Genomic DNA, 114,557 nt, shown 5'->3' on the forward strand with positions numbered 1-114,557 from the left:
GCGATCTGTTCTATTCGATTGTTCTCGGCCCAGGTCGCCTGCTCCAACTGCAAACGCCCGAACTCGAAATTGAGGTTGTCGCGCTCGTTCGTGAGCCTGTTCAGCTCGACGAAATGGCGGCGGCTTTCATGTCTTCCGTAAACCACGCCGACGGCGCTGCCAATGACGGCTGCGACCAGAACCAGCATGGCCATCAGGCGCAGGCTCACGAGCACTTCTCCGCGACCCGCAACACTGCGCTGCGCGAACGCGGATTGGCGGCCAGTTCGGCCTCGCTCGCGAATTGCTTGCCCAGTGCGCGCAGGGCCGACGGCACCACTTCCGGCGGCGGCAGGTTGCGCCGGTTCGTCGGCTGCGATGCCTGCCCACGCATGAAGCGCTTGACCACACGATCCTCCAGCGAATGGAAACTGATGACGACGAGGCGACCACCGGGCTTGAGGCGCTGCAGCGCTGCGTCCAGACCGGCCTCCAGCGCACCCAGTTCGTCATTGACGTGAATACGCAGCGCCTGGAATGTCCGCGTCGCCGGATGCTTGTTGCGCTCCCGATGACCTATCGTCTTCACCACCAGGTCCGCCAATTGCGCCGTCGTCTGCAACGGCTGCTCCTGGCGCCGTTCGACGATGACCTTGGCAATCCTTCGGCTCAGACGCTCCTCTCCATACCGCCACAACACTTCGGCGATCTCGGCCTCGCTCGCTGCAGCCAGCCATTCGGCGGCGCTGCGACCGGAACCGGGATCCATGCGCATGTCCAGTGGGCCATCGGCCTGGAAACTGAATCCGCGCCTGGCGTCGTCGAGCTGTGGCGATGACACGCCCAGGTCGAGAAACACCCCGTCCAATCCCTTTTCGGCCTCCTGCCAGTCACTCATCCCGCTGAAATTCGAATGCCGGATATGTACTCTTTCGTCCTTCGCCAATGTCCGTTGCGCTTCGGCAATCGCTTCCGGATCGCGATCCATCAGCAACAGGCTTCCTTTCCGACCCAACCGCGCCAGGATCTGCGTGGCGTGTCCACCGCGGCCAAAGGTGCCGTCCAGATAGCGCCCTTCGGGCTGAATCTGCAGCGCCTCGATCACCTCTTCCAGCATGACCGGCGCATGCGTGAATGCCGCTACCTGCATGGCTCCTTCCCGTTCGGCCGCATCAGAATTTGAGATCGAGCATGTCCTCCGTGATTTGCTCCTCGGTAATCGTTTCGCGAATCTTGGCCAGGTGCGCCTGCTCGCTCCAAAGCTCGAGCTTGTTACCCATGCCGAGCAGGACGGCCTTCTTCTCGATGCCCGCCGCACTGCGCTGACTGGCCGGCAACAGCACCCGGCCATTGCCGTCGGGTTCGAGATGAGCCGCCGCACCCACCAGTTTCATCTGCAGGTTGCGGTGCACGGTCTTGGCCTTGCTCAGGGCATTGACCTCATCGCGCACCTGCTCCCATTCCTTTTCCGGAAACAGCCACAGGCAGCCGTGTTCAAATGGGTTGTAGGTCACCACCAGGCGATTGCCGCTGAGCTTGGCCACGGCTTCACGATGGGTCGCGGGAATGGATACCCGACCCTTGTCGTCCAGCGTGACTGAGGTTTCGCCCTGGAACATGACCACCAAACACCACTAAAAACCACCGAAACCCACCTTATGCCCACCGTTGTAGGCTGTCAAGGAGATTTCAGCACCCTGAATGGGCTGAATTCGGGGCTGCGCGGGGTCGAAGTGGGGTCGAATCCCCGCCTTCGCAGGCGAACCGGCGGCAGCGCACTCGGGTATTGACCGGCTTGGCCGGAATCAGGGGGCTGTTGTGTCGAGCAGCGTGGCCCGTTCGGGCGCGCCCACGAGAATGATCGATAACAGCGCGTGCGTATCCGGATGTGTCGTTTCCTGCAGTGCCTCGATGCGAAGTCCTGCCTTGCGGTAAAGGCTCACCCAGGTCTGCAGGGTGCGGAAATACCAGGGTGCCGGCTCCGAAAAGGCGGCGTCGATCCCGGCCCATGATCCCTCGCGCCAGCCATCTCGATATTCGGCACCGCCGCCAATCGAACCAGGATGCAGTGTTTGCACGATGAATGCACCGCCCGGATTTATATACCTGTGTATTCCGGCAATCAGGTGCTCGACAACATCGCCGCCCAGCAGCGAGAAATTGCACACGCAAACGTCGAAGCGCTCGGCTGCGGCACCGCGGGCAAGCTCTTCCTGGCTGATCACGGCGTAGCGTCCACCCTTCGCCTGGCGTGCGCTCTCGATCAGCGCCGGAACGACATCGATGCCGAGAACGTCGACATCGAGCGCGCTCAGCGCACGTGCGAGCCAGCCTTCACCGCAACCGATGTCGAGTACCGAACCAGGCTTGCGCTGCATGATGGCGTCCACGATGGCCGCGTCGGTCACCCGCACCCGGCTTTCGATGCGACCTTCACGCACGGCAGATGTCCATGGTGCGCTGTTTTGGTTCCAGCGCTCGATGATGAGCCGATCGCTCATGGCGCCGATCGCAGCCTGCCGCGCTCGTCAAGGATCGATCGGGCGAGCTCATCCCCGCCCCGACTGCGTTGCAGCACATGCACGCCGCCACGCGCACCTCCGCTGACACGTTCGAGCACGCTGGAGAATGGGAAAGGAACGTCATCCAGGGTGACTTCGCCGCGCGCCAGGAAGTAGCTGCTGCTCACGCCCAGACCTGTCCGGTCCGCCGGCGAGAGTTCCACGCCCTGCTGCGCCGCCTCGTTCAGGGCGCTGGCAACATCTGTCCAGCGCGCCTGTCCATCCTGATTGATGCGCGCGGCCAGTGCTGCCGTCATGCGCGAATCGAGACTCATCAGTACCGCAATCGAAGCGGTATTCAGATTGATCGCACTGTCAGGCGGCAGTGCGCAGACTTCCGGCGACAGGCGCGCGTAGACATCTCCACTCACGCCACGCACCAGACGCAACTCGGAGACATGGGCGAACACGCGGTTGCCTGTGCGATACGGGACCGACTGGGCGAGATAGGCGCTGTCTTCTGCCCCGCCCGCGTCGTCGATATTGGTGTCGGCATCCAGCCAGTCGGTGATGGCGCCGGCCAGCGAAGGATCAAGCTCCAGGGCAACCAGCAATCGGTCCAGGCGCTGGCGCCATATCGCGGGATTTTCGGTTCCGACAAGATTGTTCAGATTCAGGCATCCGTTCAGATCACGCATCGAGGCACTGATGGAGCCGCCGGGCACTTCCTGCGCAGGCAGCGGAATCGCCCAGGATTCGTTGTTGCTGTCCAGTCCGGGGTTCTCAGCCAGGTCGCGCATCAGAATCTGCGCCGCAAACGCCTCCAGTCCTTCGGCATAGGCCACCGCCTGCTCCCCGCGCAACACGTTGCGGGTCCGCGCGAACGCCAGTTCGCCACGATCGAGCAGGGAGGCAATCAGAATGACGGCCAGGGCGACGGCAAGCAGGGCTATCAGCAATGCAACCCCGCGCTGGTTTCGTGGGCCGGTCATGTGCCGCTCCCATCCAGGACAGGCAATGAACCGGGCACGCTGAGGGGTGCCTGCGGAGCGACGCCGCCGTCGGTGCCGACGCCTTGCTGGGGCATGCTCGCAGGCAAGGCGATGACTCTGCGCAGTTCGCCCCACTCCTCCAGGGTGATGCGAAACTCCACGGCTCTTGGCAATTCCGCGGAACCCGGAGGTGCATCCTGCGGCGGCCAACGGTCGTTCCAATCGCCTTGCCCGCCAAGGTAGCGAAAGCGCAGGCTCTGGATCCCTTCGAGCTGGTCACTCCATTGCGGTGCCGAGCCTGCGGCCCGGTCGAGCACGGCATAGCGTCCGCGCCGCAGCGTTTCCTCCGAGACAGCGTAGGAGACACGCTCGATATTGCTGCGCGGTTCCGAGCGGGGATTGGCGAAACCCAGGCGGCTCAGTTCGATGCGATCGGGAAAGCCAAGCAAGGCCGGCACCGGTTCGGCATAGTTGCCACGCAGCGGGCGCGATATCGCCTGGCGAAGATCGCGTTCGAGATCGCCCATGGTTCTCACGATTGCGGCAAATCGATCCTGCTCCGCAGCGAGCGCGCCGCGTGTCTTCGCCACCTGACTCAGCGCGCCCCAGGCAATCGCGGACATCGCCGCAAACACGACCAGGGCGACGAGTATCTCGATCAGGGTGAACCCCCGGCCAGGCACGTCGAAGCGTTTGCCGGCACGCTTCATGGAGAGGGCTGCTCGCTGCCAAATCCGCTCAGGCCTGCGCTCGGCTCCCGCGCGTCCCCGAGGTATACAAGGACATCCAGTCGACGCATGTCCCTGTCGTCGGTCGCCTTGATCTCCATTCGCCAGCGCCAGTCGCGATTGGCAAAGCGCACGCGTCCATCGCGCACTCCCGTCGGCGGAAACGGCGTCGCCAGGCGCGTCTCGCTCAATACGTTTGCGGCCACCCAGCCAGCCAGGGTGCGTTCGCGCAGACTGTCGAATGAACCAACCTGACCACCGGCCGTGCGCGTCAGTGCAAGCAGCGCCAGCGACACCACGACCAGAGCGATCAGGACTTCCAGCAAGGTGAATCCGCTGTCGCGCTTCATGGCTGGATTTCCAGGCGCCTGAGTGCGACGTTGCCCTGCACATCGCCGCTGAGTTCATAGCGCATGCCGGTATCGCCGAGCTCCATGCGCAGCAGGAATGGAGAAAGCTCGCCGGAGCTGAAACAGACCAGCTGCGGGGACTCGAGTCTTGTGTCGGCCAGATTGAGCGGACGCCCGTCACGCAGCAATTCAAGCCGAAGACCGGCTACCCAGGTGTGCGGGCGCAACTCGTCCTCGCGCTCGCTCGTCGTCCAGCCGTTGAAGCCCAGCATCGAGAACGAGTAGCCCCGCTCGCCGATGCGCAAGCCGATTTCGCGACCGCCCAGTTCAGCCTGCCGGCACGCATGCGCAAGCAGCGCCTGCAATCGCTCCGCTTCGCGGGTGAGCTGGCGTTCTCCGCCCGCCGAGGCAATGCTGATCGAGACCGCGAGCGCCAGCACCGAGACGATCACCAGCACCACAAGGATTTCGATCAGGCTGAATCCAACAACTACGGGCTCGGGCGCAAAGCGAGACCCACGCCGTGAAGCTTTGTCGCCTGACTCCTTCTTCGAGCCCGCGACTATTGCCGCCTGGCGCGAAAATGCGGAAACCGCCGACACGCATTCGGAAAACTCACTCATGTCGCAAGCCCTCCATGCCCGTGGCGGCTCGTGTCAGTCGCTCCAGTTGCCGATGTCCGCTGCATCGCCCTCGCCGCCAGGACGTCCATCGGAGCCGTAGCTGTAGATGTCCACATCACCGTGCTGACCCGGTTGCTGGTACTGGTAGGGCTGATTCCAGGGATCCTTGGGCAAGCGGTCCAGATACGGACCTTTCCAGTTCGGCGCTTCCGGTTGCCCGGCTGGCCTGGACACCAGCGCCTGCATGCCCTGTTCACTGCTGGGATAACGGAAATTATCCAGTTTATAAAGATTTAGCGCGGTCATCACACCCTGAATATCCTGTTTGGCTCGCGTGATTCTGGCCTCCCCTGGCCGCTCCATCACGCGCGGCACGACGATCGCGGCAAGGATTCCGAGGATGACAACGACGACCAGAATCTCGATGAGGGTGAAGCCGCCGGCGCGGCCGGGAATGGAGAGCGGGGAATGGGGAATGGGAAAGCGCTTGGTCGCCATCTCTTTCAGCTTCGCTCCATGGGGTACCGCCGCGCTTCGGCAACCCGATTCGGAACACCGGACGGTATTGGAAATGCTGGTTTGTGCTGGGTATTGCATGAGCGTCGGCTTGTGCAGGGGAGACTGGGCGTTGATCATAGCAAAGCCATGTTGAAGCCTACGCCCCTTGCAAAGCCGTCGCTGTCCGCACGCGACCTCGCCGTTGTCTGGCATCCCTGCACGCAGATGCGGGACCATGAATTCGTGCCCATGCTGGCCATCGAGCGTGCCGAGGGCGCATGGCTGCATGCCGAGGATGGCAGTCGCTATCTGGATGCGGTCAGCTCGTGGTGGACCAATGTATTCGGCCATCGGCATCCTCGTATCGTCGCAGGCCTCAAGGATCAGCTCGACAAGCTGGATCACATCATGCTCGCCGGCATGACCCACGAGCCCGCCGTGGCGCTGGCCGAGGAGCTTGTCCGCGTGGCGCCGCCAGGACTCTCGCGCGTGTTCTACGCAGACAACGGTTCCAGCGCAGTCGAGGCGGCACTGAAGATGAGCTTTCACTACTGGCGCAACGAAGGTCGCCCCGAGCGAACGCGCTTCGTCTCGCTGTCCGGCGGCTATCACGGCGAGACCATAGGAGCCCTGTCGGTCACCGACGTCGAGCTCTATCGCAGCACCTATGCCCCGCTACTGCTGGAACCGATACTCGCACCCTCGCCGGATGCCTATCTGGGCGAGGTCGGCGAATCCGCCGAGGAATGCGCCATCAGGGCGCTTGAGAGCATGCGTGCGTTGTTGCAGAGGCACTCTCGATCGGTTGCCGCGGTCATCATCGAACCCCTGGTGCAATGTGCCACCGGCATGCGCATGCATGCAGCCAGCTATGTAGCCGGCCTGAGAGCGCTCTGCGACGAATTCGACGTGCACCTGATTGCCGACGAGATCGCGGTCGGGTTCGGCCGTACGGGTACGCTGTTCGCCTGCGAACAGGCATCCGTCACGCCCGATTTCATGTGTCTGTCGAAGGGTTTGACCGGCGGCACCCTGCCGCTTTCGGCCGTGCTCGCCAGCGAGCGGGTGCATGCTGCGTTCTATGCCGACTATTCGGAGGGCAAGGCCTTCCTGCATTCGCACAGCTATACCGGCAATGCACTGGCCTGTCGCGCGGCGCTGGAAACCCTCGGCATTTTTCGAGACGAGCCGGTGCTCGAACGCAATCGCATGCTGGCTTCACATCTGCGCAAGCGCCTGGCCAGCCTCGTGGATCATCCGAATGTCGCCGACGTACGCCAGACCGGCCTGATCGCCGCCGTCGAACTGGTGCGCGACAAGCCGACGCGGACCGCCTTTGCTGCCACCGAGCGGCGCGGCCTGCGTGTCTACCTGCATGGTCTAGGTCGCGGCGTGATCCTGCGCCCGCTCGGCAATGTGGTCTACTTCATGCCGCCCTATTGCGTGACCGTCGAAGATATCGATTTGATGGTGGAAGTGGCCATTGACGGTATCGAGCGGGCGGTCGCCTGACTCTTCCCGGGACAAAGCATGCGCATTCCAAGAATCTGTGTGTTCGAAAAGCTCGACATCGGCAGCGAACTGCTTCTGCCGGTGCAGGCCGGCGAACACCTCGCGCGCGTGCTGCGCCTGGAACGCGGTCATCCCATCGTCTTGTTCAATGGCGACGGGCGAGAATTCCAGGCCGAGATCAGCGAGCTCACAAAGCGTTCGGTCAGTGCTCGCGTGCTCGGCGAAAAGGACGCGACGGATCGCGAAAGTCCTCTCCAGCTGACTCTGGCACAGGGCATCGCGCGCGGCGAAAAAATGGATCTGGTTCTGCAGAAGGCCACCGAACTCGGGGTAACCCGCATTGTTCCGCTGATTACCGGGCGTACCGAGGTCAAGCTCGACGCCGAACGCACCGCACGCCGCCTGGCGCATTGGCAGGCGGTGATAGCCGGTGCGTGCGAACAGTGTGGCCGGGTGCGCCTGCCAAAACTTGAAACACCGGTCCGGCTTGCCCACTGGGCGGCCGAGCTCGATACCAGCGCAGGGCTTCGCCTTGCGCTCGACCCGACCGGAAAGGTGATGCCGAGAAGCCTGCCTGCCTTCGAGCGCGCCACCCTGGTAGTGGGGCCGGAAGGCGGATTGTCGGACCAGGATCTTTCGATTCTTGATCAGGCGGACTTTCTTGGCCTGCGTCTCGGACCGCGCATTCTGCGCACGGAAACAGCCGGACTGGCAGCCATCACCGCACTGCAGGCCATCCACGGCGACATGTGAGGTCGAACCGGCTTGCAGGTCTCACTCAGGCAGCCAGCGCGTCCGAAATCATCTGCTCGATCGAGCCAAGATCCGGAATGACGGCATGATCGTCACGGACCAGCACCTCCGAATAGACACCGGCCCCGAGTTCGGTGTTGTCCCCGGTCGTGATCAGCAACTCCGAGGTGATCGTTGTCAGGCGCGGGAATCCCTGTGCCAGCATGGCCAGAAACGGCATCTTGGCACTGCCACCGAGACCTTTCAGCACCGTCACGCGAGCGTTGCGCGTGTCTTCCTCGCTGGCATGGCCTGCCAGCACGGGCAGGGAAAACAGCGGCAAGCGCCAACCGCGCCAACCGAGGCGACCGAGAAGCCAGGGGGGTGCACCCTCGATCGGTTCCGGTGCGGTATAGGTGATCACTTCGGCGACCGTCGCGTTCGGCAACAGGACGCGTCCTCCGGTAACCGGAATCATGACGCCACGAATTTCGCGGGGCAGATCGACCATCATGAATTCCTCGAATAGTGGGTCACGATTTGAACTCGCCCAGCAGCTTGCCGGCGAGCGCCTTGGGAGAACCGGTGAAACTGACCACACCGGTTTCGATGACGCCATCGACCATGGAACTGATCACGCAGGTCTCGGGATCCTGCGCGTAGACCTTGCCACCGATTCCGGCCAGATAACGGCTGCCTTCGGCGGCGTCTTCAGCCATCCCGGAAAATACGATGAAGCCTGCCTTGGAGCCGAACCGGTCGGCGACATCCTGAAGAACCTGATCGATCGATGGCGTGTTCGGCAGATTGGTATCTCCAAGCGCCTCGAGTGTTACGACGCCTTCGCGATCAACACGCAGGCGATGCGTGGTCGGCACGACCACGATATCGCCATGGCCGACGCGTTCGCCGTGAGAAGGCGTACGCACGGTCAGAGTCGTCGAACGAGACAGCTGCTGGGCCATGATCTCCATGAATTCTGCGCCCATGTGCTGCGCCAGCAGGAACAGGGCCGGCGACTTGGCCGGCAACTCGGCGAGAAACTCGCGCACAGCCTCGGGGCCGCCAATCGATGCGCCAAGTACCCAGACCCGGCTGACCGCGACCCTGTTGCTGGTATCCAGCCAGGACTCGCGGCCCTCGGACTCGGTTGCACTCTTCTTGCCAGCCATGGCCGGGGCGACAGCCTCGTCCAGGGGGATCAACTCGAGAGAGATATCGGAGTCGGCCGAATCCTCGGCCTCGCCATTTTCGCTTTCCGGCGCCAGGTATTCGGACGCACTGATCTTTTCGATGCCAAAGTCGCGCGGTTCCGCAGGCGCCTTTTCAGCCTTGGACTCCTCGGCTTCGGCCTCTCCGTCCATATCCTCGAGGCTCCAGGCGAATGCCGAGCCGATCTCCGGTGGCGGGACATCCTCGATTTCATCCCTGGCATCCTGCTGTTCGGGCACTTCGGGTGCATCGGCCCAGTCGAGATCGAGCATTTCGATCCCGGAAATGTCCTCGCCAACGGCGGCTGCCTCGCTGAGGGAAGAGGACTCGGCAAGATCATCCTCCAGCGAATTCGAGGGCTGCGCCTCTTCGACGCCCGTATCAATATCGTCCACGCCACCCGCAAAGTCGTCCAGGTCACCGAATCCCAGGACATCTCCCTCGGATTCGGCATCGACATCCAGGGCGGGCATTTTCACGGTGTCGGCCGAATCGGCCTGACGGGTTGCGGCTTCGTCTTCCTCGCGCTCAACGCTGCTCATCTCGACCGGCTCTGGTGCCGGCTCGAAATCGAGATCGAATTCCGACAGGTCAAGTTCGGGCATGGGTACCGTCTTGTGCAGGTCCGGAGCAGCTTCTGCAGAGGGCTCGATGGACGCGCCCGAAAATTCATCGGGGTCCGGATCCACTTCGCTCAACAGTCGGGCGATGTCGGAATAATCATCCTCGACCGCAGTGGAATCCGCGCCTTGACCTGCCCCTTCCTGCTCGACGTCCTTGGTTGCCGCCGCCGCTTCGTTCGTTGCTGACCTGGCATCGACCGACTCCGGCACTTCGGCTGCCTTGATCTCTTGCGCGACCTCGTGCACTCGCTGCGGAACAGGTTCCGCCCCGGCCGGCCGCGGCGGATCGGCGTTCTCCGTGCCCAGGATCTTGGCCGCCAGATGCCTGGCCCAGCGCGCCTGCTCCCAGCCGGACAGCTGGCTGGAGACCTGCGCCTCATTGAAGATCACGTTGTAGCGATCGTCATCGAGGAGTGAATAGACCTCGTCCAGATGTGCTTCCACGTCAGCGTCGAGGTTGACCACCACCACTCGGGCACCGGACTTCTCGAGCGCGTCGCGATCAAGCTCGGTTGCCTGCGCTTCGTAGACGATGGGCGTGCCGGAACCGGCCAGCGCATCGCGCAGGTGACGACCGGACTCGCCGGCTTGCGAAAGGAGCGCTATACGCATGGTTGTTTCAGGCGTCTGCACGTCTCGACCTCAGAGTTTCCTGAACCTGACTGAGCAGGTCGGCCTCCTGGTACGGTTTGCCGAGATAGCGTTCGACACCGATTTCCAGCGCGCGCTGACGATGCTTTTCGCCAGTACGCGAGGTCACCATGATGATGGGCACATCTTTCAATCGTGAGTCGTTGCGCATGTAGGTGGCCAGTTCGTAGCCGTCCATACGCGGCATTTCGATATCAAGCAGCATCAGATCCGGGATGCTGTCCTGCAGTTTCTCGACGGCGTCGAGACCATCCTTCGCGGTGATCACATCCATGTCTGCGCGTTCGAGCACGCGGGTCGTGACCTTGCGCATCGTGATGGAATCGTCGACTACCATGATCATGGTCTTGCGCTGCACCTCCGGCAACTCCGGAACCTGCGCAATCTGGTCGACCTCTGCAATCTCGCCGGCGGCAACGCTGGCGCGCATCGAGGCGACCCTGCGAACCAGCGGAGCCAGGTCGAGAATCATGATCACCGATCCGTCGCCCATGATCGTCGCGCCAAAGATGCCGGGCACCGAACTGATCTGCGGTCCAACCGACTTGACCACGATTTCACGCGAGCCGACCACACCATCGATACGGACCGCAGCGCGTTGGTCGCCGGTGCGGGTCATCAGCAAGGGCAACTGGGTTTCATCAATCACCCGGCCCTGCGGCACGCCGAGCAACTGCGAAAGCTCGTAGATCTTGAAGTCCTCTCCGGCATACGTATAGGTGGGATCGCCGCTGCCAACGCGCTTGGAGTAATCATCCATGGCGATGCGGACCACGCCCTGCACCGAAGACATCGGCACGGCATAGGTCGAATCTCCCAGCTTGACCAGGATCGCCTGGGTCACTGCCAGGGTAAACGGCAATCGAATGGTGAATGTCGTACCCGAACCGGGCACCGAATCGATCACCAGCGAGCCGCCGAGTTGCTTGATCTCGCTGTGTACGACATCCATGCCGACACCGCGGCCGGCCAATTGGGTCACCTGCTCGGCAGTCGAGAATCCGGCTTCCAGAATGAAGCCGTAAAGATCGCGGTCGGACAGGTTCACGTCGGGGCTGAGCAGGCCGAGTGCGATCGCCTTGCGCCGGATCGCATCGCGATCCATGCCGGCACCGTCATCGCTGATGCGCAGGACCACTTCCGTCGATTCGCGGGACACGCGAATCGTGACGGTTCCGTCGAGCGGCTTGTTGGCGGCCAGACGCTTTTCCGGCGATTCGATGCCATGCGCCAGCGCATTTCGCAGCATGTGCTCGAAAGGCGCCTTCATGCGTTCCAGAAGGTTGCGATCCATTTCGCCCTGCGCGCCTTCAACCTTCAGCTGAGCACGCTTGCCAAGCTCCTGGGCGGCCTGGCGGACGGTACGTCGCAGCGACGGCACCATCGAATCGAACGGCACCATGCGCGTACGCATGAGACCTTCCTGAAGATCCGAACTGACGCGTGACTGCTGCAGCAACAGGGTTTCGGACTGACGGGTCAGGTCATCAAGAAGGCCCTGAATGGAGACCAGATCCGAGACCGACTCACCGAGTGCGCGCGAATACTGCTGCAGCTGCGAGAAGCGGTCCAGCTCGAGTGGGTCGAAGACCGCTTCGACGCCGTCATGGTGCTCACGCTGGTAGCGCGCGATGATCTGCGCTTCGGTTTCTATTTCAAGCTTGCGCAGCTGTTCGCGCAGACGACTGACGGTCTGTTCGAACTCGATCAGGTTGAAGCGGAAGGTCGAGATCTGCTGCTCGAGACGCGAGCGGTAGATCGACACCTCGCCGGCGTAGTTGACCAGCGAATCGAGCAGCTCCGACCGCACACGGATCATTTCCTGCGGCGCGCGCGGCTCATCTTCAACCTCGAGCGTCGGCAAGGTGCGCGGAGCGGGCCGCGGCGTTTCCTTAGCCGGCTGGTCGGTCGCTTCGGGTGTCGCCTCCGGCAACGGCATGGCCGATTCGGAGAGGGTTTCGCCTGCGACCAGATTCTCCAGGCGCGCAATCATCTGCTCGGGCATGGCGATGGCTTCGCGCCTTGCAATGCGCTGGACAAGGCCGTGCAACGCATCGTAGCTGCGCTCCAGAGCCTCGACTGCCGAGATATCCATGCTGCGATGGCCGTCGAAGGTTGCGTCGAGCAACGACTCCATGGCGTGCGTGAGGTCGCCGATCGGTCCGATGCCAGCCATTCTCGCGCCACCCTTCAGGGTGTGCAGGTCTCGCTGCAGGTTGACAATCAGCTCGCGGTCCTGAGGCGCTTCGCGCAACTGCGCCATGATCGAGTCGGAGTGATCGAGAATGTCGTTGCCTTCCTGCACGAAAATGTCCAGAAGATCCTGGTCCATTTCCGGCAAATCGAGCTCGCCTTCCGGCTGATCGTCCAGAGCCTCGGCTCTGGCTGCTTCCGGCACAGCGGCTTCGGCATGCGCCAGCTCCAGTTCCGATATCTCGTCGTGCTCGAATTCCGGCTCGACTGCCTCGACGGTGTCCTGTTCCGGTACTTCGGTCTCATCGGCTTGCGCATCGGTACTCTCGTGCGCATGGGCGGCAGCGGACTCTTCGTCCTCGGCAGGTTCGTCGAGTGAATCGGCCGTTACGGCTTCCGGCTCGTCCGCGGCGGCACTGGAATCAGGAGCGGAATCATCGGTATCGACGGCTGTTTCCGCGAACGCCTCTTCCTCATCGACCGCGGGTTCGACCACCTTCTCTTCGACGGCGTCGCTGTCGATAGCGGTCGCTTCCTGCAGGCCGGACGGCTCACCCGGGGCCTTGTCGGGCATGTCGGAAAACGCGCTCGCCGCCTCGACCAGGGCATCGAAGTCGGTGTCTTCCGGAAAATCGAGAGTCTCTTCCGGCGCATCAGCATTGAGCGGGGTGGAATCGAGGTCCAGCGTGGAGACCGTCTCGGTCTCGCCATCCTCATCCATCCGCTCGATCAGCGCTTCGGTCAGGTCGACGTCTTCGTCCGCGCCGACTGCCTCAAATTCGAGGTCATCCAGCCCATCCGAGGACTCGCCGACTTCAATCGACTCGAAATCCCTCTCCGCATCAGAACCGGATTCCTCGTCAGAGCTTTCTTCTCCCTGATGATAGAGATGCAACGCACTCTCGGGTTCGTCAAGGGCATCGCGCAACTCGGTGACTCGCGCAGACAGATCGGTCGTGTCGGGCAGTTGGCCCGAACCCCGGTCCAGGCAGTCCATGGTCTCGCGAACCATCGCCGCGGACTCGCCAAGCGCCGCGATGCCTGCAGCATCAATCGGTGTTGCGCTTGCGCGCATCCGCTTCAGATAGCCTTCCAGAGGGGCCAGCAGATGGGTCAGCGAATCAATTTCGACCATCGCAATGGCGCCGCTCAGCGTATGTGCTGCGCGCAACAAGGGTTCCGATACCGGCAATTCGACATAGCCGGCCTGGGTCAGGAACTCGTCGACCACACCCAGGTGCATTGCGGTTTCGCTCTTGAGGATGTCAAACAGCACGGGATCCAGTCCGGGCAACGGCCCGGCAACTATTTCGTCGCTGTCTTCGCCTTCCAGTTCGACCGGTGTCGGCAGGTCGGCCATGGCTTCATCCACAGCCTCGGCAGGCGCATCCTCCAGCGGAATGCGGCGCGTGACGGTGCGCTTGACCATGCGCTTGACGGTTTGTGGCGCAGAGGGCCTGCTCTGGACTGAAACGAGCTCGCCCTCGGAAATACGGTCCGCCGCCTCGACAATGCCGGCGATGTCGGCTGTCGGAGCGCCTTCGCCGCGCAATGCCGCCAACTGTTGCGGCAGCGCGTTGATGGCGTGCTCGACCACGGCAATGGCTTGTGCGCTGGGTCCGATGGATCGATCAAGCACGCGATTGAGCATGCTTTCGACCTTCCAGCTGAACTCGCCCAGGGCAAGAGCGCCGACGAGCCGGCCGGAACCCTTCAGCGTGTGGAAGGAGCGTCGTATCGGCTTGACCTGCTCGAGGTCATCCGGACTGGATCGCCACAGAGGCAACTGCGCACGCAGATTGTCGATCTCTTCCTGCACTTCCTCGATGAAGACGTCCCGGATTTCATCATCGATTTCACTCGATGCGGTGATCTGGAAACTTCCGTCTCCGACATCCGTCGAGTCGACCGTCTCCTCGATTTCTTCCTCGATCTCTTCTTCGATCTCGATCCAGCGGCTGCCATCCGGATCGACATGTATCTTCTGTGCTTCTGTCTCTCTTGATCCGGAACTCGACGCGGCATCGCGATCATGCGTGGTCTCGGCCAGGCGCAATCCGGCGAAATCCTGCTCCGGGGTGACGCTGTCGCCCGATTCGCCGACGATCAGGTCACTCAGATCCTCGCCGGCGGAAATCTCGACCACGCTGTCGAGTTCGCTCGGCGCCTGTACGGCATCGAAAGCTGTTGTCGGACCGAGATCCGGCTCATCGGACTCGACGATATCGAGACCGTCCAGATTCAACTCTTCGCCGTCACCATCAGGGCGCAAGGCGGCACTCTGCTCGACCGGAAGATGATCGCCCCAGCTTGGAAATTCCGAACCTCCAGTCTCCGGCTCGTCGTCAATCGGCTTGATTTCGCGGGTTTCGGTGTACAGCGCGGATTCCTGGGAATCGGTACCGTCATAGGCCAGGGCCGCAGCGGCAGCCAGCGCGTCGTCCAGGCCGGTTTCGCCCTGCGCAGGTTCCGCACCGGCAGGCACTTCCTCGGCTTCGGGAATCGGCCAGTAACCGAGGGCTTCCAGACTTTCCCGGGTCACGTCGAGAATCTTCTTGCGACCGCCGCGTTGCTCGCGGGTGGCTTCAAGGTAGTACTCGATGGATGCAAGCGCGTCCGCGAGGCTGTCCATCTGCTCGGCAGTCGGCACTCTGCGATGTCGCTGCAATTCCACTTCGACAAAGTGAACGATGCCACCCATCAATTCTGCGGCCTCGCCCAGATCCAGCATGCGCAGGGCACCGGAAATTTCTTCCAGCAAGCGCGGAATCTGTTCGACCCGCTCGTGATCCCATGGCGACTCGATAAATGCGATGACATCGTGCTTGGCCTGCTGGATATTCACAGCAGCCTCGTGCATCAGGGCATCGAGGATCTTGCGGACTTCGGCCTTCGGAAGCTCGATCGCCTCTTCGTCGCCCTCTTCGCTCCCGGCACCAAGGCGCTCGATGTGGTCATCCAGGGACGCTTCGACATAGAGCAGTGCACCAGCAACATCGAGCAGGGTGCCCTCGTCCGCCTCGCGCCGTCCGTGCGCCATGTCTTCGATGGTCGAGCGTTGCTCGGTTACGACACGGCGCGGAACACCAAGTCCGAGCATGCCGAGGGTGTCGCGTACGCGATCGAGCAAGTCGATCTGGCCCAGCAACTCGGCCGGATCGCGCTGCTGTGCGCGCAGGAAGATGTCGAGTGACTCCTTGACCCGAAGCAGGTCGTCCTTGATGGCCACCGACACGGTATCGAGCAGGGTCCGGTTGTGTCCGGAGATCGAGCTCTTTGCATGCTCGACCTCCCTGTCCGTCGCCAGCAGCGAACCGAGTGCGTACACATCGCGTATTTCTGCTACGCGTTCGCTCTGGGCGTTGGAATGCGCGACATAGTAGAGAAGGCTCTGCAGCAGCTCCCGTGGCGGATTGCTTTGCAGGCCGCTCTCACCCACTTCTGCAAACCGGCGAATCTCGCGGTCTACGCCACCGAACAGGAGCTTGACCGACGCTCCCGCTTCGAGACTGCCATCGCTGACGGCATCGGCGACGCCCGCGGCGATCCAGAACAGGCGCCTCGAATCCTCGCCGTGCGCGACCGTGCTGCGCAGCCTGTCGAGCACATCACGCAGTCGTGCGGCGTGCTGCAATTCGCTGGAGTCCCTGAACCACTTGAGAAGCGCAGCCTGGAAGGCAAGCCTCAGGCGAATCGCCTGGGCACGCAGATCCTTGAGTTCGAGCGGGCTGGACCTGCCGCTCGCCGATGCCGGCAGCGGGGTCGCGAGATCCGGGGAGAATAGCGCTGAATCGGTCAGCAGCTTCTCGCCGCGACAAGCGCGCAGATCGTTGAGCAGCGGCAGCAGGACGATGGGAATGTCCTTGTGTCCGGTCTGCACGCGCTCCAGATAGTCCGGCAACTGGACCATGCCCCGCATGAGCACGGAATAGCCTTCATCGCGCTGAGGTACCGCGTCAGCCAGAAGGGCTTCGGCCAGCCGCTCCATTTCTTCGATGACCATGGCCGCGCCATACAACTCGACCATGCGCAGCGTGCCCTGAGCCTGATGCAGGTAGGTGGCACAGAAACGCATGAGGCTGGTGTCGGCGGGATCGTCGACATACGCCTCGAGCGCCTGACGCGCCTGCTTCAGCGTTTCGTCGAGCTCGCCCTTGACCCAGTTGAGCGTGGTGAAATCATCATGGAGTTTCATTGGTATCGTTCGTCCTGGCGAAACCAGCCAACCATCACCCTAACGCACTGCATACCCCGAAACTCCGACCCAATGCACACGACCACCCGTGCATCAGGATTGCGAGTGACACAGCCAATTGTCGGTACCTGCGCCAGTCGTCAGGCTGGTGCGCACTTTTCAGTTCGACTGTCGGATCTGCTGCGGCAATGCCGATTGCGGTGTTGGTCGAATGGTTCTCCTTGATCTGGATTACGTGGCAAATCCCGGGCTCAACCCGGCAGCTTGAAGTCGGCGACGGAACGACGTAGGTCGCCGGCCAGATGCGCCAGGTTGCCGATCGACTCGGCGGTCTGGCTTGCACCAACCGACGTCTGCGTTGTGATTTCCTGAATCACGTTCATGGTTGCAGAAATATTGGTTGCAGCAGCGGACTGCTGACTTGCAGCCGCCGAAATGCTCTGAATGAGGTCGGCAAGATCGTGCGAAACCTTCTCGATTTCGCCCAGCGCGAGGCCGGCGTCCTCGGCCAGGCGGGCACCGGCGACCACCTCGGCGGTGGTCTGTTCCATCGAGCTGACCGCCTCGTTGGTATCGGACTGAATCGTCTGCACCAGGGTTTCAATTCGCTTGGTCGCGTTCGAGGCGCGCTCAGCGAGTCGCTGCACTTCGTCGGCAACCACCGCGAAGCCGCGGCCCGCCTCACCGGCAGATGCCGCCTGAATAGCAGCGTTCAGCGCCAGAATGTTTGTCTGTTCGGCGATGTCGTTGATCAGTTCGACGATGGATCCGATTTCCTGCGAGGACTCGCCAAGTCGCTTGATTCGCTTCGAGGTTTCCTGGATCTGGTCGCGGATCGAATCCATGCCCTGGATGGTCTGTCGCACGATGGCCGCACCCTTTGCGGCAATCTGCACCGAGCGTTGCGCCACTTCCGCGCTTTCCGAGGAGTTCTTCGACACCTCATCGATCGACACGGCGATTTCGTTGATGGCCGCGGAGGCGGAGGTAATCTGCTGGGCCTGATGCTCTGCGGCTTCAGCCAGATGCATCGCGGTCGCCTGGGTCTCCTGCGCAGCTGCCGACACCTGCACCGCTGTCTCGTTGATGGTGGTAACCAGAGATCGCAGCGCCTCGACCGCGAAGTTGATCGAGTCCGCGATGGCGCCTGTGATGTCCTCGGTAACGGTCGCCTTTACGGTCAGGTCGCCTTCGGCCAGCGAGCCCATCTCGTCGAGCAGTCGCAGAATGGCTTCCTGGTTTCGCTGGTTGAGTTCGGCCGACATCTGGTAACGATTCTGCTGATCGCGAACCAGGGTGATACCGAGCAGGATGACGAGGACGATGGCGGCAGCCGCGGCGATGCCGCCCCAAAGCGGATTCGGGAAGGTTCGGCTGGTGGACAGCTTGTCGATGCGGACAGCGACATTGCGCGCCTTCAGCAGGACGTCCTGGCTGTCGTTGAAGATTGCATCAGCGGCCTGCTTGACCACCTGCAATCCGGTCGAGGCCTCGATGATCTTGCCGACGGGCTCGTTGAGGGTTTCCCACTGCTCCGAAACGTCGACCAGAATATCGCGGGCATTGGGCTGGTCGATCGGCCTGATGTTGAGCGCAGGCGCGCCATCGATCAGGCCGGTAAGGACGGATCGATAGAGCGCGGCGTCACGATTGAAGCCATCGGCGGCTGATTGTGCATCTTCGCCACCCTGACCAATCTCCTGGACACGGCGAATCATGCGGTCGGCCAGCAACATCTGGCGAGTGGCGATATAGACCTGTCCGGCACCACCATTGCGCTCTGTGAGGATATTGACGACCTCGTTCATGCGCGAGTTCAGGATCGGCATGGTCGAGTTGAATTCGGATGAAATCGTTGCGGTGTCGAGGACGAGGCTCTTGCCGTCGAGAATCTTGGTCGCGTTGGTCAACACCGGTGCCCAGGCGTTGTTGAGGGCTTTCAATTCCGTAGCGACACCGGGCTCATCGGCGTAGGCGGGCATGCCAGCGTAGGGCGAAGGTTCCTTGGCATTGCCCTTGTTCAGGTAGCCGAGGTAGGCATCGATGTCCTTGGTCGTCTTGGCCAGTTCGTCGAATGCGAGTTCGTTGCCGCCCGCAGCGTTCGCCGCGTAGGTGGTCAGGGCCTGCGAGGCCACCTGGATCTCCGTAGTCAGCGAGCTCGCTTGTCGATCGTGGTTACTCTTGATGTTGAGGTAGATAAAGTCCGCCGCCGCGAACGCAATGGCAAGAACCAGCAACACGATCAAGATTGTGTTGAGGCTGCCCGTGCGCTCGGAGCCCGAGAGTGCGCTGGAAGTTGTGCTCATCTTTGTTACCTCACCCCTAAGTTGCACTTTCCGGCCAGACTCCCGCGGTCTGCTACCGGCTTGATGTTATGCCGATGCCTGCTGGAATTCCGCGGTGCGGACCAGCACGGACATGCTGAACAATCCCCATAAAACTTCGCCAAGCTGTACTTTTTCGCCAACGTAACGACTGTAGCGCTCGTCTTCCTCGCCGAGCGCGTGCGAACGCTGCTCATCCGAGAAGCTGCGTTGGCCAAGCACCTCGTCAACAAGCAGGCCGACGCTGCCGCCATGCTGACGGACCACGAGAACGCGCGTCGAATCCGAAAGAACGGTGCGCGTGCCTTCGATGTAGTTGCGCAGGTCAATCACCGCGACGAGATTGCCGCGAACATTGGCCACGCCGAGCATCCAGGGCTGGGTACCAGGGACGACGGTCAATGAAGGCATGGTCAGAATTTCATTGACTTCGGAAATGCTGCTGACCATGTGGTGGTCGCCGATCCGGAAGCCGATGCCGCGCCACAATCCGGGCGCGTCGATCTGCTCGGGGATACCGGCGACGTGCGCAAGGCTGCGTCGCTCGTAGTCGGCGAGGATCTCGAAAGGACCGGAGGGCTGGGAATCGACGGAATTGACCATGCTCATCAGTTCAACCTGGCAGCAGCGTGTCAATTCGTTGCAGCAGGGCCTTCGCGTCGACAGGTTTGGTCAGAAAATCCTTGGCGCCCTGGCGCAGACCCCAGACACGATCCGTCTCCATCGTCTTGGTGGTGACGATGAGGATGGGAATATGACCGGTCCCGGCATCGCGGCTGAGGTCGCGGGTCGCCTGGAATCCGTTCATGCCCGGCATGATGACGTCCATGATGACCAGGTCCGGGTGCTCGCGCTTGACTCCGACGATGCCTTCTTCGGCGCTTGCGGCACTGCTGACACGATGACCGGCCTTCTCCAGCAACGTCGTGAATACACGTACGTCGGTCGGAGAGTCGTCAATGATGAATATGTGCGCCACCGCCTTACCCCTGTGAGTCGAATGGCCAAGCCGCCGGAATTACTTCCAGTCCACGTGACGCCGGATGGCGCCGAGCAGTTCCTCGCGCGTGAACGGCTTGGTCAAATATTGTTCGGAACCGACAATTCGCCCGCGCGCCTTGTCAAACAGGCCGTCTTTCGACGACAGCATGATCACCGGCGTGCCCTTGAACATCTGGTTGTTCTTGATCAGCGCGCAAGTCTGATAGCCATCCAGCCTCGGCATCATGATGTCGACAAAGATGATCTGGGGCTGCTGGTCGGAAATCTTCGCCAGCGCCTCAAACCCGTCGGTCGCCGTCACGACGTCGCAACCTTCCTTGCGCAGCAAGGTCTCCGCTGTCCGGCGGATGGTCTTCGAATCATCGATGACCATGACTTTCAGGCCGCTAAAGCTGCCCTGCTTGGTCTCATCCACCTGGTAAGGACCCCCAACCGCTTATGCTGAATAATTGGACACGCAAGATCCGTGCCTACCAAGATCCAATCTCGAACCAGCCAGACTTGTGCGTTCCCTTTCGGCAACGCACGACACTCGCAGGCATGAGGAATGGTCCATGCTTCTTAACCAATTCTTAGCTAATCTGTCAAGTTTAGCGTCTAAGTCCCCGGAAATCTTGAGAACCTGTTCGCCGTTCTACCTTGCTATCGACCGCTGCCGCAGTCGCCGAGTGTAATATAGCGCGCCCTGTTCGTCGCAGGCCCGCGGATTTCCTTCCCCCGCTCCAGGAGTTGTCAAATGGCTCGCAGCCTGGCCGTCCTCATGGATGCCATTGCCGACATCAAGATCGCCAAGGATACGACCTTCGCGCTCCTGCTCGAGGCCCAGCGTCGCGGCCACGCCCTGTACTACCTCGGCCATGGTGATCTTGCCATACGCGATGGCAGCGCCAGGGGTCGCCTGGCCCGCCTGAGCGTAAAGGACGATCCGTCCGACTGGTACGCGCTCGGCGAGCCCGAATGGCGGGATCTGCGCGAATTGGACATCATCCTGGCGCGCAAGGATCCGCCGGTCGATTCCCAGTTCATCTACGACACCCAGGTCCTGCAGATCGCACAGGATGCCGGGGTACTGGTCGTGAACGACCCTCGCGGGCTGCGTGATGCCAACGAGAAGCTGTTCGCCCAGCATTTCCCGCAGTGCTGTGCGCCGACCCTGGTGGCACGCAGCGCGGCCGAGCTCAGACGATTCGCTGCCGAACACGGCAAGATCGTTCTCAAGCCGCTGGATGGCATGGGCGGACGCAGCATCTTCCTTTCCGCGCATGGCGATCCCAACCTGAACGTTATTCTCGAAACCCTGACCGAGAACGGTCAGGCCTTCGCCATGGCACAGAAGTTCATTCCCGAAATCAGCGCAGGCGACAAGCGCATCCTCATGATCGACGGGGAGCCCGTGCCCTACGCGCTCGCCCGCATCCCGCAAGGCGATGAGTTCCGAGGCAATCTTGCCGCAGGCGGCAAGGGCGTTGGCGTACCGCTCTCGGACCGTGACCGCTGGATTGCAGCCGAGGTCGGCCCCGAACTCAGGCGCCGCGGCATGTTGTTCGTAGGCCTGGACGTGATCGGAGACTGGCTGACCGAGGTCAATGTCACCTCGCCCACCTGCCTGCGCGAACTTGACGCACAATTCGGGCTCAATATTGCCGCCCAGCTGTTCGACGTCATCGAATCCCGAATCGCGTGAATTCCAATCCTGCCAATCGCTCCGCCGACCGTCTCGGCGTGACTTTCCTGTTTTCGCTGATTGCCCATGCGGTACTCGTACTGGGTATCACGTTCAGCATCGCGGAATCGGCACCCTCCTTGCCTGCACTGGACGTGATCCTGGTCCAGTCGGCCAGCGGCGAGGCACCCGAAAAGGCAGACTTCCTCGCCCAGGCCAGCAATAGCGGCGGTGGCGAGTCGGACAAGGCCAAGCGTCCGACCGACCCGCTTTCGAGCCCGATTCCAAAGCCTGTCGCCGGCATTACGCCACGCCCCACGGAAACCGGGGCACCCCGCCCCACTCCCCCTGCAAAGACCGAATTGCTGACCACGCGCAGCGCCGAGCGAAGCGTCGAGACGGCCAGCGAAACGCCTGATCGACCGGATCTCAGGGCGCCGACGGAGCGCGAGATCATCGAGCGCAAGCTGGAAATGGCCCGCCTGGCACAGGAGATTCAGCGCGAGAGCGAGCAGTACGCCAAGCGTCCGAAACGGAAGTACATTTCGGCCAACACCAAGGAGTACGAATACGCCAGCTACATGGCCGCCTGGGTCGCGCGGATCGAACGCATCGGCAATCTCAATTACCCGGACGAAGCGCGTCGCCAGGATCTGCATGGCCAGTTGGTCCTGACCGTCGGGCTGAACCGCGATGGCAGCGTGAAAAGCGTCGACATCATCCAGCCCAGCGGACACAGGATTCTCGACGACGCGGCCATCCGCATCGTCCATCTCGCCACGCCTTTCAACCCGCTGCCGACGAAGGGCGAGGTTGTCGACGAGCTCTATATCACACGGACCTGGCAGTTCCTCGAAGGCAATATCCTGCGGAATCGGTGATCGCTGAACGGTTCGGGCATGCCTGCACAAGGCAGCTCGCAAACATTGACGAATCGGGAAGGTCGAAACGCCCGAGTATCGGTTTTCCCGATCACCGCTCTGGGCCACGGACCATGGCTTGCCGGTGCACGCCGCGAATGTCAGGATCGTGCGGTGGTGATGGAAGAATCAGGGTGCGGGATGGTCAGTAGCAAGGCGTCAACGGTCGAAGCCTATCTTGAGGAGCTGCCGCCGGAACGGCGCGAGGTCATCGCCAGCGTGCGCGACCTGGTCAACGCCCATTTACCGGAAGGCTACGAGGAAACCATGGCACACGGGATGATCGCCTGGGTGGTACCTCTGTCGCGCTTCGCCGGGACCGTCAACGGACAGCCACTGAGCTATGCCGCGCTGGCCGCGCAAAAGAACAACTACGCACTCTATCTCATGTGCGACAGCCTGAGTGCGAATGACGGCGAAAAACTGCGCGCAGCCTATGCGCGGGCCGGCCGCCGGCTCGACATGGGCAAGAGCTGCCTGCGCTTCAAGCGCCGCGCAGACCTGTTCGACGAGGCCGTCGCCGAACTGATTGCAGCCACGTCGGTCGAGGAAACCATCCGGCGCCACGAGTCGACGCGCAAGCGACCCTGATAGCCGTCATGGTCCGGGCAGCCCGGCACGCCGTACAATGGCGATCATGCTTGAGCCCTCGTCCCTTTCGAATCAGCTGCTGATCGCCATGCCAAGCCTGCGCGATCCGAACTTCTCGCGCGGCGTCGCGCTGGTCTGCCAGCACGGAGAGGACGGCGCCATGGGCATCATGATCAACCGCCTGTCCGATTACCGGCTCGGCGACGTGCTCGCACAGATGAACTTGCGATCGGACTTGCCCGACGTGATCGACTCTCCGGTCCTGATTGGCGGGCCGGTGCAGCCGGAACGCGGATTCGTGCTGCATACGCCCCATGGTGGCTGGGATTCCTCGTTCCGTATTTCGGATCTGATCAGCGTCACGACTTCGCGAGACATTCTCGCCGCAATCGCCTCGGGCAATGGCCCGCAAGATGCCATTGTCGCGCTGGGCTATTCAGGCTGGAGTCCGGGCCAGATCGAGCACGAATTGCGCGAGAACGCGTGGCTTACTGCGCCCGTGGACAATGCCATCCTGTTCAGTACACCGCTGGACGAGCGCTGGCAGGCGTCGGCCGCGCTGGTCGGTGTCAATCTCGAGCAGATCTCGCCTTATGCCGGCAACGCGTGAATGAGCCTTTCCGAGCCGGCCGGCTATGTGCTGGGCTTTGACGTCGGCACGCGCTTGATAGGCGTTGCCATCGGCCATCCGATGACCGGTACTGCGCGCGCGCTGGCTACGGTAAAGGTCACCCAGGCCAAGCCTGACTGGAATGCGCTTGACGGACTCGTACGCGAATGGCAACCCGTTGCAATGGTGATCGGGTTGCCGCTCGCACTGGATGGCAGCGAACAGGCCATGACCGCAATAGCCCGCGCATTCGGTCGCAAACTCGCGGCACGCTATTCTGTCTGCGTACACGAAGCCGATGAGCGATTCACTTCGAAAGAAGCCGCCCGGCGCTTTGCCAGCCAGCGCGCGCAAGGAACGGCCAGGCGCAAGCACGGCGCCGATATCGATGCCCTGGCGGCACAGATCATTCTTGAATCCTGGCTCGCCCTGCCGGGTAACAACGGAAGCTCGACATGAGTGAACACGCACTGGACTCCAACGGGCGCCTGCGCCATCTGATCACGCTCGAGGGATTGGGCCGCCAACACATCGAGGACCTGCTCGATCGGGCCTGCGAATTGCGCCTGGCCTTCGCCGACGGCGCCTGCGGGCCACAACTTCTGCGGGGACGCACGATCGTCAATCTCTTCTTCGAAGCTTCAACGCGCACACGTTCGAGCTTCGAGCTGGCTGCGCGCCGTCTCGGCGCCACGGTGCTCAATTTCGAAATGTCGAGCTCCTCGACCAGCAAGGGAGAAACCCTGGAGGACACCCTGGCCACGCTCGAGGCCATGCAGGCCGATGCCTTTGTCGTGCGCCATAGGGAAAACGGCACACCGGAGCGCCTGGCCAGACACGCAAAACGTGCGGCAGTTCTCAATGCAGGCGATGGCAATCACGCCCATCCGACCCAGGGTTTGCTCGATGCCCTGACCATTCGCGATCGGCACCCGGATTTCAGCCGACTGAAAGTGACCCTGTGTGGCGATATTCGACATTCCCGGGTCGCGCGCTCGGATCTTCACGTGCTCGGCGCTCTCGGAACCGGCGAGATTCGCCTTTGCGGTCCCGCGGCGCTGATGCCGCCCGTGGACGAATTCCCCGGCTGCCGGGTATTCGAGGATTTCGACGACGCCCTCTCGGGCAGTGACGTGCTGATCATGCTTCGCCTGCAACGTGAACGCATGGCCGAGGCGCTGGTCAGTGATGAAGCGGAGTACTTCCGACGATTCGGCCTCACATCAGAGCGCCTGCGCCATGCGGCCCCCGAAGCACTGGTCATGCATCCAGGGCCAATGAATCGCGGCATCGAAATCGCTGCGGACGTTGCCGATGGCCCGCAATCAGTGATCCTGGAGCAGGTATCCAACGGCATTCCGGTGCGCATGGCGGCGTTGGCCAGCCTGCTCGGCGCTTGAGGGCGCGCCCATGCGCCCGGTCAGGCAACAACGGCGCAAGGCCACAATTCCGCGGAACATCGGATTCACACGCCCTTCGCCCTGAGCCTGTCGAAGCGCAGTTGAAGCGCGCTCATGGGCCCCCCTGGAGGATCAGGACCGGCTCGGCTCGGCTCGAACGAAACCTGATCGGATCTTCGAACGCCGCATTCAGTCGGTTTGTTCGCGCACGACATACCAGCGGCGACTGGCCCAGCCCGGACCTGCCGCGCCATCATCGAGAGCGGCCACCAGCCGGGATCCCGGATAGCCAGGCAACAACGTCAGCAACTCGCGTTCATTGAGCGCGTGCATCTCGAAAACGGCGCTGCGTCTCCACAGTATGCGGCGCAGTGGATTCAGCCAGCGATTCGGTATCAGGTCGTACAGGCGACCGCGAATGCTTGTATCGGTACCGGCCACAAACTGGAATGCAGCCACGCCGCCCGGTCGCAGGATGCGCAGGAATTCTTCCACGTAGCCCCTCGCCAGGGCAGCCGGGATGTGTTGCAGGGTCATGCAGGAATAGACGAGGTCGACACTGCCATCGGCGATGCCTTCGAGTCTGGGCGAGTGATTTTCGACAAAGCGCAGATTGGCCCTGTCGGCATTCAGTGAGCGCGCCTTGTCGATCATGCTTGACGAGACATCGATGCCGAGCACGGACTCGAAGTGACCGCTCAGTGCGCGCGACAGGCGACCGGCCCCACACCCGAAATCGACAGCAAGCTGACGCCTGGCCGGGAGCTGCTGATCCGCCAGCCAGGCCATTTGCGCGTCGATCTCCAGCTGCCCGGTGGCCATGAATTCCTCGACGCCCCAGCGTCCCCCGCGCTTGTCGGAGCGCGAAAGCACGGCCCACAGGGGATCTTCGCGGCCGAGCACGGCCCAGACTCTGCGCAACTCGTCGAGCTGCGCATTTCCACTCGGCATGGACACTTCAGTCAGACTTCAAGATTCGATGCAGCCCACTCAGGAAGTTTCGCTGAGTTCGACGCCGTCCAGACCCTGCGACAGCGTATGCGCGTCGCCACCCTGGGCAAGCTTGATCTTGAGTCGGACCTCGTTGGTCGAGTCGGCGTGGCGCAGCGCGTCCTCATAGGAAATCTCGCCAGCCTGATAAAGCTCGAACAGGGCCTGATCGAAGGTCTTCATGCCGAGGTTGGTCGATTCCTTCATCACATCCTTGAGCTTGTGGATGTCGCCCTGCCGGATGTAATCCTGGACCAGTGGCGTACCCAGCAGAACCTCGATGGCGACACGGCGCGACTTGCCGTCCGGCGTCGGAATCAACTGCTGCGCTACCACACCCTTGAGGTTCAGGGACAGGTCCATGAACAACTGGGCGCGGCGGTCTTCGGCAAAGAAGTGGATGATGCGATCCATGGCCTGGTTGGCGTTGTTCGCATGCAGCGTGCACAGGCACAGATGACCGGTTTCCGAGAAGTTGATCGCGTGTTCCATTGTCTCGCGCGTACGCACCTCGCCGATCATGATCACATCGGGTGCCTGGCGCAGCGTGTTCTTCAGCGCGTTCTCCCAGCTGTCGGTATCAATGCCGAGTTCGCGCTGGGTGATGATGCAGCCTTCGTGCTTGTGCACGTACTCGATCGGATCCTCGATCGTGATGATGTGGCCGGTCGAGTTCAGATTCCGATAGCCAAGCATGGCCGCCAACGAGGTCGACTTACCGGTACCGGTCGCGCCGACGAAGATGATGATGCCGCGCTTGGTCATCGCCAGGGTCTTGATGATCGGTGGCAGGTTCAGTTCGTCGACCGTCGGGATCCGGGTTTCGATGCGGCGCAGGACCATGCCTACGCAGTTGCGCTGGTAGAAGCACGAAACACGGAAGCGGCCGACGCCGGTGACTGCAATCGCGAACTGGCACTCATGGGTCTTCTCGAACTCCTCGCGCTGCGAGGGCGTCATCACGTTCAGCACCATGTCGCGCGCCTGCTGCGGCGTCAGCGCGTTCTGCGTGATCGGCGAGATGCGCCCGTGAACCTTCATCGACGGCGCCACGCCGGCCGTGATGAAAAGGTCGGACGCCTTCTTGTGCACCATCAATTTGAGGAACGAGGTGAAGTCTACGCTGCTCATGGCCATCTCCCTGCGCCGGACTGAACCGGAGTTGCGAACATCTTACACCGCCCGCGCCAGACTGGAACGCGAGGAGGAGCACAGGCTGGGGGGGCGGGATTGGGGAAGTCGGGAGTCGCTAGTCAGCAGAGCGGCATGAGCCCGAGCCGGTTGACTCCGGTTTCTACTGGTTATCCCCGCTTGCTATTCCCTGTCCCCGACTTTTCAATCCCGATCAATCAGCGAAGTGCGGCGCGTATCCGACATCAGCAGATAGACGATCAACGATATCCCGATACAAGCGGTCACATACCAGTAGAACCACGATTCGTGGCCGATGCCCTTGAACCACAGGGCCATGTATTCGGCCGTTCCACCGAACAGGGAAACGGTCAGCGCATAGGGCAGGCCGACGCCGAGCGCGCGTATCTCGACCGGGAACAGTTCGGCTTTCACCACGGCATTGATGGCGGTGTAGCCGGAAACGATCACCAGAGCCAGCATGATCAGACCGAATGCTTCGAGGGCGCTGCCCACCGAACCGAGTCGGGTCAGGATAGGCACGGTCAGCACGGTCCCGAGCACGCCGAAGGCGATCAGGATGGGACGACGCCCTATGCGGTCCGAGAGCGCGCCAATCAACGGCTGCAGAAGCATGTAGATGGTGAGCGTGGCAGCCGATATCAGCGTTGCCGTCTGCTTGCTCATGCCGACACTGTTGACAAGGAACTTCAGCATGTAGGTGGTGTAGGTGTAGAACGCGACCGTGCCGCCGAGCGTGAGGCCGATGACGGTCAGCACGGCGCGGGGATGGCGCATCAAGGCGCGCAATGAACTGGATGCGGGCTTGCCGTCGCGCGACTTTCTGAATGACTCCGTCTCGGCCATGTTGCGGCGCAGATAGAGCGCGGTGACCGCGCACAACGCGCCAATGACAAACGGAATTCGCCAGCCCCAGTCATCGAGCTGCTCCGGGGTCAGGAACACTTGCTGAAGCAGGATCAGCACGGCCAGGGCAATCAGCTGCCCCATGATCAGGGTGACGTACTGAAAGCTGGACCAGAACCCCCGGTGGTCCGCCGTGGCCATCTCACTGAGGTAGGTCGCCGATGTGCCGTACTCGCCGCCAACGCTGAGACCCTGCAGCAAACGGGCGAAAATAAGCAGCGCCGGCGCGGCAATGCCGATGGAGGCATAACCCGGCGTCAGCGCAATGATCAGGGACCCCGCGCACATCAGCGTTACCGACAGCATCAACGCCGACTTTCGACCGTGGCGATCCGCCCACAAGCCCATCAGCCAGCCGCCAAGCGGACGCATCAGGAAGCCGACCGCGAAGACCGCTGCCGTATTCAGCAGCTGTGCGGTGCGATCGCCTTCCGGGAAGAACGCTTTCGCGAAATAAAGCGAAAACGCTGCGTAGACATACCAGTCATACCACTCGACCAGATTGCCGACCGAGCCGCTGAAGATGGATCTCAGGCGCTGGCGCGTCCCCATCGTGCTCACGGGGAAGGCTGCCTCATGGCCGACTCCGGATGCACTTTCCGGCCGGGCAGGCGTCGTGACGAAAGTGCCACTTGATCAGAGCCTCCCTAGTTCCTTGCATTGCCGTGGTGCTTGCTCCAGAACTGCTGCATCTCGAGATAGGTAAACGAAGCGGACCAGGTAATCAGCACCAGGCCGACCAGAGACTCTGTCCCGATAAGGAACCGCACCGCACCGACCGGCGTCAGATCGCCGAATCCGAGCGTCGAGAACGTGGTTGCGGAAAGGTAAACGGCATTCGCCAGATGGATGGGCTCCGAGGCCCCTGCAATATGGCCACAGGCCGGCCACATCATCAGCAGCCAGCAGACAACGCCGAAGAGCCAGATCTCGACGATGTGCAAGGCCAGGATGGCCCAGATCGCGAGCAGAACCTTGCGACGCCTCAGCATGCGGCTGCGCGCGGCCAGTCGTATCGAAATCCAGGACAGGCCTTCGTAGTGGACAAGAACCGACACGCCGGCGATAAACAGCGTTGCCAGCACAACCACGATGTGAGCAGCTAGATAATGGATGTCCGTTGGCACCGAACCCGGATCAGGCATGGCTGCATTCGCCTCGACAATGGCATCGCAGCGCGTCGCTGCCGTGACAGTCTAAGGCAAGGCTGAGCAAGTGACGCAATCGTCAAGGCAATCACAAGGTCTGCCCGTCGTGGTGCAGGACGCGGCGAAGGCTGGTTGCCTCATCTACGAATGCAATCGAAGTCGAGTTGGAGCGAGGCCTTCAAGGCTCGGTCACGATCTCGCGATGCATCGGCGCGAGCTTGGCCAGCAGCTTGTTTTGTGCGCGGAAGGGAATGTTCCGCTCGTCCATGGCCAACTGCAATGCCTCGACCAGGGCGTTGAATGTGGCTTGGTTGATGGTCAGTTTCTCGTGCGCTTCACGCATGCTCTTGCCGGTATAGGTGCAGGGCCCGCCAAGAATGACGCAGAACTGCTCCGACAGCATCGCCTTGACGTGCTTCTGGTCGGCTTCGGCGAAGTACTCGATCGTGCGCGAGTCTTCGACCAGCTTGATCATGAAAACTTCCATCAGTTCATCGAGACCCTGCTTGCCACCGAATTGTTCGAACACCGGCAGCAGCGAAGGATCCGCTGGCGCGGGATCTTCATCTGCCATGGCCCCATGCGAAATCGAAAGCACGCCGACCAGTAACGACAGGAGCAGCAGCCGGATGATGTCTGTTGGTCTGTTCACGATATCTCCGATCCGGCTTCAGAAGCCGACCTGCAAGGATGCATAGATTCCGTCCTGATTGTCCTGGTTCACGATGGAGCCAAGGTTTGCGTAGGCAAGCATCAAGGACAGGTGCTTGTTTGGCGCCCAGGCGACGAACGCATCGAACCAGTCGTCTTCGGCGGCGATACTGAGGTTGTCAGGCTTCATTCGGTACTCGGCACCGATGGCGACATTTCGCGAGACCAGCCAGGCGATTGATCCCTCCAGCTGCGGCTCGTAGCTGTCATTCAGATCACCGCCAAAGCCGAGGATGCCGATCTGGTTGGCCTTGGTGAAGCGCAGGGTCAGGTTCGCAAGCAGGCTCTGGCTGAGATAGAGCTTGGTCGCACTGAGGTAGAAGTCGACACCCTGGTCGTCCTTGGCGCCAATAGCCTGGAGCACCGCCGCTCGATCATTCTTCTTGAACTGGGCGCCCACGGATATCTGCGGCAGCCAGCGATCCTGATCAAGCACGGCATCGCCGACCAGTCGGAGTTTCACGCCAAGGATGTCCTGGGTAAACGTGTAGCCCTGGCCAAGTCCGAGTGCGGCCCCGACCTGCTCGGTGTCGAATCTTTGTTGCGCATAGGAGAGCTCAACGCGATCGAGGAATCCGACCAGGGCGCCCGCTACATCGAGATGGTAGTCGGGCAGAGTGAGTCGGGTCAGGAAGGCATTCGCACCAATCTGGCTATCCGTGCCGTAACCCCCGATCACGGCCCAGGGCGTCAAGCCACCTCCCGCTGCTCCCTCCACTTCACTCACGCCGCCAGTCAGCAACAACCGGTCGCTGCCGGCAACCGTATCTTCCGGCAGCGCCGACTCGGCCGCAGTCGGAGCTTCTTCTGCCATCGCGAAGCCGCTGACAGTCGCTGCAATGGCAGTGGCCAAAAGCAGGCGTACGCCGAATTCCTGTGTGCAATTCATCAAGGCATCGTCCCCTGTTCGCAACCAACCATACAACGTGGAGGCAGCCTTCGACGACCGCTTCGACTCTCGCAACCCGCCGGATCCACATTGCGGCCGCATCCTGGCCCTGCGAATCCGGTCGGCTCGAAGAGCCATGCACCGAGGGCCATGGACCGGTGTTGTTGCGAGATTCTTTCACCGACGTCGATTTCTCAATCGCGCTCAGGAAGGTTCTCTGGTCGCTTCATGCGAAGAATCAGTCCGGACCCGATCCAGGCATGGCCCAATCCATCCCCGCCGTTCATCCAGCGCCTCTGCAACGAAACGCTCTGTGCATCCCACCAAGACTTGCGCGCACTGACCACCATAGCCTGCGCGCGCCGCAGGCCAATCAGCATGGCCCTGGGGCGCCTATCGGCCAGAAGCGGACGCTCAGGCGAACCCAAATGGCTCTCACTTGTAAGTCAGGCGAAAGATCTGGGGTTAGAAGGGCTAGCGATCACTTGGGTGTCGCGAAGGCGTGATCAGACTTCGCAATATCGTTCAACATATCTCTCGCAATTCCAACGCCTTGTTCTGATGCAATCGGTGAGACACAATCAACTTGATGCCACATTGCATGACACACATTCCATTTTTTGGAAAGCCGATACCAATCGAATGCCCGCATGGTCCTCACCTGCCAGTGCGAACGAAGGTCAGTCACAAGTCTGCTGCGCTCAGAGCCAGTCGTGTTCTCGATGGCGCCGAGCATCACGACCCAAGCAGATTCTGGAACCATCGCTCCTCGATACAACTGGACTGCGCAAAGCGCTAGCAATACGCAGGCCAGTGCCCCTACTGCGAAAAAGCTCCTTTTGTAAGCCAGGAACGCAAGCAAAGCGAGAGAAGCGACTACGGCCATCAAGATGGCAATACCGAGAAGATCGAAGTACAACTGATATGGGTGATATCCGAGATACATGGAAGGACTTGTTCACCTTGCGCCGTCAGCCATGCCGCGCCAAATGCGTCGGCTTCAGTGAGTATGTAGCATTGGCGTTCCAGGTAGTGCGGCGACATCTTGAGCCTCGTGTCGTGCCGTGACTGTCGTCGAGCGGCCAGAAGCTGACGTTCACCAGTTCAGGCCTCCGCGAAAGTATCCTCAAAATCAGGGTAGCCCCCCATTCGTGCGACCAGCGAATTCACCCAGACTTAATGACAGGAATGGTGAGATACGAGTCTCGACAATCAGGAGAAGTGCCATGAGCGAAAAATCGGCAACAGTCCATTGGGAGGGTCGCGGCAAGCAAGGTGTAGGCAAGATCAGTACCGACACCGAGGCTTTGCGTTCCTATCCCTATGGTTTTGGCAGTCGCTTTGAGGATGACCGCAGCGGCAGCAATCCGGAAGAACTGATCGCCGCTGCTCATGCCGCGTGCTTCACGATGGCGTTTTCCTTCGCCTGCGACAAGGCCGGCTTTGGCACGACCTTGGTGGACACCAAAGCGCACGTACGCTTGATGAAGGAAGGCGAGGGCTTCAAGATCAGTCGTATTCGTCTGGTCATGCAAGCGCGCGTTCCTGGTATCGACCAGCAACGCTTTCAGGAAATTGCTGAGCAGGCCAAGCAGAACTGTCCAGTCTCCAAGGCTTTGTCTGGTGTGCCAGAGATCGTTCTGGAAGCCACTCTGCAGGATTAGAACTTGATGCGCGCCGATCAAGTCTGGCGGGCCCTGGAACCTGGGGGCAGGTCAGACGCGCGGACTTTCCTCGAATGCGCAACGCGCTTGGATGAATGGCGATCTCTGTCGGCCCACCAGGAGCCGAGGCCGGCTAGCGCAGATCAGCGATGATCACTTTCGAAGCGTTGTGCCCGGGGGCTCCGGTAACCCCACCTCCCGGGTGCGTGCCGGCGCCGCAGAGATAGAGGCCCGGCAAGGCCCCGCGATAGTCGGCCTGGCCCAGCATCGGCCGTGCACTGAACAACTGATTGAGACTCAATGCGCCATGAAAAATGTCGCCGCCGATCAGTCCGAACGTGCGCTCCAGATCCATTGGTGTCAGCGCCTGGCGACCCAGCACCGAATCCCTGAATCCCGGTGCGAACCGATCGACGCTGGCAATCATCAGATCCGCCACTTCGTCGCGATGGTCATCCCAGTTTCGACCATCCGGCAGAACCGGCGAGACCTGCTGGCAGAACAGGCTGGCGACATGCTGGCCCTCAGGGGCGAGGCTGTCGTCCAGCGTTGACGGAATCAGCATCTCCACGATGGGCTCACGCGACCATCCATGTGCGAGCGCATCGGAATAGGCGCGGTCCATGTAGGCCAGACTGGGGGCCATGATGATGCCGGCGGTCAGGTGATCGCCCTGCCCCGGCAAGGCGCTGAAATCGGGCAACCGCGAAAGCGCCACGTTCATGCGGAATGTGCCCGAGGCGCACTTCCAGTGGGCCATGCGCTCGCGTGTCGGTTGTGGCACCACGTCACGCGCCAGCAGGCGCTCGTACAGCAACTTCGGATTGACATTGGCAACGATGGAACGCGCATGAAGCACTTCACTGGTATCGGTCACGACGCCGACAGTGCACCCATTCTCGACAATGACTTCACGTACACCGCAGTTCGTCCGAATCTCCACGCCGGCCGCCTCGGCCGCCCTGGCCATGGCCTGGGTAATCGCGCCCATGCCACCGATGGCATGGCCCCAGGCACCCTTGATGCCGTTGACCTCGCCGAATACGTGATGAAGCAGGACGTAGGCGCTGCCCGGCGTGTACGGACTGGCGTAGTTGCCGACGATGCCGTCGAATCCGAAAACCGCCTTGATCGGCTCGCTCTCGAACCAGCGGTCGAGATACTCGGCAGCCGAAATGGTGAACAGATCGAGCAGTTCCTGGCGCAGACCGGTACCGAGCCTGTGCAGTCGCTTGCCAAGCTTGCCGGCGCGAATCAGCTCCGGAATCGCTTTCCACCAGCTGCCATCGGTGATGTTCGGTGGCGGCTCCATGGCCAGCGCGCGCAACACGTCGGCAATCGCCTCGAGTCGCGCCTCGTACTCGGGCAGGCGCTCGGCATCGCGTTGCGAGAATTTGGCCACCTCGGATTGGGTGATACCCGCACCGACGCGCAGGTATTTTCCATCCGGCAATGGAAGGAAGTTGCCGAGCTTGCGTTCGACGATGCGCAAACCATGCTTGTGCAAGTCGAGATCCCGGATCACTTTCGGCTGCAGCAGCGACACCGTGTACGCTGCCACCGAATTGCGGAAGCCGGGATGGAATTCCTCGGTGACCGCCGCACCACCGACCACACCGCGACGCTCCAGCACAGTGACCCTGAGCCCGGCCCTGGCAAGATAGGTCGCGCAGACGAGGCCGTTGTGGCCTGCGCCGATGATGAGAGCGTCGCAGCGAGTGTCGGAATTCTTCATGCGCGGATTATGCGCAGACATCGCTCAATGGGTCACCAGCAGCTGTACCGCGCGCTGCCGCAGGGTCCAGACTGCAGCGACCATTCCGCCGACGCATGCAATGGCGACGTAGTAAGCCGCCGCGTTCGGCTCACCGGCGCGGATCCAGAGGCTGACCACGAGCGGGGTCAGGCCGCCGGAAATGGCATAGGCGATGTTGTAGGCGAATGAAATTCCCGAGAACCGGATCGCAGGCGGAAAGGCGCGCACCATCAAGGTGGGAACGGCTCCCGCAACACCCACAAACAGACCGGCCAGTGCGAAAACCATCGCAAAGTGCTCGGGCACGGTATTCAATATCCAATAGAGCCCTGCGGTTGCCGCTGCAAGACCGACGGCTCCCAGCACCAGAACCCGCTCGACGCCGAAACGGTCGACCGCCATTCCGTAAAGAATGCAGCCGATGCACAAGGCAAACGTCGCCATCGAACTTGCCTTCGCGGCCTCCGCCGGTGCAATCGAGAACAGGCTCTGGACCAGGGTCGGCGTCATCAGGATGACTACGACGATACCTGCGGTCAGCATCCATGTGATCAGCATCGAGCGGACTACCGCACTCCAATGACCCTGCAGCACGACCTTCAAGGGCAAGCCACTGACCAGTTCGCGACGACGGCGCATCTCCTCGAATACGGGTGTCTCTTCCAGATACCTGCGCAGCCAGACGGCGAGCAGTCCGAACAGGCCGCCAATGATGAAGGGAATTCGCCAGGCCCAGGCAAGCACCTCCTCATTGGTCCAGGTCGAGTTGATCCAGGTTGAAACCAGCGAGCCCAGCAGGATCCCGAAGGTGAGCCCCGCCGTCAGTGTGCCGCAGGCGAATCCCATGCGTGACTTCGGCACATGCTCGGACACGAAGACCCAGGCTCCCGGCACTTCGCCGCCAACGGCAGCGCCTTGCAGCACGCGCAGGAGCAGAAGCAGCAATGGCGCTGCAATGCCGATGCTGGCATGGGTCGGCAACAGGCCCATCAGCAGCGTGGGCACGGCCATCAGCAGCACGCTCAGCATGAACATGCGCTTGCGGCCGATGCGGTCGCCGAAATGCGCCATGACGATGCCGCCAAGCGGGCGCGCCAGATAACCGGCTGCGAAGATGCCGAAGGTCTGCAGCTGTCGCAGCCACTCGGGCATGTCCGGCGGAAAGAACAGCTGCGCTATGACAGCAGTAAAGAAAACGAAGATGATGAAATCGTAGAACTCGAGCGCACCGCCGAGCGCGGCGAGCATCAGGGTGCGCTTGTCGCGGCTGCTGAGCGAGTGGCTTGTGGCGTCGATCATCGATCGAGGGCTCCCTGAAACGGATGGTCGACATATACCACTCTTGCGAGCCTCGCGGGAGTCGACAAACAGCAGCAATCCGGCAGAATGATCCGATTCACGTCACTGTTGACGCCCGCTACTCCGGCCATCTGATGCTTCGACTCCCGGCGCTACTTGATCGCTACGCGCTAGCCCTTGTCGCCACAGTGATTGTGGCTATCGCATTTCCCTGCAGAGGTGAAGCGGCCACGGCGCTCGATGCGGTTTCGGCGATTGCAATTGCCCTTCTGTTCTTCCTGCACGGTGCGCGGCTGTCGCGTGACGCGATCATCGCCGGGCTTATCCACTGGCGCCTGCATCTGCTGGTCCTGGCCTGCACGTACGTGATGTTTCCCCTGCTCGGGATGGGCATCGAGTGGCTGTTGCCAGGCGGGTTGCTAGCTGCGGACCTGATGATCGGTGTTCTGTTCCTCTGCGCCCTGCCATCGACGGTGCAATCCTCGATCGCGTTTACGTCAATCGCGCGGGGCAATGTTGCCGCTGCCGTCTGCAGTGCGTCGTTGTCTAACCTGCTCGGTGTGTTCCTGGCGCCGGCATTGGTCGCCCTGCTGTTGCACGCCGAAAACTCCGGCGGGACGGCACTCGGCTCGATCGGCAGGATCGTCATGCAGTTGTTTGTGCCGTTCGTGGCCGGTCATTTGGCACGCCCGCTGATCGGGCGCCTGGTCGATCGCAGTGGCCGACTATTGGCCTATACGGACCGCGGTACGGTCTTGCTTGTTGTCTACACTGCCTTTAGCGCCTCGGTGGTCGACGGGCTATGGGCACAGTTGCCGCTCGCATCGCTGCTGATCCTGCTCGGCATTGTCACGCTGTTGCTGGGCCTGGCGCTGGGTTTCACAACCTTGCTCAGTCGCCTGCTTGGGCTAAGCCGCGAAGATGAAATCGCCGTCGTTTTCTGTGGCTCGAAGAAGAGCCTGGCCAGCGGCGTACCGATCGCGAAGATCCTGTTCGCCGGCAATCCCGCACTGGGCATGATCGTGGTCCCGGTGTTGCTGTACCACCAGCTCCAGCTGATGGTTTGCGCCGTGCTGGCGCAGCGCTATGCATCGCGCTTATCGCAGGGCGGATCCGATACCCGCCCGCTCGGCGCTCACCGAACGGCTACACATCCAGATAGTGATCGACCAGCAGGAAGGCGAACAAGGCCATCAGATAGATGATCGAATAGTTGAACACCTTCATGGCGAACCAGTCATCCGGCGGATTCAGCAAGCGGATCGCGTAGTACAGAAAGCCCGCGCCAAGCACCAGCGCACCGCCCAGATAGAACAGGCCGCTCATGCCGGTCACATAGGGCAACACGGTGACCAGAAGCAACAGGATGGTATAGGCCAGTACGTGCCAGCGCGTGTAGGTGACCCCGTGCGTGACTGGCAGCATCGGCACCTGGGCGCGTGAGTAGTCTTCGACCCGAAAGATCGCAAGCGCCCAGAAATGCGGCGGCGTCCAAACGAAAATGATCAGGAACAGCAGCAGCGCATAGGGATGCACTTCGCCGGTGACGGCAACCCATCCCAGCAAGGGTGGCGCCGCGCCCGCTGCCCCGCCGATGACTATGTTCTGCGAGGTCGCGCGCTTGAGGAATGCCGTGTAGACAATGGCGTAACCGATCAGGGAGGCGAACGTGAGCACGGCGGTGAGCGTATTCACCAGCAGGACCAGGATCGCCATCGACAGCACACCCAGGCTGAGCGCGAAAATCAGCACCTGCAGCGGCGTCAATGACCCGGTTGCCAGCGGCCGTTGGGAGGTGCGCGCCATCAGGCGGTCGATACGCTGGTCAATCAGGTGGTTGATCGCGGCGGCCGATGCCGCTGCCAGCCAGATACCGAGGAAACCCGCGACAGACTCGCGCAGCGGCGGCCAGCCAGGCACGGCGAGAAACATGCCGATGATCGCGGTAAACACGATCAGGGCAACCACGCGCGGCTTGGTCAGCTCGATGTACTGTCGGGCGATCGATGGCATGCGTCGTTCAAGTTCAAATGGGCGGAGTGCGCGATCACGGTAGCTGTTCGCAGGAGGGAGGTCACGCAATGACTTACTTGGTCACCTTGGCCAGGTCCTTGCGCAGGCCACTGGCATCGAATCCGTCCGGGTAGAACGTCAGCGCGATGGCGTCGGGCTTGACCAGGACCAGCGCCACGCCATCATCGGTATCGGGTTTCCATTCGGCGAAATCGCTGTCAAGGTCCTTGCCGATATCCCAGGGCTGCATCAGGGCTTCGGCATCGGTGCCAACCGGTGGCGTACCCAGATACAGCAACCTCACACGATTGGCCTTCTGGTTCAGGGAAACCCTTGCCCGATGGATCTGGTCGAGCTGCTGCATGCACGCGTCGGCACAGCTGCGACCCGGAATTGCGACAACACTCCAGCGCCACTCCGGATCATGCCAGTCCAGGCGATCCCCACCGGCCAGCTCGACCGGGATGTCATCGACCATTCGTTGCGGGACTATGCCTTCTCCATAGCTGCGAGCATCCGGCACCCAGCCGGAAAACGCGAGCAGCGCGGCAACGCCCATCGGCAGGATGAACAGCGAGGCCAGCAGGATCAGCTGCAAGCGCTTTCGGTTTCGTGTCTGCATTATTCGGTCTCGTTTTTCGGGCGCCGCCAATGCAGCACGATAAAGATGATCAGGGAAGCCAGGGCAAAACAGAACCACTGAAATGCGTAGCCGAGATGCTTCTCCGGCGGGATGATCTGCGGCGTCCATTCCCGCACGAAGTCGGATTCGGGATCCGCATCCAGCAACAGCACGCCGCTGTCGATGCTGCGTCCCAGATCCTCGCCTATTTCTACGGTGTCGATATAGATCGTCAGCTTCGGCCAACTGCTCTGGCCCGGCAGTGCATTGCCACCCATGCGCAGGCCCGTTCCGGGTGCGCGGCCATACAAGCCTTCGATGGTCACCCGATCCACCGGCAAGTCCGGCAGTTCCGGCGCCGAACCGTCGCCACCGTGCGCAAGGAAACCCAGATTGACCAGCAGCGGCAGCGCACCGTCGTCCGGAACAAACAGAGCAAAAGCGAGCCTCCCCTGTCGACCGTTGCGCACCTGGTCATCGAGCAGGTAGGTATGCGTCGCATCGTAGCGGCCGCTCACCCTGACGTGTGGAAGCAGTCCGACTCGTGATTGCTCGCGCGCCTTCGCAAGCGACATGACCGGCGCATCTGCCTGCGTTGCATAGGCTGCCAGCAACTGCTCCTTTTCGGCGGCGCGATCCAGCTGCCAGAATCCAAGAACGCAAAACAGAAGCAGTCCCGAAACGAGCAGCACGACGGCAAGCCAGGAAGGTTTGTACCAGCGTCGATTCACGGCATCAGCAGCTATACTTGCCCGCAATGCGTTCGACTGCGAGGCGGCATGACCAGCAAGATCCTGATCGTCGTTTTTCTGATAGCCATCGTCTGGAATCTCGGTGCCGGTCTTTATTACATGATGACCGACAAGGGCGGCTCGGATAAGACCGTCAAGGCGCTGACCCGGCGAATCGCCCTATCCGTCCTGTTGATCATCCTGATCATCATCGGCATGGCCACGGGCTACATTCAGCCGCACGGCTTGTGAAGCTGAGAATGGAGAATCGGGAATGGAGAATCGTTAGAGCGGCATTCTCGCCGATCGCCGCTTTTCCGATTCCCTGTTCCCCACTCCCTATTCCCGGCTCTTAAAGCACGTACACAAACACGAACAGGCCGAGCCAGACCACGTCCACGAAGTGCCAGTACCAGGCGACGGCTTCGAAGCCGAAGTGGTTGTCGCGAGTGAAGTGTCCCTTGGCGCAACGAAACCAGATCACGGTCAGCATGATCGCTCCGAGCGTCACGTGCATGCCGTGGAAACCGGTCAGCATGAAGAAGGTCGAACCGTAGATGCCGCTGCCCAGGGTCAGGTTCAGGTGTTCATAGGCTTCGATGTACTCGGTAGCCTGGAAATAAAGGAAGGCGGCACCCAGCGCGATCGTTGCCGCAAGCCAGACCAGCAAGGCACGGCGATGGCCCTGACGCAGCGCGTGATGGGCAAAGGTAATGGTCACGCCCGAGCTGAGCAGGAGCAGAGTATTGATCAGGGGCAGGTGCCACGGTGGAATCGTCTCGAATGCGCCGCCGATGTCGCCGGGGCCGTTGGTCGGCCAGCTCGGCGTGAAACCTTCCCACAGGAAATAGTTGGTCAGGGTGCCATGACCCTCACCGCCGATCCACGGCACCGAATACATGCGTGCGTAGAACAGGGCACCGAAGAACGCGGCGAAGAACATGACTTCGGAGAAGATGAACCACATCATGCCCATGCGGAACGAAACGTCGACCTGGCTGTTGTAGGTGCCGGCCACCGACTCGCGGATGACCGTTCCGAACCAGCCGAACATCATGAAGATGATGATCGCGAAGCCCAGGAACATCAGCGGCTGCGCAGTCAGTCCGCTGCCGCCGTTGAACAGGTTCGCCGCACCGATGACCGTGCTGAACAGGCCGATTGAGCCCACGATCGGCCAGTGGCTGCCGTGTGGAACGTAGTAAGCACCTTGTGTATGCGCCATGATCTTGGAACCCCGGACTCGAAGGTATAGGTCAGTTGCTTGCGATGCCGTCGTGCGGCAGTGAAACCAAACTCAGTCGGCTGGTCGCCGCCTCGTTTGCGTAGAAGGTATAGGAAAGCGTCAGCGTCTTCACGCCTTCCGGAAGCTGCGGATCGACCACGAATCGAACCGGCATGCGCCGTGATTCGCCGCCATCGAGCACCTGCTCGGTGAAGCAGAAGCACTCGGTCTTGTTGAAGTAGGGCGAGGCCTCACTCGGTGCGACGCTGGGAACGGCGTTGCCGACGATGGCCGCTCCCGAGTCGTTCGTCGCGTCAAACCAGACTTCGGTCAACGCGCCCGGATGTACCTCGACCCGCGCTTTCTCGGCCTTGAACTCCCATGGCAACTTGCTGTTCACGCTGGCAATGAATTCGACGGTAACCGTCCGGGACTCGTCGACCTGCATCAGGGCCACGCTGGCCGCATCTGCCACTTCACCCGACAACTTGATGCCCAGCACATGCTCACAGGCAATCCGGTAGATCGGCACCAGGGCAAAGCCGAACAGAAACGAAGCCGCCACCACCCAAAGCGCAGTCTTGGCAATCCCGCGCGCGTCATGCTTCGCGCGAGGAGCAGCTTCGTGCTGGTCGGAATCTCTATTCATCGACGAACGCACCCACTAGTGAGTAACGTCTCCGTGCGCGAGCATGGAGTCCTTGATCACGGGCGGCTCGGTAAACGTGTGATGCGGTGCCGGCGAAGGCACGGTCCATTCAAGTCCGCGTGCGCCTTCCCAGACCTGGGTGGTCGCGCGCTTCTTCGAGAAATACACGGCATGGACGATGACGCCGACGAACAGCAACTGACTCAGGCCGAACCAGAAACCGCCAATCGAACTGATCATGTTGAAGTCGGCGAAGGCGACGTTGTAGTCCGGGATTCGGCGCGGCATGCCGGCCAGGCCGAGGAAGTGCTGCGGGAAGAACAGGACGTTGACCGAAATCACGCTCATCCAGAAATGGATCTTGCCCCAGCGCTCGCTGTACATGTTTCCGCACCACTTCGGCAGCCAGTAGTAGACCGAAGCCATGATCGCGAAGATGGCGCCGGTGACCAGCACGTAGTGGAAGTGGGCAACGACGAAATAGGTGTCGTGGTACTGGAAGTCGGCCGGCACGATGGCCAGCATCAATCCCGAGAATCCACCGATCGTGAACAGGATGACAAAGGCGATCGCAAACAGCATCGGGGTTTCGAAGGTCATCGAACCTTCCCACATCGTGGTCACCCAGTTGAATACCTTCACCCCGGTCGGAATGGCGATCAGCATCGTCGCGTACATGAAGTAGAGCTCGCCGCCCAACGGCATGCCGACCGTGAACATGTGGTGGGCCCAGACGATGAAGGAAAGAAACGCGATCGAGGCGACGGCGTAGATCATTGCCTGGTAGCCGAACAGCGGCTTGCGCGCAAAGGTCGGGATGATCTCGCTGATGATGCCGAACGCCGGCAGGATCATGATGTAGACCTCGGGGTGCCCGAAGAACCAGAAAATATGCTGGAACATCACCGGGTCACCGCCGCCCGCGGCATTGAAGAAGCTGGTGCCGAAGAACTTGTCGGTCAGCAACATGGTGACCGCACCGGCCAGCACGGGCATGACTGCGATCAGCAGAAAAGCGGTGATCAGCCACGACCAGGCGAAAATCGGCATCTTCAGCAGGTCCATGCCCGGCGCGCGCATGTTGAGGATGGTCGCGATGATGTTGATCGCGCCCATGATCGAGCTGATGCCCATCATGTGGATGGCGAAGATCACGAAGGCGACGCTGTTGCCGCCCTGCAGGGACAGGGGCGGATACAGGGTCCAGCCGCCCTGCGGTCCGGCACCCGGCATGAACAGGGTCGACAACAGCAGGGTGAAGGCGAACGGCAGGATCCAGAACGACCAGTTGTTCATGCGCGGCAGGGCCATGTCCGGCGCGCCGATCTGCAATGGAATCATCCAGTTGCCCAGGCCGACAAAAGCCGGCATGACAGCGCCGAAGATCATGACCAGGGCGTGCACCGTGGTCATCTCGTTGAAGAACTGGGGCTCGACCAGCTGCATTCCGGGCTGGAAAAGCTCGGCGCGGATGATCATCGCCATCGTTCCACCGATCAAGAACATGATCAGCGCGAACACCAGGTAGAGGGTACCGATGTCCTTGTGGTTGGTCGTGAACAGCCAGCGATGCAGGAAGCCTTGCGGCTTGTGATCGTGGGCGTCGTGGTGGTCGTCGTGGACGGCAGCGTGGGCCATGGCCTCTACCTCAAGATTCAGTAACGGAATCAGCCCTGCGGGGCTGTCGTCGGAGCAATAGTGCTTGCGGTGGCTTCAGGCGCAGGCGCCTGGTCAGCCATCCACTGTTCGAATTCGGCCTTCGGAAGAACCTTGACCACGATCGGCATGAAGCCATGGTCCTTGCCGCACAGCTCGGCGCATTGCCCGCGGTAGATGCCGGGCTGGTCGACCTGGGTCCAGGTGGAGTTGATGATTCCGGGGATGGCGTCCTGCTTCCAGCCCAACTGGGGTACCCACCAGGCGTGGATGACATCATCGGCGGTGATCACGAAACGCACCTTGACCCCGGCCGGCAGGACGAGCGGCTTGTCCACGTCGAGCAGATAGGTTGGAACGCCGTCGACCTGAATCGATGCGGGATCGATGCCCGAACCGAGCTGGCGGGCACGATTCGAATCCGAAGCCAGGCTGGAGACGAAATTGATGTCAGGCTGCTTGCCGTAGTAGTCAACGTACTCGTAGCGCCACTTCCACTGGTAACCGGTGATCTTGATGGTCATGTCCGAACCCGAGGTGTCGGCCATGCGCAGCAACAGCTTGGTTGCCGGCCAGGCGCTGCCGATCAGGATCAGGATTGGAATGATCGTCCAGGCCGCCTCCAGCTTGGTGCTGTGGCTCCAGGTGGCTGCAACCGCGCCCTTCGATTTGCGGAAGCGGAACATGGCCACGAACATCACGCCGAAGACGATGACGCCGATGACCACGCAGATCCACAGCATGATCATGTGGATGTCATGCACTTCGTGCGAGGTCTTGGTCACGCCCTTGACCAGGTTGAGCTGCCATGGCTCGGGGTTGGCGCTTGCCGCGGCACTCGCGAGCATGCCCGTGACGATCAGAGCCGGCGCGGCCAGCACGCGGCGCATTCGCGAGAACCCAACTGACATCATTGCCATCACCTTGAATACGTAATTCGCTTGGATCACCCATCGGCCCGGCTAGCGACCGACACGGAAAACGCTGGCCCCGGCCGGCCCGCAACCGGGTCGGAGGTACATCATTCATTCAAATGATGGACGGGGAACCTCGGAATGATAGTGGAGCGTCTGCGGCAGCGGCAAGGACAAAGCCCGGATCGGGCCGAATTGGCGCGTGTCAATAGGTCGCAGAGGGTGCTTGGCCGCAGCCAATGGGGTCTTTACACTAGGGCGCTGTGTTCCCGCCGGAATACGGGTTTGCCATGCGGTTCGTGGTGCAGCGGTGCCTGATCGGAATCCACGCGACAGCTTGTAGTGCCAGGATGGCCCGATTCGGGCCGCGCCAGCCACAAGGCGGGGCTTCAATCTGGCTGGCGGCACCAGGATGCAGCCGGAAGGCCAGCCCGGATCGACGCGACGCCGACCCGATACCCATCCCACGACGCAGTCTGTCGTTAACGCCGCAGCACTCGAGAGCCCACTCATTGTGAGCGAGATCCTTTCCCCAGAACTCCCCGCCAACGTCGATTCGGCTCGTGCCCGGATCACTGCTGCCTGGTCGCGGGACGAAACCGAAGCCGTCAACGAGTTGCTGGCCCAGGCCAGCCTGGCACCGGCCGAGCGCGACATGGTGCTGGCCGCCGCTTCAGATCTCGTCGCCCGTGTGCGCGCCAAGGCCGACGACCAGAGCGCGGTCGAGTCATTCATGCGCGAGTACGACCTTTCCAGCGAGGAAGGCGTGCTGCTGATGTGCGTCGCAGAAGCTCTGCTGCGCGTGCCGGATTCAGAAACGGCGGACAAGCTGATCCGCGACAAGCTCGGCGAGGCGAACTGGAAAAAGCATGTCGGAGCCAGCGAATCGCTGTTCGTGAATGCCTCCACCTGGGGCCTGATGCTGACCGGCGAGCTGGTCGAACTGGCCGAAGAGACCCGGTCCAACTTCGTCGGCGCCCTGCGCCGTCTGGTCGGGCGCGCAGGCGAACCCGTGATCCGCCTTGCCGTGCGTCAGGCCATGCGCATCATGGGCCACCAGTTCGTCATGGGCCGCACGATCAAGGAGGCTCAGGAACGTTCGGCCAGGAAAGAGCATGCTCCCTATCGCTATTCCTACGACATGCTGGGTGAGGCCGCGCTGACCCTGGCCGATGCCGAGCGCTACATGCAGGCCTACCGCGATGCGATCGTGGCCCTGGGCAGGAAAGGGCCATGGCAAGACGTGCTCGATGCACCGTCCATTTCGGTCAAGCTTTCGGCCATTCATCCGCGCTACGACGTGCAGAACCGCGCGCGTGTTCACGCCGAACTGACACCACGCGTGCTTGAGCTTGCGCAGATGGCCAAGGCGCAGGGCATCGGCATGACGGTCGATGCCGAAGAGGCCGATCGCCTGGAGCTGTCGCTGGACGTGATCGGTGCCGTATTCGCCGATCCTTCACTGGACGGCTGGAACGGGTTCGGACTCGCCGTGCAGGCCTATCAGAAGCGCGCGCCGTTCGTGATCGACTGGCTGGGCGAAACCGCGCGCAAGGCCGGGCGTCGCTGGTGCGTGCGCCTGGTCAAGGGAGCCTACTGGGATTCCGAGATCAAGCGCGCCCAGGAGCTGGGCCTGGCCGGTTACCCGGTGTATACGCGCAAACCGAACACCGACGTGTCCTACCTGGCCTGCGCAAAGCAACTTTTCGAGATCGGTTCGGAGCAGATCTACCCGCAATTCGCCACCCACAACGCGCATACGATTGCCGCGATCCATCATTTCTCGCGCGGCCGGCCGTTCGAGTTCCAGCGACTGCATGGCATGGGCAACGACCTTTACGAAGAGGTGATGGGCAAGCAGAACCTCAATGTCCCTTGCCGTGTCTACGCGCCGGTTGGCAGTCACGAGGACCTGCTGCCCTATCTGGTGCGCCGCCTGCTCGAAAACGGTGCCAACACGAGTTTCGTCAATCGCGTCGTCGACGAGGACGTGCCGATCCGCGACCTCGTCGCCGATCCCTGCGAACTGGTCCGTCCGCTTGAGCACAAACCACATCCCCGCATCCCACAGCCGATCGCACTGTTCGGCGAGCAACGGAAGAATTCCATGGGCGTCAATCTTTCCAACGACAATGAACTGAATGCACTCGCCGAAGCAGTCAACGCGGCCCGCAAGCCGTGGAAGGCCGAGCCGCTGGTGCCGGGGATCAAGAACTCCGGTGAAATGCGCGAAGTGACGGATCCGTCCGATCGTCGTCGCGTCATCGGCGAAACCCGTGGCGCCGATGTGCCGGCAATGGAGAAAGCCCTGGCCAACGCCGTCGCCGCGCAACCGGGTTGGGATGCCTTGCCCGCCGCAAGCCGGGCCAAGATCCTCGAGCACACTGCCGACCTGCTTGAAGCGCGCCGGGCGGAATTCATCGCCTTGTGCGTTCGCGAAGCGGGCAAGACCATGTCGGCCGCAATCGCCGAAGTGCGCGAGGCCGCCGACTTCTGCCGCTACTACGCGTCGATCGCTCGCAAGATGTTCGCCCAGCCGGAGATCCTGCCTGGCCCTACCGGCGAAACCAACGAGCTGTCCCTGCATGGACGCGGCGTGTTCGTCTGCATCAGTCCGTGGAACTTCCCGCTGGCCATTTTCATGGGTCAGGTGGTCGCCGCACTGGCTGCCGGCAACAGCGTGATCTCCAAGCCGGCCGACCAGACCACCCTGATCGGCTATGCCGCGGTCAAGCTGCTGCATGAGGCCGGCATTCCGGAGGACGTGCTGCAATTCGTGCCGTGCAAGGGATCCGTACTCGGAAAGACCTTGTTGACCCGCCCGGAAGTCGCCGGCGTGTGCTTCACGGGTTCCACCGAAACAGCCTGGACCATCAACCGTACGCTGGCTGCACGCGATTCCTCGATCGCCGCTCTGATCGCCGAAACCGGAGGGCAGAATGCGCTGATCGCCGATTCATCGGCCCTGCCCGAGCAGCTGGTCAAGGATGTCTGTGCGTCGGCCTTCGACTCGGCCGGTCAACGCTGCTCTGCCGCCCGCGTCCTGTTCGTGCAGGAGGACATTGCCGACAAGGTCATCGCCATGCTCACTGGCGCGATGAACGAACTGGTCATGGGCGACCCGGGCTTGCTCTCGACGGATGTCGGTCCGGTCATCGACGAGGCCTCGCACAGGGAGCTCAGCGAACATGCCGAGCGCATGGATCGCGAAGCGAAGCTGATCAACAAGGTCAGTGCGACCGAGGGCACCGCGCATGGCACATTCTTCGAGCCGCGCGCCTACGAGATCCCGCGCCTGGATATCCTGCACAAGGAAATCTTCGGGCCCGTCCTGCACGTGCTGCGCTGGAAGGCGAATGATCTCGACAAGGTCATCGACGCGATCAATGCCACCAACTACGGCTTGACCCTCGGCATCCACAGCCGCATCGACGACACCATCAATCACATCGTCAAGCGCTCTCGCGTCGGCAACTGCTATGTCAACCGCAACCAGATCGGTGCCGTGGTCGGCGTGCAGCCATTCGGCGGGGAAAATCTCTCCGGAACCGGCCCCAAGGCCGGCGGCCCGCACTACCTGCTGCGCTTCTCGACCGAACGCACGGTGACCATCAACACGACCGCTGCCGGTGGTAATGCGTCGCTGCTGACGCTGGCCGACTGATACCGGTTGACAGGCTTCCATCCGGCTTCGCGGCTCCAGCGAAGCCGGATGGTTGAGCCCGGAAATTCCGGGCCGGCACATGCCAGGCAAAGCGCCAGCGAAATCGCGTTCGCAGGAGCACTGCCCGCGCGATCATTCCTGGGCACCGCATGCACATGCGCCCGCATTTATCTGGCGGGCTCCGCGACATGACTTCTGGCCTGTTCTCGGCACGATTCTGCAAGCGCTCACGGGTGTCCACGGACACATGAAACTGTCCGCAAAGGCGTCCGAAAACGCATGCATGACTTAAGTCATGGCAACTTAATTCGTTGATCCTGCATCTCATTTACTGCAAGCGATGAAAACTTCCGGAGTGGCATGGTGCTTGCTCCCTCTAGTTTGCAAGACCCGCTTGCAGGAGAACCCCCATGAGTGCTCGCAAATCCGCAATCCGAAAATCCATGACAACCCTGGTCAGTGCAGCACTGCTCGCTGCCCTGAGTTTCAGCGCAACTGCGCAATCGACCGCCACGATCGCCGACACCACGCCGTTCCAGGCTACCCTGATGCCGACGATGAAGGTGACGGCCAACGCATCCGACCCCTCGGCGCCGCAGCGCTGGTATGTCTCGACCGCGAAGCCGGTACGCGTGACCCTGTTGCCGGCCGTCACGGTAGGCCTCGACACCGAAGCATTGGCCGTCTTCACACTGCCGACCGTGACCGTGCTGGCCGATATCGACCAGGCTCAGGCGTACCCGTCGGTTCTTGTCTCCGTCGCGATGCTGCCGACTGACGACTCGTTCGCGCTGGCCGACTAGCCCGCGCGGAAAACGTCGGCGGGCATGCCCGTTGACCTCGGGCGGCGCATGGCTGCGACGCCCGTAAGGAAGGACTGCTGCACTAGGGTGCGAGGACAGGGCGGCGGACACCCGAGCCTGCTGCCGTCCTTGGCATCGACAGGGTCCGGTCGCGGTCAATGAAGTTCGAGGCTGAGAAACGTGGTTTGCCAACCGGACTCGCGGTCAGCCTTGATTGACAGGCGAGGCCTTCCAGCACAATTCAGGGCCGAGCCCCGCGACCGCAGATAATCCGGCCGCGCCAGTCAGTCGGCCGCCAGCCGCGCGACACCCGCGCTGGCGAGTTCACTGAGCCCGGTTCCACCAGCCCGATGGTAGGCGATGAGTTGACTGCGCATGCGCGGATCCCAGAATTTCCTCAGGTGCTCGGCGACACCGGCGACGCCTGCCTCGCGATCCGGGTCGGAGGCGAAGTAGCTGGAAATATCATTGGCCATTGCGACCAGGCGCTGTACGTCCATGATTCAGCTCCCGGCCTGGCCGATGCGATCCGGATGGGTATAGATGACATGGCTGGTGGCCCGCGCGAACCCGATCAGGGTGACGCCGGTCGACTCCGCCAGGTGGATGGCCAGGGCCGTCGGCGCCGAAATCGCGACCACGAGGCTGATGCCGACAGTCGCCGCCTTCTGCACCATCTCGTAGCTTGCGCGACTGGTCAGTACGAGGAAACCTCCATCCACTGCAACCGCACGCTTCGCCATCGCGCCGATCAGTTTGTCGAGCGCGTTGTGCCGACCGACATCTTCACGCACGAGCATCAGGTTCCCACCCGAATCGGCCCAGGCTGCGGCATGGGTCGCGCCGGTGCGACTGTTCAGGGGTTGTGCGGAATCGAGTGCAGCCAGTGCCCTGTGCAGATTTGCACCGGGTACCATCGGTCCCCTCCCCACCCGGGGCGGATGTCGTACGACATCTTCGAGCTGCTGGGTTCCGCAAAGTCCGCAACTGCTGCGCCCGCTCAGGTTGCGCTGGCGTTGCGCGATGGCCTCGACGCGTGCTTCGGGTATGCGCACGGAGAGCTCGAAGCCTTCAAGACGCTGATGCACACTCACTGATTCGAATTCTTCCGCCGATTCGATGATGGCTTCGCTGAGACTGAATCCGAGCGCGAAGTCTTCCAGATCCATCGGCGTCGCCATCATGACAACGTGGGCATGGTCGTTGTAGTGGAGTGCAAGCGGAATCTCGCTGGCAATCCAGTCCTCGTCGTGAACGTTCTGGCCGAGATGGAATCTCTCGACGGGCCTGCGCACGCTGACGGCTTCGCCATCATCGGGGATCGGACTGTTCGACAGGGTAGATCGGGATTGCATGCTGCTTGCCCGCTTCGTGCTGAAGTAAACAATAGCAGGCCTCCAGCCCGAAGTTTCAGTCCCAGGCGCGGACTAGTGCGGACGCGGAGCGTATCCCTTGTCGAGCAGAGGCAAGGCGCACAGGGCAAGCACGGCAAACAGGCCGCCGACCATGAACGTGACCGGAGCACCCTGAAAATCCCACAGGGCCCCGGCGAGTACGCTGGCGGCAAGCAACGCGATGCCTGCCACGAGGCTGAACACGCCGAAGCCGGTGCCGCGCCAGGCGGCCGGTACGGTATCGGCGATCATCGCCGAGAGCAGTCCCTGGGTCAGCCCCAAATGCAGACCCCATAGTCCTGCACCGACAAACACGGCAAGCGCCCCGCTGGCCCAGGCCAGCACCGCATCGGCTGCGATCAGCACCAGCACGCCGGAAGCAAACAGTCCACGACGCGTCCAGCGATCGGAGAGCGCACCCACCGGCCACGCCGATGCCGTGTAGACGAGGCTCATAACGACCAGCACCAGCGGAACCATGGTGTTCGACAGGCCCAGTTGCGACCCGCGCAGGATCAGGAATGCTTCACTGAATCGCGCCAGTGACAACAGCCCGCCAAGCACGACCACCATCCAGAATGGGCGTCCCAGGCTGGCCAGACCGGCGCGCGTGATCGGCAAGCGTGCCGCACGCTGTGTGCTCGCAGGTTCGCGCACCACGAACACGATCAGGGCAACGGCAATGATTCCAGGCAGCACGGCAAACCAGAGCACGCTGCGAATGTCGCCCAGAAACAGGGCCATCAGACCGACCGCGAGCAAGGGGCCAACTACGGCGCCAACCGTGTCCATCGATTGGCGCATGCCATAGGCCGCCCCGCGCACCTCCTGCGGCGTCACATCGGCAATCAGCGCGTCGCGCGGGGCGCCACGGATGCCCTTGCCGAAACGATCGAGCAGGCGCGCGGTGAGCACGGTGCCCACCGAGCCGGCCAGTGGAAACATGGGTTTTACTATCGCAGCCAGCCCGTAGCCGAGCAGCACCAGCGGTTTGCGGCGTCCGAATGCATCGCTGATGTAGCCCGAGAACACCTTGGTGATCAGAACCAGGGCTTCAGCCGCACCCTCGATTATTCCGAGGACCAGTGCACTTGCCCCGAGGCCTCCAACCAGAAGCACCGGCAGCAACGCATGGACCATTTCCGAGCCCATGTCGGTGAACAGGCTGACGAAGCCGAGCGCCCAGACGCTGCGGGGAATTGGCGGTCGCGCCGCTGCTGTCCGGGTCATTCGGAGTGCCAGGTGCTGCCGTCGGACATGACGGCCTGAAGGTCGATCCCGGATCTTCCGGGAGAGTAGCTCACGAGTCTCTCCGGTTGCGCCATTTCGTCTCCGCCGCCGTAATGCGATTGGGTAGTCAGGCGCAAATCAGGGAGATCCACAATGCCCGGACTTCCCGGACCGACAGTCCTGCTCGTGGTGAGTCCATCGACGCGCTCAATGAAGATATCGAAAGCATTCCACACAGGGTTCAACCAGTATCCGGACAGTGAAGGAGTGCAGGATCGCGCTGCGTTCGAGCTTGGAGACATCATAGTCGAGGATGACTTCGATATCGTGCTTGTCGAATCAGTCCATCGGCGGAATGAATGTCGTGGCTCTGCCAGGACTCATTCCGCGGCTTCAACCGTCAGCCGCTCGCCGCAACAGTGGCAGTAGCGCGCCTCGGCAAGGTGCTCGCGCTCGCCGCATCGCGCACAGGAATCCGTGGAATCGATGCGGCGCGAGGCGCGTTTTTCCATCCCGGACTGGATCAACTGGGCACCGAAGATTCCGGTCGGCACGGCAATGATTCCGTAGCCGATCAGAACGATCATCGAGGTGATGACCTGTCCCAGCGGCGTAACCGGAACGATGTCGCCGAAACCCACCGTGGCCATGGTCACGATGGCCCAGTACATGCCGCGCGGAATGCTGGTGAATCCGTGCTCGGGGCCTTCAACCAGATACATCACGGCGCCGAACACCACGGTGATCAGGACCACGAACAGGACGAACAGACCGATCTTGCGTCGGCTGGAGTGCAGCGCACGCATGAGCTCGGATCCTTCCTTCGAGAATTCGACCATCTCGAGGATGCGAAATACGCGCAGGATGCGCAGCACGCGAATCACGAGCAAATGATCTGCACCCACGACGAATACGCTGATATAGGTTGGCAGCGCAGCGAGCAGGTCGATGACACCGTAAAAACTCAGTGCATAGCGCAACGGCCGGCGCACGATGCTGAGGCGAATCAGGTACTCGATCGAAAACAGGATCGTGAAGACCCATTCCGCCGCATAGAAATACGTGCCGTAGCGAACGTGCAACAGGGCGACGCTGTCGAGGATCGCAATGAGCACGCTGACCACGATCGCGATGAGCAGGACCACATCGAAGCGGCGCTCATCAGGTTTGTGATGCTGGAACATCAGGCGGAACAGGTAGGCACGCCATCCATCCTTCTGGATCGGGCGCAGATTGGGTTCCAACCACTCCGGTGGTGACATGCGGTATCGGGCTCCTGTACAGCCGTGGCCATCCCGCGCCGGCTCCACTCCGGCGCCCGTGGGCGGCAGAAGGATAGCAGCCGATTCGACTGCGTACAGGCCTGCCTGATCCGGAAATCCTCCGGATAGCGCGAGTCAGGGCGCTGGCGGATCAGGTTTGCGATCTTGACGAGATGGCCTGAACGAAGCCGAATAACGTGCCATTGTCGACTCAGGCGATTGGATTGCGGTGCCGGGCACGCATCGGTGCGGCCGTGGAAATTCAGTGTCCGCCGATGCAGACGCGCCGACTCGATGAGCAACGCAACAGGATGGGCCTTCTGCCCGCGCAGTCAGGAACGCTGTCAATGGCCAGGTCATAGCGCTGGCGGCGAATCGAGCGAACCACGCGAAACCATGACCACGGATGCAGCCAGGCAGAGCGTGGCAACTCGAAGGCACTGTTGAAGTTCGGAAAGTCGGCGAATACCGCTGCCGAGCCTTGTCCGGACACGATTGCATCGACCTGGGCGCCGGGATAGTCGCGATGGAGTGCGGCCAGAACAGGAGTCAGCATGATCAGTTCCGCGACCGTGTGCTGAGGCAGACACAGAACGATCCGATGGATACCGGCGCGCGGAATCGCGGCTGTCAGCGCATTGGGCGACGCGTCCACGCACAAGGCAGGCAAGTATCCAGGATTCAGGGTTCGGCTGCTCAGCTGGACCGGCGTTCGCCGGCGCCATCGGCCGATCAGGTCCGGCCGCCGTATCCGCCATGATGCGGACGGCATCATGATGCGACCTGCGACGAAGCGATCGCGGTGCAAGCCGCCAGCCTCTGCGTGTTCAGAGTGATCTGGCGCATGGTCTGGACCCGCAGGTGAACTGGCGCGCGGCAAGATTGAGGAAATGCATGGAAAGGACTCCGATTGGAGGCCGCACGATAGGACCTGGCCTGTTAAGAAGCCCTCACGGGAGCATGAAGGTTTGAAGTGCCGAGGCCTGGCCGTTACAGCCGCTACCGTCACGGAATTGCCATCAGCGACGAATCGCGACGCCGATGCGAACCGACTCAGGGGGTTGGTGAGTCATCGGATCCGAGGATCCGATAGCACCGACGCAAGACCATGCGATGCATCCACAAGAGAGCTGCACGCCCGGCGCACGCGGTCACGATCGCCGCAACGGCAGTCCAGGAACCCAATTTGATCTGACCCGAGCAAGACACGCCTGTTGTCTCGCACTCGACCATGTGCGGCCGTTCTGTGCCCCTCGACCAGAAGGAACGCGTGCCATGCAACTCGCGGCGCTTCACGGCGTTCCCGCAAGAGCAGTTCTGGCCTGACTGGATACTCAGGCTGGCGTCATGGCGACTCTGGGCGCTGTCCGTATCAGCCACACGGCGAACAGCGCCGCGGTCAGGTACATGATCAGCGAGTAGATCGCGGATGCGATCGCGGCTTCGGGCATCGACAGCACCTGCAGGGCGATGTACATCGACAGCGTGCTGTTGTGTATGCCGATTTCGTAGCCGATGGCGATGGCTTGCGGGCGCGGCAACTGCGCAAACCGTGCTGCACCGTAGCCGCTGCCCAGGCTGACCAGGTTGAACGCCAGGCAGGCCAGGCCGACGATCGGGGCGTACTTGAGGAACGACGCCCACTCGGAAGCGACCGTCAACACGATCAGTGCCGCAAGAATCAGGGTCGACATGACCCGGATGGGACGTTCGGCCGCTGCAGCCCAGCGCGGACGCCAGTGACGCACGCTCATGCCGATGATCACCGGAGCAATCACGAACACCGCAACCTCGATCACCTTGCGTGTCGGTGGCGGAACCACGCCCTCACTGCCGAGGAATACCTGCATTCCAAACGCAGCCCAGAGCGGTATCGTGACCAGGGCAATCAGACTGTTTATCGCCGTCAGACTGACATTCAGCGCGATGTCGCCACGAGTGAGGTGGCTGAACAGGTTCGCGGTGATGCCACCTGGCGAGATCGCCAGCAGAACCATGCCAAGGCCCAGCTCGCCCGGAAGATCGAATGCCCGCGCCAGCAGAAATGCGACCGGGGGAAGAGCCAGCACCTGGATCACCAGAGCCAGCATGACCGCTTTCGGCATCGCGAGGACGCGGCGAAAATCGGCGATACCCAGATGCAAACCCAGGCCGATCATGATGGTGCCAAGGGCCAGCGGCAGAAATACGGTCAGCAGCGGATTGTCGGCCATCGGCAACTCCTGATTGGAAAGCCAAGACTATCAGTTCGCCTCCTTGCATTCGGCAACACGGATTGCGCAATTCCTGCGCAGCTCGAATGGAGTGGAAATCCGCCGTGAATGGCCGATTGCCGAAGAAGTGGCGAGAATGGGATTGCACTCGACGACGGCAATTCGCTGCCAGTCATGGGCGATGCTGCGCCGGCTTCCAAAATCAGTGATCAGCGCCTTCATTTCCCCGATTTCCGGGACCTGCGTCTTGATGATGCCGATTGCCAGCTCGCGTGCGCGCGGATCGGAAACCCTTGCCGCTTGCTGGCCAGCATGGCGATCGTGTGAAGTGGAGTCTTCGCTTTCATGCCGGAAACATCGTCAATGGTTTCCTGATCCGTGCCCCGTTCCAGAGTCCATTGGGCTGCGGTTCCGTGTTGCTCGCGTAGGGTCTGGCGATCTTTTCATCGATCGCGGGGAAACCAGCATGACGACAGCACGACACTTCAGTTCCGTTCTTCTTGGCAGTTGCTTCCTCGCCGGAAGTGCGATGGCGGCGAATATCGTGACTGCGCCGCAAGGTGGCGTTGCCCGCTGGGCGGGCATGGCGGCAAGCGAATGCGGCGTCTATGGCAAACGTTACGCTGCGGTGGATGCGGTCTGCTATTTCCCTGTCGATATCCAGACTAAGCCCGGCACCCACGAGATCGCATTATGGGATCAGGATGGCAAGCAACACATGGGCACGCTTAGAGTCGAGAAAGCGGAGTTTCCGAAAGTCGAGATGGAGCTGCCCGAGAGCCTAGACCGCTTTCTCAATCCATCCGATGAGCAGACCAAGCGCGCACTGGCGGAGCGTGTCGACATCGAGAAGATTCTGGATGGCAGCGACGGTCCCGCTCTATTCTCTTTGCCGCTGGGCGAGCCCGCAGCGAGCCTGCCAAAAAGCGCCGACGATTTTGGCAGCGAACGCCTGTTCAACGGAGAGCATGAAAGTCTGCACAGCGGACGTGATTATCCGGTGGGCGCCGGCAACGACGTCAAGGCCGTAGCCGATGGCAAGGTAGTGCTTGCCGCAGATCACTTCTACGCTGGAAATTCAGTCTATGTCGATCATGGCGACGGTCTGGTCAGCATGAATTTCCATCTGGACTCGATCTCGGTGAACGCAGGCGACGAGGTCAAGCGCGGACAGACGCTGGGCACGATCGGAGGCACGGGACGCGCCACCGGTCCGCATCTGCATATCGGTTTGCGCTGGCTCGGCAAGCGCGTCGATCCTGCGTTGCTGTTCGACAACCCGACCACATTGCCCTCGGTCAGCGATACCCACGCGGAAGCAGAAGCGAAGATCGAGAAGGCCGAGCAGGCCGAGCCCGATGAAGGCGAAGGGTCGATTGACGACTGACTCCATTGCGCGTCGCCAGGGTGTTCGCCTGCCTGTCACGCAAACAGCAGCAGGATAGCGATCGAATCCCGCGAGTTCCGGATACCATCGGAAATCGACGCATGCGGGCAACCGAGCACACTACCGTTGTGGCGGCCGACCAGCGATGCTGCGTGCCAGTGCCAGACGAATTGCCCGGGCGCAAGTCAGGCGCCGAAAACGAGCCGACCTGGAAAGCGCCAGCTTGCGCGATTCGACCGGGATACAGCTTCAGTCGAACCGACCATCGAAGATGAGATCGAAACGCGCACGCACCAGACTGACGTAATCGTTGCCCGTGGCGTTGTCTTCGAAGAAGGTGCGGCCAAGGATCACCATGCTGCCATCGGATTCATCGTGGCCGATCGCGTGCATCTGGTTGTAGTCGCCAAGCTGGCCCAACCCTTCCGGATCGGAAATCGTGTAGCTGTTCCATCCATCGTGGCCGAAGCGCGGGTCCAGGTCGCCATTCGGGAATGTCCGAATCAGCGTGTACTGCGTGCGGTGAGTCAGTGGTGCGCTGAACGGAAATGCGATCGAACCGATCAGGATGCGGTGGTTGGGAAGGATCACGACGCTATCGCGTTGTTCGAAGAACGGATAAATGGATGGTTGGCCGGAAAGTTGATGGAATTTCAATCCGGTTTCCGCGACGACCTGGCCACCCGCGTCGAGCCGTGTGACCAGGACGCAACAACTGTTGCTGCCATTGCTCGCCTTGCCCACCACCACGAGGCTGCCATCGATATCGAGCGCCATTGCATTGGCGATCAAGCCATTGAATCCGGATGGTGGTGCCAGGTCGACGAGGCCATTGTCACCCCAGGCGGAATCCGGCAGGCCGCTCGGCAGAAGTTGCGCGACGACAAGATTGGGTCCGCTGCTGTTGCCTCGCGATCCAGCGACCAGGATGCGCCCATCCGGGCGAACCGCAAGCGCGTTGAGTTCGCGTGCACCATTCGTCGAAGGCAGGTCGATTTCGACACTGCCGTCACTTCCGAAACCGACGTCAGCCGCACCATTCGGGCCGAAACGATAGACCTTGACCTGCTGTCCCTCGCGACCGGCCAGCACGAAACGCCCCGAAAGATCGCGCGCCAGCTCGGCTGCGGAAAAACCATCCTTCGGCATCGCGCCCATGCCAAAGCCGGGAGCCAGCGAGCCATCGTCGAGGACGTGTCGCAAACAGCCACTCGACCACAGATAGACGCCACCCGCATGGTCGGCGACCAGTCGCGCGTTCCGCTTCTGACCGCATCCGGGCAAGGTGATGCGCCCTGTGCCATCCGTTCCAAACATCGGATCGGCCGAGCCATCCCTCCAGGCGCGACCCAGCCAGACACTGCCATCGTCAAGTGGCGCAGCCCACAGCAAGCGGCCATCGGCGAATACAACAAGGTCGCCGGTGGGTTGCGCGGCATTGCCCGGAGTCTGCTGAGGACGGACCAGCGCAATCTGTCCGTTCTTGCCGAATACGGGATCGGCATCGCCATCGAGCGCAAGCGCTTCCTGGGCGAACAAGCATGCAAGCAGCCCCAACGCCAGACTCAAGAAGCGCATATCCGGTTTCCGTCCTGTCCAGGGGGGTGTCTGATCGAACTGATCCCGGTGAGTACCGCCCGAGCGAACAATGGTTGCATGCAACGCTCGAACCGGACAGGGCCGGCACTGGGACACGACCTGATCCGGATCGCCCTCGCGATCACTCGTGCAAGCGGCCCTGCAAGCTGAATGGCCAGGAAGATACCTGCGCCGTGGCCCCAATGTCCCCTCTCATGGCCAAACTTCGCGTCGTTGCATGATGTGAGCCCGATCCCGGTTTTCAGCCTGCGGGCTGACTTTCCGCGACACGCGTCCTCGCCCGGATCGCGCGATTTCCGGATTCACGGTTGCGCGAGATGGACATTGGGCGGAATATCACCCGGTTAGTACTTGCCGAATCGGCTGAACAGGAACAAATCCGCGAGTCTCGTTGACAGTGCATCGCTGCCAGGCAGGAGAGCTCGGCTTTGCTTTTCAATATTCATCAGCAGGAGAAACCATGAATTCGCGACACTTTTCATTGCATGCCGCTCGAAGCCGCACCACCCCGTTGGCAAGCGCGCTGGCCCTGACCTTGCTTTCTGGCATGGCCGCAACCGCTTCCGCCTCCAGCGTTACGGTGCTCGATCTCGCCCGGGCACTGTCCGGCGCTTCAATGGGCAATACCACGGCATCCACGCCGGCGACTGATTCGGCTTACTACACGATCGTCTTCAAGGAAGCGGCGCTGGCCACCTATGCCGGCGAAGTTCCCGGCCTCAGGGCGCCAGAACGGATTGTCAGGCAAGGCGTCACAACGTCCAAGCTTGATGTGAACTCTCCAGCCTCGCTCGCCTATGTCGCTCATCTCGAGAGCAGGCAGCAGACATTTATCGACGACCTCGCCAACACGTTGAATCGCCCGATCGAAGTCAGGGCGCGCATGCAGCACGCGTTGAACGCCGTGATCGTCCGCCTGACTGAGGCCGAAGCCGCCCAGGTCATGACGCGCGGCGACGTGATGCTCGTCGAGCGTGAGCACATGCTTGAACTGACCACCGATCGTGGGCCCGAATTTATCGGCGCGCCTTCGATCTGGAATGGCGACACCGCGTCCGGAGTCGACACCAGGGGCGAAGGCATCATCGTCGGCGTCATCGATACCGGCATCAATTGGCAGAGCCCTGCGTTCGCCGAGGTGGGGCCGATCGATGGTCACGTCTTCGTGAATCCGTTCGGCGCGGGCGTATATCGGGGCACCTGTCAGGCTGGCCAGCCTGACGCGGGTCGTTGCAACAACAAGCTGGTCGGCATATACAACTTCGCCACACCCGGCACGAGCGGCGAAGATACCGACGATCACGGTTCGCACACTGCAAGCACGTCGGCCGGCAACCGCTGGAACGCGACGTTCGCGGGTGGGCCGTTCGTGATCTCGGGCGTCGCCCCACACGCCAACGTCATTTCCTACAAGGCATGCACCACGGGTTGCTCGAGTTCGGCGACGTCGCAATCGGCCAACCAGGCCCTGGCCGACGGGGTCGACGCGCTCAACTATTCGATCAGTGGCGGCACCTCGCCCTGGGCGGATGCCACTTCGATCGCATTCCGCAACCTTGTCAATGCCGGAACATTCGTGGCCGCTTCTGCAGGAAACACCAGCACGTCGGTGCCCAATCCTCAGGGACAGGTCAACCACATGGAGCCCTGGGTCGAAACCGTCGCGGCCTCGACCCAGGACCGCATCATCGCTGTGAGCCTCGATCTGACCAGCGAGCCGGCGCCTCCACCGAATACGCAGGATGTTCCAATGCGACCCGGCGGCGCGCCGCTGCCGACGTCGAACATGGTCAATGTTCCACTGATCAAGAGTCCGACCTTCGCCAACGGGTCAACCGACGGCTGCTCGCCGTTTCCTGCTGGCACCTTCTTCCGCATGGACAGCCCGGCTGAACGGATCTACGACGACGGTTTCGACGGCGATCCGCAGCCGATCAACGAAGGTGCAGTAGCAGTGCTCCACCTTGACGGCACGGCCAGCTCCTGCGCCAGCGGCACGCGACGCGCAAATGCCCTGGCTGCCGGCGCCGTGGGCGTGATCTTTGTCGACGTCATCTACCTGAACCTGGGTGCCAACCTGACCTCGTGGTCCATGTTGATGAGCGACTGGAACAACATCGAGGCCGCCTACAATCCTGCGACGGCAACCATCTCGATCGATGTCACGGCCAGCGCATTCCCCTCGCAGGGCGACATCATCGCCGATTTCAGTTTCCGTGGCCCTCGCCTGGTCAGCAACCAGGGCATGATCAAGCCGGACATCACCGGACCCGGTGTTGACATTCTCGCCGCCGGTGCGGCAAGCGTGGTCGGCCCGAGCGGCGTCTACCTGAGCAACGGCACGTCGATGTCGAGTCCTCATCTGGCAGGTTCAGGCGCCCTCATGCGCGCACTGCATCCGGCGTGGACGGCAACGCAGATCAAGTCCGCACTCAACCTGAGTTCGAACAACTTCGGCGCGATCAACCAGGACGGCTCGCCGGTCCGGATCTGGGACTACGGTTCCGGCCGCGTGAACCTGACGGCTGCCGCCAAGGTAGGCCTGGTCATGGATGAGTCCACCGCGAACTTCGTGGCGGCAAATCCGGCCACGGCCGGTGACATCTCGACCTTGAACCTGGCCAACATCGCCCGGCGGAACTTCACCGGCGATACCGTGTTTACCCGCACGTTCCAGAGAGCGCGGGACGGGTCGCAGACCTACACGCTGTCCGTGACCGGATTCCCGGCAGGTGCGGTCGAGTTCTCGCCCACGTCGTTCACCATCGGCACCGGTGGCTCGCAAGTCGTCACCGTAACTGCACACGGTGCAATGCTGACGGCAGGCCAATGGAACATGGGTGAACTGACCCTGACACCGAGTGCCGGCGACGAGCCCAATCTGCATCTGCCGATTGCGCTGAGTCCGAACGCCAGCCCCGGCGTCGAGTAGCCAGTTGACCGCAATACCCTGAAACCGCGGCTTGCTCAATCTGCAAGCCGCGATCAGGCGCAAGAACCGAGGCGGGGGAAACCCCGCCTTTTCTTTTGTGACATCCGAGTGGGATGTCCGTCCCGAGAGACCAGGATCAAAGGGCGGATGTGGAATTGAACCATCTCGACAACAGCCTGTTTTTCAATCCCGGCAGTTCCGCCCGGGCACGGAGTTCATCCCTTGGACGAGATGGCCTTGCCGGCCCACCCGGCCGCCTTTTCTCCGAGCAAGGCACGCACTCGCGATAGCGCAGAGACCTGTCCGCGCGCGACAAGTCCTTTCATCATGACTCCCACTCGCAGTGCCAGCGCAAACAGGTTCACCGTCATCGCATCACTTCGACCAAACAGGACCGGGCAAATCAGCCGTGCGGCGAAGCGCAGATGGTGAAAGCGATAGCGTGGAAACAGCGCTGCGGCGTAACGCTGCGCGGCCAGAGCGGGTGACCGCCCACCCGACACTGCGCGGGCCGCGGAAATGTAGGCACCGATGATCTGTTGATCGCCCAATTCAGTCATTCGTCGAATGCCAACCCAGCAACATCGCCATCGCCCAAGAGCGTTCGGACCTTCCTGTTCTTCCCGGAGCATGGCCGCGAACATGCCGTAGTGGCGGGCTTCGTCCCGAGCCAACGCGACCAGCGCCGCTCGCAGAACGGGCGTTCGAGCGCCGTCCTTCAGCGTCCGGTAAAAGGTGCTGGCCAGCGCCTCCACCACGCAGCGTGCCACCAGTTCGTCCGCGATGGTGCCGCGTACCGAGCAGCCATCACAGGCGTGGTAGGGAACGGTCGCCCGATAGTGCTGCATCGCCGAGTCGAAATCGAAATCCGGGTCGGCGGCAACCACCAGATTCCGCAACAGGATGCCGTGTTGTCGCTCTTCCTGGTTCCAGCCTTCAATGGCTTCGCGCCAACGATGGTCTCGCGGCTGGAATACCGCATGGAGATACTCCGCGTAGTTGTCTGCTCGCGACTCGACCAGCGCCGTGGTCTTGAGAATGGCCAGCAAGCCGGGATCAGCCGCCAGCTCTGGACAACTTTGCATGCGGAAATCGGTCAGTCGCAAGGGTGAAGAAGCGGGTTTAAGGAATGACATGGCGCTATTTCCCCGGCTCGACGATCCGAGTCGTCGACAAGTTGCAGGCGACATTGCCGGCACAGGGAAATGCTGACGCTGCGATCGGGCACTGCAGGGTGCGGAACGTGGCCATTTCAGGGCATGGCAGTGTCAGCTCGGATCGCGGCGATGCGGACGCCAGGCGATTGGTGATTGCCAGACTCGAGCCTCGCCACTCACTCTCCCATCGTATCCGGCAAGGCGGGCGTGGCGGGTTCTGGCCGCCTTTCACCGACCAGGCGGTGAAAAGTGCTGATTGCGCAGTAGCTCTCCGCGTTCAGGGACGATGCGAACGTCCACGAACGAGATGCAAGCAGAGAAATATCACGCCCGAACACGCCACGCACAGCAAGCCTGCGACACCAACCAGAACGGGAAAAATGCCGGCCATTTCGTCGAAAGTCTTGCGGCCGGAAACAGTACTCAGCCCCCACCAGGCAAATGCAACACAAGCCACCGCCAGCACCAGCAAGGCCAGGGCAACTCCTCGTGCTTTCACTACAACCGCTCACCTGCCGGCAGATAGCGCCAACTTCCTTCCGGCATCTTGGCCAGGGCAACTCTTCCGATTCGGATCCGGCGAATGGCGATCACTTCCAGGCCCACCTGCTTGCACATGTCGCGCAACTGACCGCCCTGCACCGCCTTGATCGCAAAGCGCAAGCGAATCTCGTTCTGCCAACTGACCTTGCACGCGGGCAGCTCGCGTCCCTGATAGCTGAGGCCATGACAGAGACGGCGCAGACCCCATGGCGCGATGTCGCCGCTGACCTCGACGATGTACTCGTGCTCGATCTCGTCGCCGTCTTCGCTGAGTCGACGCCAGACACGACCATCCTGGGTCAGCACGATGAGGCCGCTGGCTTCGCGATCCAGCGGCACCAGTGGCGTGAGGCTGGCAAGGTGACGCTTGAGCCATCGAACGCCGCTGGAATCATTGGCCCATCGCGCAGCTGCGGTCACCAGAGCGGCCGCAGGCCTGGGCCCGCTGATCGCATCGAACCCCGCCGGCTTGTTGAGCAGGATCGTCGCCGGCTCGGGGGCAGCCAGCGTGGCTGCCGGATCGATCGACACCGATTCCTTCGTCACCTTGTGCTGCGGCCGGTCCATGACCACACCATCCACCGAGACCCAGCCACCCTCGACATAGCGCTCCGCGTCGGCACGCGAGCAGCCAGCAAGTTCAGCCACGCGTTTGGCCAGTCGAACGGGTTCGGTCATGATGGTGCTCGCGTTGGCTGGAGTGTGCAGTGTACTGGCCTGCCCTGGATCGTGCGTCTCGACAACACAGGATCACGAGTCCAGGATTGAAAGCAGACAAGCCACACCAACCGGAAGGCACTGCACATGGCTGGACTGCACTTGAGCCTTGCCGTCATTGGCCTGCTGCTGATGTTGGGGGGCTATCTGGACTGGGAGTTCCTTACGGATCCGCCGAAACTCATGGCGATCTGCTATTCACAGGCCTTCTTGCGCTTGATCTTCAGCCGGCACGCGATGAGGTGGGTCACGGCAATCGAAGGATTCCTGATCTTCATCGGATCATGCTGGGGCATGGTCAGGCTGCTGCAGGGCGGGTAGACAAGGTCGAACGTCGAACATGTTCGATCTGGAAGGCGGAACAGAGGAAAGGCTGTCCCGCTCTTTCCGAACACGACTCGCTCGCTGTCAAACCTTGCAGTCAACCAGTGGCTTGTACGGAATTCCTGCCTCATCCAAAGTGCTGAAAACAGCCGCCATGACGGCTTCCATTGAAACGCCTGACAGCCAATCCATCAGGCCGCCCTTCGGACTTCGCATTCGATACGCCTTGAGGCCGTGAAGAATGAGCGATTCCGCGCGTCCGGATTCTTCCGTTGCCAGCAATGGATAAAAACTGATGTTGTCCTGACCAAAGTCCCTGACGTAGTCGCGCCTTCTTGAAGCCAGATTTCTCGCCTTGCCAACCTTCACGTTGCGACAGTTCACGCGGGCGCATGTCGCGATGTAGCGCGGATCCCGGCTGACAGGAACCGGTTCCATGCGTACAGGCTGAGCCACGTAGATGCCGGCAAGGGCCGGCGGATCAGGGAACCGTGTTCCCGAAAGGACGGGTTTCATGCCCCCATCATAATTCGAGGGCGCTCGCGCAGAAGGCCCGGGGCCTGGCATCGTGTCCCAGGTGCGATGTTCGCGCCCCGGCTGACCTGCGTCGGAAAAGCCGGACAGCGGATCGGTACCCTGCCCTGTACACGTCTCGCGTCGCGCCCTGGAAACATGTGCTGGCCGTGTAGAATCGAGCGCTTCGACATCTGCGGCGGTCTCCAACATGTCTCCACGGTTCCTTGTGCTGATTGCCTTGTGTTTCGGCGCCCTCCACCTGCCAGTGCAAGCGGCGGCGCCCGCTGACGATCTGAATACCTATTTCAAGCCGGTGAAGTGGCGCTCGATTGGCCCGTTCCGCGGCGGACGTTCGAATGCCAGCACCGGCGTCGTCGGCGACCCGAGGACCTACTACATGGGGACCACGGGTGGCGGCCTCTGGAAAACCACCGACATGGGCTTGAGCTGGAGCAATGTGTCTGACGGTTACTTCCAGACCGCGACCATCGGCGCGGTTGCGGTGTCCGCCAGCGACCCGAATGTGGTTTACGTCGGTACCGGCGAACACGCCGTTCGCGGTGTCATGAGCCATGACGGCGATGGCGTCTATCGATCCACCGATGCGGGCAAGACCTGGAAACGGGTCGGCCTGGAGCTGACCCAGCACATCTCGCGAATCGTCGTGGATCCGAATGATCCGGATCTGGTCCTTGTCGCTGCACAGGGCGCGCTCTATTCACCCTCGCCGCAACGAGGAATCTACAAATCCAGCGACGGCGGCGCGACCTGGAAGCAAGTGTTGTACGTCGACGAACGTACAGGCGCCTCGGAACTGTCGATGGACGCGAGCAACCCGCGCATCCTGTACGCAGCCATGTGGGAGCACGGTCGACTGCCGTGGAAGGTGATCAGTGGCGGACCTGGCAGCGGCCTGTACAAGTCGACCGACAGCGGCGATACGTGGGAGAGACTGAGCGAGGGTCTGCCCAAGGAAATGGGCAAGACGGCGATCGCTGTCAGTCCGGCCAACCCGGACAAGGTCTACGCCCTGATCGAGACCGACTCCTACAAGGACGAGCGCGGGCTTTACATGTCCTCCAACGCAGGCAAGAACTGGAAAAAGATCAGCAGCGAACCTCGACTGGTGCAGCGTGCCTGGTACTACATCGAGCTGTTCGCCGACCCCGGGAACGAGAACACGATCTATGTGATGAGCGCGCCGGCACTGCGCTCTGACGATGGCGGCAAGACCTGGGAAACCCTCACGGCACCGCATGGCGACTTCCACGACCTGTGGATCAATCCGGACGACGCCAACAACTTCATCATTTCCAACGACGGCGGCGCATCGATCAGCTTTGATCGCGGCCGCAGCTGGAGTTCGCAGGACAACATGCCCACTGCGCAGTTCTATCGAATCAACGTCGACAATCAGTTCCCCTACCGGATCTACGCAGGTCAGCAGGACAACAGTTCCGTTTCCATCGCCAGCCGCGAACTCGGCAATGATCACATCGGCACGTCGAGCTGGAAGTCATCGGCTGGCGGAGAGAGTGCCTTCCTGGCCTTCGACCCTGACAACCCGAGATTCGTGATGGGCGGCAGCTACCAGGGCACGATCGAGATCATCGATACCGAGGCGAAGGCCGGCACCAACATCATGGCCGCGCCAATCCAGTACCTCGGCATGGATGCCAAGGACATGAAGTACCGCTACAACTGGAATGCACCGACTGTCTGGAGCCGCCACGAACCCGACACCTTCTTCCATGGTGCGCAGTACCTGCTCAAGAGCAGCGACATGGGCAAGACGTGGAAAGAGATATCTCCGGACCTGACACGCAACGAAAAGGACAAGCAGGGCACCCCAGGCGGACCCATGACCAACGAAGCCGTGGGTGCCGAAAACTACGGAACCCTGGCCTACGTGGTCGAATCTCCGCACGAGAAGGGCGTGATCTGGACCGGTAGCGACGACGGCCTGGTGCATGTCACCCGCGACGGCGGCGAGACCTGGAAAAACGTGACGCCGCGAGGTCTGGCCGAGTGCCTGGTCAACGCCATCGAAGTGTCTCCGTTCGATCCGGGCACTGCCTATATCGCCACGACACGGTACAAGTTCAACGACCATGCGCCGGGGCTGTACAAGACCACCGACTATGGTGCGAGCTGGACGAAAATCGACAAGGGCATCCCCGACAACGACTTCACGCGCGTGGTCCGCGAAGATGATGTGCGTCCGGGTCTGCTCTATGCCGGTACAGAACGTGGCGTCTATCTGTCATGGAATGGGGGCAAGGACTGGGCCTCCTTCCAGTTGAATCTGCCGGTCACGCCGATCACCGATCTGCGCGTCCACAAGGGCAATCTGATCGCCGCAACCTCGGGCAGATCGTTCTGGATTCTCGATGACCTCGGCCTGATCCGTCAGTACCAGAGCGATCGGCCTGCATTCGTGTTCTACAAACCCGGTGACGCCTACCTGGTCAACGGCAGCAGTGAACTGGACCAGCCGGATGCCGATGGCGAGGAGGCATTCACTGGCGCGAGCACGTTCAACGGCGTCAACCCGGCCTCCGGCATCGTTCTCTATTACCAGTTGCCCGAGCTGGAGAAGACGGAAAACATTTCGCTGCAGATTACCGATGCCCAGGGCAAGACCATTCGGACGTTTTCATCAAAGAGCGATCCCGATCAAAAGAAGTGGGAGGGAGGTCCGAGGCCCGACCCGGTACTGCCCAAGGCCAGCGGACTCAACCGGTTCGTCTGGGACCTGCGCTACCCGACCATGACCGGTGTGCCCGACGTCTACTTCGAGGCCAATTACGCCGGCCACAAGGCAATCCCCGGCAAGTATCGATTCACGCTAAAGGCCGGCGATCAGACGCTGAGTACAGACGCCGAGATTCTGGCCAACCCTCTCTACACGACGGATGCCAGCGGATATCAGGCCTATCACACGCTCATGTCCACGATGGAAGCCGAACTGAGCGCGATGCATCAGCGGATCAACAGTCTGCATGACAAGCAGATCCAGCTTGGAGAACTGCTGGCCAAGATTCCCGCTGATGCCAGGTACAGCGCGCTCAAGTCCGAAGGCGAAGCCCTGCAAGGCAAGCTCAAGGCCTGGGACGAGGACATGGTCCAGCGCCGATCGAAAGCCTATGACGATGTCGAAAACTTCCCGAACAAGTTCACGGCCAGCTACCTGTTCCTGATCAACCACACCGAGAGCCATCTTCCGCAGATCAATCCGCCAGCGCTGGAACAACTGCAGATTCTGAACGCGCAGTGGGCGACGCTGAAAGCCCGTTCCGATGAGTTGCTCAACAAGGACATTCCGGCGATGAATCGAAAGTTCTGGGAAGCAGGCTACGGAGCGCTTTGGCAATAGGTCGACGACGCATGCCTGGATCCTGACCTCTGGACACGAACGCACCGAGGCCCGGGCTCCGCCCAATCAATGAGGATTGTCCAGGAGGATAGCGATGAGAATGGAGACACCCGCAGGTTTCCTTCCGGCGAACGGTGAAGCCAGGCCTCGTTCCATTTGAAACGTCGAGATTGCACTCGAAAACAGCAATCGGGGCAGCCGTTCCCGCCAGCAGTCCAGCTCGCGGAAACGGCCTCCCGGATACGCCGATCTCCTGTCGACCTGCTGCCCCGCTATTCCTGCGGCTTCACGCCCAGATACGCGCCTGCCGCTGCGACGGTAGCCCACAATTCCGGGTTTCTCTTGAAGGATCGGTCGAACAGCGATTCGGCGGTTTCGCGATCGCCGTTGAGCAGGTAGTAGGCACCGACCTCGGCCAGCCACTTTTCTTCCTTCGGCTCCATCCGGATGGCTTCGTCAAACAAGGGTTTGGCCCGCGCCCACTCCCCGGCCTCGACATATACGCGCGCTATCCGAAATCGGTCGCTGGCATCGTCATCCGCGGCCAGTATCTGATCGAAGATCGCCTGGCCTTCGGGCTTCATCCCGCCAAGGTAGTAGACGCGACCAACCCCGATCCGCTCCCAGCTTCCGTCGTCTGCCTGGATCATGGCTTCGCGCAACAGTGCCTTGGCCGCTTCTTCCTTCGGCAACGATTGATAGGTTGCCGGATCGATCGCCTTGTCGGCGTACGCTCCGCTCATGCCAAGAACGCACAATGCCACGGCAATTAAGCCCAAACGAAATTTCATCCTGATCTCCCTGATTTGCGATGGTCAAACAAAAGCAGTTTGCCAGAAAACTACACTACATCGTAGGCAAGCAGACCACCGCGTCTGCAGGACCAGGCATGTCGGCTGTCGCCGCTCTTGCGAATTCCCTGGTCTGGATCTTTCGGAGAGGGCCCTCCAGCCGGGAATCGCCACCCGACCGAGACCTGCCAACCCGACCAGGGCGTTTTCCGCCAACCATCGACGGCTGCCGATTCCGCTGGGTCTGGCGAGGAATCGGATTCCTGCCAGTGCCGGGAATCTTGTGTGTCCCGTTGTCTTCCCGGTTGTCCAGTTGATCGGGTTGGTTGTTTCTCCCGGTTGAACCATGTGGATGGCCCGTTGGCGACCTCACTCGCCGGCATAACTGTCGTCGATGCCGTTGGCGAATATCAGGTCACTCGTGCCCTCGATTGCGCCGACTGTGCAGACATTGTTCACCGGGCGCGCCAGATCGAGCTGGTCGGTATGGACGTAGCGTCCCGCGCCGTCTCGGCAACGCGTAGCGGAAACAGCGCCGACCGCGATACTGCCGGGTTTCGGAGCTGCGAACGGAATATCCGATCCGGCCATGCTGACCTGCGACAAGTTGATCTCGACGCCGATTTGATTGCCCGTCGGATCACCGGTGAGGACGCAATCGGCATCGCTGACGGCGCCGATCAGCACATAACCCGACGAGACCACGCCCTCCGAACGCGTCAGGCAATCCGGGGCATGAAGGGACAATCCGTCGTTGTTGCCGGTGATCAGGGCCGCGCCGAGGCTTTCGCCGCCGCTGAACGATACGCCGCCACCCTGACGCTCCGCATAGTTTCCGGTCACGGTAATCCAGGACAGATCAACCCGGCCAGAGAAGGTGTTGTAGACATCGAGGCCACCGCCGTAGAGGTCGGCAAGGTTGTCGGCGAACAGACTGTTGCTGACGGACATGTCCGTGCCCTGACCCAGGCTCATGCCGCCCCCGTCACGCACGGCGTAGTTGCGCGTGAATGCGCTGCGAGTGATGCGCACCGGGCCCGATCCCTGCAGCACATGCAATCCACCGCCCGACGATCCGCTCGCATTGCGGTCAAACCACACCCGGTCGATCGTCAGCATGCGCGGGAACGAGAATCGCGCGCCGCCACCGTCGTACGCGCTGCTGTCGTCGCCGGGATGGATCGTGTCGCCCCCTTCGATGCGCATCCCGAACAGGCCGATCGCAGACCGGTAGGCGCTGCTGCCGTCGAGATCCAACACGCGCTCGACGCCGTTGCTGCGGATCACGGTCCGGTCCGGACCCTGGCCGATCAGGATTCGTCCCTCGCCCTCGAGCGCGATGATATCGAGATCGCCAGTGACGCCGAGGTCGTCGTCCTCGCCCGGAATGTTGACGTTGAAGATACCCGCCGGAATCGTGATCACGATCGGTACGTCCTGGGCGCCGGCTTCCATCAGCGCAGCACGCAGCGTGCAGCCGCCTATCGTGCTCTGGCAGACGCCATTGCCGGGATTGCTGTCGGGCGCGTCGGCGGTCGAGTTGACCGCGTAGTCGACGCGCTGCTCGAACGCGCCGCGATCGCACTGCTGGCGCTGGATACCGCGCTGGTCGTAGGCATCGCAGCGGCCGGGACTGCCGTCGTTCGGAGTCGGCGCCCCCGAGTTGAGTGCCGGGCTGCCCGGCAGCAGCACGTGCACGGGTCGCGAGCGGCCGGCGTCGGCGAGCGTGCCGAGCAGCGGATCGGTGTCAGGCAGGTCGGTGCCGCGTGGAATCGCGAACGTGCAGACGCCGTTCTTCCACAGATTGTAGCCGTCGCTCAGAGCAGTCGGAATGCAGCGCAGATCGACTCCCGTCGACGAGGACGTGTTGCGGTTGGCATTGTCGCTGAAGATCGAGTTGTCGAAGCGTGCGCTGCCGCCTTGAATGTAGACGCCGCCGGTGCCGGCGCCCGTGTTGTAGGCCACGGTCACGTTCTTGAGGCTCACGTCGCCTTCTGCGTAGAGCGCGCCGGCGCCGCTCGCATCGTTCTCGCTGAGTGTCGTATTCGTAAGCCTGAGCAGGTCGCTGCCACCGTGGCGGATCGCCGATCCGGGACCGGTCAGGGCGTGATTGCGCGTGAATGCGCTACGCGAAACCGTCACGTTGCCGGCCAGGGGAGACGAGGCGATCGTCAGGGCACCGCCCTGGTTGGCGGTGTTTTCGGTCATGTGAACCTGATAAAGGGACAGCACGCCGGCGCAGTCGTAGATGCCACCGCCGTTGCTGCTGCCGGCATCGCCGCCGAGGATCGTCAGCGAGTTGAACTGCACGTTCATGTCCGAGCGGCAGTCGAGGTCGAACACGCGATCGACGCCGTCGCCGTCGATGACGGTCTTGCCGGTGCCGTTACCGACGAAGACGACCGTCCCGCTCGCATCGACGTCGAGGTCGCCGGTCGCGTTCGCGTCCTCGCCGCGCCCGGGACGGCTGAGCTTGAAGTGGTTCGAGAAGCCCTGGAAGGTGATGATGTCGGCGCTGCTGCCAGCCGGGCATCCGCCGAATGCTGCATTCGTGTTGGCAGCCTGCACGGCCTCGCGCAGCGAACACTTGGTCATGTCCTCGCCGAACTGGTCATTCGGCGTGGAGACTTCGATGTTCGTGGCGCCGATTCGCATGCTCGCGAGCAGCATGGCCAGGCCCAGGGCGAGGACGAGGCTTCTAAGGTTCATGGTCACACTCCGCATTGCGTGGTTCCTGAACGCATCCACGCAAAAGGGCGCCGCCAGGGGCCAGCAGAATGAACCTCAGTCAGGGACATCCAGGATTTCACAAGATGCCTACTCGAGAAATCGGCCTTTTCCTGCAGACAGGCAGACGGTATGGGGTCACGCTGCTTGCATGACCTCGAAAATCGCCTCGCGACGATCCCCACGCGACGTCACGCGTTGCGGCGCACCGCCAGGCTCTATTCGGATTGGCTTTGCTTAGCCCTGAGCCCAACCCGGGCGATGGTACGACAGTGGCCCCTGCCCCGATGCGGCCCCGGATGGGCGGGCGTGAGCGAGAAACTCAACGCCTATTGGTCACGATGCCCCGAGAGAAACACCCACCCGAAAAACAGCATGAACAGCAGGTCATTCACACCGTAGATGCTGAAAAATGCCCCGGCGAACAGGTCGCGGGAATAGAGCGCTGAAAGACTGTTCTCGGAAAGCCAGAGCACCCAGACCACGACATAGACGAGTTTCTCAACCGCAAAGGCTCCGGCCAGCCACTTGATGTTCGCATTGATGAAAGCGGCGCTGATGTAGGCCAGGCCCCATACGACAATCATCAACAGGCCGAAGTCCGACATCACGACCGGGTCAGCTTCGTTGATGGCGTTGTTGGTGAAAGCGCGCGAAAACAGGAGTACGCCAGCGATGTTCATGACTCCCGCTGCGACAAGTCCGTTCCTAACCAGCTTTCCGCTCATGAACTTTCCTCGAATGCCAATGTGCTGGGGTGGATGTCCCGTTTGTACGGATGTGTTGTGGGTGTCCCGATTGTTCTGCCGACTATTTTTCGTCTGAGAGCGCCGGTTTCGGATTCTCGGTGCTGGCCAGGGCGGCCACCACGAGGGTCCAGGCGGGGAATAATTGCAGCCCCGGCACCACTTCGATCGCAAGAGCGGGCAGGAGCGGCCAACGGAAACGCAGCAGCGCGAAAAGCACCACCGCCGTTATGGCATCCAGGATCCACTGAGCCGGAGGCCAGAGGGCCACGCCAAAGCCGAGAATGTCCGACAAGACGGCAGCCACCAGCGCCCAGCGCCAGCGGGGTAGCCGCCATGCCGTGAGGAAATTCCGGATAAGGTCTCTCATTTTGGATTCCAGGCCTGTTGGTGTGCGCGCTTGGTGGTCGGGACATTCCGCACTGACAAGAAATTGTGGGTGTCCCCGTTTGTTACCCCTTCACTGATCCGCTTCTGGGCCAAAACAAGCAAGGCGACTGTTTGGATCATTTTTGACCAGATGACCGCATCGCTCCAGCGCGCGCACTGCATCCAGAAATCCTTGGGATGCAGACTTCCTGAGCCAAAAAATGCTTCTCCTGTGGTCAAGAGGATTGCTGGTACTTCTCAGTCTCTGGTAGGCACGAAACTGCGCCTCCGCACTTCCATTTTCGCTGCCAATCAGCGCCCAGCGCAATGTATTCGCTTTGTCCGGCTGGCCACGCATCCAGTAGAAGTTTGTCAGCGATAGCGCTGCCTCCTTGGATCCATCCATAGCTTCTTTAGTCTTTTCGACTACTTCCTCATCAGTCAGGAAGTAGCTGACGCTAGCAAGAATGGCGTCGCCTCCCGGAGCCTGCGCGAACAAATCTGGGCTGCTCACCAGGGGAGCGCACACGAGTAGCGCCAGCACATTTTTCGTCAACATCCTTGCTTGCTCCCCTTTTCCTGATTGAGCGTTCCTGGGATCAGGTCTTGGCATACCTGCCGCATGCACAATTGGCCTGAACATTCTCTGCTCTTGACTCTAGTCGTGGCTAAGGTGCGACGATAGACCTGACCCCAATGTCCTCGTGTGTGTCTCGAAGGTTGTCCACTACCGCCCGCTGAAAACGACTTTTTCGGCACCATTTCTTTTTGGCCGAATGACTACCGTCCCGGCCAATTTGTCGTGCCATCCTTGCTTGCGACGATCAAAAGCGACCCAAATGATGCCGACAAAAAATGGCAATGCCGCCAGAATATAGCCAAAGTAACGCACTAGATACTGGACAATACTGGGCGCCCTGCCAGTTCGGGCGTCTACGATCTTGGCGGTGATGGCCATCTTGCCAGGAGTGGCCTGATAGGAGAGCCAGAATGCCAAAGTCAAAGCAAAGGGCATCAGGTAGTCGAGCACGAACCCAAATCCTCCTTTGAAGAACGACGTATCGTTCCAGTAGGAAGGCCCCACCAAGAGCCAAGCCAAGGGAATAGTAATCGCCAGCAGCAGCAAGGCGTCAATGAGAGATGCCCCAACACGGATCCAGAAGCCTGCGTACTCCAAATCACTCTCGTCTGACACTTTTCAAACTCCTTGTGCCCCTCAAGTCAAATTGCCCCTGAGCGCATCAGAAAGCAAGCGGGCGTCGCAATTGGTGTCGTCTGATTGTATTGGTGACGTCTGGCTGTCTCGGTCGCGTTAGGAAATTGTGCGTGCGTCCATCCGCGGCGATGGTACGAAGATAGACCTGACCCCAATGTTCTTCCTGAAAGGCCTGATCCCCTCTTCTCAACATCCTCTGCCCACTTGTACAGTCGATTGCGCGGGATGCCCAATTCTCGGGCCAACTCAGCGGCAGGCTTCTTTGCTGCGCGTAGCAGTCGGACGGCCTCTCGTTTGAATTCCAATGTGAATCGGCGACGCTTTTCCATCGAACACCTCCATCGGGGGATTGTCCCCGTTTTGTGGTGTCCGAGAAATCAGGAGTGATCCAACTTGACCCCAAGACCGGCAAAGATTCGTGGGTGATCCGGCTGTTCCTGTCTACGTTATAGTTTTAGCCAGCATGCTCAGTTAACGGGATGTTGATACCACCATGCCTCTCAATGTTGTACGTGAGGCCACCACCGAACGGATAGTCTTCAAGGTGTTCTCGTAGGTCGGCAGTATCGGACTCATAAAGAGTGAATCGATACTTCTTGGTGTAGGAAGCAGAACCCGGCTCAGCATTGACCTTGAGTTCAATGACATATTCGCCAGGCAGCCAAACGAAGAGCCGTTCAAACATTTGATAAAATGGCTTTACAAGCGCCTCGCCAGCCTCCACTGCCTTCTTTTCATTCTCTGGCCTTGCTCGAATCTTGCGACGGATATCTGAGTCAAGATTGGAGAGTTGCTCGCGAAACTGCTTTTCTGTAAGCCGATCAAAAATATTTAAGAATACAACCCTGTGGGCCCATGTTTCACCCGGCTTCAGATAGAACGGAACGAACAGTACCGAAGATTGTGACGATGGTGTTTCGAAGTAGTTCTGCGCTGGCAGAATGGTCAGCGGAACTCCATCACGTAAAACGTCGAGACTGATGCCGCGTATTCGGAGTTCCCGTCCGCCCGAATTGCTAATACTGACCACAAGACTTGCGTTTGGATTTCCAACCTTGTGTGTCACTCCAATTCGACTGTGAACTTCGACCACTAGACGTCTTGGACGCAGAAGTAAATGTAGAGGCGGAAGTTGCGACAGGATGATCGCAATGAGTGCGCAAAGGGCTGTCCAGAAAGTCCAGTCAAGGTAGAACGGCATTGATTCATTAGGCATTTGGATTCTCACATTCTTATGCGCCCGCATTCCAGCGCAGAGTGCAGCTTACGAATTCCCGATCCTGTCGAGCTGGCGCGGACTCAGAACAAACTTCCTCCAACCCAATACGTCTATTCAGCAAACTCCGAAAATCAGCCTGTCATCGCTCAATTCGCCCAGAGAGTTCAATTGTTGAAGCAATAGCTTCTAGCCTTGGCAATCTATCGCGGAACCTGAACTCGCCGAGAACACCAAGTATGAAACTCGCTCGTTCGCGTTCTTCTTCTGCAGCGCCATCGTCACTTGAGATTCGCTGGTGCTCCAAATACTCAGGCGAAGATTCTCGGTGCCCTCTCTTTACTCCAATTAAGTATGCCTCCACCACTCGACCTGAATGGGAGTTCAAGAATGTAACTCCGCCTTCTTGAGATCGAAAAAAATTGATTACATCGGACGCGCCGCCAGAATTGCTCATGAACTTCCTATAGACATCTGTCGCTACCGTGCGGAGTACAACAAGCGTAACTAATAGCATAGGATGGAGGTAGTGATTATCTGGCACCGAAAGTATTGCCATCCGAATCCGCGTGAAGCATTGCTCGCGAGCTCTGAGCGAGAAACCAAATAAGCGAGACAATCCGTTAAACACGTCCTCAAGTTGCTCTTTGTCAAACCTAAATTCGGAATGTGTTCGTTGAGAAAAACACTCTTCTAGACCTAACTCATTGAGTAGGTGCTTGGTAAATTTTTCAACATTTGGCTCTGGAAGCCGAAACTCAAGATCAATGAATCTGCGCAAATACTCTGTTGCTTCAAATTCGCGACCATAGATCGTACTCAAGCTCACCTGCGTTTGACTCTTGTCAAGCGCGAGAACAAACATTACGTTCTTAACGTTGAGCAAATGCTTGATTCTCTCAAGAAGTTCAACCGCGTAGTTCGGTCGACATCGATCCAGCTCGTCGACTAGGATCAGAAGCATCGGCTGACCATCTTGCTTTGGAAGTGTCTTAACCAAAGACTCAAGCGAATCGTGAAACTTCCTGATTAGATTCTTCTCTGCCAAGTATGCGTCGGTTGCGTTCTTTATTGATTCCTCAGTCAATTCCGCAAGTGCCGATTCGGTGAATGAATCTAGGTCAAGGAGTCCAGCAGTAGCTAACTTCCCAGCAACGGGTAATACGCGTCGCGCAATAGCAGATGCAATATGCTTTGCTCTATCCAGTTTCTTGGCGTTCGGACTACTACGCTCGGCGAGTCTCGACTCTGTAAATTCGCATATCTCTGATACAAATGCCAAAAGCGGATCTTCGGCGAAATCCGTCTCCCATGCATTGAAATACAGAGTCTCAACCTGTCTATCTGACAGATAGCGCTCCCACATTCGCAAGAATGTTGTCTTGCCGGTTCCCCAAGGTGAATCGATGCACAACACAAATGGCGGATCAATTTTGAGAACTAGATCCGTTAGAAATTCGACTGCCGGCCTTCTATCGAGCACGTCATTGCGAAAAGGATCTTCGTTGGGAATTTCGATAGGTTGGGATTTGAATTTCATTGCATGAGAACTTTTCGGCAATTACAGGAGGAAATCTCGCATAAGCTGTTATGCGAATACATAGACTCCTATAGTACAAAATGGCCGCTCGCGCGCCTCGACCCAAGTCAATGGACGCGACGAGATAGAGGCCCACGGGAGCACGCCCATCTATTGAGACCAAAGGAGCAGTTGCTGCAATTCAGAAAACACAGCTGATCTCTTGGAGGCTCACCAGCTACCCGAACCCATAAAGGGGCGTATTTCGGAAGCCTAACATGGAATGTTGGAACAAAGAGACGGAGGCTATTTCCTACCCTCCGCGCACCGAGGGGCGCCCTCCCAGCCCAGGGCCAAGACAGCAGTCGATAAAATCTTGATCAAATTGGGGTACCACAACATCGGCGCAGCCTAGCGACCCATTGCAGGCCGCTGCTGTACTACCTCAACAACAAAACCGGCACCAGACAACTCCGCAGCACCTCAGTCGTCGTACTCCCCAGAATCATGCTGCGTATCCGCGAGTGCCCGTAGGCGCCCATCACGATCAGGTCAATCGGCTGTTCCTGCACATGTTTGGCAATGGCGGCATCCGCCGGGCCGGAAACGACGTGCACATCCACATGGAACCCGGCATCGCTGAGTTGCTCGCGGGCCCATTCCAGGCCTTCCGGTTCGCTTGATGATTCACCGACCATCAGCAGGTTGCAGGGCAGATCCCTGAGCAGCGGGCTGGCACAGACCATCTCGATGCAGCGGCGGGTGGTGGCGCTGTTGTCGAAGGCGATCAGGAAACGTTGCGGTGCGCTGAATGACCTGGCCGCAACGAGTACCGGCCGGTGCACGGCGCGGACCACGCGTTCGAGATTGCTGCCGAGGTGGCCCTTGGCGAAATCGGCGTGTTCGCCGCGCTTGCCGATGACAAACAGGCGCACTTCGGATTCGAACTCAAGCAGGGTATCGACCAGGGCGCCATGGCGCAGACGTGACTCCGCCTTGATGCCGTGGGATTGCGCGGCCAGTGCCAGCGCCTGACTGAGCAGACGGCGACCGCTTTCCTGGGCCACGCGCGATCGCGACTCATCGAGTGCGGTCAGCTCCGCGAGCAGATCCTCGCGATCGCCGAGGGCGAGATTGCCGCTGAGGTTCTGCTTGCCGGGTGCGGCGGTCGAGCGATCAATCGCGTGCACGAATTCCAGCGGCGCGCCGAGACGCGCAGCCGCCCAGGCGGCCATTTCGGCGACGCTGGCCGAATAGCTGGAAACATCGAGAGCAGCGAGGACGCAGCCATCGGCGTGGATCAGGGTGGTTTCGGTCGCGCTCATGCTTCAGTGTCCCATCAAATGTTCGACGTCGCCCGGCTTGTCATGCACGCCGAGACGGTCCACCAGGGTGGTGCTGGCTTCGTTGAGCCCGAGGATTTCGACTTCGGCGCCTTCGCGGCGGAACTTGAGCACCACCTTGTCGAGGGCGCCGACCGCCGAGAGATCCCAGAAATGCGCATGGGTGACATCGATAATCACCTTCTCCAGCACTTCGCGGAAATCGAAGCGCTGCACGAAGCCATCGGCCGAGGCGAAGAAGACCTGCCCGGTGACGACGTAGCGGCGCGTGCGTCCTTCGTCGAGCGAAGTCGATCCGACATGCAGAACCTGGCCGACCTTGCGCGCGAAGAACAGGGCCGAAAGCAGCACGCCGACGAGCACGCCCTGGGCCAGATCATGCGTGGAGACGGTAACGACCACCGTGGCCACCATGACCATGCTCGAGGATTTCGGGTAGGTGCGCAGATTGACGATCGAGCTCCAGCTGAAGGTGCCAATCGAGACCATGATCATGACCGCAACCAGGGCCGCCATCGGAATGCGCGCGACCAGCGGCCCGGCGAACACGACCATGATCAGCAGCACCACACCGGCTGTGAGCGTGGACAGGCGCGTGCGGCCGCCCGATTTCACGTTGATGACCGACTGGCCGATCATCGCGCAACCGGCCATGCCGCCGAGCAGGCCGGAGGCGATATTGGCGATGCCCTGCCCCGCGGCTTCGCGGTTCTTGTTGCTCGGCGTGTCGGTCAGGTCGTCGACGATGGCAGCGGTCAGCATCGATTCGAGCAGGCCGACCACGGCCAGCGTGCACGAAACCGGGAAGATGATTTTCAGCGTCTCGAAATTGAGCGGCACTTCCGGCCAGAGGAAGATCGGCAGGCTGTCGGGCAGCTCGCCCATGTCGCCGACCGTGTTCACGTCGATCTTGAAGTAGATCGCAATCGCGGTCAGCACGACGATGCAGATCAGTGGCGACGGAATCGCGCGGGTGAGGCGCGGGAATCCGTAGATGATGGCCAGGCCGGCAGCGACCATCGCGTAGACCGGCCAGCGCACGCCGATCAGTTCCGGCAACTGGGCCATGAAGATCAGAATGGCCAGCGCGTTGACGAAGCCGGTGATCACCGAGCGCGAGACGAAGCGCATCAGCACGCCGAGCTTGAGTGCGCCGGCGATGATCTGCAGGACGCCGGTCAACAGGGTTGCGGCAAGCAGGTATTGCAGGCCGTGATCCTTGACCAGGGTAACCATGACCAGGGCCATCGCACCGGTCGCGGCCGAGATCATGCCGGGCCGGCCACCGGTGAACGAGATCACCACGGCGATACAGAACGAGGCGTACAAGCCGACCTTCGGATCGACACCCGCGATGATCGAGAACGCGATCGCTTCGGGGATCAGGGCCAGGGCCACGACCAGGCCAGCGAGGACATCGGCACGCGGATTGGACAGCCATTCCTGGCGGATGGAATTGAACACGGGGATTTCCTCCTCGCATCAGGCGAGGGTTGGAGGATGGGGATCGAGGGTGACGATTGCCGCGAATCCGCAGCGGGCGTTCGCTTGAAGGCGAACAGGCCGGGGATGGTGAGTCCAGGCAGCTATTCCTCGGGGGCGCGCATTCTAGACCATGCGGGATGGGATTGCCTGAGGGGGAAGGTTGACGCGTTCTTCCATGTCGCGAAATTTCGCCGTGGGAGGCCCTTCAGGGGCGATGCATTTGGTTGGACTCGTGCCGAAGAGCATCGCCCCTGACGGGCCTCCTACGAAAAGCGGGGAAGCATCGCGGCTGAAGCCAGCTCCTACGGCATTCCTTGAGAGCATCGCCCCTGACGGGCCTCCTACGAAAAGCGGGGGAGCATCGCGGCTGAAGCCTGCTCCTACGGCATTTCTTGAGAGCATCGCCCCTGACGGGCCTCCTACCAAGAGCGGGGGAGCATCGCGGCTGAAGTGAGGAGCATCGCGGCTGAAGCCTGCTCCTACGTCATTCCCTGAGAGCATCGCCCCTGACGGGCCTTCTACGAGAGCGCTTCTGGAATTGCGTGGTGTGGGCCTATGAAGATTTCTCCAGGCGTCGCTCGCGCAGCAGCTGCTGCTGCACTTCGCTGAAGGCGCGATAGCGTTGCTGCCATTCGGAGGGTTGGCTGACGCGGGTGATCTCGACGGCGGTGACCTTGTACTCGGGGCAGTTGGTGGCCCAGTCCGAATTTTCGGTGGTGATCACGTTGGCGCCCGAGAACGGGAAGTGGAAGGTGGTGTAGACGACACCGGGCTGCATGCGTTCGCTGATCTGCGCGCGCAGCACCGTGTCGCCGGCGCGGCTGGCGATGCCGACCCAGTCGCCTTCGGCAATGCCGCGCTGTTCGGCATCGTGCGGATGGATCTCGATGCGGTCCTCGTCATGCCAGACCGTGTTCGATGTGCGCCGCGTCTGCGCGCCGACGTTGTACTGGCTGAGGATGCGTCCGGTGGTGAGGATCAGCGGGAACTTCGCGTTGACCTTTTCCGTGGTCGGCACGTACTCGGTGCGCATGAAGCGGCCCTTGCCGCGCACGAATTCCTCGACGTGCATGGTGGGCGTGCCATCGGGAGCCTCGGCGTTGCACGGCCACTGGATGCTGCCGAGTTCGTCGAGCCTTGCGTAACTGACACCGCTGAAGGTCGGCGTCAGGCGCGCGATCTCGTCCATGATCTCGGACGGATGCGCGTAGTTCATCGGGTAGCCCAAAGCATTCGACAGGAGCTGGGTGATTTCCCAATCGGCATAGCCGGATTTCGGTTTCATGACGCGGCGCACGCGCGAGATGCGGCGCTCGGCATTGGTGAAGGTGCCGTCCTTTTCGAGGAAGGTCGAACCGGGCAGGAACACGTGCGCGAACTTGGCGGTCTCGTTAAGGAACAAGTCCTGCACGACCACGCACTCCATCGCGCTCAGTGCCGCGGTCACGTGCTGGGTGTTCGGATCGGACTGGCCGATGTCCTCGCCTTCTACGTAGAGCCCCATGAACTCGCCATCGAGCGCGGCCTCGAACATGTTCGGAATGCGCAGGCCCGGCTCGGCCAGGATCGGCACGCCCCAGTCATGCTCGAAGCTCGCGCGCACGCTCGAATCCGACACATGGCGGTAGCCGGGCAATTCATGCGGGAACGAGCCCATGTCGCAGGAACCCTGCACGTTGTTCTGCCCACGCAGCGGATTCACACCGACACCGCGTCGGCCGATGTTGCCGGTGGCCATGGCCAGGTTGGCGATTGCCATGACCGCGGTCGAGCCTTGCGAATGCTCGGTCACGCCGAGGCCGTAATAGATCGCCGCATTGCCAGCGGTGGCGAACAGTCTCGCTGCCGCGCGCACCAAGGCGGCCGGCACGCCCGTTTCGGATTCGCTGGCTTCGGGCGAATGGCTTGCATCGGCGATGAAGGTCTTCCATTGGGCAAAGGCAGCGGCCTCGCAGCGCGAGGCGACGAAGGCCTCGTCGACCAGGCCCTCGTTGACAATGACGTGCGCCATCGCATTGAGCAGGGCGACATTGGTGCCGGGCCTGAGCTTGAGCAGATAGTCCGCCTGCACGTGTGGCGAGCGGACCAGGTCGATACTGCGCGGGTCGGCAATGATCAACTTCGCGCCTTCGCGCAGGCGCCGTTTCATCTGCGATGCGAACACCGGATGCGCGTCGGTCGGATTGGCGCCGATGACGAAGATCACGTCGGCCTGCATGACCGAATCGAAATCCTGGGTGCCTGCCGATTCACCGAGCGTGGCCTTGAGTCCGTAGCCGGTGGGTGAATGGCAGACGCGCGCACAGGTATCCACGTTGTTGTTGCCGAATGCCGCGCGCACGAGTTTCTGCACGAGCCAGGTTTCCTCGTTGGTGCAGCGCGAGGAGGTGATGCCGCCAATCGAATCGCGGCCGTACTTGCTCTGGATGCGTCGGAACTCGCTTGCGGTATGCGCGATCGCCTCGTCCCAGGACACCACCGTCCATGGATCGCTGATCCTGCTGCGGATCATCGGCGTGGTGATGCGGTCCTTGTGCGTCGCGTAGCCGGTGGCAAAGCGTCCCTTGACGCAGGCATGGCCATGATTGGCCTTGCCATCGATGTGCGGAACCATGCGCACGACTTCCTCGCCTTTCATCTCGGCGCGGAACGAACAACCGACGCCGCAATAGGCACAGGTCGTGACCACGCTGCTCTCGGCCTGTCCCTTTTCGATCACCGATTTTTCCAGCAGGGCGGACGTCGGGCAGGCCTGTACGCAGGCGCCACAGGAAACGCATTCCGAAGAGAGGAAGGATTCATCCTGGCTGGCGACGACTTTCGAATCGAAGCCGCGGCCCTGGATGGTCAGGGCGAACGTGCCCTGCACTTCATCGCAGGCCCGCACGCAGCGTGAGCAGACGATGCATTGCGAGGGATCGAAGCGAAAATAGGGATTGGATGCATCGACCGCAGAGAAAAGCGGATTGGCGACGCCTGCGTGTTCGGCAGAAAAATGATTGGCGCCGCCGAAACCGTAGCGGTTGCGTTCGAAACCGACCGCGGTCGCCATTTCCTGCACTTCACAGCGGCCGTCCGGGGCGCAGCCCTCGCAGTCGGGTGGATGATCGGAAATGTAGAGTTCCATCACGCCGCGCCGGATCTCGGCGAGCTTTGCATTCTGCGTGCTGACCTTCATGCCTTCGGCGACGGGTGTCGTGCACGAGGCCGGGTAGCCCTTCATGCCCTCGATCTGCACGAGGCAGAGGCGACAGGATCCGAATGCAGCAAGCGTGTCAGTCGCGCAGAGCCGCGGAATGCCGATCCGGCTCAGGGCCGCCGCCCGCATGACCGTGGTTCCGACAGGCACCTTGACCGCCTGCCCGTCGATTTCCAGGCTGACGAGCTTCAGCGAACCCAGCGACTGGATCGCCGGTGTGCCGTAGTCGGTGTCTGCGATGGAGCGCATTGATCACCTCGTCGAGATGTGCTGGCTTGCGTCCACATCCTAGTACGGTCGACATGACGGGTACAGCAAAATGGTCGTGCATTCGCTGCGCGGGATTGCCTCGTAGAAGCCCGCTTCAGCTGCGATGCTTTTGCCGGATTGCCTCGTAGGAGCCCGCTTCAGCTGCGATGCTTTCGCGGGATTGCCATTCAGAGCATCACGGCTGAAGCCTGTTCCTACGGAGGATCGAGTGGCGAAGCGGACTCTCTTGCAAATGGGAGCCCTGCCTCAATAGCGATGCGTTTCGCGCCCTTGCGTTGTAGGAGCCAGCTTTAGCTGCGATGCGCTTCGCGGGATTGCCATTCAGAGCATCACGGCTGAAGCCTGTTCCTACGGAGGGTCGAGTGGCGGATCAGGCCCGTCAATCAGGCACCGCTGCCTCAATAGCGATGCGTTTCGCGCCCTTGCGTTGTAGGAGCCAGCTTTAGCTGCGATGCGCTTCGCGGGATTGCCATTCAGAGCATCACGGCTGAAGCCTGTTCCTACGGAGGGTCGAGTGGCGGATCAGGCCCGTCAATCAGGCACCGCTTCCGTAGGAGGCCCGTCAGGGGCGATGCTCTTCTCGCAACGTGCCCCAAAGCATCGCCCCTGACGGGCCTCCTACGGTTGAGCTGCGCTAGTCCGCTGCAAAATCTTCAGGGAAGAGTTTCAGGGCGCCGTGCCGGCATGGGCGTCATGGAGCTTCGCCCCTGGCGGGTCTCCTGCGCTAGAGCTGCGTTAGAGCGCTGCAAAATCTTCGGGGAAGTGTTTCAGGGCGCTGAGTACCGGCATGGGCGTCAAGCCGCCGAGTGCGCAGAGCGAGCCGTGCAGCATGGTGTCGCAGAGGCTGGTCAAAAGATGCTTGTTCGCTTCGGCATCCGTGCCGCTACGGATGCGGTCGATCACTTCCACGCCACGTGTCGAGCCGATGCGGCAGGGCGTGCATTTACCGCAGGATTCGATGGCGCAAAACTCCATTGCGAACCGCGCCTGTTCGGCCATGTCGACGGTATCGTCGAAGACGACGATGCCACCGTGGCCGAGCATCGCGTCGATTGCGGCGAAGGCTTCATAGTCGACGGGCGTGTCGAAATGCGATTCGCCCAGATAGGCTCCGAGCGGGCCGCCGACCTGGACGGCGCGGATCGGCCGGCCGCTGGCAGTTCCGCCACCGTAGTCGTAAAGCAGTTCGCGTAGGGTCACGCCAAAGGCCAGCTCGATGAGGCCGCCGCGCTTGATGTTCCCGCCCAGCTGGATCGGCAGCGTGCCGCGCGAACGGCCCATGCCAAGGTCGCGATACCAGTCGGCGCCGCGAGCAAGAATGTCCGGTACCGAAGCCAGGGTGATCACGTTGTTGATCACGGTCGGCTGCCCGAACAGGCCCTTGATCGCCGGCAGCGGCGGCTTGAAGCGCACCTGGCCGCGTCGTCCTTCGAGACTTTCCAGCAGCGAGGTTTCCTCGCCGCAGATGTAGGCGCCTGCGCCGATGCGCAGTTCGATGTCGAAGTTGTATCCGGACTCCCGAATATTCGTGCCGAGCCAGCCCGCTGCGCGTGCGCGCTCGATTGCTTCGACGAGAATGGACCGGGTGAGCGGATATTCGCTGCGCAGATAGATGTAGCCCCGGTTCGCGCCCACCGCGATCGCGGCAATCAGCATGCCTTCGATAAGGCGGTACGGATCGCCTTCCATGGCCATGCGGTCCGAAAACGTTCCGGAGTCGCCCTCGTCCGCATTGCAGACGATGAACTTGCGCGACGATTCCTGATCGAGCACGGTTTTCCACTTGATGCCACACGGGAACGCCGCGCCGCCGCGACCTCGCAAGCCGGAATCGGTCACGCATTGCACAATCCCGGCCGGCTGCATTTCCAGGGCGCGCTCGAGCCCGCGCCAGCCGCCGTGCGCTTGGTAATCTTGCAAATCGAGTGGATCGATGATGCCGTTGCGGGAAAAACAGAAGCGCTGCTGCTTTCTGAGCCAGTCGATCTGGTCAACCGGACCCAGGGCAAGCGGATGGCTGCATGCCCGCGGGAATCCCGCCTCGAACAGCGCAGCAATGTCGTCCACCTCGACTGGACCAAACCCGATCCGGCCTGCATCGGTTTCAACTTCGACCAGCGGTTCCAGAAAACAGAGGCCACGTGATCCGTTGCGGATGATCTCCACTTCGATATCGCGATGCGCGGCTTCGCCTGCAATCCGTTCGACTACCTCATCCGCGCCACAGGCGATGGCCGTGGTATCGCGCGGAACGCGAATACGCACGCTCATGTACCCTTCCGGCAGGCTTCGACCAGGCGGTCGATCTTTTCGACAGACAGCCGCCCGTGAACCCGGTCATCCAGCATCGCCGAGGGCGCGCAGGCGCAGTTGCCGAGGCAGTAGACCGGCTCCAGCGTGATGCTGCCATCCGCTGTCGTTGCGCCGAACCCGATCGCCAGTCGCTCGGTCAGATGGCGTTCCAGTGTGCGTGCGCCCATGGCCTGACAGGCCTCGGCACGGCACAGCTTGAGCACGTGCCGACCTGGGGCCTTGCTGCGAAAATGATGATAGAAACTGATCACGCCGTGCACTTCGGCACGACTCAGGTTGAGCGCATCGGCCACCAGCGGAACAGCCGCGGCGGGCACGTAGCCAAGGGCATCCTGAATGCGGTGCAGGATCGGCAGCAGCGAGTCGACCCTGCTGGCCTCAGAATCGATGGCGAGAAGCACAGCAGTGCGCGCGTCGTCTTTCAGAACATTCTCTGATGAAGACCCATGCGCGCTGGCTTGTGCTCCCGGCATCTTGTCCTCGCTGCGTGCGGCTCCTGCCTCGCGTGGAGCGCTATTGCGCCTCGACCAACGCGCTTTGCGGTCGGATCGTCAACTCGTATTTCTTGCCATTCGGCTCTTCCTTGGCAGGCGGAAACCCGAAGCTGAGCGGTTTGCCAAGCACGGCCGTCACCGAATGCTGGCCGCGCGTGACCCACTTGCCGTCATGACGGGCAGCGAAATCAACGTCCAGCTTGATCGACTCCTTGCCGGTCGACGAAAACTCGAGCGGAGTGGCGGTGATCAGGATCCTGAACCCGGCATCCGGTTTGGCCGGATCTTCATTGCGCACTTCCGCCTGCGCACCGGCCTTGACTTCGATGACGGGTGCCGCAGCCAGCGATCCGTCACGCGCGATGGTCAACTCGAGGCGATAGTTCGCTTGCGCGCTTGCCGCAGCGGGGAAACCCCATGTGGCAAAAAGCAGCGCCAGCATGGCCAACCAGCGTGTTCCATGAAAATTCATTGACTCGGTACCTCAAGGTGGGGGCTGTGGTGAAGTGTTGCGTCGTGTTTTGCTGACAGGGAATTCCGGGCCCTGAAGCCGGCCGTTGTCCGCTGGCTCTGGACCCGGCCAGCGCCGGAAGGTTCCCGTCCGGCCAGGTCGATGCGTTCAGACTCGAGCTCCGTTTTCTGGCGGTGTCCAGCGATCCAGCGCTTCGCGTGTGCGTTTGCGGCCCCATTCAATCACGCTTTCAGCGCGATGAAAATCGTAGAACATGCAGACGTTGCGTGGAATCGTGATCAACAGATCCGGTGGCTGCGCCGCCAGTTTGAGCCGGGTGATGGTTTCCTGCACGGTATCGAGCGAGCGCGCAAACAGATCGATCACGCTGGGGTCGCGCGTTGCGTCGGCAACCGATCCTGCAGGGACCGGCGGCACGCCAAGCATCCGGCGCACGCGTGGCACCAGGCCCCCTCCACTGTCTGCAGATCCGTCGGCCTCGGGAGACTCGTCACTTTCCTCTTCGTGCAGCGGCTCGGCGGGCGCATTGACGTCCACGGCGATCGTGGCCTGGGTATGGTCGCGCAAGGTGGGCGAGACCGGCAATGGATTGAGCAGACCGCCATCGACCAGCAGTCGACCGCGGTAGCGATGCGGACGAAAAATGGTGGGAATCGCGATCGAGGCCCGGATCGCCTCGAACAATGAACCTCGCGAAAACCAGACTTCGCGATGCGCATCGAGATCAACCGCAACGGCCGTATAGCTGATCGGCAGATCCTCGATGTTGACCTCGCCGACGTGCTCGCGCATCGCGCTGATGATGCGGTTTCCCTTGATGAAGCCGCCGCCGCTGACCGTGATATCCAGAAGCTTGAAGACGTCGAAACGGGCCAGGGTCAGGACCCAGTCCCGATAGGCATTCAATTTCCCCGCCGCATAGACGCCACCGACGAGCGCGCCCATCGAGCTGCCCGCGATGGAACGGATATCGAAGCCCTGCGCAATCAGCTCCTCGATCACGCCGATGTGTGCATAACCACGCGCGCCACCCGAGCCGAGCACCAGCGAGATGGGGATCTTGCGGGCCGTCGAATCGTCAGAGCTGGCAACCGCATCGTTCATGAGGTTTTTGCAGTCTGATAGCTGCCAATGGCCAATTGCAGCAGGATTCTCATTTCCTCGCGCAGCGATACCGGCGAAACCACTTCGGCATCGGGGCCATACTTGAGTACATCCATCAGCAACTCGCGCGAGTTGCTGTAGGGCACTTTCAGTTCATAGCGACCGTCGGGCAGCCAGTGGCCTTCCTGGCGCGAGTGCCAGTGCTCGTCGGCGACCCAGCGTGCCGCGTGTTCGGAAAAGTGCAGGACCGCAGTGGCCTTCGGTGCGCCGGAAAAAATGCCGTAGCTGGAAGCGAGGTGCGCGTCGAGTTCGGCCAGGTCGCTGTCGAGCGAAGTCTCGTCGCGGACTGCGACCGAGCGCATGCGATCGAGGGCGAAGCTGCGCAGTGCTTCGCGGCCGTGGTCCCAGGCATCGAGATACCAGTTGTCGCGGTAATGGGCGAGTCGCTGCGGCGAGACTTCACGGGTACTCGGTGTGTTGGTCGTGCGGGCGCGGTATTCGAAGGTGATGCGCTTGCGACTGAGCAAGGCGCTGGACACGGTGCGGAAGACAACCTGATCCAGCTTGCGTGCGCCACTGGAGATGACGCGAATGCGCTCCACCGGCAAGGTCCGGCCGCTGGCATGATCGGAAAGCAGGCCCTCGATGCGTTCCCGGAACGGCGCCAGGGCACCGGCCAATACGCCCGGGTCGGATCGACCGAGCAACTCGTTGAGAGCGAGCAAGGCCGCCAGCTCCTCGCTGGAAAGCCAGAGCCCCGGCAGTTCGAAGCGGTCGGCCTCGTCCTTGGCGTAGTAGATCGTGCCGTTTTCCGAATCGCTCTCGATGGGCGCGCCCAGCGCATCGCGCAGGAAGGCGATATCGCGATACATCGTTGCCCTGGAGCACTGCAGCTCTTCCTGCACGTGCTTGAGCGTGACCGGATAGCGCGCGGACTTGAGCATCCGGTGCAGGAGCAAGGTGCGTTCGTAGCGATCCATGGTCGAAACTGCCGCGTTGTGAATCCGACGCAGAGTTTGGCATAAGCGACCCTGCGTGCGCAGGCTTGAGCTGCGCCAGGCACAGGGACGATGCGCCCTGTTTTACCGGTCTGGCCCGAATGCGCCGATGCTTTCGAGGAGCCGCAGCGGGATCGACAGGCGTTTCGTTGCGTCGTCTGCTGCTGGCATGTCGATGTTGATGGCGAAGAACCAGCGTCGACCGTCGCGTTCCAGCCAGCCCACCGACCAGCCCAGATCGGTCTTGCCATCGGCCGCGCCGCGGGTCGACCAACCGGTTTTCTGATGCAGGATCCAGCCAGGCGCGTCGGTGGAAATCGTGATGCGCCTCACCGCCTCCTGGCTACGCTCGGTAAAGGGAAGCTTGCCATCGGCCAAACGACGCAGGAAGTCGACTTGCTGCCTTGCTGAAATGCGCAAGGAATTGTCGAGCCAGAACTGATCGATCGTATCGCCGATGCTGCGATTGCCGTAGTCGACTGCATCGAGATACGCCTGCATGCGCTTTGCGCCGATGCGTCGCGCCACGGCCTGGTAGAACCAGACCACGGAGTAGCGCATGCCGCTGGCCAGACTGTGATCCCGGTTCCAGGCCGGCATCCGTCGCTCCTGGCCGTCCCAGCGGATCACCTCGTATTCGTCGGAAACCGCCCCGGATTCGAGGGCGGCCAGGGCGTTGAAGACCTTGAAGGTGGATGCCGGCGAGTAGGCGGCCTCGGCGCGAATCGGATCATGGACAAGCCAGTTCTGGCCCGTCTCGTCGAATACCACGACGGTGCCGATCACGTCGGCTTGCACGAAGATGCGGGAAAAGTCCGCACGCTCCTGCCACTGGATATCTGACGCCAGGGCATCGGACACCAACAGGACGCCGAACAGGATCAACGCGACCCGCCATCGCCCTGCCTTCATGCCGGTTGCCCCCTTGCCCTCGAGTGAATCAACAGATTCCAGTCGAAACAAGGATTTGCGCGGGCCGAAATCTGACAGAACGCGGGCAGCACCCCGGTTGCCGGGATTACCGATTACCATCAGCGGTCCCGAGCAGCGCAACTTCGTCCGATGCCGCACGCTTCACTCGAGCTGAATCGACCCACCGGCGACGAGGTCAAGACGACCACGTGCTACATGTGTGCGTGCCGATGCGGCATCCGCGTGCATCTGAAGGATGGCCGCGTGCGCTACATCGACGGCAATCCGAAGCACCCGGTCAATCGCGGCGTGATCTGCGCCAAGGGTTCGGCCGGCATCAAGCAGCACTACTCGCCGGCACGCCTGTCCAAACCGCTGCTCCGCGTTGGCGAACGAGGCAAGGGCGAATTCCGCGAGATCGAATGGGACGAGGCGCTCGAACTGGCCGCGAAGTGGCTGGGCGACATCCGCAAGCGCAACCCCGACGAGCTCGCTTTCTTTACCGGACGCGACCAGTCCCAGGCCCTGACCGGCTGGTGGGCACAGCAGTTCGGCACGATCAACTATGCGGCTCATGGCGGCTTCTGCTCGGTCAACATGGCCGCCGCCGGCATGTACACGTTTGGCGGCAGCTTCTGGGAGTTCGGCGAACCCGATTGGGACCTGACCCGATACCTGATGCTCTGGGGTGTGGCCGAAGATCACGATTCCAATCCGATCAAGCTCGGCCTCGGCAAGCTCAAGGCACGCGGGGCCAGGATTGTCGCGATCAATCCGGTGCGCACCGGCTATGGCGCGATCGCGGATGAATGGGTGCCGATCAATCCGGGCACGGATGGCCTGCTTGCCGGCGCCCTTATCCACGAATTGCTGCGCCTGGACCGCATCGATTTCGACTATCTGGTGCGATACACCAATGCCCACCATCTGGTGATCCGTGATCCGGGTGCGGCGGATGATGGACTGATCGCGCGTGATGCCGACGGACATGCGCTGTGCGCGGCGCGGCGTGTCGTCGATCATTCTGGTGAAAGCCGGGATGTGGGCGGGAGAGTTGTCCTGGTCCGTGCGGACGCTACCGGCATCTCGCCGCTGGTCGTTGGCGAGTTCACGCTGGACGACGGGCGAACGGCGATCCCGTCATTCCAGCTGTTGGCGGAGCGCTACCTGGCTGAAGAGTGTTCACCCGAAGCGGTCAGCGAACGCTGCGGCGTCAGTGTCGAAACGATTCGGCGACTGGCCCGCGAACTGGCCGAAACCGCATTCGATCAATCGATCACGCTGGATCAGGCCTGGACCGACGCGCATGGCCGCCATCACGAGAAGATGATCGGTCGACCGGTCGCCATGCACGCGATGCGCGGCATCTCGGCGCATTCGAACGGCTTCCACACCTGCCGCACCCTGCATGTGCTGCAGATGTTGCTCGGCGCCATCGATACGCCCGGCAGCTTCCGCTACCAGCCGCCCTATCCCAAGCCTGCACCGCCGCCGAATCGCCCCGGCAAGGCGCGCAAGGACAATGGCCTGCTCGACGGCGGGCCGCTCGGCTATGTGCAGTGCCCGGATGATCTCCTGGTCGACGCCGAAGGTCGGCCGCGCCGGCTCGACAAGGCCTATTCCTGGGAGCACCCGCTGGCCGCACACGGACTCATGCATTCGGTGATCCGCAACGCCTGGGCCGGCGACCCCTACCGCATCGACACCCTTCTGATGTTCATGGCCAACATGGGCTGGAATTCGTCGATGAACACCAGCGAGACGCGGCGCATGCTCTGTGACCGCGACGAAGCCACGGGCGAATACCGCATTCCGCACATCATCTATTCGGACGCCTATCTGTCCGAAACGGTGGCCTTTGCCGACCTGGTCCTGCCCGATACGACCTACCTCGAACGGCACGACTGCATCAGCATGCTCGACCGGCCGATTTCGGATGCGGACTGCGCGGCCGATGCGATCCGCCAGCCGGTCATGCCGCCGGATCGCGACGTGCGTCCGTTCCAGGATGTGCTGATCGATCTGGGCACGCGCATCGGCCTGCCCGGTCTCCTGAAAGAGGATGGCAGCCCGAAGTATCCAGAAGGTTTTGCCCAGTACATGGTTGAACACGAACGCGCGCCCGGCGTCGGCATGCTAGCCGGCTGGCGCGGCACGGATGGTTCGAAGGCAGGCTTCGGCGAACCCAATCCTGACCAGATCAAGCGCTATGTCGAACATGGTTGCGTGTGGGAGGCCCGGGTTCCCGACGCGGCGCGCTACTACAAGATGGCCAACCAGGACTACCTGAACTGGGCCAGGTCGCTGGGATTCCTCGGCTCGACCGATCCGATCGTGTTGCAGTTGTACTGCGAGACACTGCAGCGTTTCCGTCTCGCTGCGCAGGGGCATGGCGCACAGCAGCCGCCCGAGCGCGAGCGCGAACGTGTCGAGCGCTATTTCGATCCCCTGCCATTCTGGTACGAAGACCTGGCTTCACGCGGGTCCCTCCGCCAAGAGCAAGGCAGAAGCGCATACCCGTGTGCGGACTCTTCCGAGAGCGATTTCCCGCTATCTGCGATAACCCAAAGACCGATGTTCATGTATCACAGCTGGGGGTCGCAGAATGCCTGGCTGCGGCAGATCACGACGCGCAACTATCTCTACCTGAACCCGCGCACGGCGTCGGAAAACAACGTGGCCGATGGCGACTGGATCTGGCTGGCATCGCCGCTCGGGCGCATCCGGGTCCAGGCAAAATTGCATGTGGCGACTGCTCCGGGCACCCTGTGGACGTGGAATGCCATCGGCAAGCGCAAGGGGGCCTGGAGGTTGAGCGACGATGCACCGGAAAATCGTGACGGCTTCCTGCTGAATCATTTGATCGACGAACTGCTGCCAGCGAAGTCCGACGGACATCGCCATGCCAATGCGGATCCGGTCACGGGTCAGGCGGCGTGGTTCGACTTGCGCGTGCGCATCGAGTGCGATCCGGAACCACAACGGGAAGGCCATCGCGTCGAGCTCAACCCGACAGGGAAAGCCGCATGACGACGCCGCAGTGGATGACCCTGGTGCTCGTGGTTGGTGCGATTGCGCTGTTCGCCAGCGAGAAGGTGCGCATCGACATCGTCGCCCTGATCGTGCTGGTGCTGTTGGTCGTGCTCGGCCTGGTCACGCCGACCGAAGCCCTGGCCGGCTTCAGCAACGAGGCCACGATCACGGTTGCCGCGATGTTCGCGCTGAGCCTCGGCATCGAGCGCTCCGGCGCACTCGAACCGCTGGGCCGCCTGCTGTCCCGCATTCGAAAACCCTGGCTGCTGACGCTGTGCCTGATGCTCGCGATTGCGCCGATGGGCGCGTTCGTCAAGAACATCGCCCTGGTCGCCACGTTTCTTCCGCTTGCGCTGCGGGTCTGCTCGAATACCGGAACCTCGCCGGCGCGCGTGCTGCTGCCGATGGCCTATGCCGCGCAGATGGGTGGCGTGTGCACCCTGATCGGAACCTCGTCCAACCTGCTCGCCGACAGCCTCGCCCAGCAGTACGGCATCGCCGGCTTTGGCGTATTCGAATTCACTCGCCTGGGCGCCTTGCTGGCCGTGGTCGGCATCATCTACCTGATGCTGGTCGGTCGCTGGTTGCTGCCGAAGCAGATCACGCCGATCGTGACCGTCGAGGCGGACATCGGAAAGTATGTCACCGAGCTCAAGGTCAGCGCCGATTCGCCCCTGGTCGGGCAAACCATCGCGGACGCGAAACTGGGTGACAAGTACGGTGTCTACCCGCTTGAGCTGCTGCGCGGCGACCGTCACCTGTGGTCGCCGCGATCACAGGAACTGGAAGTGGGCGATGTGCTGCTGGTGCGCGGCGACTGGGACAAGATCGAGGAGTTCCGCAAGCGCGCCGATCTGCAGATCGATCCGGAAAACCGCTACGGCCACGACAAGAGCAGCGCGCGCACCCTGGTCGAAGTGATGGTCAAGCCGGCCAGCAACATCGAAGGCAACTCGCTGGAAGAACTGGATTTCAGGCGCAATCACGATGCCATCGTCCTGGCCATCCACCAGCGCGGACGCATCCTGCGCGACAAGCTCAAGGACGTGCGCCTCGCTGCCGGCGATGTATTGCTGTTGCTGGTCGAGGACGACGCTGCCGGCGCCTTCCGCAACGATGAGCGCTTCGTCGTTCTGAGCGAACGCGAAGATACCCGCCGCACGTCACGACGGGCCATTGCCGCCGTATTGATCATGGTGTCGGTGGTACTCGTATCCGGACTGCACTGGTTGCCGATTCCGGTAGCCGCAATTGCCGGCGCCATCGCCATGGCAGTGGCCGGATGCTACGGGCGCAAGGATCTCTACCAGGGAATCGACTGGAAAATCATCATCCTTCTGGCGGCCATTCTGCCGTTGGGCACGGCCATCGAGAACAGCGGACTGTCGCAGACCCTGGTCAACGCAGGCATGGGGGTAGTCGGAGAGCACGGACCGCTGGCCGCCCTGCTGATGGTCTATCTGATGACGGCCCTGCTGACCGAACTGATGGGGCACAATCCTTCGGTGGTGCTGATGTGCGGCATTGCCGTCACCGTGGCCCATGCCGTGGATGCCGATCCTCGACCGTTCGTGATCGCAGTGGCCTTCGCCGCGGCCACCTCGTTTGCGACACCGGTCGGCTACCCGACCAACACGATGGTCTATTACGCGGGCGGCTATCGATTCATGGACTTCATGAAGGTCGGCATTCCCCTGATCGCGATCTTCTGCGCCATTTCGATGTACCTGATTCCGCAGTTCTGGCCGCTGCAACCATGACTCGCCTGCCGCCGCCGACCACCCGAAAGCTCGGCCTCGTGATCGACCTCGACACCTGTGTCGGTTGCCATGCCTGTGCGATCGCCTGCAAGGAATGGAACGAGGGCGGCGCATTCGGACCCTTGCCGGATGAGGAGGCCTATGGCGCGGAACCCATGGGAGTGTGGTTCAACCGCGTGCATAGCTACGAAGTAGCGGGATTCGGCAAGAGCGAATGCAAGAGCAATCGCAAGCCCGATGACTCCGAGTCTCCGCAGACCGCCTCTGCGAATCCCGATTCCCGAATCCCGAATCCCGCGAACGCGATGAGTGTCCACTTCCCGCGCTCCTGCCTGCATTGCGAGACGCCGGCCTGCGTGACGGTGTGTCCGACCGGGGCAAGCTACAAGCGAGCCGAGGACGGCATTGTCCTGGTCGATGAGGACAAGTGCATCGGTTGCCAGTTGTGCGCCTGGGCCTGCCCGTATGGCGCGCGAGAGTTCAGTGCGAAACGCGGGGTCATGCAGAAGTGCACGCTGTGCGTCGATCGCATCTACAACGAGACGCTCGACGAGGCTGATCGCCAGCCCGCCTGCGTACTGGCCTGTCCGACCCGCGCACGTCACTTCGGCGATCTCGGCGATGCCGAATCGAATGTCTCGAAACTGGTCGAAGAGCGTGGCGGCTACGCGCTGATGCCGGAGCTCGGCTACAAGCCCGTCAATCGCTACCTGCCGCCGCGTCCGCGACGCGATGCAGCGAGCGCGAAACCCGAACCCGCGCCCGAAGCCGTCGACAGCAAGCAACTGCCACCGCTGTTGCGCTGGGTCGATCGCGTACTGTCACGCTGAGAACAATCGACGATGCGCCCGACCTTTTCGATCATCTTCTTTACTGTGATTTCCGGCGCAGGCTACGGGCTGTGGTTTCTCCTCGGTGTTTTGCTGTTGCTGTTCTGGCCGGAGATTCACCATGGAGACGGGTTGAACCTGATCCTGTTTACAGAACTGTTGACGTTCGGCCTGGGAATGGGTTTTCTGCTGGTCAGTAGCGGTCTGGTTTCTTCTCTCTGGCATTTAGGCAAACCCTCGCGTGCCTGGCGCGCCTTTTCGCAATGGCGCAGTTCGTGGCTTTCTCGCGAAGGGGTCGCCGCGATCCTGACCTATTTGCCCGCTGTCGTGCTCGCCGGCGGATCCTTCTATGTCGACTGGCTGATACCGGCCTCGCACCCTGACGCGGACCTTGATTCGTGGTTCTGGATGCTTACTCCGACGAAGTTCCTTGGGAGCATCCTGCTGGTCTTCGGCTCATTTGCCACGGTCTGGTGCACCGCGCACATCTACGCCTGCATCAAACCTGTCCGTGTCTGGCACAATCGCAAGGTCGTCATCGGCTATCTATTGCTAGCTCTCTTTACGGGCGCACTTTTTGCCTGGGTGCTGACATCGATTTCCTTTGGCGGCACCAGGCACCTCAAATACCTGCTTCCATTGATCGTTGCGACGGCCGTGGCCGGGGCCATTCTGAAGTTGCGGTATTGGCGCTTCGTTGATGAAGGGCCGAGCGCTACCACCGGCGATGCCATCGGTCTTGGTACGCTGGGCGCGGTCGGCTCATTCGAGCAGCCGCATACCGAAGAAAATTACCTGACCCACGAAATGGGCTTCCGCCTTGCGCGCAAGCATTCGCGCAAATTGCGCCGGATCTGCCTGGTGGCAGGATTCGGAGTTCCGGCGTTGCTAGCCCTGGCAAGCCTGCTGCTGCCGCGATTCGGCGGGGTGGCAGCATGGCTTTCTCTGTTCGCCGGCATGGGCGGAATCTTCATCGAACGCTGGCTGTTTTTCGCCGAGGCCAAGCACACCGTGATGCTCTACTACGGCGCGAGGAACGGATGAAATCCCGCTTTTCGTGGCCGCTATCTTGAGGCGTTTCCGCCACTTCGTTCATTTCGGGTTCAATTTCGCCCGCTAGCATCGCCACGCCTGCGTGACGTATCCAGGCGCTCAGATTCCCACCCATTCCTCGAGGAACCCGCCATGAAAACAGCTCTCCTTGCGAGCGCAATGCTGCTTGCGTTTCCGATTTGTGCATTCGCCCACGATCCTGCCGCCGATGAGAAGAAGGCCGACGAGAAGAAATCCGACGAGGGCTGGTCGGGGAGCGGCGAACTCGGTTTTGCGGCCACCAGCGGCAATACGCGATCGGAAAACCTCAACGTCAAGTTCAACATCAAGAAGGAGGACCCGTTGTGGAAGTACGGTTTCTACTTCAATGCGCTGCGCAGCAAGGGCGAGTCCAACGGCAGCTACGATGTCACTGCCAACCAGTACGAAACCGGCGCTTCGGCAGGCTACAAGTTCGACGAGCGCAGCTACCTGGTCGGCGCGGCCCGTTACCAGGACGACGAATTTTCGCCATACAGCTACCAGTTCGTGCTGTCGCTGAGCTACGGCTATACGCTCGTGAAGAATCCGAACACCGAATTCTTCGTCGAAATCGGTCCCGGCTATCGTCGTCTCGACCCGCAACCGTATGAGGTCACCAGCGGGGATCCGCCGGTCACCACGGAGATCGATCCGGATGCAGAGGACAATTTCGTCGGCCGTGGCCTGATGGCCTACAAGCACAAGTTCAACGACTCCACTTCATTCGAGAACATCAGCCTCGTCGAAGCCGGCTCGAACAATACCTATTTCCAGAACGACGCCGGACTCTCGGTCAGCATGAGCGATCGGCTGGCGCTGAAGCTCGGCTATCAGATCCGCTACAACTCGGAAGTCCGTGCAGGCCTGGACAAGACCGATCAGCTGGTTACCACCAACGTGGTGTTCAAGTTCTGAGGCGGTGACAGCCGCATGAGCGGACCTTGAAAATCCCCTTGCGGCCGAAAACAGGAACCATGGGGAACGGCGCGAAAGCGTACCCTCACCCCAGCCCTCTCCCGGGGGGCGAGGGAGCGAAAAGCTGGCTGGGTCCCAAATCGGAGTTTCGACCGCAGGAGTAGTGCGAGGCCCATGGTGTATCCATGGGCCGAAACAGCCTGCTAGACCTTGCGCAAGGCGCCGAGAATTTGATCGGCGCCGCGCTCCAGCAGCAATTCCGCAACCTGGTTGCCGAGGCTTTCACCGATATCCAGCCCGGAGCCCTCGACCTCGACCCGGATCAGGCGACCCGTGCCCGCATCGCCGACGAGTCCATACAGGGCCAGTCCGGCTTCGGTTTCAACACAGTAGCCGGCAATCGGCACGTTGCAGCTGCCATGCAGACGACGGTTCATCGCGCGCTCGCACTCCACGCAACGGCGCGTACTGGCATCATCCAGAGCACGGATGCGCTCGGCCACGCGCTCGTCGCCGAGGCGTTGTTCGATCGCGATGGCACCCTGAGCGACGGCAGGCAGCCAGTCCGGAGCAACCAGTCGCGAACGGATGCGCTCGGACAATCCGAGCCGCTCGAGTCCCGCGCAGGCGAGAATGATGGCGTCGTAGTGGCCTTCATCGAGGCGCGCAAGACGCGTGTTGACGTTGCCACGCAAGTCGAGTAGCTGCAGGTCCGGTCGTAGTGACCGCAGTTGCGCCTGCCTGCGCAGGGAAGAAGTTCCAACGCGTGCAGCATTCGGCAGCTGGTCGAGGCGGGTCACGCTGTTGCTGATGAAGGCGTCCGCTGCGTCCGCGCGTTCGAGCACGGCGCCGATGGAAAAACCCGGCTCAAGCTCCATGGGCACGTCCTTGAGCGAGTGCACGGCGATATCGGCACGCTCCTCGAGCATCGCGATTTCGAGCTCCTTGAGGAACAAGCCCTTGCCGCCGATTTCCGACAGCGGGCGATCCAGCACCTGATCACCGCGTGTGGTCATCGGCACGAGTTCGATTTCGAGATCCGGATGCGCGGCACGCAGACGCGTGGCGACATGTTCGGCCTGCCAGAGGGCCAGTGCACTCTTGCGCGTGGCAATGCGTAGATGCTTCATAGCGAGCGCACCAGCTTGCGTATCGAGGGAAGATTCCTGCGACTCACTTCGAGCTCGGCGTTGACGTTTTCCAGCCTGGCCAGTACACGACCGTCCGTGGTTCGAGCCAGGCCGGTCAATCGCTCGAGCGCGACCAGGCAGTTGCGATGGATGCGCACGAAGCGGTCGCCGAATTCCTGTTCCAGGGTCTTCAAGGGTTCTTCGATCAGCACTTCGCCGCCGGCATGGTGAACGATCACGTATTTGTCCTCGGCCAGCAGATAGTCGATTTCGGAAATGGGAACGAGCACGAGGTTTCCGCGAACGCGGGCGCAGAGATGGCTGCGCTCGCGCCGTCCGGCATCTTCGCGCTCGATGACCTCGACCGCTTCGCGACTGAAGCGCCCTGCGCGTTCGATGGCCGCGCGCAGGCGGTCGGCCCGGATCGGCTTGAGCAGGTAGTCGACGGCATTCGCATCGAAGGCAGCCAAGGCGTGTTCGTCGTAGGCCGTGCAGAAAACGATGGCCGGCGCGTTTTCGAACTTGCCAAGGTGGCGCGCCGCTTCGAGGCCGTCCATGCGCGGCATCCGGATATCCATCAGGACCAGGTCAGGTCGCAGCCTTTCGACCGCCTCGAGTGCTTCACGACCGTCAGCGGCTTCGCCGACCACCTCGATGGACGCAATATCGCCGAGCAGGTCGACCAGACGCTCACGGGCGAGGGATTCGTCGTCGACGACTAGGGTCCTCATCGTGTTGTCGCATCCGGCAAACGCACGGTCACCGTGAATTCTCCACGCTCGGGCTGCACCAGCAGCGCACCCTTCTCGCCAAAATGGTACTCGATGCGCGCGCGGACGTTGGACAGCGCATGGGCGTTGCGCGGAAGTGCCGCATCATCGGGAACCGGATTGTTCACGACGATTTCCACCCGCCCCGGCGAGCGGGTGCCGCGAATGCTCAACGTTCCACCCTCGGGCAGCCGCTGAATGCCGTGGTAGACGGCATTCTCCACAAGTGGCTGCAACAGCAGGGCGGGCATCGGCAAGTCTCGCGGCAGCTCGTCCAGCTCGAGCTGCAATCGCAACCTGTCGCCGAGACGCAGGCCCTCAATGCGCAGATACTGTCCGATCAGGTCAAGTTCTTCGCCGAGGGTCGCCAGGGTTTCACGCGCACCGAGCGCCGCCCGAAAAAGATCGGAGAGATCTTCCACGGCGCGTTCTGCATCCTGCGGCCGCTTGCGGATCAGGCTGGCGATCGTGTTCATGCTGTTGAACAGGAAATGCGGACGTATGCGTGCCTGCAGGGCGTCCACCTGTGCCTTGGCTGCGGCGCGGATACGCTCCTGCCACAGCTCGCGAATGTAGAGGTAACGCAACAGGGCTGCTGCAATCAGGGCGCAGATGGCAGCATTGCCCAGCGAGAAACGCCAGCCGGAGCCCGGTGGTGAAGTCAGCCCGAATCCGAGTGCATGGTCCATCGAGTAAACCACGGCGCTTCCGAGCGCCGTGGTGACCACGGCGAGTGCCCAGGCCACGAAGAATCCGAGACGTATGGACAGGCGCTCCAGGGTCTCGCGCGAGGAACACAGGACCACGGCATTGAGCAGGGCCAGCCACTGCACGAAGACGCTTGCGATGGCGAGCTCGCTGATCCAGGAGCGCGCGACACGATCCGGTGCCATGGCGATCACCAGCGCAACGATCTCGGCCACGACCATCAGGGCAAACAGCGTCGGCAGACTGCAGAACTGCGGCAGCCAGCGATGCTTTTCGGATTCAGCCATACCGCCTCCCATGCCGATGGTCGATTATGCAGCGCGCGGGATGAATCAGCTCAGGTTGCGTACCCTCGCGCTGATCCAGTTGCGCAGATCGGCGATTTCCTCCATGCAGACCTGATGCGCCATGGCGTAGCTGTGCCAATCCACGCTGTAGCCCAGCGAGCGCAGGAAATCGCGGCTCAACATGCCCAGCGTCTGCGGCACGACGGGATCGAGGCTGCCATGTCCCATGAAGATCGGCACATCCGCATTCGCGGCAGAGCGCTCGGTTTCGAGCTGTCGTTCCAGCGGCAGGTAGCCTGAAAGCGCAATGACGCCGGCCAGGCGTTCGGCATGTCGCAAACCCGTCGAGATCGACATGGCGGCACCCTGCGAAAATCCGGCCAGGATGATCTTCGCAGCCGGAATGCCGCGCTCTACTTCGCGCGCGATCAGGGCCTCGACCTGCGTGATCGACTGGCGAATGCCGGTTTCGTCCTGTCGTTGCGCGATCTCCATTCCGGTGATGTCGTACCAGGCACGCATCGTCATGCCACCGTTGACCGTAATGGGCCGTCTCGGCGCATGCGGAAACACGAATCTCGCCGTCGGCCAGTCCGCTGCGACAATTTCAGGGACCATCGACACGAAGTCGTTGCCGTCCGCGCCGAGGCCATGCAACCAGATCACCGCGAATTGCGGGTTGCGACCTGTTTCCTTTTCCACACACTCGAGCACCATGTTCCATCCTCGTCCGACGAATCGGGCAGGCTGCCCGATTCGTCGTCGAATGCCAAGTGCGCCAGGCGCGCGAACCCGCGCAAGCGCTGACTTCTGGCGCATTGCAGGCCTGCATCGAGCAGGTATCCTGTGCGATTGCCTTTTTCCGGAGATTTCGACGATGTCACGATTCGCCGTTGCCGCACTGACTGCCTGGCTATGCGCGCTTGCCGCACCGGCAGGCGCCATTACGCTGGAACAGTCCATGGCCGATCCGGACTGGATCGGGCCACCGGTCGAGTCGCCGTACTGGAGTGTCGACGGCAAGTCGATCTACTACCGGCTCAAGCGCGAAGGATCCACGATTCGCGATCTGCACCGCATCGATCTGGAGACCGGAAAGGATGTGCTGATCGATCCGGCACTGATGGCCAGTGCGGATGGCAAGGATGCGGTCTTCGATCGCAGCCGGAATCAGGCCGCGTTTGTCCGCAATGGCGATATCTTCATTCGTGATCTTCGCAACAGCCAGCTGATCCAGGTTACCCGGTCGCCGCAGACCGAAGCCGCCCCGCAATTCAGCGCCGACGGGCGCGCACTCCAGTTTCGCGTTGCAAACGACTGGTTCAGCTACGACATCGCCAGTCGCGTCACCGCGCCCGCCGCCGTGGTCAAGGCCGAAGCGGATCCCGAGGCGAGCAAGCCGGATGATCTCGGTGAGCTGCAACTGCGACTGTTCTCTACCCTGCGCACGATCAAGGACGATCGCGAAGCGACGAAGAACAATGACGAGGCATTCCGCAAGGGCGATGCGACGCGCTCGCCGCAGCCGTTCTACCTGGGCAGCGACGTCGACATCGAAGGCACCGCGCTGTCTCCGAATGGCCGCACCCTGCTGATCGTGACGACGGCCAAGGACTACGACAAGGGCAAGATCGCGAAGCTGCAGCACTACGTGACCGAGTCCGGTTACGAGGAACAGGAAGACGAACGCGTGCGTGTCGGCCGCAATGCGCCGGCACCGGCCACGATCTGGTTGCTCGACCTGGCCGATCACCGCCAGACAAGACTTTCCATGGAGGACCTGCCAGGCAGCAAGGATGATCCCCTGGCGAAGGTCCGCGAAGAAAATCAGAAAGCCAGGGAAACCGGTGGGAAGCAGGAAAAGAAGACTGCAGAGCCGGCGAAGTCGGACGAGCCGAAAGTTCGGGATATCAATGTGGCCGACATGATCTGGAGCCCGGACGGCAGCCAGGTCGCGATCCAGTTGCGCGCCATCGACAACAAGGATCGCTGGATAGCCCGCGTCGATTTCAAGCACGACAAGCTGGTCAGCGAACACCGCCTCAGTGACGAAGCCTGGATCAACTGGTACTTCAATGATTTCGGCTGGACGCCCGACAGCCGCCAGCTCTGGTACCTCAGCGAAGAGAGCGGCTACTCGCAGCTCTACATCAAGACGCCGGGGTCACGTGCCAGGGCGCTGACATCGGGCACGTTCGAAATCTCCGAACCCGAGCTTTCTGCGGATGGCCAATGGTTCTATGTGCTCAGCAACGCACAGGCCCCCTACGCCTACGATGCCTACCGCGTTGCAGCCAGCGGCGGAAAACTCGAACGCCTGACCCGCGTCGAGGGTCTGGACGGATTCGAACTTTCGCCCGATGACGGCCAGCTCGCCCTGTTGCAGTCCACGACCTATGTGCCACCGCAGCTGTCGCTGGTTGCCGCCACCGGTGGCCAGCCGCGCCTGCTCACCGACACGCTTACGCCGGAATACAAGGCGCTCGAGTGGCCGAAACTGGAAATTGTCGAGGTTCCGTCCAGCCACGTCGATGCACCGATCTACGCCAAGCTGTACAAGCCGGCGGACTTCGACGCGAGCCGCAAGTATCCGGCCGTGCTGTTCGTGCACGGCGCCGGCTATCTGCAGAACACGATCAGCGGCTACCCGAATTATTTCCGTGAGCAGATGTTCCACAATCTGCTTACCTCGAAAGGCTATGTCGTGCTCGACATGGATTACCGCGCCTCGAAGGGTTACGGCCGCGACTGGCGCACCGCGATCTACCGTCAGATGGGTCACCCGGAACTCGAAGACCTGATCGACGGGGTGAACTGGCTGGTGGCCAACCATTCCGTGGATCGCTCTCGCATCGGCGTCTACGGCGGTTCCTACGGCGGTTTCATGGCCCTGATGGCGATGTTCCGGGCGCCGGAGGTGTTCTCGGCCGGTGCGGCCCTGCGCCCGGTCACCGACTGGACGTCGTACAACCACGAGTACACTTCGAACATCCTCAACACGCCGCAGGTCGATCCGATCGCCTACCAGCGATCATCGCCGATCGAATTCGCCGATGGCCTGCAGGGCGGCCTGCTGATTGCCCACGGCATGCTGGATGACAACGTCCTGTTCCAGGATTCGGTGCGCCTGAACCAGCGCCTGATCGAGCTGCGCAAGGACGACTTCGAGCTGGCCGGCTATCCGCTGGAACGTCACGGCTTCGTGCATTCGGATTCCTGGTACGACGAATACCGGCGCATCCTGAAACTGATGGATACGCATATCGGTACGCCAGGGCCCACTCCGGCTCGGTAGGCTTCACCTCCAGCAGGGCCCGCTTCGGCGGGCCTTGTTGCCTGCGCCTGGCCAACGCACTGCCGCAGACCTGCCACGGCATCGGAAAGCCGCAATCGCGCCACGCAAAAGCCCGATATCGACGAGAAACTGTGATCCCGTTCAGCGCTTGTTGTTGCGCTGCAAGGGAGAATGTTAAGCCTTCGTTATTCCAGTTTCGCGCCAGCTTTGTTAGGATGCACATGAGGTTCACTGGATAACCTCATGATGGTACTAAGAAATGTCGATCTCAATCATTTCGATCATGCTCGTTTCCCTGGCTGCACTCGCCGCCGTTTGCGTGCGCCGCATTCCCGAGGGTCAGGTCTACTCGCTACGCCGATTCGGCGGGCACACCCGATTTGTCGGCGCAGGCATGCATTTCATGCTGCCCCTGATCGAGCGCGTCTCGCACAAGATGAGCTTGACCGGCTCGACCATCGAAGTCAGCGGCGCCCTCTCGAACGGCGAGAACTACGCGGCATCGGTCTATTACCAGGTGCTCGATCCGCAACGGGCCGACCAGGTCATCGAGTGCGTCGATGCCCTGCTGAGCGACCAGACCACCCGCCTGCTGGCCGGTGACTCGGTCCCGCCGGAAACCGCGGAACGCCGTATCTGGCTCAAGCAGGGCCTCAATAGCGAGGTTCGCGAGCGTGGCCTGCTGGTCACGCGGATCGATCTGCGCAGCGCAGCCTGAACCGATTCCCGGCAGGACCCATGGTTCCGAGGCCTGCCCTGGACAGGGCGCATGACGCCTGCATGGCCTGATCAGCGTTGCCTTGAGCGCGATTGACCCCGATACTGGCGCCCCTTTCGATTCCGAGCGACTCATGTCCAACCGCGAACCGCTGAGGCAGCGGCTGCGTGCGGGGCTGACGGCGCTGAAGCTCGATCTGGACGATTCGACCGTCGAGCGTCAGCTCGACTATGTCGAACTGCTGTTGCGCTGGAACGCCGCCTACAACCTGACTGCCGTGCGCGATCCCGGCGAAATGATCACGCGACACCTGCTCGATTCGCTGGCGGTGTTGCCCCATGTTTCCGGAACGTCGCTGGCCGACCTGGGCACAGGCGCGGGAATTCCCGGCATTCCGTTGGCGTTGGCCCGACCGGAACTTGAGGTTCAGCTCGTTGATTCGAATGGCAAGAAGGCACGATTCCTGCGCGAGGCCGTCCGTCACCTGAAACTGGCGCGGGTCCGGGTCGTGGAGTCCCGGGTCGAAGCGGTCGAGGGCGAGTTTGATTGCATCACGGCCCGTGCTTTCGCGACACTGGCGGACATGCTGGGCTGGGCGGGCCATCTGCTCAAGCCCGAAGGTCGCTGGCTGGCGCTGAAGGGGCGATTCCCGCAGGATGAGCTGGACGCACTGCCCAGCGGCTTCGTGATAGAAGCCGTACATCGTCTGGAGGTACCCGGCCTCGATGCCGAGCGCCATCTGGTCATCATCAAACGCAGCCAGGATCTGGCGGCTGCCGGGACACATTCATGACACGCATCATCGCCGTCGCAAATCAGAAGGGTGGAGTCGGCAAGACCACAACGGCCGTCAACCTGGCCGCGGCGCTTGCCGAAACACGCCGGAAAGTCCTGCTGGTCGATCTTGATCCACAGGGCAACGCGACCATGGCGGCCGGTGTCGACAAGCGCGAGGCAAAGCCGAATGGCTGCGACGTGCTGCTCGAGGAAGCTGCCATCGAAGATGCCATCGTCAAGACCGAGAGCGGCTTCGACCTGCTTCCTGGCAGTGGCGACCTGACCGCGGCCGAGATCAAGCTGATGGACGCCCTGGCCCGCGAGCACCGGCTCAAGGAACAACTGGACAAGCTCGGCGATCGCTACCACACGATCCTGATCGACTGCCCGCCATCATTGCACCTGCTTACCCTGAATGCGCTGACCGCCGCGCATGGCGTCCTGATACCGATGCAGTGCGAATACTTCGCCCTCGAAGGCCTGTCCAGTCTGGTCGACACGATCAAGGCCGTGCGCAAGCGCCTGAATCCCGGACTCGAAATCGAGGGCCTGCTGCGAACGATGTATGACGTGCGCAACAATCTCAGCAATGACGTGTCGGCGCAGTTGCACAAGCACTTTGGCGAGAAGCTGCTGCGCTCGATCATTCCCCGCAATATCCGGCTCGCCGAGGCACCCAGCCACGGCAAGCCGATCAACCTTTACGATCGTGAATCACGCGGCGCCATCGCCTACTTCGGTCTCGCCGGCGAAATGCTCCGCCGCGAGCGCACGCCCGCCGCAGCGACCGCAGCAACCAGTTAGGAATACGCAGCAATGGCAGCAAAAAAACGCGGGCTTGGGCTCGGTCGCGGGCTTGATGCCCTGCTCGGCGGCAACGACGATGCCAACGAGAACGCAGCGAACAGCGCGAATGCGGAAGGGGATTTGCGCTCGCTCGCCGTCACGTCGATCAGCGCCGGCAAATACCAGCCGCGGCGCCATTTCGACGAAGACCTGTTGCAGGAACTGGCCGAGTCGATCAAGTCGCAAGGCGTGATCGAACCGATCATCGTCCGCAGCGCCGGCAAGAACCGCTTCGAATTGATTGCCGGCGAACGACGCTGGCGCGCCAGCCAGCTGGCCGGCATGGCGGAAATTCCCGCCCTGGTGCGCGACATCGACGATCGTTCCGCAATCGCCATTGCGCTGATCGAGAACATCCAGCGTGAAGACCTTTCTCCACTGGAGGAGGCGCAATCCCTTTCACGCCTGATCGCGGAATTCAAGCTGACCCATCAGCAAACTGCGGATGCGGTCGGACGCTCGCGCGCCTCGGTCTCCAACCTGCTGCGCCTGCTCGAATTGCCCGATGAAATTCGCAAGCTGCTTGATGACGGCAAACTCGAGATGGGCCACGCACGCGCATTGCTGACCTTGCCGCCAGCCCGTGCCATCGCGCTGGCATCCAGAGCCATCGACAACGAATGGTCGGTTCGTCAACTCGAAGAGGCGGTCCGCGGTGCCACGGAATTGCCACGGGGCAAGCCCGCGAAACCGAAACGCGACGCCAACATCGAATCGCTGGAAAACGAACTGGCCGAGAAACTCGGTGCGCGAGTTGCGATCAACCATGGCCGCGGCGGTCGCGGCAAGGTTGTCATCCAGTATCACAGCCTCGACGAACTCGACGGCATTCTCGGAAAAATTCGCTGATTCTCACTGGGTTTTGCAGGAGGCCCGTCAGGGGCGATACGGATGCGTATTTTCCTTCTCCTTTCGGGAGAAGGTGCCCGGCAGGGCGGATGAGGGTACGAGCGAAGTAGATGAACCCATGTCGCCGGAATTATTCGCCAGGTCGTACCCTCATCCGACGCTTCGCGCCACCTTCTCCCGAGGGGAGAAGGAATAGGCGCCGCGAGCGCACGCACCCCCTCGCTTTTGGATAAGCCCACGAATCGGCGATAATGGCGATCATGGCCGTTTCGCCATCGCGTGTACCGGCGCTCCAACCACAGGATACGGGCAATGACCCAGCTCTCCGTCGTCGTGCCGGTCTTCAACGAGCGCGACAATGTTCTGCCGCTGATCGATGAGATCACGGCGGCACTGCGTGGCAAGACGGATTTCGAGATCGTCTACGTCAACGATGCGAGCAAGGACGACACGCTTGCCGTGCTGTCTGCGGCGAAGACGGACAATCCCGAACTGCGCGTGATCAATCACGCTACGCAAAGCGGGCAAAGCACGGCCATACGCAATGGCATCAAGGCCGCACGTGGGATCTGGATCGCGACCCTGGACGGCGATGGCCAGAACGATCCGGCCGATATCCCGAAGCTGATCGCCATGCGCGACGAGTCTGCGGATTCGATCAAGCTGTTTGCCGGCTGGCGGGTCGAACGCAAGGACACCGGCAGCAAGCGGCTCGCCTCGCGCCTGGCCAATGCCATCCGCAGCCGCCTGCTGCGCGACGAGACCCCCGACACCGGCTGCGGGATCAAGCTGTTCGAGCGCGCCGCCTTTCTCGAACTACCCTATTTCGACCACATGCACCGCTACCTGCCGGCCCTGATGCAGCGCGCCGGCTGGCAGGTCAGGAGCGTACCGGTCAACCACCGCGCTCGTGGCGCTGGGGTTTCCAAGTACAACAACTTCAACCGCGCCCTGGTCGGCATAGCCGACCTGCGCGGCGTGGCCTGGCTGATCCGGCGCTCGAAACGCACGGAAACCGAGGAAATCTAGACCCGTTCGGCCACCTGGGCCATGCCTGTGCGGGGTCGGATTGCATCGCCGACGTTGCCAGCCGAGCCGGATTAGGCTATAAAGCGCGGCTCGCTTCGGCCCTTTCCCCGCTTTGCGGATCGGCAGATTCCGGTACACGACCCTCTGTCGCATTGCCGAAGCACCCCAGCATCGTGTGGCGCACTGTCGCCGCTGGGCCGTCTCCGTCCTGGCCAAGGGCGGTAACCGACAATGACGAGGTTCGCATGTCCAAGGTATGCCAAGTCACCGGAAAGAGTTTCCAGTCCGGTAATAACGTTTCACACGCCAACAACAAGACCCGCCGCCGCTGGCTGCCGAACCTTCACGAACGCCGTTTCTGGGTCGCGGGCGAGAATCGCTGGATCAAGCTCAAGGTTTCGAGCCACGGTCTTCGTACCATCGACAAGAAGGGTATCGAAGTAGTCATTGCCGAGCTGCGTGCGCGCGGCGAGAAGATCTGAGGAGTATCGAATCATGGCATCCAAGCGCGACAAGATCCGCCTCGTGTCCTCTGCTGGCACCGGCCATTTCTACACCACCGACAAGAACAAGAAGACCACGCCCGACAAGATGGAGATCAAGAAGTACGATCCCGTCATTCGCAAGCACGTGGCCTACAAGGAAGCCAAGATCAAATAACGATCTGGCATTCCCGCAAGAAACCCGCCAGTTGGCGGGTTTTTTGTTTTCCGCGCATGGCATGATGGTCGCGAGCGGAGTTCGATCCGCACCTCGTCCTTGCCCTCAGAAGCCATAGCCGGAACAATCCGCGCGGCATGAATGACTCTTTACCCGTTCTCACCCTCGATCAGGTCAGCCGCCAGTTGTCCGGGCGCACGATCGTCGAGGGCCTGGACTTCCGCATCCGTCGCGGCGAAGTGCTCGGTCTGCTCGGCATCAATGGTGCAGGCAAGTCGACCACGCTGCGCATGATGTCCGGCCTGCTCGCACCGAGCAGCGGCACGGTGCGGCTCGGCGAGCTCGATCTGTATGCGCATCCCGAGCAGGCCCAGCGCGATATCGGCTATCTGGCCGAAGATCCGCCCCTGTACGGCGAGCTCAGTGTCGAGGAGTACCTGCGCTTTTGCGCGCGTCTGCATGACCTCCGGGGGCCGGCGGTGGGGACGGCGGTTGAACGCGCGATCGAGCGCTGCGAACTCGGTGACATGCGCCGCCGTCTGACCGGCCTGTTGTCGAAAGGCTTCAGGCAACGTGTCGGGCTGGCTCAGGCCATCGTTCACGAGCCCGCCCTGATCGTGCTCGACGAACCGGCATCGGGTCTCGATCCGATCCAGGCCCTGCGTCTGCGCGAGCTGATCCGCAATCTGGCCGACAGCCATGCGGTCGTGCTTTCCACGCACGTGCTCTCGGATGTGCTGGCCTGTTGCGACCGTGTCGCCATCCTGCATCACGGGCGCCTTCGCCATTCCGCAATCCTGTCGGAACTGGATGCCAGTGCCGCGGTGCTGGTCCGTGTCGAGCGCGCACTGACGCGCGATGACTGGATGAAGTTGGCCATTGTCGCCGATGCCGAACCTGCTAACGCCGGACGCTGGCGCATCAGGCTGCAGGAAGGCGCGCACTCCGGCGCGCTGGCCAACGCGATCGGGGAACAGGGTTTCGGCCTGCAGGAATTGCGCGGCGACAACAACGCGCTCGAGCAGGTGTTCGTCAGCATCGCGGCCGAAGGCAAGCACACCGGGGCGGCCGCATGAAGTCGATCGGATTGATTGCCGCGAACGACCTCAGGCGCCAGTTCTTCCAGCCATTTGCCTGGATCCTGCTGGCCCTGACCAGCGCGCTGCTGGCCTGGCAATTCCTGATCGCCTTCGATGCCTACCTGCGCATTGCACCCAAGCTCGACGCGGTCGCGAATTCGCAGGGCGCCACCGACCTGATTGCCGTTCCGCTGCTGCGCGCCCTGTCCGGCATGCTGATGCTGATCGTACCGCTGGCGACGATGCACACCCTGGCAGGCGAGCGACGCGCGAACACCCTGCCCCTGCTGCAGGCCGCCGGCGTGCGCAGCTTCGACATCGTCACCGGCAAGTTTCTCGGCGCGCTGGCACTGGTGACCCTGATCATCGCGATGGCGATGCTGATGCCGCTGTCGCTGCAGCTCGGCACGCATCTGGACCTCGGCCGGCTCGCAGCCGTTGCCTTCGGTCTGTTTCTCTTTGCCATGAGCCTCAGCGCCATCGGCGTGCTGTGTTCGGCCTGGACCGCGCATCCGGTCCTTGCGGCCACGGCGGCACTGATCATCGGCAGCCTGCTGGCCATGCTCGACATGGGCGCACGCTTCCAGGGCATCGACAATGCGCTGATCAACTGGCTCTCGATGTCGACCCATCTGGAGCCGTTTTTCCTGGGGCTGGTGGCCAGCATCGACATTGTCTACTTCCTGCTTGTGACCGTCCTCGCCCTGTTGTTTGCGGCGCGACGTCTCGACAGCCTGCGGACACGCGGTTAGCCATGCGCGAACGCCTGAACAACCTGATCCATGTACTGCTGCTGGTCGGCATCGCGCTGCTGATCGGATTCCTCAGCACGCGCTACGGATTCGTGCACGATTTCAGCCGCATGCAACGCGCCAGCCTCGGCGAAGAATCGGTACGCATGCTGGCGTCGCTGGATGGCCCGGTCGAAGTCGTTTCCTACGCGCGCCCGCAAGGCAATCTGCGCAAGACCATTTCGGATTTCATCGACCGCTACCATCGGGTCAAGCCCGACCTGACACTCGCGTTCGTCGACCCCGATGCCGACCCGGCGGCGATTCGCGCCCTCGGCATTCAGATCGACGGCGAAATCGAACTCCGCTACCAGGGTCGCAGCGAACGCCTCAAGGTATTGAGCGAAGCCGAGCTGAGCAGCGCGCTGTTGCGCCTGTCGCGTGCGCGCGAGCGGCTCGTGGCGTTTCTCGAAGGTGAAGGCGAGCGCCGGCCCGATGGCGCTGCCAACGCCGATCTTGGCCAGTTTGGCGCGGTACTCAAGCAACGCGGCATACGCAGCCTGAACCTGGCCCTGGCCAATACCGGCAAGGTGCCCGACAACGTCGACCTGCTGGTCATTGCAAATCCGCGTGTTGCCCTTGCCGGTCCGGCCGCCATGGAGGTCGTCGACTACATTGAACGCGGCGGCAACCTGCTCTGGCTGCTCGAGCCGGATGAGGCCAGCGGACTGGATGCGCTGGCCGAGGCGCTGTCGATCCGCGTGCTGCCTGGTGTCATCGTCGATGGCGCCAGCCAGTCGTTCGGCATCGATGATCCGAGCTTCGTCGCCGTCAACCGCTATCCGGCCCATGCCATCGATGAGAACTTCGATCTTGGCACCGTGTTTCCACAACCGGTCGCCCTGGCCCAGCTGACACCGCCACGCTGGGACTTCAAGCCGATCCTGCAAAGCTCGGCGCAGTCCTGGAATGAAACCGGCCACATCCCCAGGCCCGGCGAACCCGAAGGAACGGTGCGCTACGACGGCGCCGACGGCGAGATTTCCGGGCCCCTGGATTTCGGCTTTGCGCTCTCGCGGTTGTCGCCCAAACCCGGCGAGAACGAGCAGCGCGTCGTCGTGATCGGCGACGGAGATTTCCTCTCCAACAGCTTCCTTGGCAATGGCGGCAATCGCGAACTGGGCACGCGCATTTTCGACTGGCTGCTGGCCGATGACGCCCTGATCCATGTCGTCGAACGCGCTGCCGAGGATCGGGAGATCACCCTGTCCGATACCGCGCTGGCGATCATCGGCTTCGGCTTCCTGCTCGGCCTGCCGATTCTGCTGATCGCTGCCGGCCTGTGGATCCGTTTCCGCCGGCGCCGCCACTGATGCAGCGCGCGACACGAACCAATCTGATCCTGGTTGGCATCGCCGGCCTGCTCGGACTTGCCGTGTTCTGGCAGGTCGGCACGGAAACCGCGCGCTTCGAACCGCCTTTGAGTACCCTTGATCCGGCCCGCGTCGAGCGCGTCGCGGTCAACTGCCATGCCTGTACCGTACGTCGCTTCGAACGACGCGACGGGCAGTGGCAGATGCTCGAGCCCTATGCGTTGCCCGCCGATGACGCGATGGTGGAGCGCCTGATCGATATTGCCGCTTCGCCGGTGCGGTTGCGCAGGCCACTGCACGAACTCGAACCGAAAAAGATCGGGCTGGACCCACCTCTGATGCAGCTCGTGCTGGATGACGAGTCGTTTGATATCGGCGTGACCGATGCATTGCGCGGCGATCGCTACGTGCGCAGCGGCGATGTCGTCGCCATGCTGCCCGACCGCTTCAGTCCGTTCCTCACGGCCACGGCGGAAAGCGAACTGGACCGTCATCTGGTTCCGCGCGGCGCCATGCTGGAACGTGTGAGCATCGATGGGGAGGAAGTCCCGGGAGTGCTGGCGGACTGGTCGGCCGTCGTTGCCACGCACATCCGTGCAGGCAATGCCGAGCCTGCACCTGCCGGTACGCTCGTCGAGCTCGGTCTGGACAATGGATCGGTGCTGACCTATCGAATCGATCGCCGCACGGACACCCCGATTGCCTGGCGCACCCAGCCCGATCTCGGCTTTGAACTGGATCCCGCCGTCCTCGACCGTCTGCTCGGCGAGCATCGCGGCCCGACTCCGTAAGCGGCTACCGGCATGCCAGAACTACCTGAAGTCGAAACCACCCGCCTCGGCATTTCGCCCCACCTGCTGGGCCAGCGCGTCACGAAACTCGTGGTTCGCCAGCCGAAGCTGCGCTGGCCGATTCCGCCGAGCTTGATCAAGGCATTGCCCGGACAGCGCATCGACGCCGTCGAACGCCGCGCGAAGTACCTGCTCGTGCATACGTCGGCGGGCAGCGCCGTGCTGCATCTCGGCATGTCCGGCAGCCTGCGCGTCCTCGATGCAGGAACGCCTGCCGGCAAACACGATCACTACGATTGGCAGCTCGATTCCGGACGCCTGCTGCGCTTCACCGATCCGCGTCGCTTCGGCAGCCTGCTGTGGCAGGCGCCGGGCCGCACGCACAAGGTGCTGGTCGCGCTCGGTCCCGAACCGCTTGGCGACGCATTCGATGGCGACTATTTGTGGCGGCTGTCGCGTGGACGCTCTGCCGCGGTCAAGACCTTCATCATGGACCAGGCCATTGTCGTCGGCGTCGGCAACATCTACGCTGCCGAGGCCCTTTTCGCCGCCGGCATCCACCCGCGACGCAAGGCCGGATCGGTTTCGCGTGCGCGCTACCGCCTCCTCGCCGAAGCGATCCGGCGCATTCTCCACTATGCGATCCAGCGCGGAGGCACCACCCTGCGCGACTTCATCTCGCCCGACGGCGTACCCGGCTATTTCGAACAGGAACTCTACGTCTACGGCCGCGCCGGCGAACCCTGCCGCAACTGCGGCTCAACGATCCGCTCGATCGTGCTGGGCCAGCGTTCGACGTTTTATTGCCCTGCGTGTCAGCGGTGAATGGCCGGCAAAGACACAGGAGACGGCCGTAGGAGCGGCTTCAGCCGCGATGCTGTTGCTCCTAAAGCGTTTCTATGGGCACCAGGAGCAGGAGCATCGCGGCTGAAGCCGCTCCTACGGTTGCTTGAGGGAGTTACAGTGGCAGGACGGGCTGCTGCAACTCGATGCGGCCTGCGCCGGCGACGATCTTCTTGAATTCGGCGCGACTGACCGAGACATAGCGTTCGTTGCCACCGATTTCGACCTGCGGTCCGTCGGTCACCGCACGCCCGTGCTCGTCGACACGGACCACCATGGTGGCCTTGGCGCCGCTGTGGCAGATCGTCTTGATTTCCTCGAGGTGGTCGGCCCAGGCCAGCAGGTACTGGCTGCCCTCGAACAGCTCACCGCGAAAATCCGTACGCAAGCCGTACGCGAGCACCGGAATGCCGCGCTGGTCGACCACGTCGGTCAGTTGCCAGACCTGGGCCTTGCTGAGGAATTGCGCCTCGTCGACCAGGACACAATCGAGCTTGCCACGTTCTGCGATATCCGCATCGATCAGCGCGAGCAGGTCATCCTCGCGTTCGAAGCGCAGACCCTCGGCCTTGAGCCCGATCCGCGAGGCCACCACTCCCTCGCCGGCCCGGTTGTCGAGTTTCGGCGTCAGTATCCGCGTGCGCATGCCGCGCTCGTGATAGTTGTACGCACTCTGCAGCAGCATCGTGGTCTTGCCGGCATTCATGGCCGAGAAGTAGAAATAGAGTTTGGCCATGGCGATGCCGGGATTGGGGATTGGAGAGTCGGGATTCGAATTTGAAAGCCAGGAATTCGAGATCGGGGATTCGATTTCGCTCCTGCGTTCAAGTTTCGCACAGCTTCAGAGATTCGTGATTTCGCCACATGACGAATCAAGCCAACCTGCGCGACAATGGCGAGTCGCGCCCTTGCGAATCCCTTCTCCCGAATCCCCAATCCCGGCCGCAAATGCTCAACCCCCATCAACGCGCTGCCATCGAGTACTGTGATGGCCCCCTGCTCGTGCTTGCCGGTGCCGGTTCGGGCAAGACGCGGGTGATCACGGAGAAGATTGCGCACCTGATCCGGCGCAAGAACCTTTCCGCGTCGAAGATTGCCGCGATCACCTTCACCAACAAGGCGGCGCGCGAGATGCGCGAACGCGTCGGCAAGCTTATCCAGGGTCCGGCTGCCGAGGGCCTGACGGTTTCGACGTTCCACGCGCTGGGTCTCAAGTTTCTCCAGCTCGAGCATGCGCGCGCGGGCCTGCGGCGCGGATTTTCGGTGCTCGATGCCGATGACAGCCAGGGCCTGATCAAGGATCTCGCGCCGAAGGGCATCAAGAACGATGCCTTGTGGGCCCTGCAGTCGCTGGTCTCGCGGGCCAAGAACGAGGGCCTGACGCCGGAACAGGCCGCGCAGTCGGCTGCCGGCGCCCGCGAGCAGGAAGCGGCCGCCATCTACGCTGCCTACCAGAGGCGACTGGCCGCCTTCAATGCCGTGGATTTCGACGACCTGATTCGCCTGCCCCTGCAGATTCTCGAGGGCGACGACGAGGCCCGGGCAGTCTGGCAGGAGCGCATCCGCTATCTGCTGCTCGACGAATACCAGGACACCAATACCGCGCAGTATCGTCTGGTCCGCGCGCTGGCCGGCGAGCGCGGCATGTTTACCGCAGTCGGTGATGACGACCAGAGCATCTACGCCTGGCGCGGCGCGAATCCCGAGAATCTCGAATTGCTGTCTAGCGATTACCCGAAGCTCAAGGTCATCAAGCTCGAGCAGAACTACCGCTGCGGGCGTCGCATCCTGCGCGTGGCCAACGCGCTGATCGCCAACAACGATCATCTGTTCGCCAAGAAACTCTGGAGCGAACGTGATGAAGGCACGCCGATTCGCGTGCTCGAATGCAAGGACGACGAACACGAGGCGGAACGGGTCGCTGCGGAAATCGCGCATCTGGCCGAAAAGCACAAGGCACGCTGGAATGAGTTTGCGGTGCTCTATCGGGGCAACCATCAATCCCGCGCCCTGGAGAAATCCCTGCGCATCGCCCGGGTGCCCTATCACCTCACTGGTGGCACGGCGTTTCTCGACCGAGCCGAGGTCAAGGATCTGCTCGCCTACCTGCGCCTGGTCAACAATCCCGATGACGACGCGGCCTTCCTCCGCATCGTGAACATTCCGCGCCGGGATATCGGTGCCACGTCGCTGGAGAAGCTGGGTCAGGCTGCCGGCGCTCGCCATCTCTCGATGTTCCGTGCCGCGCAGAATGATGCGGTGCTCGCCGAACTGGCGCCACGCCCGGCTTCCGCCCTGGCCGGATTCGTCGCATTGGTACGCGAGCTGGCCCGATCAGCCGAGCGCAAGACCGCAGCAGAGCTTGTCGACGAACTGATGGAGCGCGTCGGCTATGCCGCGCATGTTGCGGCCCTGTACAAGGAACCGGGTCTGCGCGCGCGTCGACTGGAAAACCTCAATGAACTGGGCGAGTGGTTCCGGGCCATGCAGAAGGAAGGCAGTGCCGGCGATCTGGCCGCACAACTGGCCCTGCTGACCCACGGCGATCGCGATGATCCCGGCAATGCCGTTCGCCTGATGACCCTGCATTCGGCAAAGGGCCTCGAATTTCGCTATGTATTCATCATCGGCGTCGAGGAAGGCACCTTCCCGCATGAGTCCAGCATCGAAGAGGGACGGCTCGAGGAAGAGCGTCGACTCATGTATGTCGGCATCACCCGGGCCAAGGAACAGCTGGCCCTGAGTTTCGCGCGGCGCAAGCGGCGTTTCGGCGAGATCATCGCGAATGATCCGAGCCGGTTCCTTGCCGAGCTCCCGGCGAGCGACCTGCACTGGTCCGGACGTGACGCAGAGCAGGACGAAGTCCAGCGCAAGGAAGTGGCCAGCTCCAGCCTGGCCAGGCTGGCTGCCCTGTTCGACGACTGAATGCGCCGGTGCGCCACTTGTTCAGCGTTGCCCTAGATCAACTTCGCCTGCTCGAGCTCGCGTTTCAGATAGGCGTAGTAGATCGGTGCCGCGATCAGACCGGCGATGCCGAACGCGGCTTCCATGACCAGCATCGAGATCAGCAATTGCCAGGCGCGGGCGCGTATTTGCCCGCCAATGATGCGGGCGTTGAGGAAATACTCGAGCTTGTGGATGACG

Annotated in this window: 103 protein-coding genes (1 of these 103 running past the window's edge); 36 read left to right on the plus strand and 67 right to left on the minus strand. The window is 61.7% G+C overall.

Annotation, left to right across the window (positions count from 1 at the left end):
• The 9 genes from ftsL to gspG all read right to left on the minus strand — a co-directional run.
• Positions 1-194, minus strand: a 194-nt coding sequence (ftsL, locus tag R3F00_RS12495) for a cell division protein FtsL (RefSeq protein WP_371282244.1), incomplete at its 3' end; no start/stop codon positions are given.
• 11 nt (positions 195-205) lie between these two features.
• Positions 206-1,129 carry a 16S rRNA (cytosine(1402)-N(4))-methyltransferase RsmH gene (gene rsmH, locus R3F00_RS12500; RefSeq protein WP_371282122.1) on the minus strand — a complete coding sequence of 308 codons (924 nt, stop codon included), beginning with the start codon at positions 1,127-1,129 and terminating at the stop codon, positions 206-208.
• Between the two features lie 22 nt (positions 1,130-1,151).
• Positions 1,152-1,598: a division/cell wall cluster transcriptional repressor MraZ gene (gene mraZ / locus R3F00_RS12505; protein ID WP_371282245.1), complete on the minus strand. Its 447-nt coding sequence runs from the start codon at positions 1,596-1,598 to the stop codon at positions 1,152-1,154.
• Positions 1,599-1,784: 186 nt separating this feature from the next.
• Complete coding sequence (locus R3F00_RS12510; protein ID WP_371282123.1) at positions 1,785-2,480, minus strand: class I SAM-dependent methyltransferase; 696 nt, start codon at positions 2,478-2,480, stop codon at positions 1,785-1,787.
• The gene (gspK, locus tag R3F00_RS12515) at positions 2,477-3,472 is read right to left on the minus strand and encodes a type II secretion system minor pseudopilin GspK (RefSeq protein WP_371282124.1); all 996 of its coding nucleotides are present in this window, start codon (positions 3,470-3,472) and stop codon (positions 2,477-2,479) included. The genes R3F00_RS12510 and gspK overlap by 4 nt, the downstream gene beginning before the upstream one ends.
• Positions 3,469-4,182, minus strand: coding sequence for a type II secretion system minor pseudopilin GspJ (gene gspJ / locus R3F00_RS12520; protein WP_371282125.1), 714 nt, complete (start codon positions 4,180-4,182; stop codon positions 3,469-3,471). The genes gspK and gspJ overlap by 4 nt, the downstream gene beginning before the upstream one ends.
• Positions 4,179-4,550 (minus strand): type II secretion system minor pseudopilin GspI, encoded by a 372-nt coding sequence (gene gspI / locus R3F00_RS12525; protein WP_371282126.1) that lies wholly within the window; start codon positions 4,548-4,550, stop codon positions 4,179-4,181. Before gspI ends, gspJ begins: the two co-directional genes overlap by 4 nt.
• Positions 4,547-5,173 carry a type II secretion system minor pseudopilin GspH gene (gene gspH / locus R3F00_RS12530; protein ID WP_371282127.1) on the minus strand — a complete coding sequence of 209 codons (627 nt, stop codon included), beginning with the start codon at positions 5,171-5,173 and terminating at the stop codon, positions 4,547-4,549. Before gspH ends, gspI begins: the two co-directional genes overlap by 4 nt.
• 33 nt (positions 5,174-5,206) lie before the next feature.
• The gene (gspG, locus tag R3F00_RS12535; RefSeq protein ID WP_371282128.1) at positions 5,207-5,809 is read right to left on the minus strand and encodes a type II secretion system major pseudopilin GspG; all 603 of its coding nucleotides are present in this window, start codon (positions 5,807-5,809) and stop codon (positions 5,207-5,209) included.
• Positions 5,810-5,818: 9 nt separating this feature from the next.
• Here gspG and R3F00_RS12540 point away from each other — a divergent pair, with 9 nt between their 5' ends.
• Positions 5,819-7,183 (plus strand): adenosylmethionine--8-amino-7-oxononanoate transaminase, encoded by a 1,365-nt coding sequence (locus R3F00_RS12540; RefSeq protein WP_371282129.1) that lies wholly within the window; start codon positions 5,819-5,821, stop codon positions 7,181-7,183.
• Between the two features lie 18 nt (positions 7,184-7,201).
• The gene (locus R3F00_RS12545) at positions 7,202-7,936 is read left to right on the plus strand and encodes a 16S rRNA (uracil(1498)-N(3))-methyltransferase (protein WP_371282130.1); all 735 of its coding nucleotides are present in this window, start codon (positions 7,202-7,204) and stop codon (positions 7,934-7,936) included.
• A gap of 25 nt (positions 7,937-7,961) precedes the next feature.
• Here R3F00_RS12545 and R3F00_RS12550 read toward each other — a convergent pair whose 3' ends face one another.
• From R3F00_RS12550 to R3F00_RS12580, 7 genes are all read right to left on the minus strand, one after another.
• Positions 7,962-8,426, minus strand: a complete 465-nt coding sequence (locus R3F00_RS12550; protein ID WP_371282132.1) for a chemotaxis protein CheW — start codon at positions 8,424-8,426, stop codon at positions 7,962-7,964.
• A gap of 22 nt (positions 8,427-8,448) precedes the next feature.
• Positions 8,449-10,362, minus strand: a complete 1,914-nt coding sequence (locus tag R3F00_RS12555; protein ID WP_371282133.1) for a chemotaxis protein CheB — start codon at positions 10,360-10,362, stop codon at positions 8,449-8,451.
• 7 nt (positions 10,363-10,369) lie between these two features.
• Entirely contained in the window at positions 10,370-16,789 is a 6,420-nt protein-coding gene (locus R3F00_RS12560; protein ID WP_371282134.1) for an Hpt domain-containing protein, read from the minus strand.
• A gap of 251 nt (positions 16,790-17,040) precedes the next feature.
• Positions 17,041-19,095 carry a methyl-accepting chemotaxis protein gene (locus R3F00_RS12565; protein WP_371282135.1) on the minus strand — a complete coding sequence of 685 codons (2,055 nt, stop codon included), beginning with the start codon at positions 19,093-19,095 and terminating at the stop codon, positions 17,041-17,043.
• 66 nt (positions 19,096-19,161) lie between these two features.
• Positions 19,162-19,722: a chemotaxis protein CheW gene (locus R3F00_RS12570; protein ID WP_371282136.1), complete on the minus strand. Its 561-nt coding sequence runs from the start codon at positions 19,720-19,722 to the stop codon at positions 19,162-19,164.
• Positions 19,723-19,726: 4 nt separating this feature from the next.
• Entirely contained in the window at positions 19,727-20,092 is a 366-nt protein-coding gene (locus tag R3F00_RS12575; RefSeq protein WP_371282137.1) for a PleD family two-component system response regulator, read from the minus strand.
• Between the two features lie 39 nt (positions 20,093-20,131).
• Complete coding sequence (locus R3F00_RS12580) at positions 20,132-20,488, minus strand: PleD family two-component system response regulator (RefSeq protein ID WP_371282246.1); 357 nt, start codon at positions 20,486-20,488, stop codon at positions 20,132-20,134.
• Positions 20,489-20,851: 363 nt separating this feature from the next.
• Between R3F00_RS12580 and gshB the strand changes: the two genes are divergently transcribed.
• The 6 genes from gshB to R3F00_RS12610 all read left to right on the plus strand — a co-directional run bounded on the left by gshB (position 20,852) and on the right by R3F00_RS12610 (position 25,299).
• Positions 20,852-21,799, plus strand: coding sequence for a glutathione synthase (gene gshB / locus R3F00_RS12585; RefSeq protein WP_371282138.1), 948 nt, complete (start codon positions 20,852-20,854; stop codon positions 21,797-21,799).
• The gene (locus tag R3F00_RS12590; protein ID WP_371282139.1) at positions 21,796-22,659 is read left to right on the plus strand and encodes a TonB family protein; all 864 of its coding nucleotides are present in this window, start codon (positions 21,796-21,798) and stop codon (positions 22,657-22,659) included. Before gshB ends, R3F00_RS12590 begins: the two co-directional genes overlap by 4 nt.
• 180 nt (positions 22,660-22,839) lie before the next feature.
• Positions 22,840-23,289, plus strand: coding sequence for a DUF1801 domain-containing protein (locus tag R3F00_RS12595; RefSeq protein ID WP_371282140.1), 450 nt, complete (start codon positions 22,840-22,842; stop codon positions 23,287-23,289).
• A 46-nt stretch (positions 23,290-23,335) separates the two neighbouring features.
• Positions 23,336-23,899, plus strand: coding sequence for a YqgE/AlgH family protein (locus R3F00_RS12600; protein ID WP_371282141.1), 564 nt, complete (start codon positions 23,336-23,338; stop codon positions 23,897-23,899).
• Positions 23,900-24,358, plus strand: a complete 459-nt coding sequence (gene ruvX, locus R3F00_RS12605) for a Holliday junction resolvase RuvX (protein ID WP_371282142.1) — start codon at positions 23,900-23,902, stop codon at positions 24,356-24,358.
• Positions 24,355-25,299: an aspartate carbamoyltransferase catalytic subunit gene (locus R3F00_RS12610; RefSeq protein WP_371282143.1), complete on the plus strand. Its 945-nt coding sequence runs from the start codon at positions 24,355-24,357 to the stop codon at positions 25,297-25,299. Before ruvX ends, R3F00_RS12610 begins: the two co-directional genes overlap by 4 nt.
• Positions 25,300-25,488: 189 nt before the next feature.
• On the opposite strand, the gene R3F00_RS12615 is transcribed toward R3F00_RS12610, so the two are convergent.
• The 7 genes from R3F00_RS12615 to R3F00_RS12645 all read right to left on the minus strand — a co-directional run bounded on the left by R3F00_RS12615 (position 25,489) and on the right by R3F00_RS12645 (position 32,041).
• Entirely contained in the window at positions 25,489-26,250 is a 762-nt protein-coding gene (locus R3F00_RS12615) for a class I SAM-dependent methyltransferase (protein ID WP_371282144.1), read from the minus strand.
• 39 nt (positions 26,251-26,289) lie between these two features.
• Positions 26,290-27,420 carry a PilT/PilU family type 4a pilus ATPase gene (locus R3F00_RS12620; RefSeq protein ID WP_371282145.1) on the minus strand — a complete coding sequence of 377 codons (1,131 nt, stop codon included), beginning with the start codon at positions 27,418-27,420 and terminating at the stop codon, positions 26,290-26,292.
• Positions 27,421-27,624: 204 nt separating this feature from the next.
• On the minus strand, positions 27,625-28,899 hold the full coding sequence (locus R3F00_RS12625) for an MFS transporter (RefSeq protein ID WP_371282247.1): 1,275 nt from the start codon (positions 28,897-28,899) through the stop codon (positions 27,625-27,627).
• 95 nt (positions 28,900-28,994) lie between these two features.
• Positions 28,995-29,492 (minus strand): ion channel, encoded by a 498-nt coding sequence (locus tag R3F00_RS12630; RefSeq protein ID WP_371282146.1) that lies wholly within the window; start codon positions 29,490-29,492, stop codon positions 28,995-28,997.
• A gap of 181 nt (positions 29,493-29,673) precedes the next feature.
• Positions 29,674-30,147: a group 1 truncated hemoglobin gene (locus R3F00_RS12635; protein ID WP_371282148.1), complete on the minus strand. Its 474-nt coding sequence runs from the start codon at positions 30,145-30,147 to the stop codon at positions 29,674-29,676.
• A gap of 18 nt (positions 30,148-30,165) precedes the next feature.
• The gene (locus R3F00_RS12640; protein ID WP_371282149.1) at positions 30,166-31,095 is read right to left on the minus strand and encodes a DUF3034 family protein; all 930 of its coding nucleotides are present in this window, start codon (positions 31,093-31,095) and stop codon (positions 30,166-30,168) included.
• Positions 31,096-31,576: 481 nt separating this feature from the next.
• Positions 31,577-32,041, minus strand: coding sequence for a hypothetical protein (locus R3F00_RS12645; RefSeq protein WP_371282150.1), 465 nt, complete (start codon positions 32,039-32,041; stop codon positions 31,577-31,579).
• Between the two features lie 280 nt (positions 32,042-32,321).
• Here R3F00_RS12645 and R3F00_RS12650 point away from each other — a divergent pair, with 280 nt between their 5' ends.
• The gene (locus R3F00_RS12650; protein WP_371282151.1) at positions 32,322-32,759 is read left to right on the plus strand and encodes an OsmC family protein; all 438 of its coding nucleotides are present in this window, start codon (positions 32,322-32,324) and stop codon (positions 32,757-32,759) included.
• A 133-nt stretch (positions 32,760-32,892) separates the two neighbouring features.
• Here the strand turns inward: R3F00_RS12650 and R3F00_RS12655 are convergent, their stop codons facing one another.
• Positions 32,893-34,494: a phytoene desaturase family protein gene (locus R3F00_RS12655; protein WP_371282152.1), complete on the minus strand. Its 1,602-nt coding sequence runs from the start codon at positions 34,492-34,494 to the stop codon at positions 32,893-32,895.
• A gap of 24 nt (positions 34,495-34,518) precedes the next feature.
• Entirely contained in the window at positions 34,519-35,814 is a 1,296-nt protein-coding gene (locus R3F00_RS12660) for an MFS transporter (protein ID WP_371282153.1), read from the minus strand.
• A gap of 134 nt (positions 35,815-35,948) precedes the next feature.
• Here R3F00_RS12660 and R3F00_RS12665 point away from each other — a divergent pair, with 134 nt between their 5' ends.
• Positions 35,949-37,019, plus strand: coding sequence for a bile acid:sodium symporter family protein (locus R3F00_RS12665; protein WP_371282154.1), 1,071 nt, complete (start codon positions 35,949-35,951; stop codon positions 37,017-37,019).
• Here R3F00_RS12665 and cyoE read toward each other — a convergent pair.
• The 3 genes from cyoE to R3F00_RS12680 all read right to left on the minus strand — a co-directional run bounded on the left by cyoE (position 36,961) and on the right by R3F00_RS12680 (position 39,180).
• The gene (gene cyoE, locus R3F00_RS12670; RefSeq protein ID WP_371282155.1) at positions 36,961-37,827 is read right to left on the minus strand and encodes a heme o synthase; all 867 of its coding nucleotides are present in this window, start codon (positions 37,825-37,827) and stop codon (positions 36,961-36,963) included. The genes R3F00_RS12665 and cyoE overlap by 59 nt on opposite strands.
• A 73-nt stretch (positions 37,828-37,900) precedes the next feature.
• On the minus strand, positions 37,901-38,449 hold the full coding sequence (locus tag R3F00_RS12675; protein WP_371282156.1) for a hypothetical protein: 549 nt from the start codon (positions 38,447-38,449) through the stop codon (positions 37,901-37,903).
• The gene (locus tag R3F00_RS12680; RefSeq protein ID WP_371282157.1) at positions 38,449-39,180 is read right to left on the minus strand and encodes an SURF1 family protein; all 732 of its coding nucleotides are present in this window, start codon (positions 39,178-39,180) and stop codon (positions 38,449-38,451) included. The genes R3F00_RS12675 and R3F00_RS12680 overlap by 1 nt, the downstream gene beginning before the upstream one ends.
• Positions 39,181-39,228: 48 nt before the next feature.
• On the opposite strand from R3F00_RS12680, the gene R3F00_RS12685 reads away from it, so the two are divergent.
• The gene (locus R3F00_RS12685; RefSeq protein ID WP_371282158.1) at positions 39,229-39,432 is read left to right on the plus strand and encodes a twin transmembrane helix small protein; all 204 of its coding nucleotides are present in this window, start codon (positions 39,229-39,231) and stop codon (positions 39,430-39,432) included.
• 100 nt (positions 39,433-39,532) lie between these two features.
• Here the strand turns inward: R3F00_RS12685 and R3F00_RS12690 are convergent, their stop codons facing one another.
• The 4 genes from R3F00_RS12690 to coxB are packed head-to-tail and all read right to left on the minus strand — an operon-like array spanning position 39,533 to position 43,624.
• Positions 39,533-40,405 (minus strand): cytochrome c oxidase subunit 3, encoded by an 873-nt coding sequence (locus tag R3F00_RS12690; protein WP_371282159.1) that lies wholly within the window; start codon positions 40,403-40,405, stop codon positions 39,533-39,535.
• A gap of 31 nt (positions 40,406-40,436) precedes the next feature.
• Complete coding sequence (locus tag R3F00_RS12695; RefSeq protein WP_371282160.1) at positions 40,437-41,054, minus strand: cytochrome c oxidase assembly protein; 618 nt, start codon at positions 41,052-41,054, stop codon at positions 40,437-40,439.
• 15 nt (positions 41,055-41,069) lie between these two features.
• Positions 41,070-42,692, minus strand: a complete 1,623-nt coding sequence (gene ctaD / locus R3F00_RS12700; RefSeq protein WP_371282161.1) for a cytochrome c oxidase subunit I — start codon at positions 42,690-42,692, stop codon at positions 41,070-41,072.
• A 29-nt stretch (positions 42,693-42,721) separates the two neighbouring features.
• The gene (coxB, locus tag R3F00_RS12705) at positions 42,722-43,624 is read right to left on the minus strand and encodes a cytochrome c oxidase subunit II (protein WP_371282162.1); all 903 of its coding nucleotides are present in this window, start codon (positions 43,622-43,624) and stop codon (positions 42,722-42,724) included.
• Between the two features lie 511 nt (positions 43,625-44,135).
• On the opposite strand from coxB, the gene putA reads away from it, so the two are divergent.
• Together putA and R3F00_RS12715 are read left to right on the plus strand one after the other, a co-directional pair.
• Complete coding sequence (putA, locus tag R3F00_RS12710; protein ID WP_371282248.1) at positions 44,136-47,288, plus strand: bifunctional proline dehydrogenase/L-glutamate gamma-semialdehyde dehydrogenase PutA; 3,153 nt, start codon at positions 44,136-44,138, stop codon at positions 47,286-47,288.
• A gap of 410 nt (positions 47,289-47,698) precedes the next feature.
• Positions 47,699-48,091, plus strand: a complete 393-nt coding sequence (locus R3F00_RS12715; protein ID WP_371282163.1) for a hypothetical protein — start codon at positions 47,699-47,701, stop codon at positions 48,089-48,091.
• 284 nt (positions 48,092-48,375) lie between these two features.
• Here R3F00_RS12715 and R3F00_RS12720 read toward each other — a convergent pair whose 3' ends face one another.
• The 6 genes from R3F00_RS12720 to R3F00_RS12745 form a co-directional block, all read right to left on the minus strand.
• Positions 48,376-48,591, minus strand: coding sequence for a formate dehydrogenase subunit delta (locus R3F00_RS12720; RefSeq protein WP_371282164.1), 216 nt, complete (start codon positions 48,589-48,591; stop codon positions 48,376-48,378).
• Between the two features lie 3 nt (positions 48,592-48,594).
• Entirely contained in the window at positions 48,595-49,446 is an 852-nt protein-coding gene (gene fdhD, locus R3F00_RS12725; protein ID WP_371282165.1) for a formate dehydrogenase accessory sulfurtransferase FdhD, read from the minus strand.
• Between the two features lie 72 nt (positions 49,447-49,518).
• Positions 49,519-50,715 (minus strand): MFS transporter, encoded by a 1,197-nt coding sequence (locus R3F00_RS12730; protein WP_371282166.1) that lies wholly within the window; start codon positions 50,713-50,715, stop codon positions 49,519-49,521.
• 380 nt (positions 50,716-51,095) lie between these two features.
• Positions 51,096-51,977, minus strand: a complete 882-nt coding sequence (locus R3F00_RS12735) for an ion transporter (protein WP_371282167.1) — start codon at positions 51,975-51,977, stop codon at positions 51,096-51,098.
• A gap of 262 nt (positions 51,978-52,239) precedes the next feature.
• A complete protein-coding gene (locus R3F00_RS12740; RefSeq protein ID WP_371282168.1) occupies positions 52,240-52,533 on the minus strand; it encodes a glycosyltransferase family 9 protein in 294 nt (97 codons plus the stop codon).
• Positions 52,534-53,311: 778 nt separating this feature from the next.
• Positions 53,312-54,190, minus strand: coding sequence for a bile acid:sodium symporter family protein (locus R3F00_RS12745; protein WP_371282169.1), 879 nt, complete (start codon positions 54,188-54,190; stop codon positions 53,312-53,314).
• Positions 54,191-54,656: 466 nt separating this feature from the next.
• On the opposite strand from R3F00_RS12745, the gene R3F00_RS12750 reads away from it, so the two are divergent.
• On the plus strand, positions 54,657-55,577 hold the full coding sequence (locus R3F00_RS12750) for a M23 family metallopeptidase (protein ID WP_371282170.1): 921 nt from the start codon (positions 54,657-54,659) through the stop codon (positions 55,575-55,577).
• Positions 55,578-55,826: 249 nt separating this feature from the next.
• Here the strand turns inward: R3F00_RS12750 and R3F00_RS12755 are convergent, their stop codons facing one another.
• Positions 55,827-57,155: a hypothetical protein gene (locus R3F00_RS12755; protein ID WP_371282171.1), complete on the minus strand. Its 1,329-nt coding sequence runs from the start codon at positions 57,153-57,155 to the stop codon at positions 55,827-55,829.
• A gap of 481 nt (positions 57,156-57,636) precedes the next feature.
• On the opposite strand from R3F00_RS12755, the gene R3F00_RS12760 reads away from it, so the two are divergent.
• The gene (locus tag R3F00_RS12760) at positions 57,637-60,108 is read left to right on the plus strand and encodes a S8 family serine peptidase (RefSeq protein WP_371282172.1); all 2,472 of its coding nucleotides are present in this window, start codon (positions 57,637-57,639) and stop codon (positions 60,106-60,108) included.
• 215 nt (positions 60,109-60,323) lie between these two features.
• Here R3F00_RS12760 and R3F00_RS12765 read toward each other — a convergent pair whose 3' ends face one another.
• The 3 genes from R3F00_RS12765 to R3F00_RS12775 all read right to left on the minus strand — a co-directional run bounded on the left by R3F00_RS12765 (position 60,324) and on the right by R3F00_RS12775 (position 62,486).
• Complete coding sequence (locus R3F00_RS12765; RefSeq protein ID WP_371282173.1) at positions 60,324-61,244, minus strand: ferritin-like domain-containing protein; 921 nt, start codon at positions 61,242-61,244, stop codon at positions 60,324-60,326.
• A gap of 298 nt (positions 61,245-61,542) precedes the next feature.
• On the minus strand, positions 61,543-61,764 hold the full coding sequence (locus R3F00_RS12770) for a hypothetical protein (RefSeq protein WP_371282174.1): 222 nt from the start codon (positions 61,762-61,764) through the stop codon (positions 61,543-61,545).
• Positions 61,764-62,486, minus strand: coding sequence for an RNA pseudouridine synthase (locus tag R3F00_RS12775; RefSeq protein ID WP_371282175.1), 723 nt, complete (start codon positions 62,484-62,486; stop codon positions 61,764-61,766). The genes R3F00_RS12770 and R3F00_RS12775 overlap by 1 nt, the downstream gene beginning before the upstream one ends.
• Positions 62,487-62,612: 126 nt before the next feature.
• Between R3F00_RS12775 and R3F00_RS12780 the strand changes: the two genes are divergently transcribed.
• Positions 62,613-62,846 (plus strand): hypothetical protein, encoded by a 234-nt coding sequence (locus R3F00_RS12780; protein ID WP_371282176.1) that lies wholly within the window; start codon positions 62,613-62,615, stop codon positions 62,844-62,846.
• 87 nt (positions 62,847-62,933) lie between these two features.
• On the opposite strand, the gene R3F00_RS12785 is transcribed toward R3F00_RS12780, so the two are convergent.
• The gene (locus tag R3F00_RS12785; protein ID WP_371282177.1) at positions 62,934-63,365 is read right to left on the minus strand and encodes a hypothetical protein; all 432 of its coding nucleotides are present in this window, start codon (positions 63,363-63,365) and stop codon (positions 62,934-62,936) included.
• 208 nt (positions 63,366-63,573) lie between these two features.
• On the opposite strand from R3F00_RS12785, the gene R3F00_RS12790 reads away from it, so the two are divergent.
• Complete coding sequence (locus R3F00_RS12790; RefSeq protein WP_371282178.1) at positions 63,574-66,741, plus strand: hypothetical protein; 3,168 nt, start codon at positions 63,574-63,576, stop codon at positions 66,739-66,741.
• Positions 66,742-67,013: 272 nt separating this feature from the next.
• On the opposite strand, the gene R3F00_RS12795 is transcribed toward R3F00_RS12790, so the two are convergent.
• The 18 genes from R3F00_RS12795 to blaOXA all read right to left on the minus strand — a co-directional run bounded on the left by R3F00_RS12795 (position 67,014) and on the right by blaOXA (position 87,915).
• On the minus strand, positions 67,014-67,532 hold the full coding sequence (locus R3F00_RS12795) for a tetratricopeptide repeat protein (protein ID WP_371282179.1): 519 nt from the start codon (positions 67,530-67,532) through the stop codon (positions 67,014-67,016).
• Positions 67,533-67,901: 369 nt separating this feature from the next.
• Positions 67,902-70,241 carry a choice-of-anchor Q domain-containing protein gene (locus R3F00_RS12800; protein ID WP_371282180.1) on the minus strand — a complete coding sequence of 780 codons (2,340 nt, stop codon included), beginning with the start codon at positions 70,239-70,241 and terminating at the stop codon, positions 67,902-67,904.
• 347 nt (positions 70,242-70,588) lie between these two features.
• Positions 70,589-70,987, minus strand: coding sequence for a hypothetical protein (locus tag R3F00_RS12805; RefSeq protein ID WP_371282181.1), 399 nt, complete (start codon positions 70,985-70,987; stop codon positions 70,589-70,591).
• A gap of 82 nt (positions 70,988-71,069) precedes the next feature.
• A complete protein-coding gene (locus R3F00_RS12810) occupies positions 71,070-71,375 on the minus strand; it encodes a hypothetical protein (RefSeq protein WP_371282182.1) in 306 nt (101 codons plus the stop codon).
• Between the two features lie 90 nt (positions 71,376-71,465).
• Positions 71,466-71,933 (minus strand): hypothetical protein, encoded by a 468-nt coding sequence (locus R3F00_RS12815; RefSeq protein WP_371282183.1) that lies wholly within the window; start codon positions 71,931-71,933, stop codon positions 71,466-71,468.
• A gap of 168 nt (positions 71,934-72,101) precedes the next feature.
• Positions 72,102-72,569 carry an RDD family protein gene (locus R3F00_RS12820; RefSeq protein WP_371282184.1) on the minus strand — a complete coding sequence of 156 codons (468 nt, stop codon included), beginning with the start codon at positions 72,567-72,569 and terminating at the stop codon, positions 72,102-72,104.
• A 26-nt stretch (positions 72,570-72,595) separates the two neighbouring features.
• Positions 72,596-72,919, minus strand: a complete 324-nt coding sequence (locus R3F00_RS12825; protein ID WP_371282185.1) for a transposase — start codon at positions 72,917-72,919, stop codon at positions 72,596-72,598.
• A gap of 125 nt (positions 72,920-73,044) precedes the next feature.
• Positions 73,045-73,806, minus strand: coding sequence for a hypothetical protein (locus tag R3F00_RS12830; RefSeq protein WP_371282186.1), 762 nt, complete (start codon positions 73,804-73,806; stop codon positions 73,045-73,047).
• Positions 73,807-73,948: 142 nt separating this feature from the next.
• Positions 73,949-75,346, minus strand: a complete 1,398-nt coding sequence (locus R3F00_RS12835; protein WP_371282187.1) for a P-loop NTPase fold protein — start codon at positions 75,344-75,346, stop codon at positions 73,949-73,951.
• A gap of 419 nt (positions 75,347-75,765) precedes the next feature.
• Positions 75,766-76,650 carry a universal stress protein gene (locus tag R3F00_RS12840; RefSeq protein ID WP_371282188.1) on the minus strand — a complete coding sequence of 295 codons (885 nt, stop codon included), beginning with the start codon at positions 76,648-76,650 and terminating at the stop codon, positions 75,766-75,768.
• 3 nt (positions 76,651-76,653) lie between these two features.
• Entirely contained in the window at positions 76,654-78,132 is a 1,479-nt protein-coding gene (locus R3F00_RS12845) for a SulP family inorganic anion transporter (protein ID WP_371282189.1), read from the minus strand.
• Between the two features lie 574 nt (positions 78,133-78,706).
• Positions 78,707-81,601, minus strand: coding sequence for a formate dehydrogenase subunit alpha (gene fdhF, locus R3F00_RS12850; protein WP_371282190.1), 2,895 nt, complete (start codon positions 81,599-81,601; stop codon positions 78,707-78,709).
• 756 nt (positions 81,602-82,357) lie between these two features.
• Complete coding sequence (locus R3F00_RS12855; protein ID WP_371282191.1) at positions 82,358-83,893, minus strand: formate dehydrogenase beta subunit; 1,536 nt, start codon at positions 83,891-83,893, stop codon at positions 82,358-82,360.
• Positions 83,890-84,408 (minus strand): formate dehydrogenase subunit gamma, encoded by a 519-nt coding sequence (locus tag R3F00_RS12860; RefSeq protein WP_371282192.1) that lies wholly within the window; start codon positions 84,406-84,408, stop codon positions 83,890-83,892. The genes R3F00_RS12855 and R3F00_RS12860 overlap by 4 nt, the downstream gene beginning before the upstream one ends.
• Positions 84,409-84,448: 40 nt before the next feature.
• On the minus strand, positions 84,449-84,901 hold the full coding sequence (locus R3F00_RS12865; protein WP_371282193.1) for a hypothetical protein: 453 nt from the start codon (positions 84,899-84,901) through the stop codon (positions 84,449-84,451).
• Between the two features lie 147 nt (positions 84,902-85,048).
• Positions 85,049-86,005: a patatin-like phospholipase family protein gene (locus tag R3F00_RS12870; RefSeq protein WP_371282194.1), complete on the minus strand. Its 957-nt coding sequence runs from the start codon at positions 86,003-86,005 to the stop codon at positions 85,049-85,051.
• The gene (locus R3F00_RS12875; protein WP_371282195.1) at positions 86,002-86,985 is read right to left on the minus strand and encodes a helix-turn-helix transcriptional regulator; all 984 of its coding nucleotides are present in this window, start codon (positions 86,983-86,985) and stop codon (positions 86,002-86,004) included. Before R3F00_RS12875 ends, R3F00_RS12870 begins: the two co-directional genes overlap by 4 nt.
• Positions 86,986-87,087: 102 nt before the next feature.
• Positions 87,088-87,915 carry a class D beta-lactamase gene (blaOXA, locus tag R3F00_RS12880; RefSeq protein WP_371282196.1) on the minus strand — a complete coding sequence of 276 codons (828 nt, stop codon included), beginning with the start codon at positions 87,913-87,915 and terminating at the stop codon, positions 87,088-87,090.
• A 150-nt stretch (positions 87,916-88,065) separates the two neighbouring features.
• Here blaOXA and R3F00_RS12885 point away from each other — a divergent pair, with 150 nt between their 5' ends.
• From R3F00_RS12885 to R3F00_RS12905, 5 genes are all read left to right on the plus strand, one after another.
• Complete coding sequence (locus R3F00_RS12885; protein ID WP_371282197.1) at positions 88,066-90,945, plus strand: molybdopterin oxidoreductase family protein; 2,880 nt, start codon at positions 88,066-88,068, stop codon at positions 90,943-90,945.
• A complete protein-coding gene (locus R3F00_RS12890; RefSeq protein WP_371282198.1) occupies positions 90,942-92,708 on the plus strand; it encodes an SLC13 family permease in 1,767 nt (588 codons plus the stop codon). The genes R3F00_RS12885 and R3F00_RS12890 overlap by 4 nt, the downstream gene beginning before the upstream one ends.
• The gene (locus tag R3F00_RS12895) at positions 92,705-93,538 is read left to right on the plus strand and encodes a 4Fe-4S dicluster domain-containing protein (protein WP_371282199.1); all 834 of its coding nucleotides are present in this window, start codon (positions 92,705-92,707) and stop codon (positions 93,536-93,538) included. Before R3F00_RS12890 ends, R3F00_RS12895 begins: the two co-directional genes overlap by 4 nt.
• A 12-nt stretch (positions 93,539-93,550) precedes the next feature.
• Positions 93,551-94,582 (plus strand): dimethyl sulfoxide reductase anchor subunit family protein, encoded by a 1,032-nt coding sequence (locus R3F00_RS12900; protein WP_371282200.1) that lies wholly within the window; start codon positions 93,551-93,553, stop codon positions 94,580-94,582.
• A 141-nt stretch (positions 94,583-94,723) separates the two neighbouring features.
• Positions 94,724-95,527, plus strand: coding sequence for a YdiY family protein (locus R3F00_RS12905; RefSeq protein ID WP_371282201.1), 804 nt, complete (start codon positions 94,724-94,726; stop codon positions 95,525-95,527).
• Positions 95,528-95,730: 203 nt separating this feature from the next.
• Here the strand turns inward: R3F00_RS12905 and hemC are convergent, their stop codons facing one another.
• The 4 genes from hemC to R3F00_RS12925 are packed head-to-tail and all read right to left on the minus strand — an operon-like array spanning position 95,731 to position 99,139.
• Positions 95,731-96,657, minus strand: coding sequence for a hydroxymethylbilane synthase (gene hemC, locus R3F00_RS12910; RefSeq protein ID WP_371282202.1), 927 nt, complete (start codon positions 96,655-96,657; stop codon positions 95,731-95,733).
• Entirely contained in the window at positions 96,654-97,388 is a 735-nt protein-coding gene (locus R3F00_RS12915) for a LytR/AlgR family response regulator transcription factor (RefSeq protein ID WP_371282203.1), read from the minus strand. Before R3F00_RS12915 ends, hemC begins: the two co-directional genes overlap by 4 nt.
• Entirely contained in the window at positions 97,385-98,422 is a 1,038-nt protein-coding gene (locus R3F00_RS12920) for a sensor histidine kinase (protein ID WP_371282204.1), read from the minus strand. Before R3F00_RS12920 ends, R3F00_RS12915 begins: the two co-directional genes overlap by 4 nt.
• Positions 98,423-98,467: 45 nt before the next feature.
• On the minus strand, positions 98,468-99,139 hold the full coding sequence (locus tag R3F00_RS12925; protein ID WP_371282205.1) for an alpha/beta hydrolase: 672 nt from the start codon (positions 99,137-99,139) through the stop codon (positions 98,468-98,470).
• Positions 99,140-99,299: 160 nt separating this feature from the next.
• Between R3F00_RS12925 and R3F00_RS12930 the strand changes: the two genes are divergently transcribed.
• From R3F00_RS12930 to mutM, 13 genes are all read left to right on the plus strand, one after another.
• Entirely contained in the window at positions 99,300-101,717 is a 2,418-nt protein-coding gene (locus R3F00_RS12930) for a prolyl oligopeptidase family serine peptidase (protein WP_371282206.1), read from the plus strand.
• 259 nt (positions 101,718-101,976) lie between these two features.
• Entirely contained in the window at positions 101,977-102,435 is a 459-nt protein-coding gene (locus R3F00_RS12935) for an SPFH domain-containing protein (protein WP_371282207.1), read from the plus strand.
• 133 nt (positions 102,436-102,568) lie between these two features.
• Positions 102,569-103,228 carry a 16S rRNA (guanine(527)-N(7))-methyltransferase RsmG gene (rsmG, locus tag R3F00_RS12940; RefSeq protein ID WP_371282208.1) on the plus strand — a complete coding sequence of 220 codons (660 nt, stop codon included), beginning with the start codon at positions 102,569-102,571 and terminating at the stop codon, positions 103,226-103,228.
• On the plus strand, positions 103,225-104,016 hold the full coding sequence (locus tag R3F00_RS12945; protein WP_371282209.1) for a ParA family protein: 792 nt from the start codon (positions 103,225-103,227) through the stop codon (positions 104,014-104,016). The genes rsmG and R3F00_RS12945 overlap by 4 nt, the downstream gene beginning before the upstream one ends.
• Positions 104,017-104,028: 12 nt before the next feature.
• Entirely contained in the window at positions 104,029-104,907 is an 879-nt protein-coding gene (locus tag R3F00_RS12950; RefSeq protein WP_371282210.1) for a ParB/RepB/Spo0J family partition protein, read from the plus strand.
• Between the two features lie 312 nt (positions 104,908-105,219).
• Positions 105,220-105,936 carry a glycosyltransferase family 2 protein gene (locus R3F00_RS12955; protein WP_371282211.1) on the plus strand — a complete coding sequence of 239 codons (717 nt, stop codon included), beginning with the start codon at positions 105,220-105,222 and terminating at the stop codon, positions 105,934-105,936.
• A gap of 245 nt (positions 105,937-106,181) precedes the next feature.
• The gene (rpmB, locus tag R3F00_RS12960) at positions 106,182-106,418 is read left to right on the plus strand and encodes a 50S ribosomal protein L28 (protein WP_371282212.1); all 237 of its coding nucleotides are present in this window, start codon (positions 106,182-106,184) and stop codon (positions 106,416-106,418) included.
• Positions 106,419-106,431: 13 nt separating this feature from the next.
• Positions 106,432-106,596, plus strand: a complete 165-nt coding sequence (gene rpmG / locus R3F00_RS12965; RefSeq protein WP_371282213.1) for a 50S ribosomal protein L33 — start codon at positions 106,432-106,434, stop codon at positions 106,594-106,596.
• A 137-nt stretch (positions 106,597-106,733) separates the two neighbouring features.
• A complete protein-coding gene (locus R3F00_RS12970) occupies positions 106,734-107,672 on the plus strand; it encodes an ABC transporter ATP-binding protein (protein ID WP_371282214.1) in 939 nt (312 codons plus the stop codon).
• Positions 107,669-108,427, plus strand: a complete 759-nt coding sequence (locus R3F00_RS12975; protein ID WP_371282215.1) for an ABC transporter permease — start codon at positions 107,669-107,671, stop codon at positions 108,425-108,427. Before R3F00_RS12970 ends, R3F00_RS12975 begins: the two co-directional genes overlap by 4 nt.
• A 2-nt stretch (positions 108,428-108,429) precedes the next feature.
• The gene (locus tag R3F00_RS12980) at positions 108,430-109,779 is read left to right on the plus strand and encodes a GldG family protein (RefSeq protein WP_371282216.1); all 1,350 of its coding nucleotides are present in this window, start codon (positions 108,430-108,432) and stop codon (positions 109,777-109,779) included.
• On the plus strand, positions 109,779-110,570 hold the full coding sequence (locus R3F00_RS12985; RefSeq protein ID WP_371282217.1) for a hypothetical protein: 792 nt from the start codon (positions 109,779-109,781) through the stop codon (positions 110,568-110,570). Before R3F00_RS12980 ends, R3F00_RS12985 begins: the two co-directional genes overlap by 1 nt.
• 12 nt (positions 110,571-110,582) lie before the next feature.
• Positions 110,583-111,395, plus strand: a complete 813-nt coding sequence (gene mutM, locus R3F00_RS12990) for a bifunctional DNA-formamidopyrimidine glycosylase/DNA-(apurinic or apyrimidinic site) lyase (protein ID WP_371282218.1) — start codon at positions 110,583-110,585, stop codon at positions 111,393-111,395.
• 133 nt (positions 111,396-111,528) lie between these two features.
• On the opposite strand, the gene R3F00_RS12995 is transcribed toward mutM, so the two are convergent.
• Entirely contained in the window at positions 111,529-112,149 is a 621-nt protein-coding gene (locus R3F00_RS12995) for a thymidine kinase (RefSeq protein ID WP_371282219.1), read from the minus strand.
• A gap of 212 nt (positions 112,150-112,361) precedes the next feature.
• Between R3F00_RS12995 and R3F00_RS13000 the strand changes: the two genes are divergently transcribed.
• Positions 112,362-114,338 carry a UvrD-helicase domain-containing protein gene (locus R3F00_RS13000; protein WP_371282249.1) on the plus strand — a complete coding sequence of 659 codons (1,977 nt, stop codon included), beginning with the start codon at positions 112,362-112,364 and terminating at the stop codon, positions 114,336-114,338.
• Between the two features lie 32 nt (positions 114,339-114,370).
• On the opposite strand, the gene R3F00_RS13005 is transcribed toward R3F00_RS13000, so the two are convergent.
• Positions 114,371-114,557 carry the end of an AI-2E family transporter gene (locus R3F00_RS13005; RefSeq protein ID WP_371282220.1) on the minus strand. 833 nt of this gene lie beyond the right edge of the window, so the window shows 187 of its 1,020 coding nt (coding positions 834-1,020); the start codon falls outside the window, past its right edge — the gene reads right to left on this strand; its stop codon occupies positions 114,371-114,373.

The sequence above is a fragment of the Dokdonella sp. genome (assembly GCF_041395345.1).
GTDB lineage: Bacteria > Pseudomonadota > Gammaproteobacteria > Xanthomonadales > Rhodanobacteraceae > Dokdonella.

What these genes read in the sequence shown, in the direction of transcription:
- R3F00_RS12580 (WP_371282246.1), bottom strand. Translation starts at nt 20,488, where the DNA reads ATGGTCATCGATGATTCGAAGACCATCCGCCGGACAGCGGAGACCTTG.
- R3F00_RS12875 (WP_371282195.1), bottom strand. Translation starts at nt 86,985, where the DNA reads ATGGATCGCTACGAACGCACCTTGCTCCTGCACCGGATGCTCAAGTCC.
- R3F00_RS12600 (WP_371282141.1), top strand. Translation starts at nt 23,336, where the DNA reads ATGCTTGAGCCCTCGTCCCTTTCGAATCAGCTGCTGATCGCCATGCCA.
- R3F00_RS12935 (WP_371282207.1), top strand. Translation starts at nt 101,977, where the DNA reads ATGTCGATCTCAATCATTTCGATCATGCTCGTTTCCCTGGCTGCACTC.
- R3F00_RS12570 (WP_371282136.1), bottom strand. Translation starts at nt 19,722, where the DNA reads ATGAGCATGGTCAATTCCGTCGATTCCCAGCCCTCCGGTCCTTTCGAG.
- R3F00_RS12540 (WP_371282129.1), top strand. Translation starts at nt 5,819, where the DNA reads ATGTTGAAGCCTACGCCCCTTGCAAAGCCGTCGCTGTCCGCACGCGAC.
- R3F00_RS12950 (WP_371282210.1), top strand. Translation starts at nt 104,029, where the DNA reads ATGGCAGCAAAAAAACGCGGGCTTGGGCTCGGTCGCGGGCTTGATGCC.
- R3F00_RS12595 (WP_371282140.1), top strand. Translation starts at nt 22,840, where the DNA reads ATGGTCAGTAGCAAGGCGTCAACGGTCGAAGCCTATCTTGAGGAGCTG.
- R3F00_RS12740 (WP_371282168.1), bottom strand. Translation starts at nt 52,533, where the DNA reads ATGCTGACTCCTGTTCTGGCCGCACTCCATCGCGACTATCCCGGCGCC.
- gspJ (WP_371282125.1), bottom strand. Translation starts at nt 4,182, where the DNA reads ATGAAGCGTGCCGGCAAACGCTTCGACGTGCCTGGCCGGGGGTTCACC.
- R3F00_RS12930 (WP_371282206.1), top strand. Translation starts at nt 99,300, where the DNA reads ATGTCACGATTCGCCGTTGCCGCACTGACTGCCTGGCTATGCGCGCTT.
- R3F00_RS12655 (WP_371282152.1), bottom strand. Translation starts at nt 34,494, where the DNA reads ATGAAGAATTCCGACACTCGCTGCGACGCTCTCATCATCGGCGCAGGC.
- R3F00_RS12865 (WP_371282193.1), bottom strand. Translation starts at nt 84,901, where the DNA reads ATGAATTTTCATGGAACACGCTGGTTGGCCATGCTGGCGCTGCTTTTT.
- R3F00_RS12995 (WP_371282219.1), bottom strand. Translation starts at nt 112,149, where the DNA reads ATGGCCAAACTCTATTTCTACTTCTCGGCCATGAATGCCGGCAAGACC.
- R3F00_RS12825 (WP_371282185.1), bottom strand. Translation starts at nt 72,919, where the DNA reads ATGGAAAAGCGTCGCCGATTCACATTGGAATTCAAACGAGAGGCCGTC.
- R3F00_RS12645 (WP_371282150.1), bottom strand. Translation starts at nt 32,041, where the DNA reads ATGTATCTCGGATATCACCCATATCAGTTGTACTTCGATCTTCTCGGT.
- R3F00_RS12735 (WP_371282167.1), bottom strand. Translation starts at nt 51,977, where the DNA reads ATGTCACCACCGGAGTGGTTGGAACCCAATCTGCGCCCGATCCAGAAG.
- R3F00_RS12720 (WP_371282164.1), bottom strand. Translation starts at nt 48,591, where the DNA reads ATGGACGTACAGCGCCTGGTCGCAATGGCCAATGATATTTCCAGCTAC.
- gspG (WP_371282128.1), bottom strand. Translation starts at nt 5,809, where the DNA reads ATGATCAACGCCCAGTCTCCCCTGCACAAGCCGACGCTCATGCAATAC.
- R3F00_RS12715 (WP_371282163.1), top strand. Translation starts at nt 47,699, where the DNA reads ATGAGTGCTCGCAAATCCGCAATCCGAAAATCCATGACAACCCTGGTC.
- mraZ (WP_371282245.1), bottom strand. Translation starts at nt 1,598, where the DNA reads ATGTTCCAGGGCGAAACCTCAGTCACGCTGGACGACAAGGGTCGGGTA.
- R3F00_RS12800 (WP_371282180.1), bottom strand. Translation starts at nt 70,241, where the DNA reads ATGAACCTTAGAAGCCTCGTCCTCGCCCTGGGCCTGGCCATGCTGCTC.
- R3F00_RS12985 (WP_371282217.1), top strand. Translation starts at nt 109,779, where the DNA reads ATGCAGCGCGCGACACGAACCAATCTGATCCTGGTTGGCATCGCCGGC.
- R3F00_RS12750 (WP_371282170.1), top strand. Translation starts at nt 54,657, where the DNA reads ATGACGACAGCACGACACTTCAGTTCCGTTCTTCTTGGCAGTTGCTTC.
- R3F00_RS12860 (WP_371282192.1), bottom strand. Translation starts at nt 84,408, where the DNA reads ATGCCGGGAGCACAAGCCAGCGCGCATGGGTCTTCATCAGAGAATGTT.
- R3F00_RS12545 (WP_371282130.1), top strand. Translation starts at nt 7,202, where the DNA reads ATGCGCATTCCAAGAATCTGTGTGTTCGAAAAGCTCGACATCGGCAGC.
- R3F00_RS12885 (WP_371282197.1), top strand. Translation starts at nt 88,066, where the DNA reads ATGCCGCACGCTTCACTCGAGCTGAATCGACCCACCGGCGACGAGGTC.
- R3F00_RS12925 (WP_371282205.1), bottom strand. Translation starts at nt 99,139, where the DNA reads ATGGTGCTCGAGTGTGTGGAAAAGGAAACAGGTCGCAACCCGCAATTC.
- R3F00_RS12980 (WP_371282216.1), top strand. Translation starts at nt 108,430, where the DNA reads ATGCGCGAACGCCTGAACAACCTGATCCATGTACTGCTGCTGGTCGGC.
- rsmH (WP_371282122.1), bottom strand. Translation starts at nt 1,129, where the DNA reads ATGCAGGTAGCGGCATTCACGCATGCGCCGGTCATGCTGGAAGAGGTG.
- R3F00_RS12895 (WP_371282199.1), top strand. Translation starts at nt 92,705, where the DNA reads ATGACTCGCCTGCCGCCGCCGACCACCCGAAAGCTCGGCCTCGTGATC.
- R3F00_RS12650 (WP_371282151.1), top strand. Translation starts at nt 32,322, where the DNA reads ATGAGCGAAAAATCGGCAACAGTCCATTGGGAGGGTCGCGGCAAGCAA.
- R3F00_RS12675 (WP_371282156.1), bottom strand. Translation starts at nt 38,449, where the DNA reads ATGCAGACACGAAACCGAAAGCGCTTGCAGCTGATCCTGCTGGCCTCG.
- R3F00_RS12905 (WP_371282201.1), top strand. Translation starts at nt 94,724, where the DNA reads ATGAAAACAGCTCTCCTTGCGAGCGCAATGCTGCTTGCGTTTCCGATT.
- R3F00_RS12810 (WP_371282182.1), bottom strand. Translation starts at nt 71,375, where the DNA reads ATGAGAGACCTTATCCGGAATTTCCTCACGGCATGGCGGCTACCCCGC.
- R3F00_RS12815 (WP_371282183.1), bottom strand. Translation starts at nt 71,933, where the DNA reads ATGTTGACGAAAAATGTGCTGGCGCTACTCGTGTGCGCTCCCCTGGTG.
- R3F00_RS12780 (WP_371282176.1), top strand. Translation starts at nt 62,613, where the DNA reads ATGGCTGGACTGCACTTGAGCCTTGCCGTCATTGGCCTGCTGCTGATG.
- gshB (WP_371282138.1), top strand. Translation starts at nt 20,852, where the DNA reads ATGGCTCGCAGCCTGGCCGTCCTCATGGATGCCATTGCCGACATCAAG.
- gspH (WP_371282127.1), bottom strand. Translation starts at nt 5,173, where the DNA reads ATGAGTGAGTTTTCCGAATGCGTGTCGGCGGTTTCCGCATTTTCGCGC.
- R3F00_RS12625 (WP_371282247.1), bottom strand. Translation starts at nt 28,899, where the DNA reads ATGGGGACGCGCCAGCGCCTGAGATCCATCTTCAGCGGCTCGGTCGGC.
- R3F00_RS12560 (WP_371282134.1), bottom strand. Translation starts at nt 16,789, where the DNA reads ATGAAACTCCATGATGATTTCACCACGCTCAACTGGGTCAAGGGCGAG.
- R3F00_RS12765 (WP_371282173.1), bottom strand. Translation starts at nt 61,244, where the DNA reads ATGTCATTCCTTAAACCCGCTTCTTCACCCTTGCGACTGACCGATTTC.
- R3F00_RS12790 (WP_371282178.1), top strand. Translation starts at nt 63,574, where the DNA reads ATGTCTCCACGGTTCCTTGTGCTGATTGCCTTGTGTTTCGGCGCCCTC.
- fdhF (WP_371282190.1), bottom strand. Translation starts at nt 81,601, where the DNA reads ATGCGCTCCATCGCAGACACCGACTACGGCACACCGGCGATCCAGTCG.
- R3F00_RS12840 (WP_371282188.1), bottom strand. Translation starts at nt 76,650, where the DNA reads ATGAGCGCGACCGAAACCACCCTGATCCACGCCGATGGCTGCGTCCTC.
- R3F00_RS12620 (WP_371282145.1), bottom strand. Translation starts at nt 27,420, where the DNA reads ATGAGCAGCGTAGACTTCACCTCGTTCCTCAAATTGATGGTGCACAAG.
- R3F00_RS12855 (WP_371282191.1), bottom strand. Translation starts at nt 83,893, where the DNA reads ATGAGCGTGCGTATTCGCGTTCCGCGCGATACCACGGCCATCGCCTGT.
- R3F00_RS12730 (WP_371282166.1), bottom strand. Translation starts at nt 50,715, where the DNA reads ATGACCCGGACAGCAGCGGCGCGACCGCCAATTCCCCGCAGCGTCTGG.
- R3F00_RS12775 (WP_371282175.1), bottom strand. Translation starts at nt 62,486, where the DNA reads ATGACCGAACCCGTTCGACTGGCCAAACGCGTGGCTGAACTTGCTGGC.
- R3F00_RS12755 (WP_371282171.1), bottom strand. Translation starts at nt 57,155, where the DNA reads ATGCGCTTCTTGAGTCTGGCGTTGGGGCTGCTTGCATGCTTGTTCGCC.
- gspK (WP_371282124.1), bottom strand. Translation starts at nt 3,472, where the DNA reads ATGACCGGCCCACGAAACCAGCGCGGGGTTGCATTGCTGATAGCCCTG.
- hemC (WP_371282202.1), bottom strand. Translation starts at nt 96,657, where the DNA reads ATGAAGCATCTACGCATTGCCACGCGCAAGAGTGCACTGGCCCTCTGG.
- R3F00_RS12830 (WP_371282186.1), bottom strand. Translation starts at nt 73,806, where the DNA reads ATGCCTAATGAATCAATGCCGTTCTACCTTGACTGGACTTTCTGGACA.
- R3F00_RS12760 (WP_371282172.1), top strand. Translation starts at nt 57,637, where the DNA reads ATGAATTCGCGACACTTTTCATTGCATGCCGCTCGAAGCCGCACCACC.
- R3F00_RS12900 (WP_371282200.1), top strand. Translation starts at nt 93,551, where the DNA reads ATGCGCCCGACCTTTTCGATCATCTTCTTTACTGTGATTTCCGGCGCA.
- R3F00_RS12975 (WP_371282215.1), top strand. Translation starts at nt 107,669, where the DNA reads ATGAAGTCGATCGGATTGATTGCCGCGAACGACCTCAGGCGCCAGTTC.
- rpmB (WP_371282212.1), top strand. Translation starts at nt 106,182, where the DNA reads ATGTCCAAGGTATGCCAAGTCACCGGAAAGAGTTTCCAGTCCGGTAAT.
- mutM (WP_371282218.1), top strand. Translation starts at nt 110,583, where the DNA reads ATGCCAGAACTACCTGAAGTCGAAACCACCCGCCTCGGCATTTCGCCC.
- R3F00_RS12510 (WP_371282123.1), bottom strand. Translation starts at nt 2,480, where the DNA reads ATGAGCGATCGGCTCATCATCGAGCGCTGGAACCAAAACAGCGCACCA.
- R3F00_RS12805 (WP_371282181.1), bottom strand. Translation starts at nt 70,987, where the DNA reads ATGAGCGGAAAGCTGGTTAGGAACGGACTTGTCGCAGCGGGAGTCATG.
- R3F00_RS12685 (WP_371282158.1), top strand. Translation starts at nt 39,229, where the DNA reads ATGACCAGCAAGATCCTGATCGTCGTTTTTCTGATAGCCATCGTCTGG.
- R3F00_RS12565 (WP_371282135.1), bottom strand. Translation starts at nt 19,095, where the DNA reads ATGAGCACAACTTCCAGCGCACTCTCGGGCTCCGAGCGCACGGGCAGC.
- R3F00_RS12690 (WP_371282159.1), bottom strand. Translation starts at nt 40,405, where the DNA reads ATGGCGCATACACAAGGTGCTTACTACGTTCCACACGGCAGCCACTGG.
- R3F00_RS12745 (WP_371282169.1), bottom strand. Translation starts at nt 54,190, where the DNA reads ATGGCCGACAATCCGCTGCTGACCGTATTTCTGCCGCTGGCCCTTGGC.
- R3F00_RS12555 (WP_371282133.1), bottom strand. Translation starts at nt 10,362, where the DNA reads ATGCGTATAGCGCTCCTTTCGCAAGCCGGCGAGTCCGGTCGTCACCTG.
- R3F00_RS12920 (WP_371282204.1), bottom strand. Translation starts at nt 98,422, where the DNA reads ATGGCTGAATCCGAAAAGCATCGCTGGCTGCCGCAGTTCTGCAGTCTG.
- R3F00_RS12870 (WP_371282194.1), bottom strand. Translation starts at nt 86,005, where the DNA reads ATGAACGATGCGGTTGCCAGCTCTGACGATTCGACGGCCCGCAAGATC.
- R3F00_RS12945 (WP_371282209.1), top strand. Translation starts at nt 103,225, where the DNA reads ATGACACGCATCATCGCCGTCGCAAATCAGAAGGGTGGAGTCGGCAAG.
- R3F00_RS12640 (WP_371282149.1), bottom strand. Translation starts at nt 31,095, where the DNA reads ATGAATTGCACACAGGAATTCGGCGTACGCCTGCTTTTGGCCACTGCC.
- R3F00_RS12610 (WP_371282143.1), top strand. Translation starts at nt 24,355, where the DNA reads ATGAGTGAACACGCACTGGACTCCAACGGGCGCCTGCGCCATCTGATC.
- R3F00_RS12550 (WP_371282132.1), bottom strand. Translation starts at nt 8,426, where the DNA reads ATGGTCGATCTGCCCCGCGAAATTCGTGGCGTCATGATTCCGGTTACC.
- R3F00_RS12915 (WP_371282203.1), bottom strand. Translation starts at nt 97,388, where the DNA reads ATGAGGACCCTAGTCGTCGACGACGAATCCCTCGCCCGTGAGCGTCTG.
- ctaD (WP_371282161.1), bottom strand. Translation starts at nt 42,692, where the DNA reads ATGGCCCACGCTGCCGTCCACGACGACCACCACGACGCCCACGATCAC.
- ruvX (WP_371282142.1), top strand. Translation starts at nt 23,900, where the DNA reads ATGAGCCTTTCCGAGCCGGCCGGCTATGTGCTGGGCTTTGACGTCGGC.
- R3F00_RS13000 (WP_371282249.1), top strand. Translation starts at nt 112,362, where the DNA reads ATGCTCAACCCCCATCAACGCGCTGCCATCGAGTACTGTGATGGCCCC.
- fdhD (WP_371282165.1), bottom strand. Translation starts at nt 49,446, where the DNA reads ATGCAATCCCGATCTACCCTGTCGAACAGTCCGATCCCCGATGATGGC.
- R3F00_RS12795 (WP_371282179.1), bottom strand. Translation starts at nt 67,532, where the DNA reads ATGAAATTTCGTTTGGGCTTAATTGCCGTGGCATTGTGCGTTCTTGGC.
- cyoE (WP_371282155.1), bottom strand. Translation starts at nt 37,827, where the DNA reads ATGCCATCGATCGCCCGACAGTACATCGAGCTGACCAAGCCGCGCGTG.
- R3F00_RS12665 (WP_371282154.1), top strand. Translation starts at nt 35,949, where the DNA reads ATGCTTCGACTCCCGGCGCTACTTGATCGCTACGCGCTAGCCCTTGTC.
- R3F00_RS12660 (WP_371282153.1), bottom strand. Translation starts at nt 35,814, where the DNA reads ATGATCGACGCCACAAGCCACTCGCTCAGCAGCCGCGACAAGCGCACC.
- R3F00_RS12970 (WP_371282214.1), top strand. Translation starts at nt 106,734, where the DNA reads ATGAATGACTCTTTACCCGTTCTCACCCTCGATCAGGTCAGCCGCCAG.
- gspI (WP_371282126.1), bottom strand. Translation starts at nt 4,550, where the DNA reads ATGAAGCGCGACAGCGGATTCACCTTGCTGGAAGTCCTGATCGCTCTG.
- R3F00_RS12630 (WP_371282146.1), bottom strand. Translation starts at nt 29,492, where the DNA reads ATGCCTGATCCGGGTTCGGTGCCAACGGACATCCATTATCTAGCTGCT.
- R3F00_RS12785 (WP_371282177.1), bottom strand. Translation starts at nt 63,365, where the DNA reads ATGAAACCCGTCCTTTCGGGAACACGGTTCCCTGATCCGCCGGCCCTT.
- R3F00_RS12615 (WP_371282144.1), bottom strand. Translation starts at nt 26,250, where the DNA reads ATGCCGAGTGGAAATGCGCAGCTCGACGAGTTGCGCAGAGTCTGGGCC.
- blaOXA (WP_371282196.1), bottom strand. Translation starts at nt 87,915, where the DNA reads ATGAAGGCAGGGCGATGGCGGGTCGCGTTGATCCTGTTCGGCGTCCTG.
- rsmG (WP_371282208.1), top strand. Translation starts at nt 102,569, where the DNA reads ATGTCCAACCGCGAACCGCTGAGGCAGCGGCTGCGTGCGGGGCTGACG.
- coxB (WP_371282162.1), bottom strand. Translation starts at nt 43,624, where the DNA reads ATGATGTCAGTTGGGTTCTCGCGAATGCGCCGCGTGCTGGCCGCGCCG.
- R3F00_RS12835 (WP_371282187.1), bottom strand. Translation starts at nt 75,346, where the DNA reads ATGAAATTCAAATCCCAACCTATCGAAATTCCCAACGAAGATCCTTTT.
- R3F00_RS12955 (WP_371282211.1), top strand. Translation starts at nt 105,220, where the DNA reads ATGACCCAGCTCTCCGTCGTCGTGCCGGTCTTCAACGAGCGCGACAAT.
- rpmG (WP_371282213.1), top strand. Translation starts at nt 106,432, where the DNA reads ATGGCATCCAAGCGCGACAAGATCCGCCTCGTGTCCTCTGCTGGCACC.
- R3F00_RS12695 (WP_371282160.1), bottom strand. Translation starts at nt 41,054, where the DNA reads ATGAATAGAGATTCCGACCAGCACGAAGCTGCTCCTCGCGCGAAGCAT.
- R3F00_RS12890 (WP_371282198.1), top strand. Translation starts at nt 90,942, where the DNA reads ATGACGACGCCGCAGTGGATGACCCTGGTGCTCGTGGTTGGTGCGATT.